The organism is Hymenobacter sediminicola, assembly GCF_014250515.1.
Taxonomy (GTDB): domain Bacteria; phylum Bacteroidota; class Bacteroidia; order Cytophagales; family Hymenobacteraceae; genus Hymenobacter; species Hymenobacter sediminicola.
In genome coordinates, this window is the sequence record NZ_CP060202.1 from 2601632 (window position 1) to 2716974 (window position 115343).

The window sequence follows — 115343 nt, forward strand, 5'->3', positions numbered from 1 at the left end:
TCACGGCCGAAGGCAACGACAAGATTATCCTCTCGCCGCTGTTCGTCAACTTCGTGATTCCGCCTTCTGAGGCGCAATTCCTGGAAGAGAACACCAACGGCAGCATCAACGGCAAAGGCTACCTGGCCGGCTACAACGCCGTCAAGCCGACCGGCGAGTTCGTCGGTCTGCCCGGCGACGTCAAAGCCCAGCTGGAGCTGATTGAGGAAGAGGCCCGCGCCGAACTCGGTGAAGACCCGATGGAGCAGTGGGGCATCACGGCCGATAACCGCATCATCTCGGTGGGCGCGGCCGGCATCCCCTTCTCCAACTTCTACATCGGCTCCGTTGGCTCGGAAGGCTTTCGCGCCCTGAACAAGAATGCCTTCGGATTCTCGCTCGATGGCAAGTGGGACAAAGGCCTGACGGTAACGCAGGCCGAGTTCGACCTGGTCAACCTCTACCCGGCTCCCTAATGGCCGGCCGCAGCACCTCAGAGCAGCCGGAAGTTATCCGGCTGCGCTCTGAGTCGCTGGGCGAGGAAAGAGATTTCTCGCCCAGCCACGCGGCCCGCCTGCAGGCACTCGAAGCCAGCCAGGGTAAGCCCGACTGGCTGCCCATAGAGCCGCCTGCAGCACCCGTAGCCGCCGAACCTTCCACTGATTCCACGCCGCCTCCGGCAGATGATCCTAGGCCCCGAAAACGTACAGCAGCTACTCGAAAACCCCGCTAACGGCGAGGCGATCAGCGCGTGTCTGCGTCACGAGCAGCGGCTGCAGCTACATGCCGTGCCCCACATCGATACTAGCCGCCGGCCCGCCGGCTGGCTGTATCTGCGGGAATGGGCACGCAGCATGATGCCGCTGGATGAGGCTATCCGCTGGGAACAGTGCGTGCCCGCGCCGCTGCCCACTACGGACGTAGTAGAGGACATCTTCACCGGCCTGCAGCGCGTGTTCGAGGCGCAGGACGGCCTGATTCAGTGCGAGCTGGCCACGGCTGAACTGGAAACCGACTTCGAGCAGTACCGCACCGCCCAGCGCGAGGCGGCCTTCTGGCAGGGTCCCGCGTTCCAGGCCGTGGGCCGCCGGCCGCACTCGCTGCTGGTTATCGACATGGCCAGCGAGCAGCGCACGCCGCGCCCCGAACCCTACTCCCTGTTGATTGAGCTGGAGCAGGTCTGGGACGTGGCCCTGCGCGAAGACGGCAGCTGCGAGTACGTGATGTTCTCGCTGCCCGATGGCCGCGAAGGCGACGTGCGCATCGAGCGGGTCGCGGTGTACGATGATGCCGCCTACATGATCTGGCGCCGGCCGGAAGGCACCCAGCAGTGGAGCGAGGAACTCAACAACCCGCACATTCTGGGCTACTGTCCTGCCCGGTTGCTGTGGAACCGCCCACTGGACAAGGCCACCGACCTGCCCCGCCTCGCGCCCCTGACCGGGGTGCTGGCCGGCCTGGACCGGTACGTGTTCTGGGATGCCGCTATCGAGTATGCCCGCCTGCACGGCACCTTCCCCATCACCTGGGGCTTCGAGGAACAGTGCACCTTTCAGGGCGCAGAAGGTGAGCAGTGCCAGAGCGGCATCATTACCTACATCAAAAGCTACGAGACGCTGAGCAGCGGCGAGCAGCGGCCCAACTACAGCGAGAAGCCCTGCCCGGCCTGTGCCAAGCGGCCCAAGATCGGCCCCGGTACCTACGTGACCGTGCCGGCCCCTTCCAAGGACATGCCCGACACGCGGGACCCGATTGGCCGGGTGAACCCGGAAGTGCCCGTGCTGGAGCACTTCCGCGAGATTCAGCAGCAGCGCCGGCAGGATCTGCTGCGTGCCGTGCTGGGTGGTGGTGGCGAGCCGGAAAACGAGCAGGCCAAGAACCAGAAGCAGGTACAGTCCGGCTTTGAAATCAAGCAGGATGTGCTGGTCGAGTTCAAAAAGCCGCTCGAAGAGGCCCGCGCCTGGGAGCTGACCACCAAAGGCCGCCTGCGCTACGGTAGTCTCTACCGGGGCACCTTCGTCAGCTACGGCGAGCGGTTTTACCTCAAAACGCCGGAGCAACTGGCCAAAGAGGAAGAGGAAGCCCGCAAAGCCGGCCGGCCCGTCTACGAGCTCAGCCAGGCCCGCGACTTCCGCTACCAGACTCAGCACCGCAACAACCCCGTGATGCTGGACCGGATGCGGATTCTTTCCGACCTGGAGCCTTATCCGGAATACTCGGTCGAGCAGATTCTGAATCTGTTGGCTTCGTTCGCGGGCGGGACTAGTACCGCACTCGAATTATTCGATAACAGCCTGTTGCGGCTTAAAGTCGATTTCGGCCGCTACCTCACCCGTTTCGAATCGGAGCAGCTGGATGTGGTCCGCTTCGCTTCGCTTCAGCCTTACCACATCAAGATTGCCCTCATTACTCAAATCCTTTTGTCTTATGTCCCAGACAGCCCCCAAAACGGCGACGGCCAAAACCGCCCCGCCCCAGAAGCTCGACCTGAAAACGCTCCAGTCCCAGCAGCTTAGCGGCGAGGACATTGCCCAGGCCACTGGCAACGTGAACAGCGACTACAGCTTCCCGGCCCACGAAGCCGCCTATGTGCATGTGCGCCTCACCAAGAAGGTCAACGACCCGATCCTGAAGCAATACACCGAGGAAACTACCGATAAGAAGTTCGCCCCGGTGCAGTTCACCCGCATGGATAAGAGCGGCTATTTCAATACCCAGAGCTACGATAAGGTAGAGCTGCTGCACGACCCGCGCCGCGCCGCTACCCAACCCGCTGTCACCGGCAACAAGCCCTGGGAGCCATCAGAAGGCCTGCCCACCCTGCAGGATGCCCAGCTGCGCTACCAGGAGTTGTACGGCCACAAAGCCCCGGCCGTGTCGTACGGGGCGCTGATTGAACTGATTCAGGCCAAGCTGGAAGAGTCAGAAGGTGATGAGGACGAGGAGGACGACAACTTCCCTGCCCGCAAGACGATCCGCAGCATGGTAGAAGCTAAGGCTCGCTATGAACAGGCGTTTATGGTAGATGCGCCGACCGATAAGAGCTTCGCTGAACTCAAAGCCTTGGTAGAAGCTGAGGAAGATCGTTTGGATAAGCTGGATTTATTGGGAATGGACGCTGAATAAGCATCCTGGGCCGGTTCCACGCGGGTGGGACCTTTCGGAGCCGGCCCTTCCTTCCCGCCCCGCCCGCACACTGCCATTTTTCACGCCATTACTCCCACTCGCATGGCTTATCCAGTAGAATTTCCCGAGCAAAACGCCGTCCTGCAAAAGCCGGCCAATATGACCGAAGAAGAGTGCCGGTCGTTGCCCATTCTTCGCAAGGACGGCCAGTGCATCAGTGTCTGGAAGCTGACGCCGGAAGAGATGGTCAGCGTCAATCTGACGCAGTCGGTGGTGGTAGGCGTGCTTTCGGGCCACACCCAGCCGCCGATCTGGATTGAGGCGGCCGCCCCGGCAGAAGCTGGTGAGCTACCGGAAGAAACGCAGCTCCAGATGAATCTGGTAGAGGAACTGGGCACGCTGGGCGTGCGCGTGTTCCTGTTCTCGGATCAGCTGGATGAGATTGAGAAGAAGCGCGGCGAGAAGCTGCTGGAATACCTGAAGGCTGCATTGCACACCTACAAGGAGGCAACACACAAGTAATCATTTCCCACCCATCACCACTTCTACGAGACTGAAGTATGGCCATCACCGACAACACCTTTACCCCCGAAGAGCTGACCGCCGCCGTTACCGCCAACCCCGCCCTGCGCGAGCATCTGGTAGGTGCGGTTAAATCGGCCAGCTATGTCGTGCGCACCGCCGACGAGGAAACCCAGTTTATCGGCACCAAAACCAAGGAAATCTACGACGGTCTGGACCGGGATATTTTCGACACCACCGGCATCCAGCGCAATCCGACGGAGAAGACCTACGAGTACAACAAACGGGTGCTCGGCAGTCTGAAAGAGGCGGCGACGCCATTGCAGCAGAAGATTGCCGACCTGGAACAAAAGATTGCCGACGGCACCGGCGACGCTACACTGAAGGCCCAGCTGGAGGTGCTGCAAGGCAAGGAAGCCAAGTACCAGGAGCAGCTTACTGAAAAGGACACCGCCCTGTTTCAGAAAGATGTGAAGCTCGACATCCGCGACGGCGTGCGCGGTATCAAGTTCGATCCGACGGTAAAAGAATCGGTGGTAAAGGTGCTGGTAGACAACGCCACTACGGCCATCATCAACATGGCCAAGCAGCAGCAGAACGCCGACGGCACTACCACGGTGGTGTACATCCGCGACGGGAAAACGGTGCTCAACGATAAGGACCAGCCCGCCGATGCCGCCTACATCCTGGCCGACATGCTGAAGGACGTGGTAGACACCGGCCACCAGGGCGCCGGCGGCGGGGCTAACCCTAACGGCAACCCCGGCCCCGCCCCCCGCCCCGGCACCATTCCTACGTCTATTCCGGGCACGGTCAAAACCCAGAGTCAGCTCATCGTTCATCTTAAGGAGCTGGGCCTGAAAGACGGCTCAAAAGAGTTTGATGATGCCTTCGACAAGTTCAGCACGGGTCTACCCCTGCGCTAATCCGCTTGCCCGGGGCCGGCCGATACGGGACGCCGGCCGGCCCCGATAGTGACGCTTACCGCTTACGCTTTCTGCTATCTGGTTACGGGACGACCTGGCAGGCCCTGTTTTCATTTTCACCTTATTTTCTGCCTTACGATGTCCATCGTTCAAACCCTCAAACAGGCCACCCGTACCCAGTACCGCCGTCAGCCCGGCGGTCTGGATTCGCTGGAACTGCGCGGCTCCAACTACGGCGCCCTGAACCTCTACAAGAAGCAGACCGCTTCGCCCACCGGCATTGTCGATAATGCGCTGAAAACCGCGCTGGAGCAAAGCTTCGGCAATACGGTGCAGGTGCCAGTCATCGACTGGATCAACCCCACCATCGGCAATGTGCGCACCTGCAACGTGCAGGTCGGCGGCCTGACCACGAAACTCGTGGAGTTCACGGCCGTCACGATGACCTTCGGTTTTCCGATGATCCGCTCGCAGTTCAAAAACAACAGCATCAGCGAAGCGGATTATTTCTTCCGCATGTTCGAAGCGCGTCGTCTGGCTGCGCTGGAACTGCTCGATACCTGGGCTGTTGACCACCTCGACGACAACAAGAACCAGTATTTCCCCACGGAGATTCTGCAGTATTACCCCGAGGCCAACGACGCGCTGCAGGTGCCCGGCGACAAGGAAGAGCGCATTGAGTTCTACAACCAGATCCGCTCCATCCTGAGCACGATGGACCTGACCGGCAACCCCGACGTGGTAACGAACCCGATGGCCATGGGCGACATCCGCACCGTGCTGGGTGCGGGCACTACTGACGCTGGCGACCTGTCCTACGTGCTGGCCAGCGTGGGCAGCTTCTTCGAGTCGAACCGGGTAGTAGCCGGCCCTGGCAACCGGGCCGCCATGTACCTGGTGGGCAACAACGCCGTGGGTATCGTAACCCGCATCGACCCTGACTGCGAAACGGGTGTGCAGCACGGCGGCAGCGAAAACCCCGTGCGCGAGTGGACTAAGCAGGACGTGCCCGGCATCGGCACCATGGGCCTGTACTACCGTGCGGATTGCTCGGATCAGTCGGCACTGCTGGCCGCCCAGAATCTGCAGGGCCTCACCCGCACGTCGGTAGAGTCTTTTGAGTGGAGCATTGACGTGTTCTTCATCAAAGCCTACAATTCTGACGTGGCCGGCCGCTTCTTTCCCATCATCAAGGTGGAACAGAAGACGGCTGCCTAGTCTGACTGATTTTTCAAGAAAACGCCCGTCCCGGTCGGGATGGGCGTTTTTTATTTCCCTCCCTCCCATGTTCAACACCCTCACCCTCGCCGCGCTGCTGGCCACTACCATCGGCTACCGCCCGGCCTATGCCGGTGCCCCCGATGAGCCGGCCAATCTGCCTGACGCGCTCAAAGCAGCAGAAGGCACCTTGGCTGTACAGGACGTGCACCCACTGCTGACACTGCGCAACATCCGCATGTCGGCCCCTCAAATGGCCGAAGCGGACTTCATCAAGTATCTGGCCACGGTGCGCATCACGGCCGCTACGAAGGTGCTGGAAGACTTCACCCAGCGCAAGCAACTGGCCGGCTCCGGCAAGCGCCTCCTGAAGTCGTTGCCGCTTACCCAGGCCAGTGGCGCCTATCGGGATAAGATTATCCGGCAGGGCCGCTTCGTCGGCTTAGCCTTGCGGCCCCGCGCCGATAAGCCCGACGTGGCCATTCGCATCACGGCCGTGGGCACGCAGTTCACCGAGCCCGAAGCGGGTTTCAAGCTCTACCTGTTCCATAGCTCCGATCTGAGTGAGCCTGTACAGGTGGTCGAGCTGCCCCGCCTCGACCGGGTGTATTTCGAATGGAGTGACCTGCTGTTGGACCTCTCCGGAAAGCCCGGCGGCACTTGGTATCTGGGCTATTATGAATCCGATATGAGTGGGCAGGCTATCCGGCTCGATCAGAACCTGCAGCAGCGTCCGGGCCAGTGCTGCGGCAACGCCTACGTGCAGTACGACCAGTGGAGCCCCTACGTGCAGGTGTTGCCGTTCGCCTACCTGGCTGCCCCCACCGACCCGCTTTACCCTACCCTGTTTTCCTACCAGTCCGATACCAACTGGGGCCTGAACCTGCGCCTGGAAACCTCCTGTGACCTGACTGGGCTGCTCAGTGCGCAGCTGCCCGCCTTCGGTGCCGCATTGCGGCTGCAGGTGGCCGTGGACCTGCTTACAATGATGGCCAACAGCACCCGCGACAACGGCATTGAGGCCAACGTGAAAGGTATGGCCCTGATGGAACTCAACAACCGCCAGGGCGGGCAGGCCGGCTTTCTGACGCAGCTCAGCCAGGCCCAGGCCGCGCTGGATGTAGACCTGACCGGGCTTTCTTCCAAGTGTCTGGGCTGCGCGCCGAAAGCCGGAGCAGTCAAATTCAGCGCACTTTAACGCGTATCCCGATGCAAATACATGCAGTAGAAGTGGAGGTTGATGGCGACAAGACGGTATCCCTTATCGCCTATGACGATCAACAGCTACAGATTGTAGCCATCTGTCGTGTTGACGCCGACGGCTATATCATGTCGCTATGGGTGCAGGAGAGCCATCGCAATCAGGGGCTCGGCAGTCAGTTAATAGAACGAGCCTGCGAGCTGCTTAAGGGCAAAGGCAAGCAGGTTGCCGGCCTTTCGGTGAACGACAAAAACGAAGGCGCCCAGCGGCTGTATAAGCGGTTAGGGTTTCTGCCTTATGTGCCCGGGCATGATGGGTACACACAATACATCAAGGTGCTGTAGCTATGGACCGGCTGGAAGAGTTGTCCCGCGGCTTCGCTCGCCTGCACCGCGTGCTAAAAGCGCAGGTAGAGGAAACGGTGCGCGAGAATACGGCGTTTCTCGAAGACGCCAACACCGAGCAGCTCAGCCAGGGCAAGGACAGCGCCGGGCAGGACATTACGCCTGAATATGCCGACCTCACCATTGCCCTCAAGCAGGTGAAAGGGCAACCTACGGACCGTGTTACCTTGCGCGACAGCGGCGACTTCTATACCTCCATCGTGACGAAGCTGGGCGGCAACCAATTCGAGCTTGTCGCCACCGACCCCAAAGCCCCGGAACTGCTGGAAAAGTACGGTGACGAGGTGCTGGGCCTGAGTGAGCAAGCCCTGGACGAGTTCCGGCAGGATTACGTGAAAGACGATTTACGGCAAGCCGCCCGCAAAACATTAGGACTATGACCGACAATCCTCCCGCCTTTGTGGAATTCAACAATGGTACCCTCTTCTCAGCGCAATCCGTCTGGCACGGTGTGGCAGATCAGATTGAGTCGTGTGCGGGCGTCTGGGAGTGGGAGCAGGTTTCTGGTGTCCTGACATCCGTAGAGCCCCCGCAATTTCCAGAGTGGGTATATCCGATGACCGTGGTGATGTGGGGCGGCGGTCAACTACATATCCGGGCCGAATACCGCACGGTTCTCAAAGCCTACCTGCGCTACAAGCAGCGTTATGGTGGGCAGTACATCCGCCTTTCATCGAACTAAGATGGTCTACTACCAAACCCCTACCGCGCCTACCCTGCCAAATCCGGTCGGGCTGGATAGCGAGATTCAGAAGCTCCAGCTACTGCTGGCAGAGCGGCTGGGCTGGCTACAGGTCAGCTATGGCAAAGCCTACCGGCACAGCGAGAAGCGCAATGGCAAGACGCTTACCCTGCCCAAAGTGTACGCCGGCGAGAGTGAGTACCGCGACGTGCTGCCCAACGATAACGTGGCCGCGCAGTCGTTCTTTCTGCCCCGCGACCCCGCCAGCGTGAGTGAAGCGCAGGAGCCGATGATGGGTACGCTGCCCCTGGTGCAAACCGTCGATTACATCGTGTGGGGCAACCTGACCCGAATTGATGAGACGAAGGCCTACCGCTTCGAAGCCGAACTGCAGCGCGACGTGCTGCGCGTGCTCAATGGTGCCGGGGTGTTGGTGCAGCGCGTATTCACGACGCCCGAAGAGGTGTTTCGCGGCTTCTCAGTAGAACTGATACCAGAGCATGTGCTGCGGCATCCTTACGCCGGTTTCCGGATTCAGCTGGAGCTCTCTACGGCCAACGTGCTATGCTGAGCGAACTGCTTGCCCTGACTGTGCTGGTAGCCCTGTCGGCGGCCACGTTGCTGCTCTGCTTTGAGAAGTGGGGCTGGCTGCGCGCCTGGGAGGTGCACCGGCCGCTGGGTATCAGACGCTGTGACTTCTGCGCGGGCTTCTGGGCCGGTGTGGGGCTGATTGTGGCTGCCGTGGTGCTGCTGGGACTGCCGTGGTGGTGGATGGTCGGCGCGTTTCCAGCAGCGGCGTTGTGCCGGGCCGTGGCAGGTGTTTTCTCGGAATAATGTTTGTATATTAAAAACATTATTACATTTGTGTAGGCGCACGGCGGGAAAACGAGGGTTGGGCTACGGCCTGTAATTCCAAGGATACCCTGCTAAGGCCCTGGTGGCGTCTCGCTTGACAGTCCGGAAAGACGGACAAACCTGCAAAGCACAGAGAAAATAACTGCTCGTTCGGCTGTTCTAGGCGGCATCTCGGTAGAAGTTGGCTCAATGACTCAGGAGTAATTACCCTGAGGGGAGGTTCGAACCCTTCGCTTTGCACGAGGATTCGGCAGACGGCCGTTTCGCCCGTTTCAAGACGGGCAAAAAAGCAGTTCGCAACCTAGTAAACGAGGTTCCAAAGAGTCCCCGCAAGGGTCGATACCGAAACGTTCGGGCTGCTTTTTTCTGGGCTGTTAGCTCCTAACTGGCTAGAGCGCCGCTTTTGCAAAGCGGAGGTTGCAGGTTCGAATCCTGCCCGGTCCACAACAACCCCCAGATAGGGGGCGCAACCAGTTCCAGTACTTGCCACGGCCCTTGTATGGCCGGCGGATGTTAGTGCTGGTAGCTGCCCACCACCCTGATCAGGTGGAAGCCCCCGCCGATAGTGCCAGCTTCGACTGGCTACAGTATCCTGCAACCGCTCGCGGTAGGAGTAAGACCTAACGTATCCACGGATACACTGGCATCACGAAACAGCGGGGAATGGATGGCGCCCGGCCGTAAAACGGACGAAGTCCCAGCACGCCCTGCGTTCCACGCGGGATGTGTTGGGACTTATAGTTGTTATCTCTACAAAATCATTTGTTAGCTAATGCGGAGGCAACAAATATTATTAATATAAATATTCCCACAAGCCACATCTAACAACCTTCAGCAACAGTTGATACAATAGTGCACATCATTACGCACTTATCTCGCATCATTGGTTATCCACAGCTTATTCAAGCTTAATTCTGCTTAAGTTTTGATGTTTACTAATAATGGGATTATTCAATACCTATTGATTTTTCGATTACGAATATTTGTTAATATTCCGCAACCTCGCCACATTTGTTCTAGTAAAACGCTACAAAAAAATAGCGGGAAGCATATGCTCCCCGCTATCCGCACTACGGCCAGTGTGAGATCAGGAGGTAAAGTCCCCCTGCCCCTCCCATGGCTTGCAACACCTTGATCACAAAGGTGCTGCTAACTCGGATGCTACACTTGACATGTAGATCATCCGTACTCGTACGACCCTTTTCCATTCGTCAGAAGTTTGGGTGTCACTCACCCACTTCTTGAAACCCTGGTTGCTCCAACAACCGGGGTTTCGCCGTTTATAGGCAACCGTGTTGGCGGGGTGTTTACCGTACGTTTATATCCAAAGATTAGCGTATCTGGGTTGTAGGACAAACCTTCTTTTCAGAAGTTTTCCACATACGCCTAAAGCAGGGTGTTTAGGGCACTTTTAGTTAAAAACTAATGCTCTTAGGAGGCTCTTGAGAATAGCGATTATAGGTTGGAGGGTCAGCAGATAAGTGTTTGGGGTTGAGTTATTCGCCTTAAATGATGCTTATGTCATATGCGCAAGTACCATATCTTGCCAGTATGAAATACTTATCCACACTTCTGTTCGCATTAGCAACTCTTGTTAGCTGTTCCAAGGATTCCAAGAAAGAAGACCCAGAACCCAAGTACCATATCACAGTGCACGTTACAGGCCAGAATCTGGCAGGCCTGAACACCTCAGCCCGCATTACCTCAACCTATGACTTTGCCGGTGTCAACAACCAGACCGGCCCGGGCCCTGGCTACACCGAAGCCTACTCGACGGCTACAGTGGACAAGACTTATGATCTGGGTGAGTTTGGAGCCTACGACCTGGTAGAAGTGCAGCTCACCTACCCTGCTACACGGCCAACTGGCACGGTGCTGAAGGCAGATATTCTGGTTGATGGAGTGGTAAAAAAGAGCTGCGGTACAGCCACCTCTAACAACTATGCGGCTATTGAAACTGACAACCTATAGCCGTTCTTATGTGACGGGCATGTAACTGGCTAACTAAAAATCCCTGTTTGCACAATGCAAACAGGGATTTTTTATGTGATGGTTATGTGATTTCAGCCCTACAGCGGAACGTATTTAGTGTCAACGGTCGTCGTTACATCATTTGCAGTGGAGGTCGTTACTATTTGAAGTACGGAAGCTGTCAACTGGAGAACCCGGTACCGCGTCAAGTTCGCCCCAAGGAGCAGTTCCGTTTCGTTTGCTGTGAACTGCCACGTGCTGGCGATGGTCTGGGGATACGTGGCTTGGCATTTGACAAGCCCATCATCGTATACCATCGTCTTATCTACCTTGAACTGGACAAAGTCGTCGTTGAAACACGCTCCTGGAAGGTTATCAAAGTTGCTAGTCCTAATAGTGGTCCGGCTGTCATCCTCTATCGTAGTAACCTCTATCGATTTGCGCCATCTTGGCGTAATGAGTAGCGTTTCCCGGGGCGTACTCAGCGTCAATAAAGGCAACGCTGGGTTGGTTACGCCTACGGCCATGGTTTTGGCAGAGGGAGTCTGGTAGCCTGTGGCGGCCACGTAAGCGAACGTATAGTTGCCTACTGGCAGGCTAGCAAACGTGTAAGTACCGGCCGTGTTGAAGGAGGCGGTGTACGCGGTGCCGCCACCAGCAGGGGTTGCCGTTACGCTAACCAATGCATTGGCCGGGCTGAAACTGCCGGTCACAGCTCCTGTCTGGGCTTGGGTTTGGGGAGTTGCATCATCGGATTTACCGCATCCAGACAACGATAAGGCACCTGCTGCGAGCAAGGCAAGAGAAAAGGAGCGTAGAGTAAGCAGCATGAAATTAGGCTGATTTTGAAAGTATTAAGCTGGCAAATGTACGCCTAAAGACGGTGAATCTGTCGCTATTGTGTCCCCTGCAAAATCTATCCATGCTATTTTCTTGTGCTCAACAATGTCTTTTGGTATTTAATATTCGTCCCGGATTTTAATGTTTGTATTTTGCGAACATTATGACCGGACCTATCTCCCATGATGACCTGTTTAACGAGCTTGGCCCCGGCGCCCGGGAGCTAGCCGAGTACGGCAAGTCGGTACAGTCGCTCAACCGCAACGTGCGGGCACTGGGCAAGAACCTGGATGCAGACGCGTCCCGCATTGCCGCCGGGCTGGCCGGCATCAGCGACGCTACCAAGGGTATTCGGGAGCAGGTAGCTGGCCTGAAAGGCATTACCGATCAGGAGCGCACCATGCTGGCGGGCCTCTCGTCGCAGGTAGCCAAGCTGGCGCAGGACCAGGACCGCTACAAAGCCGCGCTGGCTGGTCAAGCCACCGTGCGCAAACAGACGGAAGAGGCTACCAAAGGGCTGACGAAGGCGTTACGCGAGCAGCAGTCTGCCCTAAAGGCGGCATTTGCGGCCGGTAACATGGAAGCGGCTCAGAAAGCGGCCATCAATGTGCTGAACCTAAAGCGGCAGACCGACCAGCTCAACAAAGCGGTGCGTGGTGCCAACTCCGAACTGACGGCCGCCGCTGGCTCCTACAACCGCCTGAGCATCGAAACCCAGCAGCTGGGCGATAAGATCCGCGCCCTACCCGGTGGTTTCGAAGCCGCCGGCAAGGAGGCGAACGAACTGAAAAAGCAGTTTGCTGACAATACCCAGCGTCTGAAGGATTTCGACCGCGAGCTGAATCAGAACTTCCGCGAAGTCGGTTCCTACGCCAAAGGCATTCTCGAAGCCGTAGCGGCACTGGAAAAGCAGAAGGGCACGCTGGTAGCCAACATCGGCGCGATGCAGCAGCAGAGCCGCGCTACGGGCCTGAGCGCCGATCAGCAGGACCGCCTGCAGCAGGAAATCAAGCAGACCGAAGCGGAACTGGGCAAAGTCAATGGCCAGTTGAAAAACTACGGGGTAGGCACCAAGGAAAGCGGTGGGCTCACGGCGGGCCTGAGTGCCGGCGTGGGCGGGCTGGCTCAAAATTTAGCCGGCGCCTACTACGGGTTGCAGGGACTGTCAACGGGGCTGCAGAAGTTCTTTACGGATAACGTAGAGCTTTCTGTCGCCCTAAACGATGTGCGTAAAACCACGGGCCTGACCGCAGACGAAGCCGACCGGCTTACCGACTCGCTCAAAGCCATTCCCACTACCACCTCGCTGTCTGGGTTGCTTGACGAAGCGAAGGTGGGCGGGCAGCTGGGCAAGACGAAGGACGAGATTGAAGGCTTTGTGCGCTCCATTGATGTGGCGACGCAGGCGCTGTCGGATGATTTCCAGGGCGGGGCCGAAGAAATTGCCACCTCACTGGGCAAAATTGAGCTGGTATTTAAGAAGTCGCTGGGCCCGGATCAGGAAAAGAACCTGCTCAACATCGGCTCGGCCCTAAACGAGTTGGGGGCTGAAGGTGCGGCCACGGCCCCGTTCCTGGCAGACGTGGCGTTGCGCACTGGTGCTAGCGCGGCCACCTTTGGCTTGGCGCTGCCCACGGTGCTGGCCTATGCTGCCGCCTTGCAGGAAACCGGCTTTAGTGCCGAAGTATCCGGCACGGCCCTGAACCGGCTGTTTTCAACGCTCAGCACGCGCACCGATGAGAGCTTTGCTATTGCCAAGCTGGCCGACTCGAACCTGACGCTGAAAGAATTCAAGCGCCTGATCAATACCGATTTCGAGGCGGCTATCAATGTATTCCTGGCCGGCCTCAACAAGGGCGGCACTTCCACCACGCGCCTGAACGGGTTGCTCAAAACCCTCAAGCTGCAGAGCGGGGAAGCCAAGTCGGTTATCATCACACTGGCCAAAAACCAGGAACTGCTGGCCGAGCGGCAAAAAACGGCCAATGAGCAGTTGGCTGATGGCACCTCGTTGGCGGCCGAAGCCGCCGTCAAGCTGGAAGGCCTGGGCGGCAGCTGGAAGCTCCTCAAAAACGATGTCAGCAACTTCTTTACGTCTGGCGCTGCCAGCAAGTCGCTGCAGTACCTGGTAGACTTCGTGCGTTTCGATTTCAAGCTGGGCGCCGCCGGCCTGCGTGGCATCGGCGACGGCTTCAGCTACATCGGCAAGAAAGTAGGCGTCATTAAGCCGGCCCAGCAGGACGTGTTTTCGGCCACGGCCAAAACCACCAAGGGCCTATTGGAGCAGGCGGATACGGCCGATAAGTTGTTGACCCGCTACCAGGCGCTGGCCAGCCAGACCAGCCGCAATGCCGGTGAGCAGCGCGAAATGGCCGACATCACCAGCAAGCTCCAGCAGTCGCTGGGCCGGAACGTCGTGAATCTGGACAAGCAGACTGGTGCGGTGAAGCTCAATACGGGCGCCGTGGAGGATGCCGTGTTTGCGACCCGCCGACTGGCCATCGCTAACGAAAAGGACCTGGTCCGCTCGCTGACCAATGCGCAGGCTTCTGTTGCGGCTACCGAGCAGAGTCTGGCCAGCCTGACCGGCCTTGTGGGTGGGCAGAAGCTTAAGCTGGATGCTATCGTGCCCGATCCGGAGCGGGCCCAGGAACTGGCCAATGCCATGCGCGACGTGCGCGACGTGTTCGGCAGCACCCAGACGCTGGGGCCGTCGTCGGGGTTTACGCTGAAAGAAATTGCCGCGGCGGAAAAGTATATCGATGCGGAGGCGCGCCTGCTGCAAAAGCAGGACCTGCTTAAAAAACAGCAGCAGGACCTGAAAAACGCCCAGAACGCGCTCAACTCGGTGCGTAAAGCCGGCACGGCCGTCATTGTCGAAAACAAGGACGCAGGTGAGGAGGAAGGCGAGGAGTTGGATAAGAAAAAGAAGCAGATTGCCGATGTCGCCAAAGCCCAGTACGAGCTAAATAAGAGCCGGCTGGAAGCGCGGCTCGCCGATTTGTCGCGGCAGGCAGAGAATCCGGCCAACTCGGAAGCCATCCGTACCGACGCCATTCGCAAAGCCAGCGCCGTACGCGTAGACCTAGCCGAGCTGGAGCGGGACGAGCTGATCCGGGTAGCAGCCCAGACCTATAAAGACCAGGTGAACGGGGCCGCGGCGCTGAACCTGACCCGCCGCCGCCTGAGCGAAGAATTCCGGCAGAACACCGTCGATATCGAGCGGGAAGGCAACAAGCAGCTGCTGGCGCTGCGGCGCACCCTGCTGGATCAGTTGGCGGCTATTGATAAGCTGGCTCTCGAAGCCGAAGCCAACCAGCTGGACCTGATTGCCCAGGATGAGAGCCTGAGCTACACCGAGCGGCAGCAGGCCGCCCTGGATGCAGCGGCGCGGCGCATTGAAATTGCCGAACTCGAAGCCGAAGGCCAGCGCCGGGCCGCGGAAGGCAATGCCAAGGAACTGCTGCGTATCGAGCAGGAGCTGCAGAACAAGCGCGATGAGCAGCTACGCGCTACCCGTCCCTTCAATGCCGATCTGGCCAATGATGAGTTGGAGGGCAAGTACGCCCAACAGCAGCTCGCGCTGGAAAAGCGGCTTTCGGCGGGCCTGATTTCCGAGCGCACCTACAAAGCCGAGTTGCGCAAGCTCGAAGACGCTTACCTGGCAGTGAAGCTGGGCAACCTGCAGACCGATAAAACCAAGCGCAAGGAGGCCATTGCTGAAGAACTGGAACAGGAGCGGGCCAAGAATCAGCGCAAGCTGGAAGAGGAAAAACGCCTGCAGGAGTTGCGGGCCGAACTCATTCAGGAAGGGTTGCAGCAGATTCAGGGCTTTTCAGATGCGGCCTTCGACATCGGTAGCAACCGGCGCCAGCAGGAAGCGCAGGATCTGCAGCAGCAGAAAGACAACGAGTTGAAGGCGGCCGGCGAGAATGCCGAGCTCAAAGCGCAGATTGAGGAAAGCTACCGGCAGCGGGAACTGGCCATGCGCATCCGGCAGGCCAAAGCCGATAAGCAGCAGGCCCAGTTCAACAACGCCCTGAACACGGCTACGGCTGTCACCGCCGTGCTTAGCACCGGTGGCGGCACCAAGTACGCCGACTTCGGTATCAGCGCCGGGGTGCTGACCGCTCTGGTTATTGCGCAGGGCCTGGCCCAGGCGGCGGCCATTGCTTCGCGTCCCCTCCCCCAATACTTCCGTGGCCGTGAGAATGGTCCCGCTGAATTTGCCTTGGTGGGTGAACGAGGCGCGGAGCTGATTGAGGGTCGTAGCGGCGGCATGCGCCTGGCTTCGGGCCCGATGGTTACCTACCTGCAGGCAGGCGATAAAGTGCACACCGCCGACCGCACCCAGCAGTTGCTGCAGACCGACCCCACTTTGGCTGGTCTGCTGGCGCAGCGGGCCTATTCTACGCAACTGGAACGGCAGGCCGCCGGCGCAGCCCAGCCCGCTACAGCTTCGGCCAGCCGGGTTGCCTCGCAGATTGCCCTGTCCTTCGGCCGCGACGCCGACCGCATCGTGCGGGCCGTGGAAAACATCGAAACCACCGTCTTCACGGAAGAAGGCTTGCGCCGCTACCACCGCCGCGGGCAGCACGTCACCGAGTTCGTCAACAAACATTACCGGCGTCACGCCAAATAACTCCCCCACCCGATGCGCACCGTTCCCCTACCCAACGGCCACAGCTTTGCCCTCTACCAATCCGCGCTGGAGCTACCCGCCCGACGCCACCTGGAATACCAGTGCTACCTCGTGCAGGATGCTGGCATCGGCTCCGACATGGAAGCCGTGCACGCCCATTTCGGCAAGCTGGCGCGCCTGATGGCCGCTGGCAAGCAGGCGGAAGCGTCGGATGAGCTAGCGAACCTGCACTTCAATCTGAATTACCTGCTGGAGCGCTTCTCGCCCCGTCACCTGAGCTTTGCCTGTCTGGTGACGCAGATCGACGGGCAGCCGCTACCCTGGGACCCGACTGACGAAGGCCTGCAACAGGTAATTGCGCGCCTGAGCGAGTTGGGCCTTACGGAAGAGTTATTGCAAGCCGAATACGAGGCAGTAAAAAAAAACTCTCAGAAGAGCGGCAACACCTCTTCCCCACTGATGGCAACGGCGAGCAGCTCGCCTACACCCAGCAGCTGAAACGGCAGGCACTGGCCCTGTGCGACTACGTGCTGACCGGCGAGCCGCAGTACCTGAGCGTGCTGGAGCAGATTGAACTCTGGATGCTGGAGCTGATGCCGCCCGACATTTTCGACGACGGCCACGCCGACAACGTGCTGGTCCGCATGCGCAGCTCGTTTGCCAGTCTGTGCGCAGTGCTGGCCGAAAACGGGCACCATGGCGCGGCCGATATGACGCTGTACGACTTTCAGAGCCGCGTCGGCTGGCTTAAGCAGAAAGCGGCAAAAGCAGCCCGGTAGTGGCTGGATTGCCTGAATAATGTTGTTATTTTACAACCATTACTTTCCCTGACATGCTCGAACAGAACGCCCCCCGTTTCCGCTATACCTTCGACGGCGAGTTCGGTCGGCGTGTGCTGCGGGCTGATCCGAAAGGCTGGGAAGAGACGGGCGTGAACCTGCATCGGGACCCGAAATACCATGGCCAGACACTGGAATACATCACCCAGCTGGCCTTCGTGCAGGATGGGCGGGTGTATCTGAGCCAAGCCTATGCCCAGCGCGGCGTAGAAGCCGACGTGCGGCTGCTGATTGAGCAGTACGACCCGAATGCATTCGTCTGGAAATTCTACTCGGAAGGCCAGGTGCACATGCTTTCCCGGGTGGAAACCGCGACCGAGTTCCGCTGCAACATCGTGCAGAAAGACTTCACCCAGAAGTTTAACAACCGCACCGATACGGCAGTGGACGCGTTCGGCAACGACTCCATCGGTGGCGTGGCACTGCCGGCCAAGCAGCCGCTGGTGCTGGAGCTGCACAGTCAGGCCATTTTCAAGCGCTACCAGGCGGACTACGCGCCCGATCCGCCCATGATTGCCAGTGGCTTCGTGATGGATGACCCCAGCCGCGAGCAGCTGCTGTATTTCGGCTTTGGCCAGCCCCAGGTAGATGACTTCGAGGTGGAGGAAGTCTACGGCGGCCCGGTAGTGGGCGAGCGGCCCCAGGCCGTGCCGATTTACCGCACCAAGGAGGAAGGGGATTTTACCATTGATTTCGAGTTCTTCACCCAGCTCCGGGTCAAGCTCACGGCCAGCTCCGGTTCTGGCGACTTCGACACGGTGGAAGGTGAGTACTACTTCCGCATCAACGACGAGCCGGCCGTTCTGCTGGCCAGTTTTGGCGACACGAGCATTGCCGGCGACTTCTTTGCCACGGTCGATGTGCCGCGGCGCCGGATTACGCGGCGGTTGCGCGTGGGCGACCGGATCTACCTCTTCGGTCGCATCTACGTGCACGACATCAACCCCAATGCGTTGGGGCAGTACCGGTTCGAGATTCAGCTGCAGCACAACGGCGGGCACTTCCGCATGGAGGCGCTGACCCAGACCCCGGCCACTTCCTGCCAGGGCCTGCTGGCCTACGAAGCGATGGAGCGGGTCTGTCAGGCGGCCACCGATGAGCGGGTGGCGTTTCGCAGCGCGTATTTCGGCCGCACCGACACGCAGCCCGCCTACCCCGGCGACGGGGCCGGCTCGGGCCTGTTTATCAGTGGTGGCTTTCAGGTACGCGGCTTTCCGCTGTCGGAAAAGCCGATGACCCTGACCTGGGAGGGGCTGTTCGACTCGCTGGCCGCCACGCACTGGCTGGGCACGGGCGTCGAGCAGCGCCCGGAAGGCCCGGTGGTGGTGGTCGAGCCGGTGCCCTACTTCTACCCCGATACGCTGACGCTGGATTTGAGCAGCGCCCCGGTCGAGGTGACCAGCACGACTGAAGCCGACGAGTTCTACAACAAAGTGGAACTGGGCTACCGCAAGTGGGAAACGCAGCAAGTCAACGGCCTGCAGGAACCTAACAGCCGCCGGGAATGGGCGCTGCCGCTGACGGCCGCCAAGAACACTTACACCTTCCTGAGCCCCTACTCTGCCGCCGGCTTCTACCTGGAAGCCACGCGCCGGCAGCGCTACGATGCCACGGCTACGACGGACCAGGGCTCGGATGCCGACTCGTTCCTGATCTGCGTGCTTCGCTCGCCCAGCGGCTGGCAGACCGAGCGGGACCAGCGCTTTTCTCGCGTGGAAGGCGTGCTGTCCCCCGACACGCTTTACAACCTGCGCCTGACCCCGGCCCGGCTGCTGCGGCGCCACGGCCCGGCCCTGCGCGCTTGCCTGCTGCATCAGGACCGGGAGCGGATTCGCTTCAGCTTCGGCGAGGGCAACAACGAATTGCTGACGCAGCTCATGGGCGAAGCCGCCCCGGTAGCCGAGTCGGCTGATGTGGTAGTGGAATCCCTGCCCGCCCCGCTGTGGCGGCCGGAACAGGATGAGTTTACGGCCCCTGTCAGCCGTGAGCAGCTCGCCCAGCTGCTGGCGGCACCGCGCGGCCGCATCCGCTACCGGGACCAGACCGGCCTGATTAAGGAAGGCTGGATACTGGATTTCAAGCATACGGCCCGCGAAGGCGAGGGAACCTTCACCCTGCGCCCGGCCCTCACTCTCTTAGCTGTTTAGCGATGCCCGTTGGACTTACCGCCTCCGTTTCTACCTCCTGTCAGCCCAGCGGCACGCTACGCGTGCGGCTTACGTCCGTTGCCTCCAGCAGCGTGAACCCGGCCGCGCTCTACATCACCGTGACCGATACGGCGACTTCTGCCATAGTCGGGCAGGACAGCTACAACGGCTCCAGCCATACGTTCACCTTTACGCTCCCTGACGGCGAGTACCTGATTCAGGGCGTTGATCAGGATGAGAACCCGGTAAGCCGCACGGCAACCCTGGCCTGCGCCGGGGGCAGCCCTGGCACCGGCGGCTGCAACTTGGCTGTGTCGAACGTCGTGCCGGTCGCACCAACCACGGCAACCGGTACCGGCTCGGTTCGCCTCACTACGGCAACCGGAGCCAGCCTCGTGTTTATTTCCGTGCTGCTGGCCGGCACCAACCAGGTGCTGGGCAGTCTGAACGGGGCCCCTGGGGCGCACGAAATCTTTAGCCTCGCCCCCAACGACTACGAGCTGGTCGTAGTCGACAGCGCGGGCTGCGAGCAACGCAGCCTGTTTACGCTGCCTGCCTACCAGGCCCCGGCGGCGGTTTTCGGCTGCACCGACCGCAACGCCACGAACTTCAACGGCAATGCCACGGCCGACAACGGCACCTGCGTGTATACACCGGTTGAGCGTGTCCCGGTGTTCGGGGTGCCGCTGCTGCAAACGTTACGGTTTGTGGTCGAGCAAGCGGATAACGGCTGCGACACGTTTGAGCATGCCGACAACACGCTGTTCTGCCAGCAGCGCCGGCCCGGCCTGCAGATGCGGCCCCGCTACCGGCAGAAAGTGCAGCTCTGCGACGCGGTGCGGGTGCAGGTGCTTACCAATTACACGGCCGTGGAAGCAACGGTGCGCCGGCAAGCGGATGGCGTTACCCTGCGCACGATTGCCCTAAGCCGGGCGCTCCAACTCGAAGGCCAGGCCCCGCCCGTTGCCGTGGAGCTGTTTGACAACGGCGACGGCTACACCCGCCTGCAGGGCGCGGCCGGGCAGTTGCCCAGCGCGTTGCGCCAAGCCAGCCGGGTCGTACTGGAAACGGGCGTAGCAGCCGGCAGCTACCGCCGGCGCGACAGCGGTATCGATCCGGATACCGGCGATGCGTATTATGTGTGCACCCGCCCCTGGCCGGGTGGAGGGTCACAGGAAGGAACGGCCTCCTGGCAGCTGACCGGCCCGGGCTTCGATGTGTGGGAAGCAGATATTGATCTGACCGGGTTGCCGGAAGGCGACTACGAAGTGCGGCTGCGGGCAACCGATACCGACGCGTCCTTCCCGCCGGCCGTGGCCATCTCCGAGCCGCTGTGGCTGGCAGCCGAGCACCGCAACACGGTGGTGCTGGAATACGGCAACCGCGACAACGGCTACGGCATGGTCTTCACCACCGGCATGCAGCCACGGCTGCGGGTCGATGGTGTTTTCTTCCGGCGGGCGGCGCCGGGCGGCACGCTGCAGGTGCACCGCAACAGCGACGACTCGCCCGTGGTGCTGGCCTCCACCGCGCGGCGCCTGACGCTGCTGGAAACCTACCAGCTACCGGACTGGCTGCACGAGAAGCTGTTTCTGCTCTGCCGGCTGGATACGCTCTTCGTGAATGGCAAGCGCTACAGTGCCGGCGAGGCTGCTTACGAGGTCACGGCCAACGAGACGTATGCGCTCAGCAACGGCAAAGTGGCGCTGGAGCAGGTCGGCTGGCTGGGAGCGGGCAACGGGGCAGATGCCGGTGAGCTGGCCCAGGACGATAACCTGCTGGAGCTGCGCGGCGGCGGCTTCCTGCGCCTACGCGGCCGCTAAGCCCCACCCGTACTTCCGGGGGTAAAAATCCGGAATTAATGTTGTTATTTTACAAACATTAGCTTTCAACCTGCGTCCTACTCTTATGGCCAACCGTGATGTCCTGCGCTTTCCTTCCTGGCAGGGGCCGCTGCCTGCGGATGCCATTCTGTGGTTCACCGACGTGGCGTCGGATCAGGAGTACCGCATTACGCCGGAGCAGCTGGTAGGCGGGGCAACGGGCGCGGCCAATGCGTTGCGGGGCACGAATAAAATCGTTTCCTACCTGCAGCCCTTTGCCGGCATGCCAGCCGGTATGGCTACCCGGGAAAGCCTGTTGCCCGGCTCTCTGTGCCCGGAAGTGCGCTGCATCGTGCTCAACAGCGCCCTGCCAGCCGAAGCCGCCGCGGGCGTAACCGGGAAGCTGAAAGTATATGTGCTGGCGCTGGACCCGGAAGGGCCCCTCACGACGTTTGCCGATGCCGGCACCGGCACGGCTACGGTGCGGTGTGCCTGGGTAGAGGAAGGCACTATTGAAGCCGCGCTGGCCGGCACGCCCCGCTTTAACAACCTGCGCGAGCAGTATCCGCTGGGGTTTGAGGTGAAGGAAATCGTAGATGATGGGGCCCTGCTGCTGTTCCAGGCCGAGCAGGAAATGTTCCGCGAAACGTTCGACGATGACCGGATTCCGGCACCGACGCGGGGCGGCAACGCCTACTGGAAGGAAATCAGCCCCTCCCCCTACTCTCACCGGCAGAATACGGATGCGGGTACGCTGCTCGACCGCTTCATCATTCAGCTGGCCTCACAAAATCAGGAGCAGGGTCTGCAGCGCACGATGCTGGGCTTTGGCAAGGGCCAGGGCGGCCGGCCAACTATGTTGGCGCTACGGTGGCAGAATGAGGACAACTCGCCTGCGGCCGTGCTGGAGGTCTGCTATGATTTCAAGTCGGACACTAATTACGAAGCCGATCCTGACCTGGAGCAGAACCAGTGGGAGCCTCTGGGCGGCGGTCCCGGCGGCCTGCGCGTGTTCGATGGCAACCCGACGACGGCGCTGGCCGGCCAGCAGTGGCTGTTTCCCGACGACGGTATTTATGTAGCCTTATCCGATTTCGAGTTCGAGGAAAACCCGGATGCTTCCGGCGACTGGGAGCTACTGCTGAAGGCACCGCGGGAAGTGTTCTGGGCCTCGCTGCCGCTGGCCCCCGGCAACTACACGACCATTGCGCAGTACCTGACCAACGCACTCAATGCCGACCCGCGTCTACCGGTTACGCGCCCGAGCGGCCGTACGGTGTACGTGGAAGGCAGCGGGCAACTGCTGAGCGGGGAGCGGGGCAACCCGAGCCGGCCGTTCGTGCAGTTTTCAACCGGCATTTCCTCTGCCCAGCCCGGCGACACCGTCGAGGTGCGGGTGGGCGGCACCAATACGGTATCAGGTCGTGCGGCGTATTCCACCGGCGTCACAGTAGACCGGAATCTGGTGGTGCAGGGCATCGGCCGACCCCAGCTCTGGAACACCGACCTGGGTTTTGCCAGCAGTTCGCTGATGACGTCGATGCGACTGCTGGGCCTGGTATTTACCAAGCCCATGCAGGTAGTGCCCAACAGCACCGTGGCCCGCCGGATCGAGTTTGAGCATTGCGACTTCGGGCCGGAGTTCTACCTGCGCCTGGAGCGGGACCTGACCCCGACCGACCAGCTGCAGGTTATTCGCTTCACGCGCTGCACCTTCGACCACCAGCGCACCGATTTTGCCTTTATCGAGTTCAACAGCAGCACGGTGCACACGCAGCGCTACCTGGTGGAATTTCTGGACTGCACGATTCGCATTGCCAGCAAGCCGCTGGCCGGGGGCATCATGCGCAATGACATGCTGCCACAGCAGGTCAAGCTGCTCGGCACTACCACACTGGAGCTGGTCGCCGGGCAGGCGCTGGGCGCGGTGACCAATCCTACCAGCGTGGCCGTACCCGACACCTTCTGGTATGTGGATCAGCGCCTGACAGCTGGCCCGGGGCCGGGCACCGATGTTACGGAGCTGGTAGCACAGTTTGCCGGGGGCGCCGCTCAGGAAACCACGCTGCTGATCTATGCCGACGCCGCCGGCACGTTCCAGCTCTATTCCAGCACCGGCGTTTCGGCGGTGAGCTACAAGAAAAACGGCGCGGCCCAGGCCCTGCCAATTACCGTAGCGGCCGGCGACACGCTCTCGATTCTGGCTACCGGTACAGGCACCGTACGCCTGCGGAAAATATGATGCGGCGCATCTACTTCGCCGCGGCCGTGCTGGTGCCCACCGAGCCGGTCTATAACGATGCCGATGCGGCGGCCTTCCTGAGTGCGGCCGGCATCGGTAACGCCGCCCAGCAGCAGGCCGTGCACCGGCTGGCCGTGGAACTGAAGGAAGCCGGGCTGTGGGCCAAGCTGCACGCGGTGTATCCGTTTGTAGGCGGCACGGCGCAGGCGCACAAGCTGAACCTGAAAAACCCGGCCGATACCGATGCGGCCTTCCGCCTCACCTTCGTTGGCGCACCGGTGCACAGTGCCGGCGGCGTGCAGTGGGACGGGGCCACGCAGTACGCCGATACGCACTACGTGCCCAGTGTGCAGCTCAGCGGCAGCAGCGGGGCTGCGCTGGGCTACTACTCCACCACGAACAGCGTAGCGGGTGACGTGTACGAAATGGGGGCGTACGTCTCGGCTTCCAACGCCTTTTTCGTGTGCGTCAATAACGGCGCCTTCAGCCCGGCGCGGCCGTTCTACGCCGCGTTTGGCAACCAGCAGGGAGCCAATAGCAGCGACAGCCGGGGCAATTACGTGGTGCGGCGGGCGGCGGGCTCCCCGGCCGGGGCCCGGCTCTTCCGCAACGGAGGGGAGCAGAACCCTGCCGCTGCCACCCAGACCGACAGCACGGGGCCGCCGGCCTGCTCGGTGACGCTGGGCGTGCTGAACGTGAACGGCGGGCTGTATGGCTACAGCAACCGCGCCTGCGCCTTTGCCCACCTGGGGCCTGAGCTGAGTGATGCGGAAATAGCGGCGCTGCATGCCTGCACCCAGACCTTTCAGACCACCCTCAACCGCGCCGTGTGATGCCTTACTACTTCGTGATTTCCGACGCCCTGTTCGCCAAGCTCGACGGCCGCACCGGGCCTTTCAGCCAGTTCGCCTGCCGCCTGACCACCGATGGCCGCCGCGCGTGCGCAGTGGGCACCGTGAGCGAATACCCGGAAAGCTTCGCCGGCCACCGTCCGCTCGTGGTGGAGTTGGAGCCGGCCGACTTCGCCCCGCTGGCCGTGCCTGAGGGGCTGCCCGGCTATACCGCCTCCACTTAATCCCTTGCCCGTCCAAACCACTATCCACCGTGACCCGCTAATCCTGTGACTCCCGTGACCACTCGAACCCAAGATATCGCCGAGAAGGCTGCCGCACGTGAGGGGATGAATACCCGCCTCTGGGTGATGGGCGGTGTCGTGGCTGGCCTGCTGCTTTTTGTGCAGGCGCTCATGACGTTCGTCATGACCAATGCGGCCTCCAAAATGGATGCCTATTCCAAGTCCCTGAGCGAAGTGCTTACGGCCGTGCAGGTGATGAATGCCCGCAATGAAGCCCTGACGCAACGCGTGCTGGAGTTGGAAAAAGCGAAGGGGGATGCCGCCGCAACCCACAGCAACTTCGATGTGCGCCTGCGCAGCGTGGAGCAGCGGGCGGCTATTCACGATCAGTTCATGACCAGCACCAAATAAGCCCCATGAAAAACCTCCCCCTCATCCTCTGTGCCGCCGCCGTGCTGGCTGCCCTCGCCTTTGGCTTCTACTTCCACCGCAGCGCTACCCAAGCGCAGGCCCGCGAAGCCACCGCAGCTGCCAAGCAGGTAGCGGCGCAACGCCGGGCCGATAGCCTGGAAACCGAACTCGCCACTGCTGCCCAGTGGGCGGCGGCCGACATCCTCCACTCCGCCGGCATCGAAGCCGGCAAAAAAGCTGATGCTGATGAAGCCCGTATTCGTGCTACTCCTGCTGCTGGCTGGGCTGATGACAGCCTTGCCCGGTTCCTCGCAAACCCTTCCGGCCACCATCTGCACGCCCCGGGCGCAGGCCGCTAAGAATGCCGACAGCATCCGCGTGCTGCCTACAGTGCGGGAAAAGCTGGCCGGCGCCCGCCTCGAAGTGCAGGGCCTGGAGCAGAAGCTCAGCCTGAGCCAGGGCCAACTCTATGATGCACGTGCCGATATCCGGGGACTGAAAACCGATAATGCCGGGCTGAAAGAAATGGTGCTGGCCACGAAGGCGGAAGCCGATGGCTGGCACATCAAGGCCCGGCGCCGGGGCTGGGGGATTGGCATCGGCATTGGCCTGCCACTCACCTATGGCGGCTACAAACTCTTTCGCGCTTTACGCTAATGCTACAGACTCTACCCCTTTGGACCTGGTATGTGATGGGTGCCGTGCTGGCGCTGGTCGCACTGCTGCTGCTGGTACGAGCCAGCCAGGGCAAGTTCGGAGAGCTGCTGGTTCGCTCCCTGACCGAAGACAACCGCTTCTCGCCGCGCCTGCTCACCACGTTTGCCATCGTGGCCGTGACCGTCTACCTCGAATTGCGGGGCGCGCACATGCAGCCGGAAATCGTCGGCGGCGTGCTGCTCACGGGCTACCCGCCCGAATATGTGCTGCTGGCCAACATCGGCCTGATTGCCGCCCTGCTGGGCATCGGTACCTGGGGCAAGGTGCAGCTGGGCAAAACGGTGCCTGATACCGTGGTGCAGTCGGATGAGACAACCATCAAGACCGACAATGTGCAGGTGAACAAAACCACCCCTGCTACTCCAGCTACCACGCCACCCGCGCCCGAGGCCGATTTACCACCGCGCCCGGAATTCAACATGGATCTGCTCAACCAAGCCGCTCATGATTAACCGCGCTAATTTTTTCGCCGCCATCCGGGCCACCCTGTTTGGCGGCTCGCTCAGCAAGGAGGAAGTCGCCAACATGGAAGGCATCCTCGACTGCGCCCTGGAAGCCGCGCTGCCCGTGCAGCAGATTGCCTATGTGCTGGCCACCACCTTTCACGAAACCGCCGGCACCATGCGCCCGCTCAAAGAGTACGGGCTGGGCAAAGGCCACGACTACGGCAAGATGCTGGACATGGGCAAAGGCAAAGGCCAGCGCGTGCCCTACACCGAGCCGCCGCACCTGTTCTTCGGCCGCGGCTACGTGCAGCTCACCTGGCTCAGCAACTACCGGGGCGCGGGCAAGAAGCTGGGCATTGACCTGGTGAACCATCCTGACCTCGCGCTGAATCCAGCCACGGCCGCACAGATCCTGGTGCGCGGCATGAAGGAAGGCTGGTTCACGGGCAAGCGGCTCAGCGAGTATTTCACCACCCAGGGCGCCGATGTGCTCCGGGCCCGCCGCATCGTCAACGGCAACGACAAAGCCGAGCTGATTGCCGGCTATCACGCCAAGTTCCTCTTCGCGCTTACCTGCTAATTCATTTCACTTAATCCCTTACTGCCATGAAACTCCCCCTGCCCATCATTTCGCTGCCCACTATCGTGCTGTGGGTACTTGCCATCATCGTTGGCCTGACCAACTACCACCCGTCCTTCCTGAGCTATCGGGCCTTTACTGGTATCCTGTTTAGCCTGGCTGTACTGGCGACGGTGTACCTGATCTGGCGCGGCATCCGCAACGCAAACAAGCCGGTTCGCTAGATGGATACGGCCGTACTCCTGCCCATCAGCAATACGCCGGGCTACTACCTGTTCTACTGCCCTGGCTGCAAGGAAAGCCACCGCATCAACACGAACCCGGCCAACCCCGGCGCGTGCTGGACACTCACGGGCACACCCGAAAAGCCGACGATTCGCGCTAGTGTATTAGTGCGCAGCGGCCATCATGTGCCCGGTGGCACCGCGAAGGATGGCCGGTGCTGGTGTGACTACCACCGCGAAAACCCCGGTAGCGGCGCGCCGCACTGCTCAGTCTGCCACTCCTTTGTAACGGATGGCCAGATACAATTCCTCGCCGACTGCACGCACGAGCTGGCCGGCCAAACTGTAGCCCTCCAACCTGTATGAGCACGCACCTGATTAAAAAGGGCCACCACCAGGACAACCGCCCGTTCTCCTCATGGCCCCACATCGGCCGCAAGAGCATTGCGTTCTGGGTCACGTTTGGGCAGGATTGCGCCTACTCCCTACCTGATTACTACGCCGCCAACGTCAATAAGCTCTTTGGCCTGAGCTTCGGGTTCTTCGGCGTGCACCGCAACAGTGCCCGGTTCGGCTGGTACTGGGACCCCGAGCAGCAGTGCATGCGCCTAATTGCCTACTGCTACACGGATGGCGTGAAGGACTGGAATCTGCGCAAGGAGTTTCCGGTAGTAGGTCGGGCCCAGCTGGGCCAGCGCGTGCTGTGCCGACTCGTGGTAGAGGCGGACGCCTATCACTTCAGCGTATCGGATGCCAGCGGACAGCTGGTGAGTGAGCTGCGTCTGGCCCGGCCCAAGCACCTACCAGGTTTTGGCCTCACGCACTCGCTCTACTTCGGCGGTGAGTTGCCTGCGCCGCACGATATGCACATTGAGATGCAGAAGGCATGAGGCGGCATCATCGTTTCGGCTTCTGCTATTGGTGCCGGAAGTAGCGCGTATTACCTTCGTCGTGCCAATCAAACCCGTGCGGGGGCGAAGCGGCAGCCTATTGCAAAAGAAAAGCCCCGACCTGTAGAGGTTGGGGCTTTTCTTTTGCAATAGGCTGCTACACTATATCATATTTGGCTAACTCCGTTCTGATGATAGTTATCTTATTACTCTGAATCTGCAAATATTTGTTGGCTGTATCAATAATAACAGGTGTCTCTGTGTCTATTCTTTCCAATCTCAAGCTATTAATTTTATCCTCATCTTCTTTGGCAACAGCATATATTGAGGTGGTGTTCGCATTTATCAGCGCATACAATCTATCTTCTTCATCTTTTGTATCGAATCTTGCGAAATACGCGCCGAAATTGTAGTCATTCCTCATCTCTAATCGTCTATGTTCGTTGATAGCAAGCGCCCTTTTTGCTATACCGACAGCCAGTTGCTTATGATCCCTGTATTGCAGATAGAACACTCTTATTGGCTCTAATTCCGCCATATGCGCCTGCAGCACTTTAACTATCTCTTCCCCTGCATTTATTTTTTTATTAATATAAACAGCTCGCAAAGACATATTGTGTTCACTGTGTTTTTGTTTGGAATCAAGCAGTTTACTGTATGCATTAAAAGCGTTATTAAGAAAAGCTGTAGCAAAAGAGACTATGGCTGAGGCAGCAGCAATCCATAATGCAGTTTCCATAAGCGAGGAATTCAAGTATCAAATGTTGTTTTAAGAATAGCTTCAGTTAAAAAGCCAAAACTTGGCGAAGTTAGCAAAGCTCCTATCTTGGGCACATGCCTCTACCCTCGCTCTACGCCTTCAACCAGCTGCCGCTCAATGCCCAGATCGGGCTGGTCGTATTCGAGGGCACCTTCCTGACCAACCGCTTTGGGGAGCATGGCGACTACATTAACCTCTATCATATGGGCAGCTTCTTCGCTGAGCTCTATTATGATGCCGAGCTGAACTACATGCATGCCTGCCGCACTTTCGTCAGCAGCTCCCAGTTGGAAGCATACATGGATTTCATTGACCTACCAGCGCTTTCGTAGCCCGCAGGCGGTTATGCAGCGGATGTTCGACGAGCGTGTATAGAAGGATGGACAGGCCCACGTAGAACAGCAGGCACAGCAGGTTATTGTCTGTTACGTAGCGCCGGAATAGCGTGTCTACCGCGCCCAGGTGAATCAGGTACAGCACATAGGAGCTTTTGCCCAGCACGTCAAACGTGCGGCTTTCCAGCAAGGTGCGCAGCAGGGTCCGCTCGTACAGCAGCCCCCAATACAGTGCGCACACGGCTACTGGCAGCACCAGGTTGCCGGCCAGAATGGAGCCGTAGGACTGGTCGCGTGGGTCGATGGCCAGCCAACCGATGTGTTGGAGCAACGCATGGCCGGCCATAAACAACAGGATGCCAGCCGCGCCGGCCACCGTGTAGTAGCTGTTCGGGCGGGGGCTGCCGCCCTGCTTTCTTAGCCACAGGGCCAGCGCCATGCCGTAGATGAACTCGGCGCTGCGGCCAAAGAACGTGAAGCGGAGCATGAACTTGAGGCTGCCCATCAGCCCATAGATGTAGCGGTCCGTGAGCCAGTCTACTACGCCAACCAACAGGGCTCCGATAAGCACGAAGGCCACGGGGTAGAGCAGCAGCCGGCGCCAGGTGCGGCGCAGAGCCACTATCAGGAAAGGCGCCAGGATATAGAACGTCTCCTCCACCGTCAGCGACCAGGCCGTGGGCAGGCCTGTGTTGAGTAGGTACGAGAAGTAGCCCCGCAGCAGCGTCAGGTTGAGCAGCACGATGCGCACCTTGCCGGCCACGGTGTAGCCTTCCGGCCATTCGAAGCGCGTGTGCAGCGGGTGCCAGACCATCACGGCAAACGTGAAGCAGGTCAGCAGCAGGTAAACGGGGTAGATGCGGGCGAAGCGGTTCTGCAGATACGGCCGGAACCAGCGCCGCTCCAGCCTGACGCTCTCCACGTAGCGGGCCGTTATCAGAAAACCGCTCAACACAAAGAACAGTGAGACGCCGATGTGGCCCTGTTGCAGAAAAGTGGTAAACAGGGGCTGGCCGGCCACAGCGGCCGGACTCATATGAAACACTACGACCAGCAGCGCCGCCACGGCCCGGATACCAGTCAGCGCTGGATAGTATGCGGTTTTTTCGGCCATACTACAGCGAGGTTACTTCCGGGGAAATTTGAGGGATCATATCGTTCTGGCGGAAGCAGGTAGTGCCGAAGACCCTTCTGCCAGTCCCAGCCGCCGTCGAACCCATGGATGAAACTGTTTTTCCAGCGCATATCCCGCTGTCAACACCACCGCTACCAGCAGCGCAAAACGAACAAGGAACGTGAGAGGAGTGCCCGAAAACCACTCCACCCACTGAAACATATGCAGCACCGGCCCATGTATGATGTACACGCCATAGGAAATGCCACCCAGCCCCGCGAGTCGATGCAGCACGCGGGTACTAGCGGCATCGGCGAGTGTATTGCGGCCAAGCATGAGCCATAGCCCACTGAGATAGAAGCCGCCCGCTACCAGGTTAGGAGCCAGGTATACCTCCTCAATGTGAGTAGCCAGGTGCACGAACGTCAGGGCCGGAGCGAGCAGCAGAAACAGCAGGATGGGGCGGCGAAACCGGAAGTCAATGCCGGCGAAGCACAGCACGAAGCAGAGCGCGTAGGGCAGAAAGGCAAAGTCCATCGGCCGTATCTGCGTGGCGAACGGGTCCAGGGCACGGTCAAAGCGCCACCACTCGCCGCAGAAATCCAGCAGCACCTTACGCAGGCCCATGTCGAGCACATTGAAGTAATGCAGGCTCAGTAGAAACAGCAGGCCGCCGACGAGTTGTCGTGGGGCGAGAGACACTTTGGCGGCCGTGCGGCGATAGTCACTTAGCCACAGCCCGGCCAGCCAAAACACAAAGCCCAGAGCATAGGAGCTCGGCAGCGGAGTGGCGGGGTTGAGAGCCATGTTGCCTAGCCCTACGGCAAGGAAACCTGCCAACACAGGCACTACAGGCAGGCGGTAGTACGAGATGGGAATAAAGAGCAGGTAGTAAATCACTTCGTAGTGCAGCGACCAGGAAGCGCCGTTTTCACGGATGACATCCGTGAGCAATACCTGCGTCAGGCTCAGATTCCCCAGGATGGTGGTGAGCGGGTAAGGGCCCGCAATGACAATGGCCAGCACCATGGCCAGCAGGTAAATGGGGTAGATGCGAATGATCCGCTTTTTGAGATATTCCCTTATATCGGCCCGACCTGTGAGAGGCGGGGTAGAGCGTCCAATCACATAGCCACTGAGCACAAAGAACAGCAGCACGGCCAAATGAGAGGGCGGCAGGAAGGCCAGCACGCTTTGCGGAACATAGCCGGGGTCGAGCAGGTATCTGTTCTCAATACAGTGACACCACACGACAATAAAGGCAGCAACCCCGCGCAATGCATCCAAGGCGGTTCTTGAGTTGACAGACGACATTTCAGGTATTGCTATGGGCGCAAATATATGCTCGCCTCATCTTCTCAGTGTAAACATCCAAATCCGCATACTTCTAATATGGCCAGCCCCGATGCCCACCCGGCGGCTAGCTGTCCTACGGCAAAGACTGAGAGAGCACAAAAATCAGGTAGCATTTGTACCCCAGCGCGCACACTCACGCACACACCAAAGAAAAACCCCCGAAAAAACCGCGTTGACGCAGTGCTTTCGGGGGTTTTCCTAGTATAGTGCGGAGAGGGGGGGATTCGAACCCCCGGTAACCTTTAGAGCTACGGCAGTTTAGCAAACTACTGGTTTAAGCCACTCACCCACCTCTCCATTTGGTGGTCTCTTCCGGCTGAAGAGTGCGCAAATATACAAGGAGAACCGATAAACAACCCTTTTTCAAAAAAAATATCTTCACCTTGGCCCCTGTAAAGGCGACTAAAACGGGAAGCCGCCCCCCTATATTTGTCCGGAATCAGAGCGGGTTTGAAACCGCTTCTTGTATGACATTCATTCCGTTGCCTTTCATTTTGCTGTGCTGAACTGGGCGTACTCCATAACGTGGAAAGAGGGTCTGGCTGTCGGTATTTTTTTTGCGCTGTACCTCGGATTTATTCTGCGCACACGCCGACTGGCGGCCCCGCTGGGCCAGCAGGGCTGGCGCCTGAGCCTAAAACTGGTGCTGCGGATGCTCTATTTCGGGTTGCTGGGCATGGCACTGTTGGGGCCAGCCTATGGCCTTACCCGCCGCCCTGTGCGCACAACGGGCAAGGACGTGTGGCTGCTGGTTGACCTCTCGCGCTCCATGGATGCGCCGGATATTGCTCCTACCCGCCTGCAAAAGGCCAAGGCAGAACTGGCAACGCTGGTCAGCCGCTTTCAGGCCGACCGAATAGGCCTCATTGTATTCGCCGCTGAAGCCTACGTGCAGTGCCCCCTCACCTACGACCAGAGCGCCCTGCAACTATTCCTGAGCACGCTGCAAACAAACCTAGTTCCGGCGGGCACTACCGACCTGACACCACCGCTGGAACTGGTGATGAGCCGACTGGAAAAACTTCCCCCAACGGCTACGCCACGCGCCACTGCCTTGGTATTGGTGAGCGACGGCGAAGATTTTGGGGAGAACCTGGAGCCCACACTACGTGTACTGGCCCGTTCCGGCGTGCGGCTCTTTGCGCTCGGGGTTGGTACGCTGGATGGCGCGCGCCTGCCCCGTGCCAAGGGAGGCTATGTGCGCGATGCGCGTGGGCGTGATGCTGTGACCCGCCTGGCTCCTACCCCACTCCAACGCTTAGCAGAACAAACCGGCGGCCGCTATTTCGAGTTGTCAGACCGGCGAGATGAGTTTCCACTGCTGGTGAATGCTCTGAACCGGTTGGAAGGCCAAACGGAACAAGTCCGAACCGTATCGGTAGCCGACAACCGCTACCGATACCCACTGGCGCTGGCGCTACTTCTCATGGCGCTGGATATACTTCTGACCGTGCGTGTTATTAAACTATGAGGTTTCTGGCAATCTTACTAGTGGCGATTCTCAGCGGTTGGGGCAGCCTCACCCGCATCCATGACCGTAACCAAGCGGTACTAGAAGCAGAACGGGCCTATAAGAAACAGGATTTTGCAGCGGCAACTCGCCTCTATAAAGCAGCCGTACAACAATATGGTGTCCGGGATGAGGCAGTGTTACTTAACCTAGGACACGCCAGCATTCAGGCAAATATGCCCGCTGAAGCCCGAGCCGCTTACGGGCGCTTGCTCACTAGCCGTACGGCCGCTCTGCGCAGCGTAGCCCAGCAGCAGCTAGCCGTGCTGGCAACCCGCAAAGGTGATTATGCGCAGGCACTGAGCCTGCTGCGCCAAGCATTACAAGCCAATCCGGCTAATTCGGTTGCCCGCTACAACTACGAGGTTCTCAGTGACTATCTGAATCGTCGGCAGCAAAATCCCGATATACCGCCACCGGCCACCGATACATCTCCACCCAGCACGGACGGTCAGCCCGACAACGACCAAAGCCAGTCTCGCCAGCCCCAGCCCCGTGCCGGCCAGGAGCAGCAGGGCCAACTGAACGACCCCAGCCAGCGCCAAGACCCGCGCAATGCGCCGCAACCTCGCCCCGACCAACAGGGCCAACAAGACCCCAACCGCCCTTCTGATCAGGCTGGAAGCACCGCCAATGGCAATTTTCAGCCGGGACAAGGTGCCCAGCGAAATGTAGCCCAGGGCACAGAGCCCGGCACTACGCGCGGCCTGAGCAGCCAATCTAACGGCTCTGAAGCTGCCAACAGCGCCAGCCGGCAGGATGGCACGGAGGCCGCAGCACTCGACGATGCGCAACTACAGACGCAACGGGCCCGCCTGCAACAAATGAACCTAAGCAGCGGCCAGGCCCGGCAGGTGCTGGAAGCGCTGGGCGCAGCCGAGCAGCAGTACATTCAGCAGCTACCACGCTCCAGTTCCAGCAAACCTGATTCCGGCAAGCCAGCTTGGTAGACATTGTAGGCTAGCTATTCGCACTGCCTGAAACCCGAATGTTTCGAGCCAGCCTGCCTCATTCTCCATAGTTGCTACCTTTACGACACATTCCAACCAATTCCCCACCCCGCGTTTTATGCAAATCAAAGAAGTAGTAATTGTCGCTGCGGTACGCACGCCTATCGGTTCGTTTGGCGGTAGCTTAGCCTCTCTGTCGGCTGTCGAGTTGGGAGCCATTGCTCTGAAAGGTGCGCTGGAGAAAGCCGGCGTTGACGGCAAAGAGGTGCAGCAGGTGATTATGGGCAACGTTATTTCGGCCAATCTGGGCCAAGCCCCGGCCCGCCAAGCAGCTAAGAAAGCCGGCCTGCCCGATACTGTGGAGTGCACGACCGTTAATAAAGTATGCGCGTCGGGCTCCAAGGCCATCATGTTTGGTGCCCAGGCTATTATGCTGGGTCAGGCCGATGTGATTCTGGCCGGCGGCATGGAAAGCATGTCAAACGTGCCATATTACCTCGACAAAGCCCGTTTCGGCGCTAAATACGGCCACGGCCAGATGATTGACGGCCTGATGAAGGATGGCCTCTGGGACCCGTACCACGACTACGCTATGGGCAACGCCGCCGACGCCACGGCTGCTCATTACGGCATCACCCGCCAAGACCAAGACGCTTTTGCCCAGCAGAGCTACGAGCGGAGTGCCGCTGCTGCCAAAGCTGGCAAGAAGAAAGACGAAATCATCCCGGTTACTATCACCGTGCGCGGCAAAGAAACCGTTGTCAGCGACGACGAGGAGTACACCAAAGTCGACTTCAGCAAGTTTGCGGGACTGAAGCCGGCCTTCACCAAGGAAGGCTCCGTAACGGCCGCCAACGCCTCCACGCTGAACGATGGCGCGGCCGCCGTACTGCTGATGAGCCGCGAAAAAGCCGACGAGCTGGGCATTAAGCCGCTGGCCCGTATCCGTGGCTTCGCCGACGCTGAGCAGGCGCCCGAGTGGTTCACCACGACACCTTCGTTGGCTATTCCGAAGGCGTTGAAAAACGCTGGTGTAGAAGCCTCAGAGGTTGATTTCTACGAAATCAATGAGGCTTTCTCGGTGGTTTCGCTGGCTAACAACAAGCTGCTGAACCTAGAAGGAACGAAGGTGAACGTGTACGGCGGAGCTGTGAGCCTGGGCCACCCGCTGGGAGCCTCCGGCGCGCGCATCGTAACGACGCTGCTGAACGTGCTGGAAAATGAAGGCGGCAAAATCGGCGTAACCGGCATCTGCAACGGTGGCGGCGGAGCCAGCAGCATTGTGCTGGAAAAGCTCTAAGCTAGTGCCTCTAATGAAGTAGTGAAAGTCCTGCCGCAGTTTTTGCGGCAGGACTTTTGTCTTTCGCGCCGGGCTACTTCTGCAGGAGGCTCTAGGTAGTCGTCTGCTATGACCTTCGGCTCTGCGTGAAATTACTTTGGCATTTCCCTCGTTCTTGCGCCTATGAAACGAATTGCTTTTGCCCTGCTGCTTCTGACTGCCACCTCGGCTCAGGCCCAGAAACTGCGGCGCTTTACTACTTACTACGACTCTACCAACACTCGTAAGCGCGAAGTCTACTCAGCCGTAGTGGCCGGCGACACGGTGATGGAAGGTCCGTACAAACGGTTCTACCGCTCCGGCCGGCTGGAGGCCCAGACCCGTTTTGCGGGCGGCAAGCGCGACTCAGCGTACGTGGAGTTTCACCCGAACGGGCAGCGCCGGCTGGAAGTGACCTACCAGCAGGGTGTGCGCCAGGGCCCCTTCAAGACTTACTACGACTCCGGCAAGCTGGCCCAGGAAGGCAGCTACGAAAACGACCAGCCCAGCGGCTACCTGCGCTACTATCACCCCAACGGCGAGGTGAAGCTGGAAACCACCCTCGCGGCCGGTCAGCCGGCCGGCGCCGTGAAAGAGCTGTACCCGTCGGGTAAAACCAAAGTCGAAATCACCTATCAGAACGGGCAGGCCAATGGCCCGGTGAAAACCTACTACGAAAACGGCCAGCTCCAGAGCGAAGCCACTTACAGCCGTGGCTTGCTGGCCGGCCCCTACAAAACGTACTACGACAACGGCCAGGTAGAAACCGAAGTGCTGGCCGATAAGTCGGGCAAGGGCAGCTACCGCAGCTACTACCGCTCCGGCAAGCTCCAGACCGAAGGCAACTACGTGGCCTCCACCTTCACGGGGCGCGCCGTGAAAAACCCGCTCGGCGACGACCTCACCAAGCAGGCCCGCAGCATGGCCGGCGGCACCTCCAACCTAGAAGGCCCTGCCAAATCGTACTACGAAAGTGGTGCGCTCAAAAGCAAGATGACCTACCGCCAAGGCGTGCTCACGGGCACGCAGGAGGATTTTTACGAATCGGGGAAGCCGCAGCAGAAAACCGAGTACGCCAACCAGGCCCGTGACCGAAAAACAACTTCGTACTTCGAAGATGGCACGGTGCGCGAAGAACAGCAGTTCAAGAACGGCCAGCCAACGGGTGTGTGGCGCACGTTTCATGCGGGTGGCAAGCAGGTAGCCAGCCAGAAAACCTACCTGAATGGTCGTCAGACCGGCGAAATGCTCACCTACTCCCCCACCGGCACTGTGCTCAGCAAAGTGCTCTATGAGAACGGCAAGCCCACCGGCCTGGGGCAGGAGTTTTTCCCTTCGGGCAAGCTGAAAGCGGAAACCACCTATGTGAAGGGCCTCAAAACCGGCAACTACCGTCTGCTCCGCGAAGACGGCACCCCGGAAGTCACCGGTTTCTACCGCAACGGCAAGGAGTCGGGGGTATGGAACTACTTCGGGCCCGACGGCAAAACGGTGCAGGACAAAAAGACTTTCCGCAACGGCCAAGTAGTACCGGAAGGCGCCGCTGCTCCCGCTAGCAAACCAGCGCCAGCCCGCAAGCCACCAGTGAAGAAGTAGACTATTTCATCAATCAGCCGCGCCCTTCATTTCTGTCATCCTGAGCAAAGCGAAGGACCTTATCACGCCTGATGTTCTTGCGTGATAAGGTCCTTCGCTTTGCTCAGGATGACAGATTGCTTTCGGGATATGAGTACACACAAAATAACTACGACTAAAACCAGATGCTAAACGCGGTACGGCCGTTTTCCTGGGTTTCGAGGCTGAAGCGCAGGTTGTGTTGCAGCAGAATGTCGCGGATGAGGGTAAGGCCAATGCCCTGACCGTCGCGCTTGGTGCTGAAGAAGGGCGTGAACAAGCGGCGCTGCACCTCGGGTAGGATGCCGGGGCCGTCGTTTTCGATGTGCAGCGCGGGCGGGCTGAGCGTGGTGCGAATGGTGAGGTTGCCATTTTCGCCGATGGCCTCCAGCGCATTTTTCACGATGTTGAGCAGAGCCTGCTCCAGCTGCTGCCGGTCTAGGTCGGCGCGGAGGGGCGTGGGCGCCAGCTGCCAGTGCCAGCGCACGTGGCGGCGCTCGACCTGCACCTGCATCAGGCGCTGCATGCCATGCAGCAGCTCATGCACATCAGTAGGCTGGCGGTTGGGTGGCGGCAGGCGCACCAGATTGGCGAAATTGGCAATGAAGTTGGCCAGGTGCGTGTTGCGGGCAATAGATACGTCCAGCGCCTCCTGAAAATCGGGTTGGTCGGTGGGGGCTAGTTGAGGCGTGTAGTGCCCGAATGACTGCAGAATAGAATTGATGGCGCCGATGGAGTTGTTGATTTCGTGCGACATCATCCGGATTAGCTTCTCGTAAGCCTGCTTTTCCTGCCGGATCAGGTCCTGCGTCAGTTCTTCCAGCAATATGAAGTTGCGCGTAAAACCCCGGTCCACGAAGTGCGAGCAGTGCGCCCGGTAGGTCTGAATGCCGGAAAGCTGTACTACCTGTGGCTGTCCCTCGCGCAAGGTACCCAGCGCCGCGCCCCACTCACCGGGCAGATCGGCAGGCCGCTGGCCCAGCAGCGTTCCGGCCGGTTGGCCCAGGAACCGCTCAGCGGCGGGGTTTACGGCCTCCATCTGGCCCTCGAAGTTGAGCAGCAGAATGCCCGCCGGCGAGGCCTGGATGAGACGTTCCAGCAAATAGCTTTTCTCGTGTTGCGTCACGCGTTCCTGCCGCAGCTCATCAATCATCTGGTTATAGACACCGATCAGCTGGTCCATTTCACGCTGGCCTACGGGCACGAACTTCATGGAGAAGTCCTTGCTGCAAATGGCCTCCGTGCCGGCCGCAATCAGCTGAAACGGGCGCACAAAGCCGCGGTATAGCTGCACCGTGAGAACAATGCTAATAAGCAGCAGCACCTCCAGCCCCACAAACAGCGCCGCATTCGTCCGCATTACCTGCGCCGCCAGTACAATAAGCACGGCATGAATCAGGACAACGAACAGCAAAAACTTGGTACGCAGGGACATGTAGAGGATGAGACTGTTGCGGAAAGTAAAAACGTCATTCCGAGCGAAGCCGAGGAATCTCGCTAGTGTAGTAGAATTGCCATTACAATCTCAGCACGCGAGATTCCTCGGCTTCGCTCGGAATGACGTGCTGGAAAGCCCTTTCTCCTATTCCGCGTCAAATGGAATAGCGTATTTCTCCAGCCTACGGTACAGCGCCCCCCGGCTCAGACCCAACGCTTTGGCTACACGGCTCACGTTGCCGGAAAAGTGCTCCATTGAGCGGCGAATCATCTGGGCTTCCAGCTCATCCAGGGTGATAGTACCGGGCTCAGGGAGTTGGCCGGGTTCGGGGGTGCGAGTAGCGGGCTGGAACTGCGCCTGGAAATCTTCAGGGCCCAGCTCATCCTTGCCCGAGACTAGCACGGCGCGCTCCACCAGATTTTTCAGCTCCCGGATGTTGCCGGGCAGTGGTAGTTCGCGCAGCCAATGCAGGGCGCGGGTGCCTACCTTCAGGGCGGGGCGGTTGTAAGTGGCGCGCAGTCCATCCACGAAATGCTGCACCAGCAGCGGGATGTCCTGGGGCCGCTCGCGCAGGGCGGGCAGGCGCACCGTAATCAGGTTGATGCGGTAAAACAGGTCTTCGCGGAAGCGCCCTTGCTGCACCAACTCAGTGAGGTTGCGGTTAGTAGCGCAAATCACCCGGATATCGAGGCGGCGGGGGCGGCTGTCGCCGAGCACCTCGTAGGTGCGGTCCTGCAGCACACGCAGCAGCTTCACTTGCGAGGACAGGTCCAGCTCCCCTATTTCATCCAAGAAGATAGTGCCGCCGTTGGCCAGCTCAAAGCGTCCCACCCGGTCAGTTTTAGCGTCGGTAAAAGCGCCGCGGCGGTGCCCGAACATCTCACTCTCAAACAGCGAGGCGGCAATACCACCCAGATTTACTTTCACGAACGGCTGGCGGCGGCGGTTGCTGTTCTGGTGCACAGCCTCCGCAATCAGCTCCTTGCCGGTGCCACTTTCGCCCTCAATCAGCACCGAGGCATCAGTAGCGGCAACCTGGCCCACATTGCGCAGTAGTTGGAGCAGGCGCGCGTCCTGGCCTACAATGTTGCTGAAATTGAACTGTTTGTCGAGCTGGCGGCGACTGAGCTGCGTTTCTTCGGCCGGAGCCGCAGTGGCCTGCTGCTCGCTCAGGCTCAGGATGGTACGGATGGTCTGTAGCAGGGCCTCGTTGTTCCAGGGCTTGGTCACGAATTCGGCTGCCCCGGCCTTGATGCCTTCCACTGCCAGCGTGATGGAACCCCAACCCGTAATCAGAATAACGGGTAGCTGCGGAGCTACCTGCTTCACCTGGGCCAGCAGTTGCAGGCCATCCTGGCCACTGGTTTCCAGCGAGTAGTTCATATCCATTAGCACCAGGGCTGGTGGCGCGGTGCGCACTATATCCAGCGCCTCCTCAGGTGTAGCCACGGCTTTCGCAACGTAACCGGCCTGTTTCAGCAACAGTCCCAGCGAGGTCCGGACGGCCAGGTCGTCGTCAACTAGTAGTATCATAGCTCAGTGCACGAAGGACGGAAATGCGGGGAAATAAAGCGAGAGACAGTTTTCGGTAGTTGCAGGCCTGTGCCTAATGGTAGCGGAAACTACTCTTCGCGCAGGGCCACGGCCGGATGAATGCCAGCGGCTTGCCGGCTGGGATAAAACGCGCATAGTGCCGTGATGCAGTACACTGCCACTGCTGCCACTCCAATGCCCGCCAGATAGAACTTCGGAGCCAGCTCAAAGGCATTTAGTAGCGGAAACTGCACGGCCAGCAGCCCGCCCAACAGTACACCGAAGGTCGTTACGACCAGCATTTCGCCCAGAAACTGCCTGCTAATGTCCGGGCCGGTGGCACCCATAGCCCGGCGCAAGCCAATTTCGGCCCGGCGCTGGCTGATATTGTACCACAGTACGCCAAAGAGACCCAGCGCTACGTTCACAATCAGAAATACGCTGACCAGGGCTAGTCCCGCCACCGGGACGATGGTGTAGCGGCGCTTGTGCAGGCGGTCCTCGTCCATCACGCGCACCATAGTAGTCCATTGGCGTGTGACGCCGGCCACCGTACGGGCTATTTTCTCCTGTAGTTCGCCTCCCTCGCCGGGTGCTACGCGCACCACCACATTGGCCGTTTCCCAGCGTGTAGTGTCGAAGGGAATGAGGCGCTTCCAGAGAGAAGGCACCGCCGGTCCGAAGTCATTTTCCATGCGCACATCGTCTACCACACCTGTCACCTGGAATTCATCTTCGGGGTTAGGGTTGGGGCCAGGCTCTATCCAAGTGAAAATTTTGCCCAGCGCCGGCCCGTTGCCAAACAACTCTTCCCGCAGATTCTGGCTGATGACGACCGGACGGTGGTGGCTGCCGTCGTCGGTTTTGGCAAACCAGCGGCCCTCCCGCAGGTGCAGCTTCATCACCTGGGCGTAGTGGTCGTCGGCATCGTAGATATTGGACTGCCCTGACTTGCGGCCGTGGTAGCTGAAGGCAGACGTATTGGTATTAAAGATGAACGGCACGTTGCCGCTGGTAAGAGCCACCTGCTGGATACCCGGCAGAGCCTTCACCTGGCGCAACACGTCGTCGAGCTGGGCGCGGGGCATGGTTTCGTTCTGCCCCGCCCTGATTTCGAGGCGCCACACCTGCTCGTAGTCGAAGCCATGCGGCTCGAGGTAGTACTTGGCAAACGTGAGAAGCAGGGTACCGACGCCAAACAGCACCACGAAGGAGAAAAAGATTTCCGACACCAGCAGCAGATTGTTGCGCTTGCGGTTCCAGATTAGTTTGAACAGATGGCGAAGCATTTTCGGGAAGAATGAGGTGATGGGTGTGCTGTTGGGAGCAAGCCAAAGCATCGAGTCGGAGGCAGCCGCTCCTTGCTACTTCTGCTCTCCGCTGCCGCGCAGGGCCACTACCGGGTTGAGGCGCGACATTTTCCAGGCCGGGTACACACCGCTCATTAGCCCGAAGACCAGTGTGAGCAGCAGCCCCCAGGCAAACACGCGCCAGCTCAGGCTAAACTGCGCGTAGGCCACCACGTGTACATCATTGAGCAGCGCCAGAGCCCCGGCCGCGAGGGCCAGTCCGAGCAGCCCGCCCACCACGGCCAGCACCACGTTTTCCACCAGAAACTGCCCCACTAGGTTGCGGCCCGTAGCCCCAAAGGCCTTGCGCACCCCAATCTCGCTGGAGCGCTCCAGAATGCGTGTCACGTTCAGATTCACCAGATTCAGAGCAGGCAGCAGCATAAATAGCAAGCCCAGCACGGTACAGATCAGGTAGAAGGCGCCAACATTATCATCGTCCAGCGTTTGAGAGTCGCTGCCACTTACTGCCCGTGTAATATGCAGCGCCCGGGTGAAGGTGGCCAGCATGGGGTCAGCGTAGGAGAAAAGAGCCTGTACTTCCTTGGGGTTAGGAATTTCCACGCGCCGCATCATTTGGCGGTATTCCTCGCGCATAGCCGGCGTTTCAGCCGCGGATGGAGCCAACAGCACGACCATAAATTCCCCACTTATGCGGTTGTCGCGCGTCAGTGAAGGGCTCAGCGTATAGGGTACCCACACATCGGAATACGAAGCAATATGCACGGCCGACACATTGCGTACTACCCCGGCAATATGGTAGCGCTTCAGATCAATTTCGATGGTGCGGCCCACCACCTGTGTAGTGCCAAAGTAACTACGGGCAGTAGCCTCGTTGACGATGCACACATGCTGAGCCTGGGCCACCTCGGCACCTGTAAAGGCCCTTCCTCCCAAAAACTCGAAGTCCATAATCTGCCAGAAGTCGCCATCGGTGTAGCGAATATCCAGCGGCAACAGGCCGCCTTTGGTAAAAGCTGTGGCGTTGTAGATATTCGACATGATGCCCACCTTTTCGGGCGTCTTCATCTTGCGCACGTACCTGTCCACGAATTGTATGCTGGCGGGCATGTTCATCCAGCCGTGGTCGTCCACCATCTGCTGCCGGATGGTATTCACGAACAGCATCCGATTGAGGCGCTTTTCCGGCATGTTGGGACCTACTACATGATCTACCAGCGCCATTACCACCAGCAGAATCATCAGGGTGAAGCTGATGCCGAACAGGCTGATGAAAGTAAAAAACTTGCGGCGCAGCAGCACCTTCCAGGCTATTTTAAGGTAGCTGAGAAGCATGGTTTTTCAAGTAAGATTTGAGAAGGAAAGAGGAGGAACCGAGGACCAGAAACTGCTCAGGGACATGTCCGTCAGCGGGGAGTTTCTACTTCTTGCCTGACTTAGCTGACTTGGCTGCCGTCGAAGAAGCGAATGAGACGCTCGGTGCGACGGGCCATGTACTCATCGTGGGTTACCATCACAATGGTGGTGCCTTCCTCCCGGTTGAGAGTTAGCAGCAGTTCCATAATTTCCTCGCCCATCACCGAGTCGAGGTTGCCGGTGGGCTCGTCGGCCAGAATCAGTTCCGGACGCCCGGCCAGAGCCCGCGCTATAGCTACCCGCTGCCGCTGCCCGCCGGAAAGCTGGCTGGGGAAGTGAGTAGTGCGGGAGCTCAGGCCTACTTTGTCGAGGGCGGCATGGGCCAGCTCGCGCCGCCGCCGGCCACTCACACCAGGCCGGTACAGGAGCGGCAGTTCCACATTATCGAGCACCGAAAGGTCGTTGATGAGGTGGTAGCTCTGGAATACAAACCCAATTTTGTGGTTGCGCAGCGCCGCCAGTTCCCGGTCGGAATACGACTGCACGGCCCGGCCTTCAATCTCCACGACCCCAGCCGTCGGCTCGTCCAGCAGCCCCATAATGCTGAGCAGCGTAGACTTACCACAGCCGCTAGGCCCCATTACCGACACGAACTCCCCTTTATGGATGATGAGGTTGACGTGGTTCAGAGCTACTGTTTCGATGGTTTTGGTCTGATATACTTTCTCGATACCGCGCAGCTCAATAACCGGCTGCCAAGTGGCTGGGCGGGCAAGAGGCGCGGCAGTCGAAGTAGCGGAAGCAGTACTGGAGTTCATAGGGCAGTGGTTGAATGGGAAAGGCAAAGGAAAGGCAATTGTCCGTTTTCGGCCAGCTGGCACGAGTACTATGCTGTACCTAGCCAAGCCTCATGCCAATTACATAAATTGTTTATTATGAGTATTTTACAATATATAATACAACTTATAGCTTTATCAAAAGATGTCCGTAAACGGACAGTGTGTTCGGTCTTGCAGGCTATCCAGACACAGGCACCAACATTATTCAGCGGCTAGCGGCAGTTGATGCTCAAAATCGTAGAGTGTGAGGGCGCGCAGGCGGTAGTGGGCCACCCAGCAGGCGCGCAGCGCGGCAATGTAGGCGCGGCGGGCCTGGTCTTTCTCGGCCAGGGCAATATTGAGGTCGGTGAGGCTGATGCGACCAACTTTGTATGTGGCCTGGGCAATACCATACCGGCGCTGGGCCAGCGTATCGGCTTGGGCCGTGAGAGCCAGCTGCTCAGTAAGGGTGCTGAGCTGGCTGGCCTGCACCAAGACACTTTGCTCGAACACGCGCTGCTCCTGCGCTACATTCTGCTCGGTCTGTCGGCGCGTCACCTCGGCCGTTTTTACCACCGATTTTTGCCGACCCCAATCCACAAGCGGCAACGAAAACACCAAGCTCACCTGCTGCTGGTTTTGCGGACTATAATACGTGTCCCAGAAGCTGCGGGAGCTGTTCACATAGCCTAGGTTGGCGACCAGCGTAGCCTGAAAGCCAGTAGTGCCTTTAGCTAGTGCCACGTCGCTTTCAGCCTGCAGCAGGCGGCGGCGGAAGGCCAGCGTTTCGGGGCGGTTCCGCTGGGCCTGGGCCAGCGCCTCATCGGCGGGTGCCCTAAGGTATGGCACGGCATCGGGCACCCGCAGGCGTAGCGTTTCGGCGTTCTGGCCGGTGTAGATCTGCAGACGTAAGGCCGCATCCTGAGCATCGAGCCGGGCTTGGCCGAGGGCTTTGCGGGCGCTAAGCACGTTGAGTTCCAAGAGCAGCAGGTCGCTCTGCGAAAGGCGGCCTAGTTGGTACCGCTCTTTGCCAAGACGCAGCATTTCCTCGTTGGCCTGCACGTTCTGGGTAGCTACCTCGGCATTCACCTGCTGCAGCAGCACATCAAAATACAGCTCTGTGATGCGCTGGGCAATGGTTTCACGCTCCAGCACAAACTGGCGCCGGCTTTCTTGGTAGCGCAACGGCTCGATGCGCCGGTCCCAGCGCAGGCGGTTGTAGCGGCCCAGCGGCTGCGTGAGGCCAATGTTCACGGGCTGGTTGTTGTAGAGCCGGGCGTTGCGGTTGAAATCATCGAAGCGCTGCATTTCTGAGCTGACCACCAGCAGCGCCCCCGTGGGGCCAATGTTCTGGCTAAGTGAAATACCCAGGATAGAGTTGTTCTGGCGCACGGCCTGAAACTGCAAGGTGCCATCCGGCTGCACCACGGGCGTAATCACGCGGCTGTAGTTGGGTAGCTGCCCCTGCAATGCGAGCTGCGGCCGGTAGTTTGCCTGGTGCGTGCGGTACTGCCAGTAGCTGGTTTCGCGGGAGGTGCGGGCCTGCCCTGCCACCGCCGACTGCTCCAGCGCCAGCTCAATCACCTGCTCCAGGCTCAGGACCTCTTGTTGAGCGGCGGCCGAAAACCCAGCCGCAACTAGTGCCAAGGTGCTCCAAAAACGCTTCATAGTAGGCTATTCTTTAATGATGAGGCTGGGCGTGCCCAGATAGTCCTTCATGTCGCTCACCACTATTTCGTCGCCAAGACGCAGGCCGCTCAGCACCTGCACGTAGTCGAGGTTGCTTTCCCCAAAACGTACCGTCCGGCGCTCCGCCTTGCCATCGTGCAGCACAAATACCTGCTGTTCCTTGCCTCCCTGGTAGAAGGCGCCGTTCTTCACACGCAGCACCTGGCGCTGGCTACTGGTCACCACAAACACATCGACGCGCAGGTTGGAGCGCAGGGCCGGGTGGTGGTCTTCGATGAGCCGAGCGTAGAACGTAACCGTGCCCTTGTCCACGGCCGGGCTTACGGTGCTGATGGTGCCGCGCAGGTCGGTGTCGTTGAGGCGCACTACTACGGCCGCGCCTGGGTGCAGGGCATCGGCATACGCGTCAGAAATAGTAGCCCGCACCCGAAAGCTGCTAAGGTCGGCTACGCGGGCTAGCGGGTCGCCCTGCTGCACAGTGGCTCCTATATCCTCGTTCACCCACGTCAGCACGCCGGGCTGCTGGCTGCTGATGTCGGCCTGAGCTAGCTGGCTGGCTAGCTCCGCAATGCTACGGTCCTGAATCTGCATCGTGAAGCCCAATTCGCGCACATCGGCAGCGTTGGCCGCCTGCTGGTTGCGGATCTGCTCGTGCAGGCGCTGCAACTCCAATTGGGCCACTTTCAGGTTTAGCTCAGCCTGGCGCACACTTTCGGCGGTGCCACCACCTATTTTCAGCAAATATTGCTCGTCGCGCAGCGCTGACTGCAGGCTACGCACTTTCACCTGCTGCACCAGTTGCTGGGAACGGAGGTCGTTGAGGGCTTTTTCGAGACTGAGCTGAAGCTGGCTGTTCTTGTTGCGGTTTTGCTGCTGGCCGTCCTGCAGCTTTGCTAGCGCAGTAGTGGTAAGGTCTTTATCCAGCTCCAGAATGGTCTGGCCGGGTTGCACCTTCTCGCCCACTTGCAAGGCCACTCGCCGAATACTACTTTGGATAGGGCTCGTAATGACTGCCTCGTGCCCCGGAATGATAAGGCCGGCGGCCGTGAGCGAGGCTTCAATGTCACCGATTTCGGCCGTTGCAGTCAGAAATTGGGCCCGGCGTATGCTAGGTCGCAGCACCGAGCGGAACGCCAGCAACGCAACGGCCGCAACTACCAGCCCCGCCAACAGCAGCAACCAACGGCGCAACTTGCGGCGGTTTTGGGTGGCCGAAGAAATAGCTCTGTCCATTTTCGTACAGGAATGAGGAAGATTCCCATACAGTCTGCCAACGTTTATGCCAATAGATCATACTATTGATATACAGCATTTTATACAGCAAATCAGTACACATACACATCCAGATACTGTCCGGATGCGGACACTGTGTTCGGAAATACTCAGCAGTTGGCAGTAGCTGCGTTCTAGGAGGCAATGCAGCTCTGATAGCGTGTTCTGAAATGAGCCTCTGGTTCATTACTCCTCTGGTCGACAGACTTATAGTTGAGCTAGGAGTATAGTGCCAGGAAAATATTCGAATAAAATTTTGGGGCCAGACTACCCTTTCGCCTTTTGCTGCATCTGACAGTCTGAAGCCTTAGGAAAGGCCTTCGCAGCCTGTAGGAGCCTTTTTCCGGCTGGCAGTACCAGCAAGTGTCTCCTTCTCCAACTCCCTTAACTCCAATGAAAAAACCGGGTAACACAAAAATAATTCACCCAGTACCTTGCGTTGCATAGTACCTTCTGTTACCTTTGGGTCATTGATTAGATAAGTACTTCGACGCAGGCCCTGCTTCTCACCGAAGCGCCGCCCACGCCGAAAGCCGGACACCACCGCGCCAACCGGGCCGGGAGCCGGCAGCCCGACGGAAACAGCCGTTTCTCTCCGCTGCCACTTGTGTTTTGGCCGTTTGGTGCCCCAAAATTCGTTTGGGCTGCACCCCTACTTTTCGCGCCTTTGTTACTGGCAAACAGCCTCCCAGCGGAACCGCGGCCGCCTGGAACGGCACCTCTTTGCCTGGTTTGTACTCCAACTCACCACTTCCAATGACTTCCTTTCCGACTTTCAGCCGGGCCATTCAGGGCCTGGGGTTCCTCGCTATGCTCTCTCCTTTGGCTGCCGCGGCCCAGCAGCCCACCGGTTCAGTCTCAGGTACGCTGCTCGACCAGACCAACGGCCAGCCTCTGCCCTTTGCCAACGTAATTGTGCTCCGCGCTCAGGATTCTACGTTTGTGAGTGGGGCTCAAACCGGCGAAAATGGCACGTTTGAGCTAGCCTCGCTTGGACTGGGCAACTACTTGCTAAAGGCTTCGGCTATTGGCTACCAGGGGTTTCGCCGCCCCATTACTCTCACCAGTGCTAATCCCACCTTGCGCTTGGGCACCCTGAAAGTGGCCCCAACGGCTACCCAACTCAAAGGTGTAACGGTCACCGGCGAGCGGGCTGCCGTAGAAGAAAGCTTGGACAAGAAAGTCATCAACGTGGAAAAGGACCTGAGCAGCGTGGGTGGCACGGCCGTGAACGTGCTGCAAAACGTGCCCAGTGTGGCCGTAGCGCCTGATGGCACGGTGAGCATGCGCGGTAGCTCCAACATCACCATCCTGATTGATGGGAAGCCCAGCCAATCGGCTAATAGCGGGGCGGGCGGCAACCGGCTAGAACAGATTCCGGCCAGCTCTATTGAGAAAGTGGAAGTCGTGACTAATCCTTCGGCTCGCTACGATGCGGCCGGCAGTGGCGGCGTCATCAACATTATCCTGAAAAAGCAAAAGAAAGATGGCTGGAACGGGCAGGCCTCGGCTACGCTGGGCACCCGCGACAAATACAACGGCAGCCTGAGCCTGAACCGCCGGGCCGGCAAAATGAACTGGTTTGGCTCGTATAACCTACAGGACAACCGCTACCGCAGCACTTCCCGCACCGACCAGACCAGCACTGTGGAAGGTACTACGCTGCTCATCAACCAGGATGGCCTGAACCAGCGCCACAACGTGAACCATTCTGGCCGCTTGGGCTTCGACTACACTATTTCGCCGGAGCAGACCATTACGCTGACTGTGGAGCCTAACCTGAACCGCGGCCTCAATACCGGCACGCAGCTCGCCGACATCCGCAGCGCGCAGGGCTCCGACCGGATTGGCAGTGCTTTCAAAGTCACGGAAGACGTGAGCAACACGGACGCTTCGCTGGACTACCGCCGCACCTGGGAAGCCCATAAAGGCCGCGAGTTGACGGCCAACATTGCCTACACCAACCTCGACGCCGATGTGGTAGTGGGCCAGCGCAATACGTTTGGCTCAGAAGATTTGCGCGAGTGGAAGCAGGACCTGCATGTAGATCTGAACGCCGCGGCTTACCAGGCCGACTATGTGCATCCGATTGGCGAAAAGGCCCGTTTTGAGGCCGGTGTGAAGGGCCAGGTAATGCTCAACGACGGTACCGACGACTTCCTGCGCCAGTATTCCGATACGCCCGGCTTCGAACGTCTCGCCGACCGGTCTTTTGCCTACTCATTCAAAGAGTATCAGCAGGCTGGCTATGCCACCTACCAGCAGACAATGGGCAAATGGAGTGCCCAGGGCGGCCTGCGGGCTGAATACACCAATACCAGCGGCGAAGTAGAGGGCGGCAAGGGTCCGTTCCGGCTGAGCTACCTCAACCTGTTCCCTTCGGCCACTGTGGCCCGCACACTTTCTACCGCCGACCAGCGCGTGCAGCTGAGCTACTCGCGCCGCCTCAACCGCCCCGGTTTCATGCAGCTGCTGGCTTTCCCGCTCTACCAAGACCAGCGCAGCTACCGCATTGGCGACCCGACACTCCGCCCCGAATACATCAACGCATTTGAACTGGGGCACCAAATGACAATGGGCCAGACTTCGCTGAATACCACGCTATTTTACCGCCAGACCAACAATGCCATTCAGCGCCTGACGCGGGTGGATGAGGAGGCCACGCGCCTCTACGGCAACGGCGCCGTTATTACGGGCAGCTACTCCGACAACTTTGGGCAGGCTACCAGCATGGGCGCAGAACTCTCGCTGAACCACCCGCTGGCTAAGTGGTGGCGCCTGACGGCCAGCGGCTCGCTGTTCCAGACCAACGTCACGGCTGCTACCGGCAACGAAACCAGCCGCCGCACCCTATCGGGCACGGGCCGCTTGATGAACACCTTTAATCCTACGCCCAAACTGGATGTGCAACTGACCGGCAACTACCGCGCGGCCGCCATTACGTCGCAGGGCCGGATTGCGCCGGTCGGCTCGGTGGAAGTGGCATTGCGCCAGCGCCTATTCGGCGACCGGGCGGCCCTCACGTTGCGGGTGAGCGACATTTTTAACACGCAGCGTAACCTCACGGAAGTATATGCAGCCGAAAACAACTTCCAGGCAACGTACTACAACAAGTGGGAAACGCGGGTAGGCTACCTAGGCTTCTCCTGGTACCTGGGCTCCACCAAGCCCCCGAAAAAGATTGAAAGCCAGCCTCAGGGTGGTGGTGGCGGCTTCGGAGGCTAAGCCCCGCAGATTTAGGGCATAACCATTCCAACGGCTGTCTTAGCCAAAGCCTAAAAATTCTTTTTATCCTGCAGGCATCCCTTAGGCAACTACCCGCATCTTTCGAGCAGTTGCAGCATATCACAGCAGACAGCTAGCTACTTCTGCTTCTCCCCGACCCCGCGCTGATGGGCGGCCGCTTCCCTGACCGGCAAGCATGGCCAACCGCCCAACAACGCCTCCCTGCTCCCGTGTAGCGGGGCATCGTCCCTGCCCGCTGGCCTAGCTGCCGGCCGGGCTCCGGGCCTGCCAACTCCCTTTTTTCCATTGCTCCCGCCAGATGAGCCGCTCCATGCCGAGCAGCCGACGGGCAGCGCCTTGTCTTCTTTTTCCTTTCCAAAGCCATGAAAAATTCCGTGCTGAACCGCTCCCTTCTGGGTATCATTGCTTCGCTGGCTGTGCTGCAACTCTCGGCCCACACCTTGGGCCACGGCACCGTAACAGGCAGCCTGCGCGACGGCGACACCAAAGAGCCGATTCCCTTCACCAGCATTGTAGTGCTGCGCGCCGCCGACCATCGGCTGGCAGCCGTAGGCACGACTGATGCCGAGGGCAATTTCAAGCTCAAATTTCTTCCCCTCGGCGACTACGTAATCCAATCGACGGCGCTTGGCTATCAACTGCAGCAGCCTGCCGTAACGTTTCGGCCTCTGAGCAACCGCCAGAAATTGGGTACGCTCACGCTGCAGTCGTTGTCGAGCCAGCCCCGGGTGCAGGCCCCGCGCCAGACAGTAGCCCAGCGCACCAGCTGCCCACCTGCTCCTAAGCTGGCAGTCCGGTCATAGACAAAATAACGAAGTAGTTGATGGTCCTACGGCACCCTTTGGGCAGCTTGTAGGGCCATTACCTGTGAGAAGAAGCGTAGGCCAACGGGCCGGAACGCGGCGTGAGAGAGGCAGCCGGCCGCCGAGACTACAAAGTATCTGGCTGTGCCTGATCTTGCAGGTGCTATGTCTGCTGCTTTCACTGCCCTGATTCTCTTTTTGTGCACTGGCGCGCTGGTCCCCGTAAACCGCCAGTTCCGCCAAACACCGGACGGTATCTTGGTATTCGTGGCTTCAAACGGCACGCATACCGACGTGGTAGTGCCGCTGCAGGTGCCGCACACACAGGGGGCTAGTTGGTTCCGGCATTTGCCCGATTCCAGCTTCCACTCGCGTTTTGATGCCTACGAGTATGCCGCCTTTGGCTGGGGCAGCGAGAAGTTTTACCTGGCCTCCTACAACCAACAGGTGCCTGGCCCAGCCACTGTGCTGCGCGCCTTGGTGCCGGGGCCTACGCTCATGCACGTGCGCTTTCTGCGTCACGCGCCACCAGCCGGCACTCATGTGGTAGCGGTGCACATCTCCCCTGCGCAATACCAGTTGCTTACCGCCCAGATTGAGGCGGCTTTTCAGTCAGACAGCCTGAACCGCTACACCCTGCGTACTGCGGCCGGCTACACCGCCAACGACTTTTTCTTCCGGGCTACCGGCCGCTACCACGCGCTGCGCACCTGCAACGACTGGACCGTGCGCACTTTGCGCCGCGCCGGACTGCGGGTGCCGCTGAAGTCGCCGCTGGCGGCTCCGGTGCTGCATCAGGTGCGGCAGGCGAAGTAAGCTGCTGGTTGTACCTTCGCGCCATCATTCCGCATTGTTTCTGATGAGCGTTCAAAAACCCAGCATTCCGCAAGGCACCCGCGACTTTGGCCCGGCCGTAGTGGCCCGCCGCAACTATATTTTCGGCATTATCCGTCGCGTGTTCGAGAAGTTCGGCTACGCTCCGCTTGAAACGCCTACGCTCGAAAACCTGTCGGTGCTGACCGGCAAGTACGGCGAAGAAGGCGACCAGCTGCTGTTCAAGGTGTTGAACTCGGGCAACTTTTTGAAAAAGCAGAAGGGTGACGTTATCAAGGAGGAAGTGACGCCTGACGACCTGCTGGCCGGCCCCAAAAAGGTGTTGCCCAAAATTGCCGAAAAAGGCCTGCGCTACGACCTCACAGTGCCTTTCGCGCGCTACGTGGTGATGAACCGCGGCACACTCACGTTCCCCTTCAAACGCTACCAGATACAGCCGGTATGGCGCGCCGACCGGCCCCAGCGCGGCCGCTACCGCGAGTTCTACCAGTGCGACGCTGACGTGGTAGGCACCGACTCGCTGCTCTGCGAGGCGGAAATTGTGCTGATGATGAGCGAGGTGCTAAATGCGCTGGGCCTCACGGAGCACACCATCAAAATTAACCACCGCCGCGTGCTGGGCGCTATTTATCAGGCGCTGGGCGGCGAAGGCACCGAAACAGACCTGTTCACGGCCATCGACAAGCTCGACAAGATTGGGCGCGATGGAGTGGAAAAAGAGCTGGCGGGCCGTGGCTTTTCGGAAGAGGCTACCGTGCGCCTGTTCGATTTGCTGGGCGTAGAGGGTAGCTTCGAGGAGAAGCTGGAGCGCCTGCTAGCCGGTTTCGTGACGGCCGGCGTAGATGCCGACAATGCCACCGCCGACGGCTACAAAGGCCTGCAGGACCTGAAACGCGTGCTGGACTACCTGCGCGACTTCGGCTTCGATAAGTTCGAAAACCTAGATTTTGATGTGACGCTGGCCCGCGGCCTGAGCTACTACACCGGCTGCATCTTCGAAATCAAGATCAACAACGTGAACATGAGCAGCGTGAGCGGCGGCGGCCGCTACGATAACCTCACGGGCGCATTCGGGCTACCGGGCGTGTCAGGCGTAGGCTTCTCGTTCGGTGTAGACCGGCTCTACGACTGCCTGGAGGAGTTGAACCTGTTCCCGCCCAATGCCGCTACTACCACGCGCTGCCTCGTGGCCAACTTTGACGAGGAAGGCGAACGGACTATGCTTTCCGTGCTGCGCCAACTGCGCGAAACTGGCATTTCCAGCGAGCTGTATCCGGAAACAGGCAAGCTGGGCCGGCAGTTTAAGTACGCCGATGCCAAAGGCATTCCGTTTGTGCTATTGCAGGGCTCCGAAGAGCGTGCCGTCGGCCAATTCAAGCTCAAAACCATGAGCACCGGCCACGAGCAGACGCTCACCCTGGCCGAGGTGCTGGCCGAATTGACGAAGTAAAAGGCTTCTACAGATGAAGGTCCGGCTTTGCTTTGGCAAAGCCGGACCTTCTATTTTTTGTTCGGCAGGAAAAAACGGACTTTTGGGATTACACCCCGGCACCACCCGCCGCCCATCCTGTATTCCACCCCATGTCCCACGAGTACGCCCTCACGCCTTCCTCCCACCTGAGCCTTGACACCTTGGCCCAGCTGCTGGGGCAGGAAACCCGCCTCACCCTTTCCGCCGAAGCCCGCCAGCGCATCGAGCACTGCCACTCCTACCTGCACAACCGGCTAGAGCACTCCGATGCGCCAGTGTATGGCATCAATACCGGGTTTGGCTCGCTCTGCGACAAAAGCATTTCGCCCGAAGACCGGGGCCAGCTCCAGACCAACCTGATGATGTCGCACGCTTGCGGCACAGGCGAGGAAGTGCCCTCCGACATCGTGAAAACCATGTTGCTGCTGAAGGCTCAGAGTCTGAGCTACGGCCACAGCGGTGTGCAACTGGCTACCGTGCAGCGCCTGCTGGACATGTACAACCGCGACATGCTGCCGGTGGTGTACCAGCAAGGCTCGTTGGGGGCCAGCGGCGACCTGGCTCCGCTGGCGCATCTGTGCTTACCGCTGCTGGGCTTGGGCGAGGTAAACTACCAGGGCTACCGCCTGGCCGCTGCCGACGCACTTAGCCTGTTCAGCTGGGAGCCACTCACGCTGGAGGCTAAGGAAGGATTGGCGCTGCTGAACGGCACGCAGTTTATGCTGGCTTATGCCGTGCACGAGCTGCTACGCACGCGCCGCCTGTTGAATGCCGCCGACGTTATCGGGGCCCTGTCATTGGAGGCGTTTGATGGCCGTGCCGAACCGTTTGATGAGCGCCTGCACCGCATCCGGCCCCATGCCGGCCAACTGACGGTAGCACGCCGTATTCGGGAGCAACTTGTTGGTTCAGAACTGCAGCAGCAGCCCAAAACCGCCGTGCAGGACCCTTACTCTTTCCGGTGCATGCCGCAGGTGCACGGCGCCTCCCGCGACGCCTTGGCTTATGTGGAGCAGGTGATAGAAACCGAGTGCAATGCCGTCACCGACAACCCCAACCTTTTCCCCGACGACGACCTGATCCTGAGCGGCGGCAACTTTCACGGGCAGCCGCTGGCCCTAGCCCTGGACATGCTGGCCATTGCCACAGCCGAAATCGGGAGTATTTCGGAGCGGCGGGTGTACCAGCTCATCAGCGGGCAGCGCGGGTTGCCACCTTTCCTGGTAGCCGAGCCCGGCCTCAATTCCGGATTCATGATTCCGCAATACACCGCCGCTGGTATTGTGAGCCAAAACAAACAGCTCTGCACCCCGGCATCAGTAGACAGCATTGTGAGCAGCAACGGCCAGGAAGACCACGTGAGCATGGGCTCCAACGCGGCTACTAAGGCTCTCCGCGTGGTCCAGAACGTAGAGCAGGTGCTGGGTATCGAGTTGCTGAACGCAGCCCAGGCGCTGGCCTTCCGCCGCCCCGCCCGCAGCTCCGAGGCGCTGGAACAGGTAGTGGCAGCTTTCCGAGAGCAGGTCAATTTCGTGAGCCGGGACCGGGTGCTCTACCCTGATCTGCACGCCGCCGCCGCCTTCGTGCGCAGCTACCAGTGGTCCTGATGCAGTAGTTGTTGCTCCGAGTATGCGGAACAAAGCGGTTAACACGTTATCCGTTTGCATCTTGCCTGCCGCTACCCAATTTTATCCGCCAGCCTATGCGTTCTGCTAACTACTTCTACCTGCTGCTACTGTTCGTCGGAATAGTGTTGGCTGCCAATTCGCCCACTCTGGCGCAACCTTGTGCGGCCACTCCCGGTCAGCCGGCCTGCACCTTTGTGGCCGTAGATGTGCAGACCAACCAGATTGTGGAGAAGCTGTGCGTAGGCCGCACCGTGCGTTTTGATTTGTGCTCTGGCCGGCAGCCACTGGTATACACTTACCAAATACTGCCGGGCTCCGCAGCGTACCCGAACCCCTGCGGCGGCCCTGGCTTTCTGCAGTCGCCCGTCACGTATACGCCCACCACCATTGGTCCCATCACGGTTACCGAAAATGGGCAGCCTTGTACAGGCTGCGGTGCCGGCACCATTTATTTCCGGGAGTTTGAAGTTTTCGACAACCCGGCTCCCGCCTTTACTACTACGGCCTGCTCCCCCGGCTTTGTGCAGGTAACACTGCCGGGTGCACCCTACGACAGCTATACCGTCCAGATTGGCAGCAGCGTACTACCGGCGCCCCGCGGCCAAACCATCACCTACCCAGTGCCGGCTGGCGCCACCAGCATCACGGTAGCAGGTGTATACAGCGACAATGCCTTGTGCACGCGCTCTGCTACCCAAACTCTGCCGCAGCTGGCCACACCGGGTCCGTTGGCTATTCAGAATATCACGCTGCAAGGCACTACTGCCCAGCTTACCGTGGCGCCCCTTACAGCCGGCTACCGCTACACGGTGGAGCGGGCCGACTTTGCTTCTCCCACCGCCTTTCAGACGGTGACGGCCGCAACGCCTACCGGGCTTACGGGCTTCACGATACCTGGCGCCACGGCTGGCTTCTACCGTATCCGCCGCGCCGACGACTGCCAACAGGCCTTGGCTGTATCTGACCCCATCAGCACGCTTACGCTCACTGTGCAGGCTGCTGAACGCCGCAATGAGCTGGCCTGGCAACTAGGCACTAACCCCGGCAGCTATGAACTGACGCGCACTCCCGCCCTCCCGCCGGGTATCGTATTGTCGCCGGCGGCGCGCACCTACACCGATACGGCCGTGGCCTGCGGTATCACCTACACGTACCGTCTCACGGCCCGCTACCCAGGCAGCGTGTCATCGGTTTCCAATGAAGTAGCAGTGCGGGCTACGGCCACGCAGGCGCCCCCTGTTCCACGGCTGCTGGCCACATTTGATGAGCGCAACCGGGTGATGCTAACCGCATCCGTAGCCCGCTTTCCAACTACCGGTCAGCTCACCTATCTGCGCGACGGAACTTCAATAGGCTCCACTCCCGCCCGCACCCGCCTCGATTCGCTGCAGACCTATTCGCCTGCGGCGGCTCCCTGCTACCAGGTGCGGTTTGAGGACGACTGCAACAACCGCTCCTCCGACAGTGCGCCCTTTTGCCCAGCGGTACTGGCCGCCGAACTGGCCGACCCGCGTGGTTCCTCAGTGCGCCTGCTATGGTCGAAGCTGCGGGGGGCACCCGCTACCACAGCGCAGGACACGCTGCGCTACCGCCTATTGGTTCTGAACCCCGATAATACAGTACGCAATGCAGTAGCTGTAAGCTCACGGGGCACTTACCTCGACCTGCTGCCACCCACTGACCTGCAGGCCGTGCGCTACCGGCTGGAAGTAACGGGCGGCGGGCTTCCGGCTCCCAGCTATTCCAATATTGCCAGTGTGGTCCGCCGCCTGGAGGCCTACGTTCCTACTGCTTTCACGCCCAACGGCGACGGCCTGAACGACGTGCTGGAGGTGAAGGGCCGCTTTCTGAAAACCTACACCTTCACCGTGGTTGACCGCAACGGGCAGGAAGTATTCCGGGGCACCGACCGAACTCAGGCCTGGGATGGGCGCATCCGCAACGAGAAGCCCGTGCAGGGTGCTTACGTCTGGCGGTTTGAAGCCCGCGACGCAGCCGGTCAAACGGTTGTGCAACACGGCACCGTCACGATTCTGCAGTAAGTGGGAGTGCTGCGCCGGCTGGCATGGCCCGTCCGCTGTTTGGAGGCCGCACCAGCATAGTGGGCAAATTTGGGGCGAAGCGGTAAATTTGCTTTTCTTCCGGCTCCGCAAACCCTACTCCGGGCCTTATCATCCTGCATGACGAATCCTCCTGCTTCAACCGGCATTTTGCACCGGCTACGAACTGAAACCCGCCCTTACCACGATGCGCTGGAGCAAAACCGTTTCAACCGAGAACTGACGGCTGGCACCCTGACGCCGGAAGCTACTGAGCATTTTCTGGCAAAGATGTACGGGTTTCTGAAGCCCTACGAAGACCAGCTTCGGCAGCACCACTTTGCACCGGAATGGGCCATAGAGCAGCGTTACCGCGCCCACCTCATTCTGCAGGACCTACCCGCCAATGCGGCTGCGCTTCCCCTTTGCCCAGCTTTGCCGCCGCTGCACACTTGGCCGCAGCTGCTGGGTGCCATGTACGTGCTGGAAGGATCTACTCTGGGCGGACAGGTAATTGCGAAGCAACTCGCTAAGGCGGCTATTCCAGCCCGCACTTACTTTAGTGGCTACGCCGAACGGACTGGTCCGATGTGGAAGTCGTTCTGCCAGCTGCTGAGTCAGGCCGTCACTCCCGAAAATGAAGATGAAGTGGTGGCGTCAGCGGGCCACACCTTTCAACACCTTGACGCCTGGATTACTACTTGATGAGCTATACTGACGAAAGCCTGCTGACCGCAGATATTGACCTCACCAACTGCGACCGGGAGCCCATTCATATTCCAGGCTCCGTGCAGCCCTATGGCTTTTTGCTGTGCCTGAACGAGGAAACCATGCGCATTGTGCAGGCCAGCGAAAATACCCTGGCCCTGCTCAGCATCCCGGCCGAAGAGCTGCTTGGCTCCCGGCTAGACCGCCTGCTGGCACCAGACTGCCTGGCCGAAATTGAACGGCTGCGTAGCACACTCACTACCACTACCCGGCTGCTGGGTGCCCAGCTGGCAAACGTACCCGGCCAGCCCTACTACAAAATCATTCTGCACCGCCACGACCAACTGCTGTGGCTGGAGTTTGAGCCGGTGGAAGAAAAGCTGGCTCTCCCGCCCGACCTGCCGTTTCTGAACGATGCACTGGGCCAGATGCTAGCCGCTACGCGGGTCCTGGACTTCTGCCAGCATGCCGTGGAGCAGGTTCGCGCCATTACCGGCTTCGACCGGGTTGCCATCTACCGCTTCGCGGCCGATGAAAGCGGCGAAGTCATTGCGGAAGCTAAGCACGAGGACCTCGAGCCCTGGCTGGGCCTGCATTACCCCGCCACCGACATTCCGAAGCAGGCGCGGGCCATGTACCTCAAAAACTGGCTGCGCTTTATTCCGGATGCCAGCTACACCCCGGCGCGGCTGGTCCCGGTGAATACGCCCGGCACCAATCGCCCACCCGATATGACCTACTCCGTGCTGCGGAGCGTGTCGCCGATCCATATCGAGTATCTGCACAATATGGGTTCGGCAGCCACCATGACCATTTCGCTCATTCAGGAAGGGAAACTATGGGGCATGATTACGTGCCACCACCGTACGCCCCGCCTGGTCAGCTTCGAGCTACGGGACCTGTGCCAGTTTATCGGCAAGACGTTTTCGGCCCTTATCAGCGCTAAAGAACAGTACGACGAGCAGGAGTACCAGCTCCGAATCCGCGAAAACCAGGTAAGGCTGCTGGAGCACGTGTCCAGCAACGAAAATTTCGTGCAGGCCCTCTACAGCCGCCAGCCTACGGTAATGGATGTGTTCGACTGCAACGGTGCGGCTATCTGCTTCGATGGCAGCATCATGCGCATGGGCACTACTCCTTCCGAAGACCAGATCAGGGAGGTACTGGCTTGGCTGCAGCAGCAGGTAAAAACGGAGGTATTCTACACTGACTCCTATGCTAGCCTGAATCCGGATGGCTTCCACATTCGGGCAACGGCCAGTGGTATTCTGGCCGTTTCGCTGGCCGAAGCATCCGGCAACTATATTCTCTGGTTCCGGCCCGAAATGGTACAGACCGTGACCTGGGCCGGCCAGCATCAGAAAAACCAAGTGCTGGCCGATGGCCAGATTTTCCTCTCTCCGAGGCAGTCGTTTGAGGCGTGGAAGCAAACCGTAGAAAATACGGCTGCTCCCTGGAAGCCGCTCGAAATTGAAGCCGCGCGCGAAATTCGGCTGCACATCTCCGACCTGCGGCTGCGGGTCTTCAACGAGTTGCAGCAGCGGGCCACTATGCTCAGCCGGCTCAATGCTGAGTTGGAGCGCAGCAACGACGAGCTGGATTCCTTCGCCTATGTGGCTTCCCACGACCTGAAAGAGCCGTTGCGTGGTATCCATAACTACTCCCTTTTTCTGCTGGAAGACTACGCCGACCAGCTGGATGCGGATGGAGTGTATAAGCTGCAGACCCTGGTTCGGCTCAGCCAGCGCATGGAAGGCCTGATTGAGTCGCTGCTGAAACTCTCCCGCGTAGGCCGCACCGAGCTAGAGGTAGTGCCAACCAATCTGAACGACTTATTAGCCGAGGTAATGGATCTGCTTTCGCCCCGCCTGGAGCAGACGGGCACTAGTGTGACCATCACCGGCCCGCTACCCGTCATCAACTGCGACCCGGTACGGGTAGGTGAAATATTCAATAATCTGCTCACCAATGCCATGCGCTATAACGACAAGCCCACGAAGCTGGTGGAGATTGGCGAGGCACCTGCGACGGTAGCTCAACAAAAAGGCATTGCGAACCGAGACGATTTTCACGTGTTTTACGTACGTGACAACGGCATCGGTATCGACCCTAAACACCATGAGAATATCTTCAAGATATTCAAGCGGTTACACTCGCAGGAGAAGTATGGGGGCGGTACAGGTGCCGGACTGGCCATCGTCAAGAAAATGGTAGAGAAGCATGGGGGCGCTCTGTGGGTAGACTCGCAGCCAGGAGAAGGCGCTACCTTCTATTTTTCGCTTTTAAAGCACTTGTAAAGTGGCAACCTTACCTCTTAAACCCATCCTCGTAGTAGAGGACAGCGCCGAGGATTTCACGGCTCTTGGCCGGGCTTTCCGCAAACACGCGCTGCGCAACCCTGTGCTGCGCTGCGAAGACGGCGACCAAGCATTGGAATATCTGCAGGGCTGCGGCAAGGCCACCGGCTGGCCCCAAACTCTGCCAGCACTGGTGCTGCTGGACCTGAACCTACCCGGCACCGATGGGCGCACGGTACTGAGCAAGCTCAAGCAAGACACCCGTCTGCATTCCATTCCCGTCATCATTTTCAGCACGTCCAGCAACGCCCGCGACATTGAGGACTGCTACAAGCTGGGTGCCAATAGCTACCTGACAAAGCCTATAGAGTATGCCGTGCTGGAAGAAAAAATCCGGCTGGCCATGCACTACTGGCTCGATGCCTCGGAGTTACCATTCGCGAATTAGCCTGCCTAGTGAAAAAGATATTACTCGTTGATGACAACGAGCAGGACCGGATGCTGTACAAGCGGTTTCTGGGAAAACAGGGGTCGTATGAGCGGCTGGAAACATTCGAGGCTACTTCTGGTGCCGAGGCCCTGGCGCAATACGCTATCCTGCGCCCCGATTGTATCTTACTGGATTACAATCTACTGGACACCGATGGCCTGACACTTCTGTCAGAATTGAAGGCCATGGCTTCGGCAGATAGCCTGTGTGTAGTCATGATTACGGGGGGCGGCAGCGAACAGCTGGCCGTGCGGGCTCTCAACAGCGGGGCCATGGACTATCTGGTGAAGCAGCAGTTTGACCAGGAGTTGCTCTATAAGACCGTCGTGCACGCCATTGAGAAGAACGAGTGGCGCCAGTATATGGCGCGCTACCACCAGGAGTTGCAGGGCGTGAATCAGCAATTGCGCGAATCGGTGGAGGAGCTAACCGATGCTCGCCAGCAGATTCATTTGCAGAACACCTTGCTGACCAAGGCCAATACCGAGCTGGCCACTAGTAACCAGCAGTTGGCCCGCACCAACGCCGACCTCGACAACTTTGTATATGCTGCCTCCCACGACCTGCGCCAGCCGGTGCACAACCTGCGCGGACTGTTTGAGGAACTGCAGCGCTCAGCCACAGTAGAAGACCCCGAAGCCGACCAACTCTGGCGCCTGCTCGACAATTCCCTGCAAGCACTCAGCACGACAATCACTGATTTGGCGGCTGTGGTGCAGGTGGCCCGGCAGCCCGGTGAGCTGACGGCCGAGCCAGTTGCCGTTGAGGAGCTGACGGCGGATGTCCTTCAGAGCCTGCAGCCGCAACTGCTGGCAGCACAGGCGCACGTCGCCACCGATTTTTCGCGTTTGCCGGAAGTGACCTACGTGCGCAGCAGCTTGCGCACCGTGCTGGTCAACCTGCTCAGCAACGCCATCAAATACCGCCACCCCGACCGGCCGGCCCGTATACGGGTTAGCACGTACCGGGCAGGCGGGCAGCCGGTACTGGAAGTGTCAGACAACGGCCTGGGCATGGATCTGCAGCTCCACGGTCCGGAGCTTTTTCATTTGTTCCGGCGCTTCCATCCGCATGCCGGCGAGGGTACCGGCGTGGGGCTTTTCCTCATTAATCGGCTTGTCAGAGCCCAGGACGGGCACATTGAAGTGGAAAGTCAGGAAAACGTGGGCACCACTTTCCGGCTGTTTCTGGAAGGTGCGAAATAGCCGTTGCCACCAGAGCTTTCGGCTACTTCTGTTCCATTTCCGCTGCTCTCGGCCCACTGCCGCCTAGTATTTCACGCGGGTTAAGGAACAGCTCGTATCAGGTCCGGATGGATGTGCTTGCTGGTTGGTTTCTCCAGCCAACGCGCTGCTATTAGCCGCCATTATTCCCCAGTAATTATTCCGTTCTTCGTTCACTCGACGACAATACGCTCAGCAGTATTGGGTAGCGGCTACAACTATGCTGGACAATCCTGCCCTACTGATTCTGGGGTCGACACCGGCCCTGTCTGTGTACTATGATGCGGAGAACCAGTGGCTCTATGCTGACTGGCAAGGAGCGTATAAAGCCGGCACCGCTCACCGAAGCGCCCAGCTACTGGTACAATGTCTGCAGTCGTATCCGTGCCAGAAGCTGCTGAACAGCACGCTACAGGTCACCAGCAGCTGGAACGGTAAGGAAAAGTGGGCGGGAGAAACACTTTTTCCGCTGCTGGCCAGTTTTGGCATTCGCTACATTGCCTGCGTCTACTCCAAGCAGTGGCCGGCGCGCCATTCTCTGGATGTGGCCATGGAATACACTACCCAGCCTTTCATCGTGTCCTTCGACGACCTGGCTACGGCCTATAGCTGGCTGCAACAAACCGGTTAGAGGCCGCTATATCCGAGCTGGCTACACGGATACTCCACTGGATGCTGGCAGAGCAGAATACAGGGTTTCAACTCAGGAACAGCGCACGGTTTTGCGGGTTTCCTCGCGCTGTCTCGAACAGGCTGACGGTACTGTAACGCCCCCCGTCTGCAGGAGAGCTGCTCTGGCGCCGGGCGAAACCGGACCAGCGGACCAAGTCTGATGTAACTGATAGTAAGGACAATGCCAGGTGCGCCGCCTGCTGCTTTCTGTTTGAATTGTATCAGAAGCTGTTTGATTCCTGTTTTTCGCCTCGTAGCGAATCCAGGACCTTTGCTGGGCGTAGTTGATAGTGAGTCAACTCAATATCCTAGTACAACTGTCTGATGGAAAACCACATCAACGCCCCTTCCGGCACCCAGCAAGGAGCAGCTGAAAACTTCAACGGCGTTGCGTGGGTGACGCTGCTCACCCAACCCGGCAACCCGACCGACTGCGTAGTCGGCGACGTGACCTTTGAGCCCGGTGCCCGCAACAATTGGCACTCGCACCCAGCCGGCCAGATTCTGGTTGTGACGGCTGGCATGGGCTACTACCAAGAACAGGGCAAGCCAGCCCAACTGTTGCGGCCGGGCGACGCCGTAAGCATAGCACCTGGTGTAGTACACTGGCACGGGGCTACGACTACCAGTCTGTTTACCCACCTGGCCATCGGCCCAAATTCCAGTCAAGGCATGGCAGACTGGGGCGCCCCCGTCACGGACGAAGAATACCAAGCAGCCCACCGCCCCTAGCCAGCATTTCGGCGCTGGTGAGCATGGGCGGGATTGAGCCGCTGCTGCAGGCACACGTCGGAACGGGCCTGCAGCAACGGGGTGACACAGGCCCATGTGCAACAGCCAATTGTGCTGGACGAAGCGTTACACCATCACTCTCCCCTCTTTTTAAGGCAGTGCGGCTTGCTAGTGTGGCAATAGTTGCAGTGGCCGGTTAAAAAACCAAGTATCCGGCTGGCGCGCTTTTGCAGCCTGTTTCACCATCTCACGATTTCCCTATGACCAGCCTTCGAACCGCTCAGATTTTTCTCGTCCTGAGTACCGTGCTTCTGTTGACTAGCTTCGGGACTAAGCTTCCTCAGCAGACGCAGCCGCCGACGCGTAAAACCACGCAAAACCTCATCTTCCCGAAAGGCCAGCGGGCCCCAGCTGCCAATTTCACGGGCACCGTTTACCTCTTTCCGTTGGTGCAAGATGATACTACGTTCCATTGTGTGAGCGGCAGCGTCACATTTGAGCCAGGAGCCCGCTCAAACTGGCACACGCATGCTGCCGGCCAGATTCTGCTGGTGACTAATGGCGTGGGCTACTATCAGGAAGCGGGCCAGCCCATACGTCTGCTGCGCCAAGGGGATGTCATCAAGGCCCAGCCGGGCGTGAAGCACTGGCACGGGGCCTCGCCACGGCAGGCCATGACGCACATTGCGCTCAACGTCAATACCGAGAAGGGCATTGTGACTTGGCTGCAGCCCGTGACAGAACAGGAATACACCAGCTACCGGTAGCCCGCCTGTGCCAATGCCCTCCGCGAAATCCCAACCACTTTCACCGATTCGGAGTTTATACCGACAGCGCCGCCTGATGCTGGCGCTGTCGAATCCAATGCCGCAGCCTCACCTTCTTGCCCAGTCTTCTGCCCATCCTCTTATCAGTGGCGAAATTTGTGTGGCGACAATGGAGGATGTCCGCCGGGTAATGGGCGCCTTCAGCCGGCGCGACCATTTTAAGGTGGTGCTGGTGCTGGAAGGAGCAAACGAGCTGCATTACGCTACCCGCAGCTACGCCGTAGACAAGCCAGCCTTGGTGTTTACCAATCGGCTGGTGCCCTACTCCTGGGAGTTAGTCGAAGGTGGCGGCGACCAGCAGGGCTATGTCTGCGGCTTCACCGAAAGCTTTCTGCATTCGGCTATGCGCGGCGTCAGTCTCAAGGAATCGGTACTCTATAAGGTAGATGGCAACCCGGTGTACTTTCTCATCGCCGAGCAGCAGCGCTACCTCGCGCAGATATTTGAGCGGATGCTCCAGGACCAGGCAACTGATTATCCCCATAAGCACGACCTGCTGCGTAGCCAGCTTTCCCTCATTATTCATGAAGCGGCACAGATGCAGCCGGCCAGTGCGTACCCCCAGCCCTCAACCAACGCAGCGGAGCGCATCACAGCCCTGTTTTTAACCTTGCTGGACGCGCAGTTTCCGGTGACAACGCCTGCTGACGAGCCCATCCTGAAAAATGCCCAGGACTACGCCGACCGCCTGGCCGTGCACGTCAATAGCCTGAACCGGGCGGTGAAGGAAGTCACGGGAAAGTCTACTACCACCCACTTGGCCGAACGGCTCGTGCACGAAGCTAAGACGCTGTTGCAGCACACCGACTGGCCCGTGGCCGACATTGCAGACCGCCTCGGCTTCGAGTATGCGACTTACTTCACTCGCTTCTTCAAGCAGCATACCGGCAGCACGCCGTTGGCCTTCCGCCATCCTGCTTGATTTGTATAAAAAGCTGTTCGACAGCTATTCGCCAACGACCTCAACTGACGGGCACTTTTACCACTTCACTCATTTAGCCAGCCTACCATGATACCAGCCAAAGGTTACGCAGCACAAAGCCCGACCACAGACCCCGCCCCTTGGAACTTCGAGCGCCGTGACGTCGGGCCGCACGATGTGCAGATTGAAATCTTGTTCTGCGGCGTCTGCCACTCCGACCTGCACCAAATCCGCAATGAGTGGTTTCCGGGCATCTTCCCGATGGTGCCGGGTCACGAAATCGTGGGCCGCATTACCAAAGTGGGCGAACATGTGAAGAAATTCAAAGTAGCTGAGTTGGCCGGCGTAGGCTGTATGGTAGATTCCTGCCAGGTCTGCGTAAACTGTAAGGACGGGCTGGAGCAATACTGTCTGGAAGGCAATACCCAGACTTACAACAACCTCGGCCGCGACGGAGCACCCACCTACGGCGGCTACTCCAACACCATTGTGGTGCGTGAGGAATTTGTGGTGCACGTATCGGAGAAGCTGGATCTGGCCGCGGTGGCCCCGCTGCTTTGTGCCGGCATCACCACATACTCGCCGCTACGCTACTGGAAAGTGGGTGCCGGCCATAAGCTGGCCGTGGTTGGGCTGGGCGGCCTGGGCCACATGGGTGTGAAGTTTGGTGTGGCCTTCGGCGCGGACGTGACCGTGCTGAGCACCTCCCCTTCTAAGGAAGCCGACGCTAAGGCCCTCGGTGCTCATCATTTCGTGGTGACCAAGGACGAAGCCCAGTTGGAAGCCGTAAAAGGCTCCTTTGACTTCATTCTCGACACCGTAGCAGCCGACCACGACATTCCGCTGTACCTGTCGCTGCTCAAAACCAGCGGCACCCACATCTTGGTTGGAGCTCCGCCTAAACCCATGGAAATTCCTGCCTTTGCACTTATTCCGGGCCGTAAAAGCGTGTCTGGCTCTACCATCGGCGGCATTGCCGAAACTCAGGAAATGTTGGATTTCTGCGCCGAGCACAACATCGTTTCCGATATCGAGCTGATTGACATCAAGGACATTGCCGCTGCTTATGAGCGGATGGTAAAAGGGGATGTGCGCTACCGCTTCGTCATCGACTTGGCTACGCTGTAACCACTACTAAACAGGCATGAAACGACCGTCGTTGCCACTACTGCTCCTATTGCTGCTGTTGAGTGGCACCGGGGCGTGTGAAAACGATTCCTCTGAGCCCGCCAATTTGCCTACGATGAGCACCCGACTTCGCATTCGGATTGGTTCCGACACCTTCACCGCTACCCTGTTCGACAATCCTTCTTCCGCGGCCTTCGTAGCCCGGCTGCCTCTCACCGTTGCAATGAGTGAGCTAAACAGCAACGAGAAGTATTACGACTTCGCGACTGGCCTGCCAACCAATGCCACCAATCCTGGCACCATTCAGGCAGGCGATTTGATGCTGTATGGTAGTGAAACACTGGTTCTGTTTTACAAAAGCGTTGCCACCTCCTACCGCTACACACGGCTAGGGCGCATTGATAACCCCGCGAGACTAGCGGCGGCTCTGGGGGCTGGCAGCGTCACCGTAACATTCGAACTATAAGTGCGGCAACCCGCGCACTTGCTCACGTGCAGCAGACGCAGGACACGGGCATTTTGCTCTTCACTAATAGCCTAGCAAGGACAGCAACGACCATTTACCGACTATCGACCGGGTCTTTCAAAGCCATGAAGAATCTACCAAAAACAATTTTTGAGCGGGATTTGGCTGGTGAAATCATCCGGCTCGACGACCCAGAATACCCGCAGATTTACGCCGTCATTCGCAAAGCCATCCATATTACCTCTCAACTCAATTCTATGATGGTGGATGATGAGGACGAGGTTCGGCGCGTTTTCAGCGAGCTGATCAACCAAGAGGTAGACAAAACCTTTTTCCTGATTCCGCCTTTCTACACGGACTTCGGCCACAACATCCGGATTGGCAAAAACGTGTTCGTGAATTTCGACTGCGTGTTCATGGACCGTGGCGGAATTACATTGGAAGACAACGTCTTGGTGGGTCCGAAAGTGAGTCTGATTACTACCAACCACCCACTGGAGCCCGCGCAACGTAAAAGCACCTATTCCAAGCCTATTCTTATACAGAAGAATGCCTGGATTGGGGCTAATGCCACGGTCATGCCCGGCATTACCATCGGAGAAAATGCGGTAGTAGCGGCTGGTGCAGTTGTCACGAAGGATGTGGCGGCCAACACTATTGTAGCGGGCGTACCGGCCCGTGTGGTAAAGAAAATCTAACGTATACTCATGCTTGGCGGGCCAAACCGGCGCTTTCTACCTGCCTTTATTTCCTTTTCGTCATGAATACTGAACCCGAAAACGCAAGTCCTCACGATGACTCGCGACGCACGTTTCTTAAACAGTCGACGCTGCTGACTGCCATGGCTCTGGTGCCGGGCCCGGTAGTATCGGCTGCCGAGGCCAAGTTGGACGAGCGGGTGGCTGAGGCCATTGAGCAAGTACCGCTGAGCCTGAAAGTGAATGGCAAAAAGCTGAAGCTTTCGGTAGAACCCCGCACGACGCTACTCGACCTGTTGCGTGAGCAACTGCACCTGAACGGCACTAAAAAAGGCTGCGACTATGGCCAGTGTGGGGCCTGCACTGTGCACGTGGATGGCCAGCGGGTAAACAGCTGTCTGAGCTTCGCGGTGATGCACGACGGCAAGGAAATCACCACCATTGAGGGCCTAGCCGACGGCGACAAGCTGCACCCCATGCAGGAGGCGTTTGTGAAGCACGACGGCTTTCAGTGTGGCTACTGCACGCCCGGCCAGATTATGAGTGCCGTGGCCTGTGTGCGTGAAGGCCACGCCGGCTCTGAAGGTGAAATACGGGAGTATATGAGTGGCAACATCTGCCGCTGCGGAGCTTACTCAAACATCGTGGCGGCCATCCAGGACGTGAAGAAGGGAGGACAAAAGGTATGAACCAGTTCCAGTACAGCCGCCCTACCAAGCAGCAGGCCGCCATCGACGCAGTTGCCAAGGACCCCAATGCCGCCTTTATTGCGGGTGGCACCAACCTCGTGGATTTGATGAAACGCGGGGTAACAAGCCCGCAGAAGCTGGTTGACATCAACCGCCTGCCATTAGGCAAGATTGAGTCCCAGAACAACGGATTGCGTATTGGCGCTCTGGCCCTGAACTCGGCCGTAGCTGAGGACCGGCAGGTGCGTGAGAAGCAGCCGCTCCTAGCCTTAGCCCTGAATGCCGGAGCCTCGCCGCAGCTGCGCAATATGGCTACCGTAGGTGGAAACATGCTGCAGCGCACCCGTTGCGCTTACTTCTACGATACTACCATGCCGTGCAACAAGCGCCAACCCGGTACCGGCTGCGGCGCGCTGGAAGGCGTTAACCGGATGCACGCCATCTTCGGCTTTTCAGATAAGTGTATTGCCGTGCACCCCTCCGATATGAGCGTGGCGCTGGTAGCCCTAGATGCAGTGGTGCAGGTAAGTGGCCCTAAAGGCAACCGCAGCATTCCCTTCGCCGACTTCCACCGCCTGCCCGGCGACACGCCCGAAAAGGACACTAATCTTGCGCCTGGGGAGCTGATAACAGCCGTGGACGTGCCGGATGGTCCTTTCACCAAGCATGTGCACTACCAAAAGGTGCGCGAGCGGGCCAGCTACGCTTTTGCGTTGCTTTCCGTAGCAGCAGCGCTGGACATCGACGGCAGCAATATTATTAAAGCGGCGCGGCTGGCCATGGGCGGCGTGGCCCATAAGCCCTGGCGTCTCACAACTGCTGAGCAGATGTTAGTTGGCAAGCCGGCTACCGAAGAAACATTCCGGCAGGCGGCCGATGTGGCTATGCAGGGCGCCAAGTCTTTCAAGCACAATGCCTATAAGCTCAAGCTTGGCCCTAATGCAATTGTCCAGGCGCTTAAAACCGCCGCAGCCGCTTAACCCCGATTTTGTTATGAAAACCCCAGAAAAGCAAATCGGAGCGCCGATGAACCGGGTAGATGGCCGCCTGAAAGTGACCGGTGCGGCCACCTATTCGGCTGAATACGAGCTGCCCGGCATCACCTATGCCGTGCTCGTGGGCAGCGCCATCACCAAAGGCCGCATTACGGGCATCGACAGCAAGGCCGCTGAGCGAGCCCCTGGCGTGCTGGCCGTCATCACCCACTTCAACTCGCCCAAAGTACCGGGCTTCGATACGGCAGGCAAGGACCCGTCTCAGCCGGCCACAGTTGGCGGGCCGATTAAGATATTTCACGACGATAAAATTCGCTTCAACGACCAGCCAATTGCCATTGTGGTGGCCGATACGCTGGAGCGGGCCCGCTTTGCTGCACGGCTGGTAAAAGGGCAGTACGCACCGGAAAAGCACCAGACCAACCTGGAGGCCAGCAAGCCCCAGGCTTTCCTCCCAACTTCGGCCAAGAAGAATCCGAAGAACCCCATGAACGACTACCAGCGGGGAAAGGCGGATGCGTATAAGGCTGGCGCTATCAAGCTGGAACAGGACTATGTGATTCCGACCGAGGTGCACCATCCGATGGAGCTCCAGGCCATTACGGCGCACTGGGAAGCGCCCGACCGCCTAACAATTTACGACAAGACGCAGGGCACCATGGCCACCCGGCGCGACTTTGCCAAAGAATGGGGCTTGCCCGAAGAAAACGTAAAGGTCATTGCCACATTCGTGGGCGGTGCTTTCGGCAACGCGCTGCACAGCTGGCCCCACGAGTCAGCTGCCATCATGGCGGCTAAAGTGGTGAATAGGCCGGTGAAGCTGATGCTGACCCGCGAGCAGATGTTCACGATGGTGGGCTACCGGCCCTACACTTGGCAGAAAATTGGGATGAGCGCCACGGCTGATGGCAAAATCACGGCTATTACGCACGAGAGCATCGGCCAGACGTCCAGCTACGAGGAGTTCACCGAATCGACGCTGGCCCAGACGCGCATGATGTATCAGTCGCCTAATCTGACCACGCGCTACCGTCTGGCCTCCCTTGATATCGGCTCGCCCATCTGGATGCGCGGCCCGGGCGAGGCGACCGGCGCGTTTGCGCTGGAGTCCGCTATGGATGAAATGGCGCACCAGTTGGGCATTGATCCGCTGGAATTCCGGCTGCGCAACTACACCGATACTGACCCCGAAAACGGCAAGCCGTGGAGCACTAAGTTTTTGAAGGAATGCTACCAACTGGGTGCTGACCGTATTGGTTGGAACAAGCGCCAGCTGAAGCCCGGCAGCGTACGAGACGGCGACTGGCAGGTGGGCTACGGCATGGGCGTGGGTACGTTCGGGGCGCACCGGGGCGCGGCTACTGTAGGCGCCCAGCTGTTGCCCAATGGCACGGTGCTGCTCCAGTGTGCCACCACCGACATTGGCCCGGGCACCGGCACCGTAATGACGCAAATTGCGGCCGACACGCTTGGTATGGACCCGCAGAAAATCCGGTTCGAGTTGGGCAACTCTTCTTTCCCGAAGGCGGGCACGCAAGGTGGCTCCTCCACTGTGAATAGCGTGGGTCCGGCCACGCAGCAGGCCTGCCTGGCCCTGAAGGACAAGCTGCGGCAGTTGGCGGCGGTAGGCAGCGCGGCTTTTGCCTCGGCTAAGAAAGAGGATATCATCCTGACAGATGGGTACCTCACGCTGGCCAGTAACTCCACTGCCCGCGTACCCTACGCCGAATTATTGAAGCAAGCCGGCGGCACAGCCGTAGCTGTGGAAGCCAAGCCCGATGGTGCCGGTCAGAAGTATTCCATGTACTCGTTTTCGGTACATTTTGCCGAGGTGCGGGTGCATGTGCTTACCGGCGAGGTGCGGGTGAGCAAACTGGTTTCCTGCGCCGATGCAGGCACCATCGTTAACGAGAAAACCGCCGCCAACCAGATGAAAGGCGGCGCGGTAGGCGGTATTGGCATGGCCCTGATGGAGCATGCCATCATCGACGACCGGTACGGCCGCTACATCACCAAAGACTTCGCCGATTATCACGTCCCGGTAAATGCCGACTCGCCCGACATTCAGGTGGCATTTGTGAACCAGCCTGACCCGCACGTCAACGCGTTGGGCACGAAGGGCATTGGGGAAATTGCCACTATTGGTGTGGCTCCTGCTATTGCCAATGCGGTGTTCAATGCCACCGGCAAGCGGGTGCGGGAGTTGCCCATCACCCCCGACAAGCTGGTGTAGATGGGTGAAGCTCTTGGCACTAGGTTCAAGTTTATCAGGTAGTTTGCCTGCTAAATAGTGCAGCAGCATGTACAGTTTTCCCGCTTACGCCTTCATATGGTTTTCTAGCATCAGTCGGGTATTCCGGTCACTTTCTGGTGCAGCGTTGAATCCCATCAGTTGAAGATCTTGCGAGGATTTTACCCGCTATTCGGCGAACAGCTACTAATGCAGTAGCGGAGCCCATTATGTTGGTATGGCTGTGACTTGCGTAAATTGCGCCGGTACCAGCAGATTCGCCGGTGAAATAAACATTCAGGTTCCAGAGTAGCCATTTGCGCAAAGCTGGTTTCGGAAACAAGTACGTGGTGTATGATGAGCAACACTTGCTCGGATTATATCAGAACCTGACTACACCTTACTCCCTTCCAGTTCGCTGGACTCAACGATAGAAGAGCATATGTTTGACATGATGGGCATGATGGGCAAAATGAAAGAGTTGCAGGAGAAAATGCAGCAGGCCCAGCAGGAAATGCAGTTTGTGACGGCCACCGGCGAAGCGGGTGGCGGCCTTGTGCGCGCCACCGCCAACGGTCAGCGCCGCGTGATTAAGCTTGAAATTGATGAAACCCTCCTCTCCGACCGGGAAATGCTGTCGGACCTAGTAGTGGCGGCCGTGAACAAGGCCCTGGATGAAGCCGGCGACAAAGCCAAGGAGGAGCTAAAGCGCAAGACCAGCGGCCTGATCCCGAATATTCCTGGCCTCGACCTCGGCGGTTTTGGCCTCTAGCAGCATTTCAACGCCAATTTCTGCTGTAACCGGTATTGCTGACGCCTGCGCCGATGTAGCCGTAGTAATACTGAACTGGAATGGTGCGGCCCTGCTGCGTCAGTTTTTGCCATCGGTGCTGGCCTACAGCAATGCGGCACAGATTATCGTCGTTGACAATGCCTCAACGGATGACTCCGTGGCCGTTCTGGCACAGGAGTTTCCGCAAGTGAAGCTACTTGCGCATGCCGCCAACTTAGGCTTTTGTGAGGGCTATAATCAGGCCCTTAGCCAACTGGCACCCGATATCCGGTATGCGGTGCTGCTCAACTCCGATGTGGCCGTGACGCCGGGCTGGTTGCAGCCCATACGTCAGCTCCTGGAAGCACGCCCTGCCGTAGCGGCCGTTCAGCCCAAAATACGGGCCCACGCGCAGCCGGAATTGTTCGAATACGCCGGAGCTGGTGGCGGCTACCTCGACCGGCTGGGCTACCCCTTTTGCCGTGGCCGCCTCTTCGACACCCTGGAACACGACCACGGCCAGTATGATGATGCACGACCGGTAGCCTGGGCTACTGGGGCTTGCATGGCGGTGCGCCTGAGCGCCTGGCGTGCGCTAGACGGGCTGGAACCGGAATTCTTCGCGCACATGGAGGAAATAGACCTATGTTGGCGCCTCTGGAATGCCGGCCATGAGGTGTGGTACCACGGTGGCAGCACGGTGTACCACGTTGGGGGCGGCACCCTGCACAAATCCAACCCACGCAAAACCTACCTCAACTTCCGCAACGGGCTGGCGCTAGTCTATAAAAACACGCATGCATCGGAGCTGGCCAGCACTTTGGCTACCCGTCTTGTGCTGGATTGGGTGGCGGCGCTGCGCCTGCTGCTGCAGGGCGAATCGGCGGATGCCCGCGCCATCCTGCGGGCTCACCGTGACTTCTACCGCCGCCTCCCCTATTGGAAGCAGAAGCGCCGCCAGTATCCGCCGCGCCTCACGCAGCAGCGGCCGGGCGTGTATCGGGGCAGTCTGGTGTGGGCATATTTCGGGCAGGGCAAACGGAAATTTTCGGAACTGGATACTCGCTTGCTTTCCTGATTTTGGCGGCAGATTCTGCTATTGCGAAGTAGCTAAAATGGGCTGTTCACAAAAAAGCCTGCCCTTTAATGAGAGCAGGCACCTAAAGAAGCCAACATGCACGTTATAAATCCCAGACCGTGCTGCGCTGCCGGCGCATGGCACGCCGCACGTTCATCCAGAAGGCAAGAGCGAAGTACAGCACAATGGGCGAGCCAAAGGTGAAGAACGAAGCGTATACGAAGGAAAGCCGGACACTGCTGGAAGAGAAGCCCAACCGGTTGCCCAAAGCATTGCATACCCCGAAGCTCTGCTTTTCGATGTAGTCGGTAAGACGTTTCATAGCATCCTGTTGTAAAGACTGAGTGTTGCTAACCTGGTACAAAATAACAAGATACGTGTGCCTGAGCAAGCTCAAGCGGTGCAAATTCCTTCCAAGATACGTCTCCCGTACGCGGTTTTCCGTTTGTTGTCTGAAATTCCGCCCCGATACTCTGCTTATGAGAAGCCTTTCGCACCTGATTTCGCCCACCTTGCTTCTGGTTGTAGCCGGTACGCTGCCCGGTTGTACGCTACCTAAGATGTTGAAGGTTGCGCAAAGCGGTCAGCAAGTGAGCGTGCAGCCTTCGGTGCTGGAAAGCAACGGCGAAAATGTGCTGTTTGAGGTAACGGCCCGCGTGCCGGCTAAGCACCTGAAAAAAGGCGCGGCCTACGGCCTCAATCTGCGCTACGTCTATGATAATGGCCTGCGCGAAGACACGCTGGGTCGCCTTTCCTTCGTATCAGGCGAGTATGTGTACGATGAGGAAAAAAAGGACCAGTTGGTCCTCAAAAAGCAGCTCTCTTTCCCCTACACTCCGGCCAAAAGCCCCGGCGAACTACTGGCCCTCCCCGAAGCCCGCGAGTTGAAGGCAAAAGGCAAGCGGGTGAAAGGCAAGGAGTTTCGGGTGGCGCGGGGCATCGTAAGCACGGGCCAGCTGGTAGTGCGTCAGGATACGGCCATTACGCTACTGGTTGATAACGTAGACAATAACATGAGCGGCACCCGCGTGCTGCCGTTTTTCTTCGATGCAGGCAAGGCCGAAATTCGTAATTACCTGGGCACCAATGTAGCAGCGCTAGAAGACTTCATTGAGGCCAACCAGCGCACCGAAAAGGTGATGATAGTGGCCGGGCACTCGCCCGACTCGCTGGATGCCCACGACCGGCGCCTGGCCGACAAGCGGGTGCTGGCGCTACAGAAGTATTATAAAAACCGCGTCGATACGGATTCCTACCTGAACCGGGTGCGCGACATCGACTTCGAAACAGAAGCTTATCACCGGCGCTGGGACCTGTTTCTCAACAAGGTGCAACAATCGGCGCTGAAGCCCGCGCAGGTCGATTCGGTGCTGCTGCTCATCAACGATACGCCCGGCACCTATGCTCAGAAGGAAAAGAGCCTGCACAAGCTCTCCTACTTCGACTATCTGGAGCAGTACATCTACCCGGTGATGCGCTTCGGAACGGTGGCCGTGCAGTATTCGGCGCCCAAGCGCTACGATTCGGAAATCTATCTGCTCTCGAAAAAGATAGTAGAGAAGCAGCTGGAGGCCGATGCCCTGACGCCGGAGGAGCTGCGCTACTCGGCCACGCTCACGCCGCTGCTGGCCGAAAAGCAACGCATCTACGAAACCTCGGCCGCTACCACCGGCCGCTGGGAAGCCTACCACAATTTGGCCGTAGTGCTGCTGCTGCGTTCCGAAAAAGAGGTGAGCGACAAAGTGCGCCGGGCCTATCTGCGCCGCTCGGCCGTGAATTTTACGCTAGCCGCGCACCGCAACCCCACGGCTAACATGTTCTACCGCGTAGCCACGGCCTACCACCGCGCCGGCGATAAGCTGGAAGCCCTGCAGAACTACGACTACGCCATCAAGCTGGGCGGCCCGCGGCCCGTATTGGACAAGGTATTTGCTGATAAGGCAGCGCTGGAAATCGAAGTCGGGCAGTTGGATGATGCGCTGGGTAGCCTCAGCTATAGCTCCAAAAGCTACCAGAACACCATGAACCGGGCGCTTATCTACCTGCTCAAAGGCAACTACGAAGGCGCCACCAGCATCTACCAGGAAGCCCTTATCCTGAAGCCCAACGACCCGCTGGCCTACTACTGCCTGGCCGTAGTGGCCGCACGCCAGCAGGACGAAACCCAAATGGGCCAAAACCTGCGCCGCGCCGTGCAGCTCGACCGGAAGTTCGCCAGCCGCGCCGTCGAGGACCTAGAGTTTGCCGAATACGCTAAAGGGAAGGTATTTCTGGAGGTGTTGCGGTAGACAGCTCTTACCGGTGCAAAAGAGCGTTACTTATTTGAAGTGCTATGAAAACAAGAGCCTATTCCCTTCTGGCATCGGCAGCACTGTTTACTGGTTGCCTTTCTACTAAAGTACCTCCTACCGAGCCCGACAGTGCGCTACTGCTGCAGTTGAATAATCGGCAGCTTACTGTGACTTCATTGAGTTCTGCTATCCAGACCAACATTACCCGACAGGAGCAAAAAGGCGATACGCTGGTCCTGACGTATACAAAAGGTGCTTTTCTTCGCAATCCTTCAAATACGGTTGCCGTGGCTGAAAACATCCGGTATGTCAGGTGCGCAAATCAGGTATATAGAGTAGTAGCGGCGGCTGACGGCTTGCGGCTTGAGCCGTTGTAACTTGCCTTTTCCATTGTGAAGCCGCCTTTATTTGCCCGTCCCGGCTAGCCGTTGTAGCTTTACGCGCCGGCTGGCCCGGCTTTTTCATTCTGACTTTCGAACTGCAACAGACTATGCGGACCATCCAATTCCGGGAAGCCCTGCGTGAAGCCCTGTCCGAAGAAATGCGCCGCGACCCGCGCGTGTTCCTGATGGGCGAAGAAGTAGCCGAGTACAACGGCGCCTACAAAGTAAGCCAGGGCATGCTGGACGAGTTTGGGCCGGAACGTGTAATTGACACGCCTATTGCTGAGCTGGGTTTTGCCGGTATCGGTGTGGGCGCGGCCATCAACGGCTTGATTCCGGTCATCGAGTTCATGACCTTCAACTTCTCGCTGGTTGCTATCGACCAAGTGATTAACTCAGCCGCCAAAATCTACTCGATGTCGGGTGGGCAGTACTCCTGCCCCATCGTGTTCCGTGGGCCTACCGGCAGCGCGGGCATGCTTTCGAGCCAGCACTCGCAGAACTTCGAGAACTGGTACGCTAACACGCCCGGCCTGAAAGTAGTGGTTCCATCGAACCCCTACGACGCCAAAGGCCTGTTGAAAGCCGCCATCCGCGACGCAGATCCGGTCATCTTCATGGAGTCGGAGCAGATGTACGGCGACAAAGGCGAGGTGCCTGAGGAAGAGTACGTGCTGGAAATCGGCAAAGCCAACATCGTGCGCGAAGGCAAATCAGTTACGCTGGTGAGTTTCGGCAAGATGATGAAAATTGCTATTGCCGCCGCCGACGAGCTGGCTAAGGAAGGCATCGAAGCCGAGGTTATCGACCTGCGCTCCGTGCGCCCGATTGACTACGATACGCTGGTGACTTCGGTGAAGAAAACCAACCGCATGGTGGTGGTGGAAGAAGCCTGGCCGCTGGCCAGCATCAGCTCTGAGCTGGCCTACACCGTGCAGCGCCGCGCCTTCGACTACCTCGATGCGCCCGTAGTACGCGTAACGTGCATGGACGTGCCGTTGCCCTACGCTCCTACCCTCATCGAAGCCTCGCTGCCAAACGTAGGTCGCACCGTGAATGCCGTGCGTGAGGTGATGTACGTGAAGAAATAAAGAAGCTCTGCTTTTCGCAAAAAGCCCCGCAGCCGTTCTGGTTGCGGGGCTTTTTTATTACGGAACGGGAAGCCAGTTCACTCATCTATATCCAAATTCAAGACTGGATTCCAAATGGTTCTGCTATTACCACAATATCCGTGGCCCCAACTCCAGCGTAGCCTGTGCCGTTGCCGATGCCCAGAAGCAGACCGCCACAAAACCGATGTACGCCACGCTCACAGCCGCTAGCTGCCAGCGCAGCAACTGGCCCGGGCGCCACGCCGTGGGCCAGCCGAAGCACAGCACCGCATAGAGGAGCAGATGCAGCGGGAGCAGGAAGCGGCATTCCATGCTCATGGGCAACATAGGCAGGCAGGGCACCAGCAACACCGCCAGCACCAGCCACTGGTGCCAGGGTAGCTTGCGGAAACGGGTACGCAGCAACACGAGCAGCGCCCCGAACCATACCGTATAGTTCAGCCACGCCAAACCCCAGGTAGGCACGTACACCCGCTTGATATACGGCGTCGGATATTGCACATCAAGTCCATTGAACAGCCGCCAGGCATACATTTTCGTGAATGTGAGCGGATGACGCAGCACCAGTTGCAGATAACTGCCGTATGAATCGAACCAGCCGATACGCTCGGCCTTCACCAGTTGCTCGCCGGCTACGTCCCGGAAAATCATAACGGGCTCGTAGTAGTCGGTTCGGATATTGGTTTCGTACTTCTGGTGCAACAGTCCCCACTTCAGCTTTTCGCGGTAGAGGTTGTTTGTTTCGAGGTTCTCGTGCTGGGCCAGTACCAACGGCGAGTTTTGCTGGAACTGGTAGTGGTTGATCAGCAGCTGCGGCAACCACACTAGCGCCAGGCCGGCCAGCAGCGCCAGCGTACGAGCCATCCGCCGACTACCATTGATGTGGGGCGGCAACACAGCCAGAAGCGCCATGAAAAAAGGAACAGAAATCAGATAGGTAGGGCGCATGTTGCAGGCCGCTGCCACACACATTCCGGCTCCCACTGCTCCCCACAGGCCGGTATTATACAGCAGCAATACACCTAGTCCCAGCGCCCACAGAGCCGGAAAATCGGTGAGTGTGAAGTTGAAATAGTCGCGCCACAGGGCAAAGCCCAGCGCCGCAAAGGCCAGCCGCCGCACCCAGGCCAGAGGCTCCTGCTGCCCCCTGACGGCCTGCCACAGCCGTGGCCCAATCAGCCCAAACCCTACGGCCGCCGATACCGCTCCGAACACCCGGGCAAAGAAAATGGGCGGCAGATTGGTGTAGAACTGCACGATTCGCAGCGGCAGCAGCAACAGCGGCAGCAGGTACCCACGGAAACTATCGTGAAAGTTGAGGAGCGAGAAGCTACCCTGCTTGTGGTAATAGATGGAAATGAACCAATAATTCAGCGAGTCATGGTATAAGCGTGTGTAGCCAGAGAAAGGCAGGTACAGCAAGTACGCCAGCAACAACAGCAGCGTCAGGCGCCAATACGGGAGCCGCGGACGGTCAGGCCAAGCCGATAGTATTCGTGTCAGCAAGAGAATTTGAGGTTTAGCGAAGCCCGTTTAGTCGTCCACCAAGGACTTGCCTTTGCCAGGGTCGGGCTGCAAGTTGCGGAAAGTGGCTGCGGAAAGCCAGAAGCAGCTGCCCAGCCACAGGCCGATTACCAGCAACCCCGCTACCAACCGTAGCGGCCGGCCCCGCCACCAGGCCTGATAGGGCCGAAGTGAAAACCGGAACGCGGCCACCGAAAGCAGCAGCAAATGCAGCGGCAGCACAAACCTCGACTCAATAGCAGTAGGCACGGCCACCGCGCAGGGCAGCAGCAGCGCCAGCAGCAGCAAGGCACGCGGCCAATTCAGCCAACGCACTGGCTTGGTCCCTACGACTACGCTCAGCGCCAGCCCCAGAACCGTGTAATTCAGCAGTTGCAGTAAGTGGCGTTCCGGGCCGTAGTCGTGCAGTAGGTACGGGGCCGGTTGCTGCACGTCAAGCCCGTTGAACAAGTGCCGCACGTAGCGCCAGCCGTAGTCGAGGGGGTTGCGTAGCGCAATGTCCAGAAACTGGCCGTACGACGAGTATTGGCTTATTCCGGCTTCTTGCAGCACCCGCAGCCCGGTCGGGTCCACGAAAAACAGGCGCTTGCTCAGGTCGGCATCGTAGCGGAGCAAACGGGTACCCCAGGTTAGCTGCTTAAGATATAGTGGCGCCTGCTCCGTATCAGAAACGCGGGCCAGCACCAAGGGCGTATTCTGCTGAAAATGGAGCCGGTTAATGGCCAGTTGCGGAGCCAGCGCCAGCGCCATGCCTAGTAGTAGCAACGCCCAACGGAATAACCTCTTAGCTAGGCTGTGCCGGTCGTGTTGCCAGTTCCACCAGGCTGCCAGGGCCAGCGCCGGAGGCACGGCGGCCAGATACATCGGGCGGCTGTTGAAAGCAGCGGCGAGGCTGAGTCCTGCTAGCAGCCACCAGCCCAGCCCCCGCCGACCACATGCCCATAAGGCCAGCAACAGCAGCGTCAGAGCCGGCATATCAATCATGGTGAAGCTGAAATGGTCGCGCCAGAACACAAAGGACAGCAGCACCAGCGCCAGCCAGCGTATTCCAGCCACGCGGCCGGGCACTAACTGCTGCCACATCGCCGGAATCAGCCAGGCGTAGAGCGCCGCAGCCCACACTACCCCCATAGCTTTGGCGGCCTGCGGCATGGTGCAGGAAGTAAAAAACCGGATGATAAGAGCCGGAAAGTGCAGCAGCGCCGCCAAGTAGCCGCGCGTGGGTGTATCGAAATACAGCAGTGAAAAGGCTTGGTGCTGCCGCTGAAAGGATACAGCCAGCTCCCAGTAGTGGCCGGCATCGTAGGGCATCCGCTCCCCCGTGAGCCCGCCGCCCAACAGGAAATAGGTGCCATAGAGTCCCACGACCACCAATACGCGCACCCAGAGCGGCCAGTCATGTCGCCAGAGGCTAGCTGCAGTATCTGCGGGCCTGCTCACGGCTGCGGAAATAGAGGGTAGCGGGTTCAACTCGGGCATTTAGCAGGCAGACTAGATAAGCAAATGGGCCGGCAGGAGGGATTTTACGTACCTTTTGCCTAAAGCTACGCCGCATTTCCCCTACCCTCGCCTTCCCACATGAATCACCGCCTGCATCTTCGATTCGAGCAGCTTGAACAAGCTACTGACCGCCTGCTGAAATCGGCCGAGGCGCTGGGCAGCAAGTCACACCAGTCACCGGGGCTAGGCCAATGGTCGGCGGCGCAGGTAGTGCAGCATCTGGTGGTTTCGGAAACCGGCATATCTCAGTATCTCGACAAGAAGCTGCAGCACTCTGAGGAATTGGAAAAGGCCGGGCTGGGTCACACACTCAAGTCGGTGCTGCTACGCGTGTTGCTGCGCCTGCCTTTCACCCGCTTCAAGGCGCCATCCCGGCTAGCCGAGCTGACGCCAGACCAGGTGGAATCGTTGCCGCAATTGCGCGAGGAATGGCAGTCGGTGCGCCGCCGTTTGGAGCAGACGCTAAACGAATATCCGGGCAAGCTCCTGGACCGGGCCATTTTCAAGCACCCACGTTCCGGCATGCTCACCATTTACCAAACCCTGGATTTCATGCTCGACCATGTGCTGCACCACCAGCGTCAGCTCGAACGGATTGGCAAAGCCCTCCAGTAGCTATTAGCCGGTCTACACTAGCATCAGTTACAGGTTGAGCAGGGCGGAAGTGAAGCCTACTTCTTCTCCCGAACGATATCAGCGTAGCTGGAATGCCGCGTCATTTCGGTGAAAGTGGCAGTCAGCTCTGGTGGTGGCACCGTGAGTTTGCGTAGCTTCAGATCCAGCCAAGCCCCATCAACGGCTACCACGGCAGCCTCGCGGCCATCGGCTTTGTAAAGAGTATGGACAATGCGCCAGCGGGAGCCATCGGCATTTAGCCCACCCAGCTCTGCCGAGACGCGGATGATTTCGCTCAAGTGAATTTCCTTCAAAAAGCGGGTGTCTTCGCGGAACAGAATGGGGCCAATGCCTAACTCGGCAAACCGATGCATGGAGAAACCTTGGTCAGCCAGGAAGTCTAGCCGCACCTGAGCAGCATAGTCGGTGTAGGCAGAATGGCGCATGTGTACGTTCGGGTCCATGTCGGCCCAGCGCACCGTGAAACTCTTGATATAGGTCATGCTTGCGGAATAAATAAGGAAAAAGCCGGATATGAGCGAACCGCTTAGGCGTCGCGCTCCATGCGCATAGTGAGGCGCACCAGGTATTGCTGCTGCTCGTCTTCGCCCAGAAACTCTACTTCGTAGCCGGCATCCTCAGCGTAATCCTGCACGATGCTGGCATCAGCGAAAAGCCAGGGAAATTCGGCGCCTTGCTGTTCGCCGTACTGCATCACGTAGGTCACCTCGCCGTAGTAAGGCCCATTCAGGTCGAAGACCAAGGCACCCTCTTCGTCCTCGTAGAGGTAGCTGATATCGGAAGAGGTAGCCAGAATCTGGCCGCCGGGCGCCAGCATGGTACGGGCGTGGCGCAGGAACTTCTCCAGTCCCTCCAGGGTGCCCACCAGCCCCACACCATTCATCAGCATGAGCAGCGTATCGTATTTCTCATGTGCCAGTGGCGCGGCAAAAATGTCGTGGCAGGCTACTTCCCGTACCCCCCGCTCCTGCATCACCTGCACCGCTCCAGCCGAAATATCAACGGCTTTTACCTCAAAGTCGCGGCTCTGCAGTTCCAGCGCATGACAGCCGGCCCCAGCTCCTAAGTCCAGCACGCGGCCGCGGCACTCGTCCAACGCTTGCCGCTCCAGCTCAGGCATTTCCCATAAGCTGCGGAAAAAGTAGGCCGCTGGCAGGGGCTCTTCTTCGGCTACATTGCTATGTACTGTAAGGGAGGCGTCCAGTTGCCCCCGCTGATAATCGAGCAGGGCGTGGCCAAGTGGGTCTGCTGAAGAAAAATTGCTGGCTGGCATACGATAAAAATGCGGGTGAGCCAGCGGTACGCCGGCGCCGCAAGTTACGGCATTGCCGGTAGTCACTCGCCGCCTGCTACCCACCTGAACACGGACTGAGGCAGAACAGGGCCGGCGTATCCTTCTGGCACTGGGTTGCGTTTGGCTAGTATCCAAGCAGAACCTGACGCTACTCTCATGTCTACCAACCTCGACTACCTCAACCCGAACCTTCTACCACTCGAAGATAAAGTCAATGCCTATCTGGCAGCAGAAAAAGATCTGCAAAGAGCTCAGGTGGAAGCAGTAAACCTATCTTCTGAACAGATCCAGGAAGCGGCGGCCGCGCAGCAGTTCGAGCAGCGTTCCGCTACCGGCAGCTTCCCTCAGCACGCGGAGGAAGTGCAGCAAAAGCTTCAGAATCTGCACGAAGATATAACCCGGCTGCGTCAGGAAATCATTCAGCTGTTACCCGTGCGCGACGAATGGGTCAAAGTCAATCTGGGCTACGGCCCCAGCCGCGTCGGCGCGTTTCAGGTGGCCGGTTCTGCCGGAGACTATGAGTTGCGTGTGATTCAGTAAAGCCGACTTTCACGCAACATCAGCAAGTGGACTTCTCAGAGTGCACTTGCGCTGCTCTAGGCGCTTATGAGCCGGCAGCATCAATAAGTGAATACCCCTATCAGGCAACACAGGCCCGATTCGCCAGCTCATAATTGCTGGCGAATCGGGCCTTTTGACGTCCGGCCCCTGCATCCACAGCGCTGTGCCTCCTGTCGGAGCCGTTGCGCAGACCTTAATGACTACAAAAAAATTAAGGCGAACCAACGGCCCGCCTCAATTCCACAACCAAAACACCTAAAAAACTATTCTTTCTTCCACCTCTGTATCAACTATTGAGCCAAAGTACATTCTAGTTCAGCTTGCCACCTTCGTGGCCCGCTTACGCTTACTCAGTACGGTGTATATACATCTGATAAGTCCATAAAATAATAACACATCATTCGTGTACTTAATAATAATTATACGCTATAATTGCCCATATACTATACATAATATTGCACTTTATAAATAAATCCATATCACTCTGACATCTAACAAATAAGAATAACCATAAATCAACTTTTCAATTTCCATTTCTTCTGTATGAAAGCACTTTTTACCTTTTGGCAATCCGGGCATTTCCTGAAGTGGTATTTTCCCTTTGCTGTTCTATTAGGTGGCCTCTTAGGCATAAGTGGCCAAGCGCATGCCCAGTTTCCACGGCTCGAAACCTTCCGCAACTCCACAGCAACCGGCTGGACCATTGGTGGTAGCGCCTACCTCACTGACAACGGCAGTACCGGAGGCGACGCAGCTGGCGAAGGGTATCTACGTCTGACCCAGGCCACTACCTATCAGGCCGGCTATGCCATCGACAACAGCTCCTTTCCGGCGACGCAGGGCTTCAGTATTTCCTTCGAATACTTCGCCTACGGTGGTACCACGCCCGGCGCAGACGGTTTCAGCGTGTTCCTGATTGATGGCAGCACGCAGAACTTTACCATTGGAGCTTCCGGCGGCTCACTTGGCTACGCACAGAAAACAGACATTCCGGGTGTCAGCAACGGCTACATCGGCATCGGAATTGATGAGTGGGGCAACTACTCGAATCCGACGGAAGGCCGCAATGGCGGTATCAACTCCGGTAGCTTGACGCCCGACGCAGTGGCTATCCGGGGTGCGGGCAACGGCGCGGGTACCGACCAGTACCCCTACCTAACCGGCACCCAGTCGTTGCCGTTCAGCCTCGACGTGGCAACACCCCGGGCGCAAAACGGCTCCTCCGACTACCGACGCGCCTTTATTGATGTCATTGCTTCCGGTGGTACCTACCGCATCACCATCCGGATTCAGCATGGCACCGACGTAACGACTACCATCAGCAACTACGTGGTATCGGCGCCGCCCAGCACGTTGCGCGTTGGCTTTAGCGGCGCTACCGGTGGCAGTACCAACATCCATGAAATCCGCAATCTGCAGATTGTGCTGCCACCCGTGGCCGCCAACGACCAAGCCGTTACGCTGCTTGATACCAACGTTTCGTTTGATGTAGTAGGCAACGACCAGGCACCAGGCAGCAGCATCGATGCCGCTTCCGTTGATCTGAACCCCAGTCAATCGGGCATTCAGAATACCTATACTGTGGCTGGAGAGGGCACCTTTAGTGTCAACGCGGTTGGTGTTGTCACCTTCGACCCAACCCCAACATTTGCTGGTGTTGTCCGGATTCCGTACCGCGTCAACTCCATTCTGAATTCGACCTCCAACCTAGCCAACCTCACTGTGCGGGTGGCTACTACCTGCGCCACGCCAGGCAAGGACGGCCCGGGCACGCTGACTGCCAGCTCGATTCTGAACACCTACTTTCCTGGCACGGCCAGCGTAGCTGCTGGTAGCAGCACTGTAACCGTAGGAACTGCTGCCGCCGGCACTACTCCCATTTCGGCGGGTGACCTGGTATTGCTGATGCAGATGCAGGGAGCCACTATCACGACGGCCAATGATGCCTCCTATGGAGCTAACAATGCGACTGGCACTGGTAACTCAACCACCGACTTCACGGCTGGACAATATGAGTATGGTATTGCCGCCGCCGACCTGCCCCTCGCCGGGGGCACACTCCAACTGGTCGGTGGCCTTACGCGCAGCTACCAAAACCTCGACTATGACGACGCAAGCAACCCTACCGGGCAGCGCCGCTTCCAGGTGATTCGGGTGCCGCAATTCTCTGACCTGGATGTAAGCGGCACTGCTTCGGGCACACCCGCTTGGAACGGCAGCACCGGCGGCGTACTGGCCCTGGACGTGGCGGGCCTTACTTCGTTTGCCAGCGGCTCAGTAGTTGACCTAACGGCCAAAGGATTCCGGGGCGGCGGCGGACGCGCCACTAATGGCAGCACTACTGCAATGGGCTCAGACTACCGGCGAGGCAACTCAGGGGCGCATGGTGCCAAAGGAGAAGGCACGGCCGGCACACCGCAGTTTGTATACAACGGCACAGGCATCGTGAATGGCGGCCTTGCGGGGTATCGAAATGGCTTTACGGGCCGGGGTGCGCCAGGCAATGCCGGTGGCGGTGCCGTGGATTTTACTCCTGCTTCTAACTCCGGCAATGCCGGTGGAGCCGGTGGCGGCAACGCCGGTACAGGCGGTTTGGGTGGCTACGGCTTTGGCTCGAGCAATACTGGTGCACAGGCACTGGGCGGTGCGGCAGTTGCGCTGGCCAGCACTACTCGCATTACAATGGGTGGTGGTGGTGGGGCCGGCTCGGCTAATGGCACTGGCTCCGGCAACAGCAACTTTACGGCAGCCAGCGGCGGCCTGGGCGGCGGTATTCTACTTCTCCGAACCGGCACAGTAAGCGGCACAGGCACTCTGCGCGCCAACGGCGGCAACGCACCCGGCACCGCAGCCGATGCAGAAGGGGCTGGGGGCGCTGGGGCGGGTGGTAGCATTGTGGTGCTGGCCAACCTGACTTCTGGCCTGAGCAACCTGACGCTGCAAGCCAACGGCGGAACTGGCGGCAGCGCCAACACGGCAGCGGCCGGCAACTACGGCCCAGGCGGCGGCGGCGGCGGCGGTTTTGTATATACGAATGGTGCTGCTACCACCTCGGTGGCAGGCGGAGCGGCCGGGCGTACTTCCAACGGCAATGTTGTTTTTGGGGCTACCAGTGGCAATGCCGGAACTTCATTTACCACCGCCGGGCGAGGCATACCTTATACCATTGCGGGTGCCGGCGGCTGTCTGCCTGAACTCAACACGACTCTGGCGACCAGCACTCCTACCCTGACTCGTAGCGGCGGCGCGGGCAGCAGTGTAGCTCCTGCCACCTACTCCCTGACTGTATCCAACACGGGGGGCGGCTCGGCTACGGGCGTGGCTGCACGCGTGACATTACCAGCCGGGCTGTTTGGCTACGATGCTTCCGGCCCCACGAGCGTGACCATTTGGCGGGCCGATGGCAGCACGTTCACGCCTACCGGCTACACCACACCGGCTGGCGGTACCAACACGCCCGCTTTCGGCAATATTTTCCTGCCCAGTGACGCTACCCTCCTGATTTCTTTCCGGGCCACGGTAGCGGCCAGTGCGTTGGATGAGGTATTTTACCAAGCCAGTGCCGCCGTCACCTACGCCGACCCTACCCGCGACCAAACGACTGACCTCGTGAGCCCCGGCGCAACCTACACGAGTGGCGGCCCGGTGGAAGGCTCCAACTACGCCAGCGCCAGCAATACCACCGAGGATGTGCGCATTGCCCGTCCGCTGCCTGTAGAGCTAGCCATTTTTGAAGCCAAAGCCTCCGGCACCGACGCCCTGCTAACCTGGGTAACAGCATCCGAAAAAAATAATGCCCGTTTCGAAGTGGAACGCTCCCTCAACGGCACGGCCTTCGAGCGAATTGGCAGTGTGCAGGGCCAGGGCACTACTTCTCGCCGCACTAGCTACCGCTACACCGATGGAGGTGTGGGCAAGCTCGGCTTGCAAGTAGTGTATTACCGCCTCCGGCAAGTAGACAACGACGAAGGTTCGTCGCTGAGCCCGGTGCGGGTGGCATCGTTCAAAGTTGGAAAAGGTGTCGTAAGCCTCTACCCTAACCCGGCTCCAGCTCAGGCAACCTTGGATCTGACTGGCTTACCAACTGGTGTTTATCAGGGTGAAATTCTGGACCTGACAGGCCGTAGCATACTTGCCATGCCTTTGCAGGGCGCTACCACTCAGCAGCTGCAGCTCACCAACCTGCCGGCCGGCACCTACCTGCTCAGCCTACGCGGCCAGGGCCAAAACCTGATGCTACCGCTGGTACACAAACAGTAATAGGGTCCCACGAAAATCAAAAAAGCCTGCCGGATGTTCCGGCAGGCTTTTTTGTTAGCTATTCCTCTACTGCTTCACAATTCTGCTCACCAGCTTGCTGCCGGCTACTTCTACTGTGAGCAAGTAGACTCCAGGCGCTACGCCCGGCAGGCTTATCGTCTGGCGGTTGGCGCCAGTGCGCACTGCCAGTGCCTGGGTAGCTACTGTGCGGCCAAGCAGGTCGGCTACTACCAGCGTGCCACTACCAGCACTACGGGCTTCAAATGTAATTGTGGCCGATTCCTGTACTGGGTTGGGGAATGTGGCGAAGCTTTCCGCTACCAGCGCCGCTGGCTGCGTCGAGAGTACCACACTCAGGTCCCGGGCCCCGCGGAACACCTGCCCCCGGATTTCACCACTCGGATTGGCCGCCGTGTGCAGGTTCACATACACACTGTCGCGGCGGAACTGTAGGGCCCGCCGGGCGGTAAAGGGCCGGGCGGCATTGGGGGCCGGATTGGTAGGTAGCCAGAAGCCTTCGGCGGCGCTGGGCAGCGTAGCCGAATCAAAGAACGGCATCAGGTCGAAGACTACCGGCCCGGCCTGCGTGCGCAACCCGGTATGGAAGTGCCCCATGGTAGCGGGGCCACTCAGGCCGCCCCAGGCCATGCTGAAGTGCACATTGCTCTGGTCCCGATCCATGCTCACGAAACCGGAGCCATAGCCAGGGCTGGTAACCGGCGTAGGCCGCTCCTGCGCACCATTGAGCGAAAACACGTAGCCTTCACGCGCCAGACGGTATACCTGCCCCCGGATTTCACCATTAGGGTTGGCCGCCGTATTGAACACCATATTCACTCCACCCTGCAAAAACAAGTTCACGGCGGCGGCATTGAGGCCCGTCAGGCTGACGGAAAAGGCGTTGGCCGTGCCGGCCGGAATGGTAACGTTAGTGAGTGGCGTAGCCGGATTTGCCTGCCCGGCATCGGCCTGGAACAGCGCCAAGCTCGTTGGGGCGCTGCTCAGGCCAGTATGCGCCACAAAAATCCGAAGTGTATCGAACGTAGAATTAAGCCGCAGGAAGGAAACTGCCTTGGCCGTTGATGTTACGGCCGGCACCATCTGGGCGCCATCGAAGCGGGCGTCGTGGCTCAGGTAACGGGCATCCCGAATCAATTGCCCCCGGATTTCGCCGCCAGGGTTGGCAGCGGTGTGCACATTAATGTAAATCTGACCAGCCAGCATTGCCGTTACAATAGCCGGCGTAGGCGTTACTTCGCCCTCAATCACATTGCCCGACACGAACGGCATCAGATCCAGTACCACCGGACCAGCCACGCCCGTAGCGCCCTGATGAAAATGCGCCATCGTAATTGGGCCGCTCAGCCCCGCTACCACCACCCGGAACTTCAACTTGTCCTGGTTCTGGGCGAGATTGAAGGTGCCGATGCCCACAGCTGTCGTCGTGACGGGTGGCACTTCCTGCGCCCCCGACAGCGACGCCACAAACTCCTCATCCTTCTCTATTTCGATCTGGCCCCGAATTTCGCCACCAGGATTGGCTGCCGTATGAATATTGATGTAGTAGCCGCCGCGCAGGTACCGGTCCAGCTTGGTGCGGTCAATATCTGCCCCGGTCAGGTAACCCTGAATCCGGTTGCCCCGGATAAAGCGAAACAGGTCCGTTACAACTGGCCCTGCCACGCCCCGAAAGCCAAGGTGCGTATGCGCCATCGTCACAGGTCCGCTTAGCCCACTGAAAGCCCCTGAAATAAACAATGTGTCGCGCGTATTATTCAGCGTGAAGCTGACGGCCCCGCGAGCTGCAGTGGCCACAGCCGGCACTTCCTGGCTCCCGCTCAGGGAGGCACCCAGCAGCAGGTGCGGGCGCTGATGGTCAGCGAAGACGGTGCTACTGCTTAGCGAAGTGCATAGCAGCAGCAAGCGAGTAAGAAGTTGTTTCATGGATGTAAGTGATAAATGATGGACAAAAGCCAACGGCTACATTGGCTACTCGTTGATAACTACCGATTCGCTGCTTTAGAGTTATGTATAAAATTGCGTCCTTCGCAGCCCATTTCGTTTTTAGCCCATCTATATGGGTGTTTCATTGCCTTTCTTCCCCCATTCCTATGGAAGCTCCCAACCCCGATTTCATGCGCGAAGCCATTCGCCTTTCCGTTGAAAAAATGCAGGCCGGCCATGGCGGTCCATTCGGTGCTGTCATCGTGCGCGACGGTAACATCATTGCTCGCGGCTTCAACCAGGTTACGAGCACCAACGACCCTACCTGCCACGCCGAGGTAGATGCCATCCGCAAGGCCTGCGCCGTGCTAGGCACCTTCCAGCTCGACGACTGCGACCTATACACGTCCTGCGAGCCATGTCCCATGTGCTTGGGCGCCATCTACTGGGCCCGCCCGCGCCGCGTATTCTACGGCAACACCAAAGCCGATGCCGCCGCCATTGGCTTCGACGACCAGTTCATCTACGACGAAATCGAGAAGCCTCTCGACCAGCGCCGCCTCTCCATGACCGAGCTGCTCCGTGACGAAGCCAGCGCCGGTTTCCGTGCCTGGGAGCAAAAAGAAGGCAAGACCGAGTACTAGTTTTGAGCCGATAAGCCAACTTAATTAAAAGAAAGAGCCCTGAACGATATCGTTCAGGGCTCTTTCTTTTAGCACTTGTCAGATTGATTTACCGCAGCGGACCTTTCATGCCCATCATGCGGGCCATTTGCTGCATACCGCCTTTGGTCTGGCTCATTTTGTTCATGGTGCGCATCATTTTGCGCATGTCCTCAAACTGCTTCATCAGGTTGTTTACCTGCTGAATGTCGGTGCCGGAACCTTTGGCAAGGCGGCGGCGGCGGCTACCGTTCAGCAGCTCCGGCTGGGCACGCTCAGCGGGCGTCATGCTCTGGATAATGGCTTCAATCGGCTTGAAGGCGTCATCGTCGATGTCTACGTCCTTGATGGCTTTGCTCATGCCCGGAATCATACCTACCAAGTCCTTCAGGTTGCCCATCTTCTTGATCTGCTCCAGCTGCGAGAGGAAGTCGTCGAAGTTGAACTGGTTTTTGCGGATCTTCTGGTTGATGCGCTTGGCCTCCTCCTCGTCGAACTGCTGCTGCGCGCGCTCTACCAGGCTGATAACGTCGCCCATACCCAGGATGCGCTGCGCCATCCGGTCGGGGTAGAACAGGTCGAGGGCCTCCATCTTCTCGCCCGTCGAGATGAACTTGATGGGCTTTTCTACCACCGCCCGAATCGAGAGGGCCGCACCACCGCGCGAGTCACCGTCGAGCTTGGTGAGCACCACGCCGTCGAAATTCAACCGGTCGTTGAAGGTTTTGGCGGTATTCACGGCGTCCTGGCCGGTCATAGAATCCACCACGAACAGCGTTTCGCTCGGGTTAATGGCCCGTTTCACCGCTTCAATTTCGTTCATCATCTGCTCGTCCACGGCCAGGCGGCCGGCGGTATCGATGATGACGACTTTCTTGTTGTTTTTGCGCGCAAACTCGATGGCGTTCTGCGAAATCAGCACCGGATTCTTGTTTTCCGGCTCCGAATACACCTCCACGCCAATCTGCTCGCCCAGCACTTTCAACTGGTCAATAGCGGCCGGACGGTACACGTCGCAGGCCACCAGCAGCACGTTGCGGCCCTGCTTTTTGATGTGGCTAGCCAGCTTGCCGGCAAACGTGGTTTTGCCCGAGCCCTGCAGGCCCGACAGCAGTACCACAGCCGGCTCGCCTTTAATGACAATGTCCTGCTTCTCGCCGCCCATGAGCTGGGTCAACTCGTCATACACAATTTTGGTCATCAGCTGGCCCGGCGACACGCTGATGAGCACGTCGCGGCCCATGGCCTCTTCCTTGATTTTGTCGGTGACTTCTTTGGCTACTTTGTAGTTTACGTCGGCATCGACAAGGGCGCGGCGGATTTCCTTTACGGTGGCCGCTACGTTGATTTCGGTGATGCTGCCCTGGCCTTTCAGGGTTTTGAAGGCGCGGTCGAGCTTGGTACTGAGGTTATCGAACATCTGGTGATGTGCTGAGTATTAACGGGCTACTATGCTGGCGCTTCCGGGTATCCGGAACGGAAATCTGGCGCAGCAAATGAATTGACTTTTAACGGAGGCCGCCACAAGAAGCAGATTCCACCGTTGATTGGCTTCCCAAAAGTAACCAGAAAACCCCGAAAGGCCGCACCTGTGTACCTTCGCGCTTCTGTCGCTATTCTGCCTGCCTGTGTCTGCTGCCCGTCCGCTTCGTTTGCTCGTCATCACCTACTACTGGCCGCCTTCGGGCGGGGCCGGCGTGCAGCGTAGCCTTAAGTTTGTGAAACACCTGCCGGCGCTGGGCGTCGAGCCCACGGTCATCACCGTCGACCCCGAAAAAGGCGCGTATCCGGTGCTGGACCACTCGCTCGCATCCGAGGTGCCGGCCGGCGTACGGGTTATCCGCACCGATACCTCGGAGCCGTTCGGCAGCTATAAGAAGCTCACGGGCCGCCAGCAGATTCCGTACGGCGGCTTTGTGGGGGAAAACAAAACCAGCCTCACACAGCGGTTTTTCAAGTTTGTGCGCGGCAACCTGTTTATCCCGGATGCCCGCCGCGGCTGGAACCGCCACGCGCTGCGGGCCGTGGCCGACCTGCTGGCGCAGGGCGAACAGTTTGATGCCGTACTCACCAGCTCACCTCCTCACTCTACCCAGCTCATCGGACTGGAGATGAAGCGCCGCTATGGGCTGCGCTGGCTCGCTGACCTGCGCGACCCTTGGACCGACATCTACTACCACCACGAGTTGAACCAGACCCCGCTGGCCCGCCGCCTCGATGCGCGCTACGAACGCCAAGTGCTGGAGCAGGCCGATATCGTCCTGACTACCAGCACCGATACGCGCCGCCTGTTTCTGGAAAAGTCAAAGGCGCTGCAGCCCGACAAATTCCATGTGCTGCCCAACGGCTACGACGAAGCAGACTTTCAGGCGCCTTCCGTGCCACCCACCGATGCACTACTCATCACGCACACCGGCACCATCTCCGAAACATATCATATTGAGCTGTGGCTGAGCGCGCTGGCTGAGTGTCGCCGCCGCCACCCCGCTGTGCCGCTACGGCTGCGTTTCGTGGGCAAGGTATCCGAGGAAGTGCGGCGGCAGGTGGAGGCGAATGGCCTGTTGGACTGCACCGAGTTGGTAGCTTTCGTGCCGCACGACGAATCGGTGGGCTATTTACGGCGGGCCACGGTGCTGCTGATGGCTATTCCGGATGTGCCGCACAACCTGGGCATCCTGCCAGGCAAGGTGTTTGAGTATCTGGCGGCCAACAAACCTGTTATCTGCATCGGCCCAGCCGGCTCCGATGCGGACGTATTGCTGCGCGAATGTGGCGCTGGACATGCCTTTTCTTACGGCGCATACGAGGCCATGCTCGAGCATCTGGAAGGCTTGGTGGCGCAGTGGCGCATCAATCCTAACCTCGATTTGCCCACGCTAGGCCACGCCCGCTACTCGCGCCGCGCCCTCACGGAGCAGCTGGTAGCGCTGGTGCGCGGGAGTAAGTAGCCAATTGGCCGTTCATAAATCAGGTTGTTGGGCGTTAGGAATATCGCCGGCCCTAACTGCGTAATCATTACTTTTGCCCTCCCAATTTGCCAGCCGGGCGTCAACGGCACTTCTCTTTTGGCTCTCGACCTCAATCACAAATCTATTCTGGTAACCGGCGGCACCGGTTCGTTCGGTAAGCAGTTCGTGCAGACCGTGTTCGAGAAATTTCCGCAGGTGAAGCGCTTGGTGGTGTACTCGCGCGACGAACTGAAGCAGTACGAAATGTCACAGACGTTTCCGCAGAGCCAGTACCCGGCCATCCGCTACTTCATCGGCGACGTGCGTGACGGCGAGCGGCTAAAGCGCGCCTGCGAAGGCATCGACATCATTGTGCATGCCGCCGCCCTTAAGCAGGTGCCCGCCGCCGAGTACAACCCGATGGAGTGCATCAAGACGAACATTTTCGGGGCCGAAAACGTGATAAATGCTGCCCTCGACTGCGGCGTGAAAGACGTGGTAGCCCTGAGCACGGATAAAGCGGCGGCGCCCATCAACCTCTACGGCGCTACCAAGCTCTGCTCCGACAAGCTGTTTGTGGCGGCCAACAACATGAAAGGTGCCCGCGACCTGCGTTTTTCGGTGGTGCGCTATGGCAACGTAATTGGCTCACGTGGCTCAGTAGTGCCATTTTTTCTGCAGCGCCGCGAAACCGGTGTGCTGCCCATCACGCACCCTGGCATGACACGCTTCCACATCTCCCTTGAACAGGGCGTAGACTTGGTACTGTATGCGCTAGAGCACAGCTGGGGTGGCGAAATCTTCGTGCCGAAAATTCCGAGCTACGTCATTACGGAGGTAGCCAAAGCCATTGGACCGGACTGCCGACAGGAAATCGTGGGTATCCGGCCCGGCGAGAAGCTGCACGAGGAAATGATAACCGAAACCGATGCGCTAAGCACAGTAGAGCTGGCTAAATATTACGTGATTCTGCCTTTCACACCGCAGTGGGACGTGGAGAAATTCATTGCCCACTTCAACGGCAAACGCGTACCTGAAGGCTTCCACTATGATTCGGCCAACAACGACGAGTGGCTTGATGCGGAGCAGATCCGGGAGGAAATCCGGCTGCACGTAGACGCCGAGTTTGCGGTGTAGCCCATCCGAATTTTCAAGAAAGAAGGCCGTTTCTCCGGAAGCGGCCTTCTTTTTTTGATGGTCTAGTTCTCCTACGTCTTGGTTTCACTTATGCTTTCTGTAGCGGCGGCAGGCAATGCCTCTGGTTATGTACTTTTGCGAACCTATGCACACCTTCCAGCCCTCCCGTCCCATTGCCTACGGCCGCCAGCACATCACCGATGAAGATGTGCAGGCTGTGGTGGAAACTCTGCACTCCGACTACCTCACGCAGGGCCCGAAGGTGGCTGAGTTTGAGGAGAAATTCGCGGAATACATTGGGGTAAAGTATGCGGTGGCTGTGAGCAACGGCACAGCAGCACTACACCTGTGTGCGCTGGCGCTGGGCGTACGGCCAGGCCAGCGCGTCATCACTACGTCCATCACCTTCGCAGCCTCTGCCAACTGCGTGCGCTACTGCGGCGGTGAAGTACATTTCGTGGACATTGACCCGGCTACGGCTCTTATTGACCTACAGGCGGTGCGCTGGCTGCTGGAAAGTCACCCGAAAGGCTACTTCCACGGCCTGATTCCGGTGGATTTTGCCGGCCTAGCCGTGAATCTGGAACAAGCCCGGCAGCTGGCCGATGAGTTTGGCCTCTGGATTATCGAAGATGCCTGCCACGCACCCGGCGGCTTTTTCACGGACTCGACCGGGCAGGAGCAGCGTTGCGGCAACGGGCAGTTTGCCGATCTAGCCATCTTCAGTTTCCACCCCGTCAAACATATTGCGACCGGTGAAGGAGGCATGATTACGACCAACCGCGCCGACCTGTACCAGGAGCTGCTGAAGCTGCGCACCCACGGCATCACGAAAGACCCAGGCCAGATGAGCCGCAACGACGGCGGCTGGTACATGGAAATGCAGGAGCTGGGCTACAATTACCGCATGCCCGACATGCTCTGCGCGCTGGGTATCAGCCAGCTTACCCGTGCCAACGCCGGCCTAGCCCGCCGACGTCAGCTAGCCGCTCGTTACGATGCCGCTTTTGCTGAACTGCCCGCCGTGCAGCCGCTGGCTAGTGCGCCGGGCCACGCTTATCATCTCTATGTGATTCAGGTGCCGGACCGCAAAGGCTTGTATGATTTCCTGCGTACCCGGCAGATTTTCGCGCAGGTGCACTACATTCCGGTACATACCATGCCTTACTACCAGGGTTTGGGCGGGCATGCCGGCGACTTCCCACTTGCGGAGCAGTACTACGCACATTGCTTAAGCATCCCGCTGTTCCCCAGTCTTTCGGATGAGGAGCAGCAGTATGTTATCGACTGCGTCCGGGAATTTGTAGGCTAATACCGGTCCGCTGCTGTCAGCATCACTTCCTTACTCCTCTCCTCTTGAAGAAAGTTGGCATCATTTCGCAGGCTCGCATGACTAGCACCCGGCTGCCGGGCAAAGTGCTGATGCCGGTGGCGGGCCAGCCTTTGCTGCACTACCACGTAGCGCGGCTGCAAGCCAGCGGCCTGCCCCTGTATATAGCTACCACGGCTAATGCTACCGATGATCCGCTGGCGGCTTTTGCCGAAACCTATGCCCTGCCCTGCACCCGTGGCGACGAGCACGACGTACTGAGCCGCTACCGGCAGTGTGCGGCTCAGCATGAGCTGGACGTAATTGTGCGGGTGACATCAGACTGCCCGCTGCTGGACGGTGAGGTGCTGTTCCAAGGCGTGCGCGACTATCTGCAAGCCAACGACTCTCGCCTGTATCTGTCCAATGTGCTGGACCGCACGTTTCCGCGCGGCTTTGATTTCGAGGTGTTTTCGCGGGAGCTGCTGGAGGAAGCTTTTACGCAGGCCACACTGCCCTCCGACCGGGAGCATGTCACGCCCTATATTCACCAGAACCGCTCCGGCCGCGTCCGGTTCCGGCATATCACGCGCCCCACCGACCGCAGCCACTACCGCCTCACCGTGGATACGGCCGAGGATTTCGAGTTGGTGCGGCAACTGATTGAAACGTATGGAGCCGCCACGCTTTCCGCCGAAGGCCTGATTGAGTTGCTGGATCAGCACCCCGAGCTGGCGGCGCTGAACGCTCACATCGAACAAAAGAAACTCTGATGCCACTCCCCCGCCTGCTCCTGCGCGCCGACGGCAACTCCCGCATTGGGCTGGGCCACGTGATGCGGCTGCTGGCGCTAACTGAAATTCTGCGCGAAGAAGCCGCCGAATGCATGTTTCTGGTGCGTGAGCCCAGCCCGGAGTTGCAAGCCCAACTCACGGAGGCGGGCTGCACGGTGCTGGAAGTGCCCGTACAGCCGCTGGCCGAAGAAGCCGCCTGGCTGGTACGCCACATCCTGCTCGCCACCGATATTCTGGTGCTCGATGGCTACTCTTTCACCTACGGCTACCAGCATACGGTGCGCGGCGCGGTGGCCCGCCTTGTGTATCTGGATGATCTGCACAGCTTTCCGCTAGTGGCAGATATGGTGCTGAATCCGGCCGGCGGCATTAGCCTCAGTCACTACGACATGCGCCAGCCGGGCGCACGCCTGCTGGCTGGCCCTGCGTACGCACCGCTCCGGGCGGCCTTCCGCCAGGCTTCTTCACTGCCCGCTTCTACCGCCGCTCCCGACACCGTATTGGTGTGCCTCGGCGGGGCCGACCCCACGCACCAGACGCAACACGTAGCCGCGGCGCTGCTGGCGCTGCCTACCGTAGTGCAGGTGCATGCCGTGCTGGGCAGCGCCTATTCCGGCTGGGACGACCTGCACGCCTGGGCCATGCAGCAGCCGCGCCTTACCCTGCACCGTAACCTGTCGACGGCGGAGCTGGTGGAGCTGATGCGCCGGTGTGGGGCGGCTGTGTGCTCGCCCAGCACCGTCAGCTACGAATATTGCGCGGCGGGTGGCGGCATCCTGCTACTGTTACCCGTGGCCGATAATCAGCACGATATCAATCAGTATCTGCGTGAAGCAGGCGTGGCGCTGCCGTACCCTAGTGCCCCGAACGTGCTTACTTCGGCGGAGGCGGGCAAGCTGGCCGAGCAATTGCGGCACCGGCAGCGGCAGGTATTTGATGGCCTCGCACCGGTACGGCTGCGTCAGGAGTTCCGGGCGCTGCAGCTCCCGGCTCCGCCGTTTCATCTGCGCCCGGCCCGCCCCACCGATTCGGCGCAGCTGCTGGCCTGGACCAACGACCCCACGGTCCGGCAGCACTCCTTCAACCCCAACCCGGTGCCGCAAACTGAGCACGAGCAGTGGTTTGCCGCCCGCCTCACCGACCCGAACAGCCTGCTCATGGTGGCTGAAGATGCCCCCACGGGCCGGCCGGTAGGCTTGATCCGCTTTCAGCTTGAAGACAACCAAGCCACGCTCAGCTACCTGCTTGATGCCGCATACCGAGGCCGGGGGTTGGCGCCGCTGCTGCTGCTGGCCGGCACGCGGCTGGCGCTGCAACGCTTTTCGGCGGTGCAGCAGGTGCTGGGGCTTGTGCAGCCTAATAATCTGGCCTCTGTAAAGGCATTCCAGCGCGCCGGGTTTCGCCAGCTAGCGCAACAATCTGATGCTACTCTGGATGCTCTTACGTTCGTTTGGGAAGCGGCCTGACGTAGTTGAGGCCGGCTTGTCTTCAGCGGTGGGCAGCAGTCACGTAGCAAGCCGGCACTAGAAGCCGTAGAATATCTGGCTGCCGATTTGGCCGGAGAGCCGTACTTTTAGGCCTCTTTTCGCGCTCCTTCGCTTTTGTTATGCAACTTGGCTCCCGCCTCATTGGCCCCGACCAGCCGCCGCTCATTATTGCTGAACTCAGCGGCAACCATAACCAGGACCTGAATCGGGGCCTCGCTATTGTGGATGCCATGGCCGCAGCCGGCGCCCACGCCATCAAGCTCCAGACCTACACCGCCGATACGATGACGCTGCCCGGCGCCTACCGCATCGACGACCCCAATTCGCTGTGGTTTGGGCGTGAGCTGCACGAGCTGTACCAGGAAGCTCATACGCCCTGGGAGTGGCACCAGCCGCTATTCGAGCGCGCCCGCCAGCACGGTATGCTGGCCTTCAGCTCGCCTTTCGATGAAACGGCCGTGGATTTTCTGGAAACCCTGGACGTGCCGGCCTACAAGATTGCCTCCTTCGAAAATACCGACTGGCCCCTGCTGCGGCGCGTGGCCGCGACCGGTAAGCCCGTTATTATGAGCACCGGCGCCAGCACGCTGGCCGAAGTAGCCGAGGCGGTGCAGGTGTTGCGCGAAGCCGGTTGCCAGGATCTGGTACTGCTGAAGTGCACCAGCACCTACCCCGCAACGCCCCAGAATACCAATCTGCGCACCATCCCGCATTTCCAGCAGCTCTTCCCCGACTCCCTGGTGGGCCTCTCCGACCATACGGCCGGCGTGGGTGCGGCCGTGGCGGCCGTGGCGCTGGGCGCCTGCGTCATAGAAAAGCATGTGACGCTGCGCCGCGCCGACGGCGGGGTGGATTCGGCGTTTTCGCTGGAGCCTGAGGAAGTGGCGCAGCTCGTGACCGAAACCGAGCGGGCGTGGCAGGCACTAGGGCAGGTGCAATACGGTGTGCAGCGCGCCGAGGAGAAAAGCCGCCTCTACAAACGCTCCTTGTATGTAGCGCAGGACATTCGGGCCGGTGAAGTTTTCACCAAAGAAAACCTGCGCGTGGTGCGCCCCGGCGACGGTCTGCCGCCCCGCTACTACGACCAGCTCCTCGGCAAGCCGGCGCGGCAGAACCTGGCGGCCGGCACGCCGCTTACCTGGGACGCGCTGTAGGCCCGCTTATGCCCGTTTCTCCCGTACCGCCCACCATCACGGCCCGCCTGCGCGACATGCTGCAGCTGCGTTTTACGCCGTTGTTTGCGGCATTGCCGGCCCGGATGCTGGACTCCATTTCGCCAACGAATCTGCTGAAGCGGGTGGCGAAAGTGCTGGGCTATGCGGGGCTGCGGCTGGTGGGCAATGTGTTTCAGCCTATTCGCAATCCGGAAAAGCTGCAGGGCGCAGTGTGGCTGTACGTGGTGAGCCAGAACAACTACGAGGCGCTGCAGTTTTTGCGGGAAACCCGGCCCGCCGCCGTGCTGGTGGCCGGGCAAAGCAAGCAGATCGGGCGCTACAACGCCGTGGTGAATCGGTTGTCGCTGCGGCGGAAGCTACTGTATTACTGGCAGTTTCCGCTGGTGCTGCTGGGCCTGTGGCGTACGGAGGGGCAACAAGCCTGGCGGTTTTTCGACCTTATTTTCAACGCCGTTGGCTACTACGAGGTGTATCGGCGGGCACTGCGGCACTATCGGCCCAAAGCAGTGATTTTTGCCAACGACCACAACGACGACGCCCGCGCGCTGCTGCTGGCCTGCCGCGCCGAGGGAGTGCCCACGGCCTACGTGCAGCACGCCAGCGTAAGCACCAACTTCCCGCCCCTGGGCTTCGACCTAAGTTTGCTGGAAGGCCAAGACGCGCTGGACAAATACCGGCAGTGCGGGCCGGTGCAGGGCCGGATAGAGCTGGTAGGCATGCCCAAAGCCGATGCCTTCCTGGCCCGAAAAAACCAGAATCCGCAGGTGCTGCGCGTAGGAATTGCGTGCAACACGCTGGATTCTACGGAGGCCATTTCGGCAACGGTAGCGTACCTGCTGCGCGAATTTCCCGGCCTCACCTTCACCTTCCGTCCCCACCCTGGCGACCCGCGCGACTTCCAATTTCTGGGCCAACAGCACCCGCAACTGCTTTCCTCGGATGCCCGCCAGCAAAACGTGTTTGAGTTTCTGCAGCAGCACGATGCCCTGATTGCCGCCGATACCAGCACGCACTTGGAAGCCACCCTGCTGAACGTAGCAAGCCTCTACTACCGCTTCGGGACGCACGCCGTGGCCGATGACTACTACGGCTACGTGGCCCGGGGGCTTGTAGAGCGGGCCCGCACCCTGCCGGAACTGGCAGCGCTGCTGCGCCGCTACCAGCAGCACAAACCCGCCGACCTGTACCAGCGGGCGGCCTATTACAATGCCACGCTGGGCACGCCCGATGAGGGCCACAGCCAGCAGCGGGCCGCCCGCCTGCTCGATGAGTGGCTGAAAACTGTGGTATAACCTGTAGCTTCGCCCGTTTCCGGCGGCATGTTTCGCCGGCTCATCGGTACAGGCTACTTTCCGTTTCGGCGTGATGCTCCCTCCTCTTCCTCCTGTGGCGCCCGTTTCGGCCGAAATCCGGCTGGCTTACGTGCTGCGCCACTTCTGGCAGGCATACGAGTCCGCACCGATTACTACGACCATAGGCCACGCAAGCCAACAGCCGCAGGTGGAAGCAGCGGATTGCGCCGGACACTTCTTTGCAGGCCGGGCGCCCTATCCGGCTGCTCCTTCCTGGCGCGAATGGCAGGGCCGGAAGCTACCGTTCTTTTTTGACCCGCACCCCAGCCGGCCGCTCCTGGAATTATTGCCGGATAAGCGGGCCCGCATCAACTTCGACCTGATTTCGGCGGCCTTCTATTTACTCAGCGGCTGGCAGGAGTTTTTCTCCGACGAGCGGGACCGGCACGACCGGTTTCCGTACGTGGCCAGCGTGCAGCACCGCTACGGCTTCGTGACCGTGCCGGTGGTCAACTACTACTTCGACATCCTGAAAACAGCCGTGGAACACGCCACGGGCCAGTCGCTGATGCCGCGCCGCTGGGCGGCTGGCGCACCGTTTGCCACCTTCGTTACGCACGATATAGACGAGTTGCGCAGCGCTTGGAAAGTTCCGGCCAAAGCGGCGCTGCAACGGCGAGACTGGCTGGGTTTCGGCCAGCAGATCTGGCGGCATTTGACGCAGCCGGATGCCTGGGACAACCTGGAGATAGTGCATAAAACAGTGACGGGATACGGCGCCAAAAGCACGTTTTTCATGCTGCCTGAGCATAAGAAAGCTTCAAATGGCACGCCGAATGCCGACTACGCAATGCCAATGGTGCGCAAACGTGTCACGGAATTAGCAAGGAATGGCTCCGAGCTGGCAGTGCATGGCAGTATTGGCACCGCAACCAACCCGCAACAGCTGCAGCAGCAACGGGCACAGCTGCCTGGAACAGTAGCGGGCGTCCGGTTTCACTACTTGGGCTGGGAGCCGCGTATCACCCCTACCATGCTTGATTCGCAGCTTTTCAAGTACGACACTACGCTGGGCTTCGCGGAACACTTTGGCTTCAGGAATTCTTACTGCCGGCCTTTTCATCCCTTTGATTTCACGCGGCGCCTGGCCTGCACCTTTCTGGAAATTCCGCTCAACGTCATGGATGCTACGCTGCACCACCCTAACTACCTGCAACTGGCGCCCGACGAAATTCTGCCGGCCCTTATGCCTATGTTCCAGGAAATCGAGCGGTTCGGGGGCGTCTGCACGCTGCTCTGGCACAACGACCATTTCGACCCGGCCAATGCCACCACCGGCCCACGCCAGTTCGCGGAGCTGATGCAGTACCTTCGCAGCCGCAACACGGCCTTCGTCAATGGCCAAGATGTGGTGGAGTGGTGGGTTTCTGGATGACAGTTTTCCCATAGAAACCCACCTCTATCCACCAACTCACCACTCCACTAAGCCACTATTTTGGGTATCGTTCGGCGGCAGGGCCTGCGCAACACGGTTATTTCTTACATGGGGCTGGCCCTGGGCTTCGTGAATACGGTGCTAGTGCTGCCCAAAGTGCTGGAGCCGCACCAGATTGGCCTGACCAGCGTGCTGGTGGCGCTGGCTACCATGTTTGCGCAGGTGTCGGCCTTCGGGTTCGGCAACATGGGCATTCGGTTTTTCCCATATTTCCGGCAGCGCGAAGCCGGCCACCACGGGTTTCTGCCGTTTCTATTGGGCGTGCCGCTGCTGGGTTTTTCGCTGGTAGCGGCGCTGTATCTGTTGGGCAAGCCGCTGGTGTTGAGCTGGTATACCGAGGATGCGGCGTTACTCAACCAATATTACGTGTGGGGATTGGTGCTGGCCCTATTCACGCTGCTGCTCAACCTGCAGGATGCCTACCTGAAAGCCCTCTACCACACCGCCTTCTCCTCTTTCTCACAGGAAATAGTTCTGCGCCTGCTCATTACGGCCGGCGCGCTGCTCTTCGGCAGCGGCTACCTCGACTTTCACGGCTACGTGCTCTGGTACATCGGCGTCAATAGCAGTATTGCGCTGCTGCTCACGGTGTACACGGCCTTCATTGGGGAGCTGCATCTGCGGCCTACACGGGCGGTGCTGGGGGTGCGGCCGCTACGCGAGATGCTCAGCTTCGGGGCCTTTGCGCTGCTCGGCAACGTGTCGGGCGTCATCATCACCACCATCGACTCGCTGATGGTGGGCTCGAAGGTAAACTTCGACGGGGCGGGCGTGTACAGCGTGGCGTTTTTCATCAGCACGGCGCTGGTGCTGCCGTTCCGGGCGCTGTATAAGATTGCCTTTCCGCTGCTGGCCGATTACTGGAAAGACCAGGATTTGCCACGCATGGCCGATTTCTATCAGCGCACCACTCGCCTCAACACGCTACTGGGCTGCTATCTGGCTTTGGGCATTGCGCTCAACCTCGACTTCATCTTTGCCCAGATGAAACCGGCCTACGCTGTCGGTGCCACGTCGGTGCTTATCCTGCTGGCCGGCCGCCTCTTCGACGGCATTACGGGCGTCAACGGGCTCATCGTCGTCACGTCGCCGCGCTACCGCTACGACTTGCTGTTCAATGCCTCGCTGGCCGCCGCTACCGTGCTTATGAACCTGCTGCTGATTCCGCGCATGGGCCTGACCGGCGCCGCCGTAGCCGCCGCCATTGCCTTGGTTTCCATCAATATAGCCCGCACTTGGTTTGTATGGTACAGCTTCGGCCTACAACCTTTCGACCGGCGTGTGCCGCTGATTCTGCTGCTGGCTGCCGCCGCTGGTCTGGCCGCGTGGCTGGTGCCGTTCGTGTACTCGCTATTCGTCACGATGCTGCTTCGCTCCACGGTGCTAACGGCGGTGTATGGAAGTCTGCTGCTGCTTACTAATGCCGAGCCACAAGTGCGGGAGGTATTGAGGAAGCTATTGAAGCGGGTATAGACTGCGGCTACACTTATTTCTCTGCTCTTATTTCTGCTTAAATCAGTCTGCTGTCAAAGCCTAATTTAAGCACATTAATAATCTTTTTATCAACGCATTACATATAAATATTTCTTTAAAATTAAGTCTAATTCGACCCACTTTCGGTATGGCTATCTGCATGTGTAGAGCGACATTCAGCAGAAACTAACAGCTTACTGGTATGAGCAAGACACACATTCTGATGTACCTGCTGTTGAGTTGGGCCACCGTGCTCAGCTCGTCTTGTAAAAAGGAGGAAACAGTGGATGGCCTGCGCATGATTGATGGCATACCTTATTACCACTTCACTGACAGCGACAAACCATGGCTATCCGCGCAGGAAGGCGAAGTCTGGAGATTTGAGAACCAGCAAGGCGTACAGCGAGGGTATCGAGTCAACAAAGTCTATCAACAAAATAAAGCTGATAAAAGAGAATACGGCCCTCCTGGAATACCTAGTGGTACACCTAAACTTTTGAGCTACCACGACCGAGTAACTGTTTGGTTGAGTGCCACTGATAGCATGCGCGGAACACAGGAAATACAATTTCATCGTGACGCTGCGATGCTTTCAAATTCGATATCCGGGGGATACGACAAGAATCGAAGCCAGTTTTACGTGGAAGGAATGTGGTACGGGTTTGTTGGCAATACGAATTTGAACAGCGACTATTTCAATTGTTGGGGTTTGAAGTTCCCACGCGGTGAGAACTTGAATGGTCCATTTATGCAGATCACAGTCCGGGGCCGGCAGTACAACGATGTCATTGCATTCATTGGCACAGATAGAGGACCCTCTTGCCCATCGGCACCTTCCTCTTTCATGCAGGAACTGTACTACGACCGCCGCGCGGGAATGGTGAAGATGGTCAGCAAAGCGGGCGAAGTGTGGGAAAGAGTGCCATAGCGGAACACTCTTTCCCGCTCTTCGCCTACCGGCTCGCGTCTTCGGCATTCCCCAGCTTGCTGTGCTTGCGGCCGTACCCGAAATAGATGCCTAGGCCGATAGCCAGCCACACGGCCAGCCGCAGCCACGTTTCCCACGGCAACGACACCATCATCAGCACGCAGGTCAGGATGCCGAGAATGGGCACCAGCGGCACGAACGGCGTGCGGAAGCCGCGCGGCGCGTTAGGCTCTTTCTTGCGCATAATCAGGATGCCCACGCACACCATTACAAAGGCCAGCAGCGTGCCGATGCTCGTCATCTCGCCCACTACCGAAATGGGCACGAAGCCGGCAAACAGCGCAATAAACAGCCCCAGCAAAAGATTCGACTGCAATGGCGTGCGGAACCGCTCGTGAATGCGGGCGAAAACCGGCGGCAGCAGGCCGTCCTTCGCCATGGAGAAAAATACGCGGCTCTGCCCCAGCAAATCCACCAGAATCACGGACGTGTAGCCGATGATAATGGCCAGAATCACGGCCGACGACAGCCAGGCATACGGCGTTTTTTCGATGGCAATGGCCACTGGCGCCGCACTGTCCTTGAACTCGGTGTAGTTAGCTAGGCCGGTCATCACGTGGCCGAAAAGCACAAACAGCACCGTACACACCAGCAGCGAGCCAATGATGCCGATGGGCATATTGCGCTGTGGATTCTTGGTCTCCTGCGCCATAGTAGCCACAATATCGAAGCCGATGAACACGAAGAATACTACGCCGGCCCCGCGCAGAATGCCGCTCCAGCCAAACTCGCCGAATACACCCGTATTCTGCGGAATGTATGGCTGGTAGTTAGCCGGATCAATGTATTGCCACCCCAGCCCGATAAACACCAGCACCACGGCCACTTTCAGCGTGACTACCAGCGCATTGAACCACGCTGAGCCTTGCGTGCCACGAATAATAATCATGGTAATGGCCAGCACAATGAGCATGGCCGGTACGTTCACAAAGCCGTGTACGATGCTTCCATCGGCGAGCTTGGCCGTTTCGAAAGGGGAAAGCACGAGCTGCGGTGGCAGGTTGATACCGTATTTGCTCAAGAATTTGAGCAGGTACTGCGACCAACTGATGGCTACCGTGGCAGCCCCCACCGAGTATTCCAGCACCAAGTCCCAACCGATAATCCAGGCAAACAGCTCACCCATAGTGGCGTAGGCGTAGGTGTAGGCTGAGCCGGACACAGGTACCATGGAGGCAAATTCGGCGTAGCACAGCGCTGAAAACGCACAACCCACCGCCGCCACAATGAAGGAAAGCGTAACGGCCGGCCCGGCATTGTTGGCGGCCGCAATACCGGTGAGGGAGAACAGGCCCGCCCCGATGATAACACCAATGCCGATGGTGATGAGATTGAAGCCGTTCAGGCTTCGTTTGAGAGTGTTAGCGCCCGTTTCAGCCGCTTCCTGCCGCAGCAGTTCCAATGATTTTTTAAGCATACAATAGGGCAGCACGAAGCGCAGCTTCGCGGATCAGTGAACAGGCCGGCGCCATCTGCCACGGGCAGAAGCGCAGAGCCGCATGCCAGCTAGGCAAGCGGGCCGGGCAGCCAGAAAATACAGGGGAAGAAAACGCAGGCAGGCATCAGCCTAGCCCATTACCAACCGACAAGGGATAGACCCGATCAGCAATTCCAGGTGCACTCAGCAGCAACAACAGCCTGTGCTACAACAGCCCCGGGCCTCCATAGGTAGGCGCCGGAAAGCAGCAGAAACAACGAAACGGGCAGTAAGGCGAGGCAGGAAATCCACGGCAACTTGTTTTTATATGGTCAGGAATTGGCACCGTTCCGGCAGTATCCGGGTGGTTGCCGACGCTTCATAGAGCCTGTCTCTCAGCGCCTCTGTATAAAAACAATCCTTTGTCGGTAAAGAATTGATGCGGCAAAGGTACGTTCGGCCGACGTGCATTTACAAACCGGCGTGTGGTACTTCCATAGCCACCTTGCGAAGAGCCGACCACACATTGCAGGTAAAGTTTAACCCCACTATTGACTTTTTTTTATTTCACCCGAACTATTCTATTTGAAAAAACTGGCATCTGAGTTGCGTATAGGCATTCCACAAGCACAAAAACTGCCCTCAAAGCGCAAGTGCCTCTTTTCTCAAATTCAACAATTCTAATACCTCTGTCATGAAAAATCCTCTCGTTCTGCTCGCTGTTTTTGCCTTTTCGGTTAGTGTAGCTTCAGCCCAGACAGCTACCACCAAACCCGACCGCAAGGCCAGAATGGAGCAGGCCGGCAAAACGCCAAAAACACCCGAACAGCGCGCCGACCACGCCGCGCAACGCCTCGCAAAGGAGTTGGGTTTATCCGCCGCTCAGACGGCACAAGTGCGTGAGCTGCACATTGTCCGGTACAAGGAAATGGAGGCCAAGCGCGCCCAGCTTGCCACCACCGACAAAACCCAGCGCCATCAGGCAATGAAGGCTGGCAAGGAGCGGTACGAAGCGCAGCTCAAACAAATCCTGAGTGCCGAGCAGTACACCAAATACGCCCAGCTGCGCGCTGAAAAAGCCGAAAAGCACAAAGGCCACCGCAAAGCCAAAGGTTAGTTTTCGCAGTGAATAAGCAAAGAGCCCCGCCAGCATTGGCGGGGCTCTTTTGTGCTTTGGTATTTTGAAAATACCGAGTCATCTTGAGCGGAGCGAAGGACCTTGTTATGCCCGACGCCGTTGATACTTGTGGGGGCGTGATAAGGTCCTTCGCTCCGCTCAGGATGACAACTCCTTTTTCGGTTCTTGGCCCTCAAACCAGCGCATGCGGTAGCAGTTGATAGCGGTTTCGCCAAGCTGCTCCAGAAGGCGGTAGTTAGCCACTGCTCCTACTGCCGCCCCAATAACGGGTACCAGCTGGGCCATTTTAGCGAGGTCGATGTAGTCGCGGTACTCCTGCTGGAAGGTGCGCCAATCGAAGTCGTGCACGTCGGGCGGAAGCGTGTGGCGGTAGGTTTCCCAGGTGGCAAGGCGCTGGTAGGTTTCATTGCGGGTGTGCTGGCTGCTGAAGGCCAGCTGGAAAATGTGCAACAGATAAACCCGCTCGGAATAGTCGCGCGCATCGTAGCCGTAGAGGGCGGCCACATCGAAAAGCAGCTTGAGCTTGATGCTGAGCAGCAGCGGAAAATCGGCGAGGCCGAGCAGGAAGCCACCGGCGCCCGTCACGGCTCCTTCGGCGGCGGCTGTATTGCGGTAGGCCCGGATGCGGCGTTGCACGGCCTCTTCGCGCTCCGCCAGCGTGCCCGTAAGAAGTGGCTTCTGCGTGACATACTCGGAGCCAAACAACACGCCGCGCACCATCTGCTTGATAGCCGAGGTAATAGCCGCGTGCACCTTTTCCGGTAGCAACGCATTCAACCGCGCCTGCACACGCCGCGCCACCCGGTTCAGCAGCGAAGGAGGCTGCTGCATCCGGCGCTGCCAAGCATACAGTTCGTCACGGGCAGGTTGGTCGGCGGGAGTCATATGAAATTGCTCGATGCTACAAGTCCTACGGTTTGCCTTTGATATAGAAAATGTCTCGTACCACAAAGGTGGTGTCTATACCAAGATTAGTTGTTTGAAAGTCAACCCTTGCAGCGTAAGTCCAGATATAGGGCCTGAGCTCTCCGTGTTTGATGGGTTCAATAACAGGAGTGAATTTTACAATTCCGGTGTCGCCTACCATTATAGCCGAATCACGCATAGTCATTTTGCCCTAGGAACTATAGAGCACTACAACGGGCCGCTGTATAGTATTTGATTTAGCCATATCAGAAAGTAATGGATGACTTAGATAGACTTTAACTGAAAAAAGGCTCTCCTACCTCAATTGCATCTCTACTTCCAGAGTTTAAGGCGTTTATTGATATCTGCTCTGAAACCGGTGCGACAGACACTGCCTGAGGACTGTCGGTATTACCTGAACAGCCGAATAGTATACAGCAGCCGAATAGGATTGCATACGCGTTTCTGAAATTGCTCATAACAAATATGAGAACTACTTGAGGTTGTATATCCGCTCGATAATCTCCACGACTTTCATTCCTTCCAGCGCATTGGTGGTGGCGAAACCGCGCTTCTGAATGGTGTCTACTACGTTTTCGATGACCTGGACGTGGTTGGCGGCGCTGCCCTGGTAAGGGCCGTAGTCGTTGGCGGGGTTGGTGGGCGGTAGTGTGGGCAGCTGGTATTCCTGGAGGTGGCAGTACTCTACTTTGTCCATGTACTGGCCGCCGAGGCGCAGGCTGCCGCGCTCGGCTACCACCGTGAGGGAGCTTTCGAGGTTTCGGTCCCAGACGGCGGTGCTGTATTGCAGGGTACCGCTGCCACCGCGCACCAAATCGAAAGTAACGAGGCCGGAATCTTCGAAGTCGGTGAGGGCGGCGTGGTTGAAGTCGCGGAAGCGGGCTTGGATGTTCTCGATGTCACCAAACACCCAGTAGAGCAGATCCACGAAGTGGCTGAACTGAGTGAAGAGCGTGCCGCCGTCCTGCTGCCGGGTACCTTTCCAGCCGCCGGCCTTGTAGTAGCGCGCGTCGCGGTTCCAGAAGCAGTTGATTTGTAGCAGGTAAATATCACCGAGGCGTCCTTCGTCGTAGACCTGCTTAAGCCAGGCGGCAGGCGGCGAGTAGCGGTTCTGCATCACCCCAAACACGAGACGACCGGTTTGCAGAGCCGTATGCACGAGGTCTTCGGCGTCGCGCTTGCGCAGCGCAATTGGCTTTTCGACCACTGCGTGCAGCCCGGCCCGAAGGCCCTGAATAGCCTGCGGCGCGTGCAGGTGGTTGGGCGTAGCCACGGTCAGAACGTCGGCAGCGGGGCCATGCTGTAGGTAGTCTTCTAAGGAAAGGAAGAACGGGACGCCGGGAAACTCGGCGGCCAATCCGGCCTGCAGCTCCGGCCGCACATCGATGAGGGCAGTGAGCATGGCGCCGGGGTGGCGCGAGACGAGGGCGGCGTGGCGGTGGCCGATGTGGCCCACACCGCAGATAACAAAACGAACGGCAGAAGCAGAATCAGCCAAAGGAGTGCGGGGTTCGGGGCAGGAGATGGTGCAGCAAGCTCCGAAAAAACGCGGGTTTCTCCGCCGAACGAATAGAAAGCTCAGAAAATGAACGGCGGTTGCTGCCTTTCCCGAAAGCTAATCGAAGAAAGGCAGCAACCGCCGAAACACGAATTATTAATATTATAGGCCCTACAGCAGGCGCTTCAGCTCCGTGAAATTGGTGTTGCTGACGGTGCGGCTGGCGCAGCCCAACGACTGGGCACTTTTCTGGATGTTGGTGATGCGCGAGCCCGGGTTGGGGTGCGTGCTCAAAAATTCGGGCGTGCCGCCTCCCCCCTGCTTTTCGGCCTTGATGAAGAAGCCAGCGGCCCCGTCGCAGTCGTAGTAGCGGGTGCCGTTGAGGTAGATGGTGGAGTATTTATCAGCGTCCAGCTCGTAGTCGCGGCTGAATTTGAGCTGACCAATGCCGGCAGCCAGCTGCACGAGTTGGCTGGAGGACCGGTTGCCGAGCACAATGCCCAGCAGCAGGCTAGTGCCGTATTGTTTCTGCAGAATCTGGGTACTGTGGCGACGGTCGGCGTGGGCAATTTCGTGGCCCAGGATGCCAGCTAACTCACTCTCGTTATCCAGAAACTTAATCAGGCCCGAAAACACGTAGATGTGGCCGCCAGGCGTAGCAAAGGCATTCTGTATCTGGTCGTCTTTGATGATCTGCACGTCCCAGGGGAACTGCGTGCGGTACTTCAGGTTGCCATTATCGAGCACGCGCTTCACCACGCCGTCGAGCAGTTGGTAGGCGCGGGCGTTTTTGGAGCGCTCCATCAACTGGCCTTTGGCGCGGTACGTGGAGTCGGTTTGGCGGGCCACCTGGGCGCCCAGCTCGATATCCTGCTGGATAGAGAACAGGCTGAACTGAGCTGGCTTGTTGATGGCGGCAGTGGTGAGAGCAGCTACCCCGGCCAGCGGCAGTAGCAGCGTCAGAAAGGAACGGCGCATAAGGAGAAAGTAGAGACGTTGAAAAGTGGTGTCTATACGGCGGAAAGAAAAAACAGTGCCAGCCCGCCACTACATCGAGCCAGCAGTCCGGAATCCGGCTACGCCCAGGCTCGTACTACATCTGCCACATACGCCAGCTGCTCCTGTACCAAAGTAGGGTGAATGGGCAACGACAGCACAGTGCGACACAGGCGCTCAGCTACCGGAAACTGCCCGGCGTGGTAGCCCAGATACTGGTAGGCCGGTTGCAGATGATTAGGCAGCGGATAGTATACTTGGCTCGGTACGCCGTGCGCCGCAAGGTGCTGCTGCAGCGCATTACGGCGGCCGGGCTCGTCGGCTACGGTGAGGGTGTATTGGTGAAATACGTGGGTGCTGCGCGGGTCGCGGGCCGGCACCGAAATAGTCTGCAAGTCGGCCAGCGCAGCATCATAGGATGCAGCTACGTGCTGGCGAGCGGCAGTCCATTGGCTAAGGTAGCGCAGCTTTACGCGTAGCAGAGCGGCCTGCACAGTATCGAGGCGGGAGTTGAGGCCGATGTACTCGTGGTGGTATTTGCGGGTCTGGCCGTGGTTGGCCAACTGGCGCAGGTAGGCAGCACGGGCCTCGTCGCGCGTAAACAGGGCCCCGCCGTCGCCGAAGCCGCCCAGGTTTTTGCTAGGGAAGAACGATGTGGTGCCCACCTCTCCTACTGTACCCGCCACCCAAAATTCGCCGCGGCTAGTTCTAAACGTGGCTCCAATGGCCTGCGCATTGTCCTCAATCAGGGCCACACCGTGCTGGTCCGCAACGGCCCGCAGCGCTTCCAGATCGGCGCACTGCCCGAACAGATGCACGGCCACAATAGCACCGGTACGGCTCGTAATGGCCGCTTCTACCGCCTGCGGATCGAGGTTAAAGGTATCCGGAAGTACATCGACAGGCACCGGAACCAACCCCAGCACGGCGGCAGCTTCCAGCGTGGCCACATAGGTAAAAGCAGGAACAATAACTTCGGCCCCGCGCGGCAGGCGCAGCGCCATCAAGGCAAGTTGCAAGGCGTCGGTGCCATTCGCGCAGGGCACCACGTGCGGGCCGCCGAGGTACTCGCTCAGCTCCAGCGCAAACTGCTGCACAGCCGGCCCCTGAATGAAAGCAGCCTCATCAAGCGCCTGGCGTAAGGCCTCGTCTAGCTCAGCCCGGATAGGCGCATGCTGGGCACGTAGGTCGAGAAGCTGAATGGGGGCAGACGGAGGCAGGGGAAACTGAGGCACAGGCAGACGCTAACTACTACTGCCCAAAGATAGACGCGTGCCGTCAGCAACCATACGGCCCATCTGCGCGCAACCTCCGGCGTTATGGTTGCGTTAAGCGAGCCAGAGCCAGCTACATCGTAGCTGCGCTATATGTCTCCCTTAATCTCTCCCTACCATGTTCAGGAAAAATCTCACTCTCCACGCTCTGTCGGCTATGTTGCTGATGGGGGGCGCTGCTTTCACCCAGACCAGCTGCACCGAAGGCCAGAAAAAAGAAGTGTCAGCGGAAAGCGACCAAGCGTATAATGACTTCTCCACTTTCGTATCGGATACCGAAGCCAAAGCCGATGCCGTAGCCAACGAAGCAGAAGCCGACTACGACCGGGAAACCGCCCAGCTGAAATCAGACTTCGACGCCAAAGTAGCGGCTGTAGATAAGTACGCCGACCAGTACGATGACGCCCGCCGCCAGGAGATTGAAGCATTGCGCACCCGCTATACCACTGCATATGACAAGCGCGAAATGTCTTGGAAAAACCGGGCTACTGCTGGTACCGCTAGCGCCAGCACTGGTGTTCTGAAAGTAGGTAAGTACTACAAGCCCATGAATCCGGCCGCTCAGGTTACGGCAGCTAATGCGCGTACTACTTACGAAAACTTCGTGAATAACATTAAGCAGAACGAAGACAAGTACGACATCGACGATTGGCGCTATATCAACTCCGAATGGCGCGCCCTCGATGAAGCCTATGACAAAGTGAAGGGCGACATCCCAGCAAAAGACCTAGCTGAAATTCAAAAAGAAAAGCTGAAGTACGCCGCCTTCAAATCGTTTGATAAAGCTGAAGCCCGCACTGCACAGGGCGCCGACGCCGTGAGCGGCGAGGCCAGTGAAGTGAAAGCCGAAACGGCCGATGAGCGCAGCAAAGTAGGCCAGGCTGCCAGCAACACCGCTTCCGACGTGAAGGAAGCAGGTAAAGATGTTGGCCAAGGTGCCGCCAATGTTGGCAAAAAAGTAGGCGGTGCCGTGAAAGGCGCTTATAAAGAAGTGAAGTCGGAAGTAAAAAACACCGACAACGACTAATTACCACAGCACCCACCCGGGTAAAAGAGCTGGTTTCCGAGAGGAGGCTGGCTCTTTTGTATTTCGGCTACTGCCTGCGTGAGCCGCTAAGCATCTACAGTGCCGTCTATTTTAGCTCTGTAAGCAGCCAGTAGAGCTTTAGAGCATCTAGTTGGCGCAGGCTGGGCTGCGCCGAAAGCAGATTACGGCGTACCTGCTGCTGCCGCAGTTGGAAAGCCCCGCGTACGGCTTCTCCCAGTCCCCAACGGTGCAATTGCAAAGCTGCTTTCAGGAGCTTGGTATCAGCGCCCAAGCCTTCTGCCAAGTACAAGCGGGCCAAGTTACGGACAGCATCATGCGTTTTCTGCAGGAACTGAGCCGCTGGTTCTAGGCCGTCGTGTAGCACCGGATTATCAAGATGCAGCACACTGATGCTGGCTTGGCGCAACAACCAGCCAAACTTGGTGTCCTCGTGTCCGTAGCGGGTCAGGCTCTCATCTAGGCCAAAGCGACGAAATACTTCCGTGCGCACCAGCATATTATTGAGTGTGAGTTGGCCATGTGGAGCGCGCTGGCGAAGCGCGGCGGGGCGGGCCTCACGGCGGCGGCCGTAGAGCCAGCGCAGATGCAACTCAGTAGCAGCCGGCGCGGCCAGCTCATACGTAGTACCTCCCACCAACACCGGCGCCAAGTGGCAGGCGGCAGCATAGCGGGCCAAAAACTGGTTGTCGGGCAACAGGCTGTCATTATCCAGCAGCAGCAGCCACTCGTGTTTCGCGGCGCTGGCCAACTGATTCCGGATAGCGGCGCGGCCTACATTGTGCGGTAGCTCTTGATAGCACACTCCGGGCAATGTGGTCAACTCGCGGTTGGGGTGCCGCATAGCTTCCCGGGAGCCATCATCTAGGCAGTGGATTTCCAATGGGCCCGGCCAGGCGGCGGCCTGCGCCAGCAGCGCATGCACCAGCGGCGTCACGTCGCGGTTGTACACCGGAATCAGTACCGAAAGACCAGGTGAGTTCAATTACAGCTTGCTATGTAAGGTTGACTCGGCGCTAACTCGCCTTTGCGCCTGCTCAAAAAGCTGATGAGCAAAAACCGTTCTAGTATCCTGATAGTAGTTGCGGGCACACTGGTTGCACGCCCGCACCTGCTGGGCTCAGGACATGGCCGTCATAGAAAACGGGGTGGTTTCAGAATCAATCAGCTGGCCCTGCTCGCACTTGAGCACCCGCTTAGGGTATTGCTGGATAATCTGGTAGTTGTGCGTAGCCATGAGCACGGCTGTACCGGAGTTGTTAATTTCCACAAACAGGCGCATAATGCTGTCCGCCACGTCCGGGTCGAGGTTGCCGGTGGGCTCATCAGCGAGTAGCAGTAGCGGCTCGTTGAGCAGGGCCCGCGCAATTACTACGCGCTGCTGTTCGCCACCGGAAAGCTGGTGCGGCATTTTGGCGGCCGAGTTGGCCAGTCCCACCCGCATCAGTACTTCTGAAATGCGCTGCTGCTTGCGTGCCTTGCCGCTCCAGCCCGTAGCATTCAGCACAAACAACAGGTTTTCAGCCACGGTACGGTCGAAAAGCAGCTGAAAATCCTGGAAGATGATGCCCAGCTTGCGGCGCATAAACGGCACTTTGCTGCTGCCCATTAGCTTGGGCAGCGGAAACCCAACCACAGTGCCCGTGCCGCCGCCCAGCGCCAAGTCGGCGTAGAGCGTTTTGAGCAGGGAGCTTTTGCCGGAGCCAGTGCGCCCCACCAAATAGGCGAATTCACCTTTGTCAAGCGAGAACGTGACCTTTTGCAGCACAGTATTCACGTCCTGCATAATGTAGGCGTCGTGCAGTTCGATAACCGGGTTGGAGGCAGTGGGCATAAGGGCGAAGATATAGGACCGGGGGTTTCCCGAAAAACAGGATTCCGGGCAACGCAAAACGGGCCAATCGGCTCTTTTGCGTTGCCCGGAATGCGTCAAAGGCTCTACCTCAAATTTCTAGCTTCTGCAGCTTTCCAAATTCCAACCCTTCAATGACAGCAGCCAGTGGTACTTCCTTGTTTTCAAGGCCGTAGCGGTGCAGGTCTTTCAGGGGCCGGTCGGCGCGGAAATACGCAATCAGCACGAAGTTTTCGTCGCGCAGCTGGATATAGTCCGGAATTTTGGCTTTGCCTTTTACTTTGATGATATACATGACGTGCTGCGTTGATTGATGCGTTGATTGTTGACAGTCTTGGCCCGTAGCTGAAACGAGATGGAACGAATCCATTCGGCAACCAGTCCTTCAACAATCAACGCATCAACAAGGCCTAAATCAGCTAGCCATTCACCTTGGCGTGGTCGGCCAGGAAGGTAGCCAGACCTTTATCGGTGAGTGGGTGGTTGAGCAGACCCGTAATAACATTCAGTGGGCAGGTTACCACATCAGCACCCAACTCAGCGCACTGGATGAGGTGCGGCACGTGGCGCACTGAGGCAGCCAGCACCTGCGTGGGGTAGCCATAGTTGGAGAAAATGTCTACAATCTGCTGAATCAGTTGCAGGCCATCAGCCCCAATATCATCCAGACGCCCTACAAACGGCGACACGTAAGTAGCACCGGCTTTGGCAGCCAGCAGGGCTTGCCCAGCCGTGAAAATCAGTGTGCAGTTAGTTTTGATGCCTTTCTCCGAGAAATACTTGATGGCTTTTACGCCTTCCCGGATCATGGGCACTTTCACCACAATGTTGGGGTGCAGCTCGGCCAGGGCCTCTCCTTCCCGGATAATGCCCTCGTAGTCGGTGGCAATTACCTCGGCCGATACGTCGCCATCCACGATTTCGCAGATTTTCTTGTAATGGCTCATTACGGCATCGGTGCCGCGGATGCCTTCTTTCGCCATCAGCGAAGGATTGGTGGTCACGCCGTCGAGCACGCCCAGCTCCACAGCTTCCTGAATGTCTTTCAGGTTGGCAGTATCAATGAAGAATTTCATGCGGGTAGGTTGGAAACAAAGATGCCCCAAAGCTAGCCATTCGCGGGCAAACTAGCCGCGCGGCTTTCTTCGGGGCACCTTCTTATAATTCGGGAGAAAAGGGCAAAAAAAAGCGAGCCAAAATCGCACCGCTCAACCGTCTACCCTTGCTACCTTCCGGTCCTGGGGGAGTTCAACAGGAGCTGGTCGTTCTGACTCGCCGTTGCAAAGGTACGCACAGATTTCACAGAATCGGCACGCAGGCCTCATCTTTTCAGGAAAAGCTGCTGTATTGTGAGGTTGCAGCGTGACTGTCAGCCACAAAATTTCCTGACCACCCTTTTGCTACTCCTTGCTGAAGCGCTGCACCGCTACTGCTTGCCCCTGCTCAATGCGCAATAGGTACTGGCCGGCCGCCAGTATTTCGATAGGCAACAGCACGGTCCCATCGGGCCGGGGCAGCAGCTGCGTAAGCGGCAGCACGCGCCGGCCCAGCAAGTCTGTAACCTGCACGGTCGCCGTGTGGCGGCCAGTCGGCAGCTTCAACGTAAGAATATTGCTGGCCGGATTAGGGAAAAGAGCCAGCGCCAGCGTATTGCGAGCTGCCTGCGTGGCCTGCGGCGTGCCGAATGTGAGGCGAATATTGGCCAAAATATTGGTGGCCGTCAGGGTGGTGGCACTCGTTACGGGCACGGTTCCGGTATAGCGCCGGCAGGCAATCCGGATTGGATTCATGGTGACACCGTACAGGTACCGGGCGCGTGGCCCAATGGTGGCCTGCACGTTGCCGCCGCGCCGGAGCACCAGCACCGCTAGATTCTGGCCGGCAGTATTGGCGTAGGCAAACGGACGCTGCAGCGTTACTTCCTGATAGCCAGCGGCGGTAGCATTCGTAAAGTTGCCCGCATACACCCGCTGGTAGCCCAGCGTATCGAGCGTCCCGTTCTGAAACTCGGTGGCAGTGGTTGTTTTGAGGTATATAATGACTCCTGTGAGCGGCTGCAGCTCCGTGCCATCCGATTTCTCAAAAGCCAGCCTTGTGATATTGCCAGCCTGCGCGATGCTCGGCTGCAGATAAATCGTTTCGTAGGCTCCCTCAGAGCTGGCATGGTTGATAGGCGACAACGCCGAAATCTGGGTGCCACCCGTGATGGTCACGACCTGCGCGGTGGCTGGGGTGAGCATAGCGCTGGCTGCAGTAGTGCAAATCAGAAAAGAGAGTAGATTTTTCAGCATGGTTCGTGAAAAAGGTGAAGTTCAAATAAGAGCAATTTTCGGTTACCAACCTTACGTACAAGGATTTACTATGGATACTTGAGTGCTGTTTGCAGGCCGAATAAATGCCAACAGGTCCGTACTGCTGGAGCACGGACCTGTTGGCATGAAAATCTATGGGCAGCGGCCATTAGGGCTTTTCCCAGGCTTTGCGCGCCGACTTCACCTGTTTCTTGAGCTGCTTGGAGTATTTGTCGATGGCCGCCATTTCTACTACCAGCGGGCCAGAAACCGGGGGCGTCACTTCCAACTCGGAGTAGCCGGCATAGCTTACATGCAGTACCGGCGCCTGATGGGTAGTTTTCAGAATGAACATGCCAGCGGAATTGGTGATGGACGACTGCCGCTCATCCTGCCGCAACGACACTGTGACACCGGCCAAGGGTTTGCCGCTTTGGTTCTGCACGTTCCCGGTAATTACGCGCACTACGGGCTCAGCAGGCAGCGTCTCCGCAAGTTGTGGCGGCGTGCTTTCCAGGGTTTCTGCGGCGGGCTGCGGCTCTGTTTTCTTGGCAGGTGC

105 protein-coding genes, 2 tRNA genes, 1 other RNA gene and 1 riboswitch (2 of these 109 running past the window's edge) are annotated in these 115343 nt (G+C 58.9%); of the genes, 77 read left to right on the top strand and 31 right to left on the bottom strand.

The features are described 5' to 3' along the window. The 15 genes from H4317_RS11095 to H4317_RS11165 form a co-directional block, all read left to right on the top strand. On the top strand, positions 1-455 hold the 3' portion of the coding sequence (locus H4317_RS11095; protein WP_185886668.1) for a hypothetical protein. Its footprint begins 172 nt before the window's first position; the window shows 455 of its 627 coding nt (coding positions 173-627); its start codon lies beyond the left edge, outside the window; it ends in the stop codon at positions 453-455. Further along, positions 455-712: a hypothetical protein gene (locus H4317_RS11100; RefSeq protein WP_185886669.1), complete on the top strand. Its 258-nt coding sequence runs from the start codon at positions 455-457 to the stop codon at positions 710-712. The genes H4317_RS11095 and H4317_RS11100 overlap by 1 nt, the downstream gene beginning before the upstream one ends. After that, the gene (locus H4317_RS11105) at positions 663-2495 is read left to right on the top strand and encodes a hypothetical protein (RefSeq protein ID WP_185886670.1); all 1833 of its coding nucleotides are present in this window, start codon (positions 663-665) and stop codon (positions 2493-2495) included. The genes H4317_RS11100 and H4317_RS11105 overlap by 50 nt, the downstream gene beginning before the upstream one ends. After that, the gene (locus tag H4317_RS11110; protein WP_185886671.1) at positions 2407-3105 is read left to right on the top strand and encodes a hypothetical protein; all 699 of its coding nucleotides are present in this window, start codon (positions 2407-2409) and stop codon (positions 3103-3105) included. The genes H4317_RS11105 and H4317_RS11110 overlap by 89 nt, the downstream gene beginning before the upstream one ends. Before the next feature lie 102 nt (positions 3106-3207). Beyond that, the gene (locus H4317_RS11115) at positions 3208-3627 is read left to right on the top strand and encodes a hypothetical protein (RefSeq protein WP_185886672.1); all 420 of its coding nucleotides are present in this window, start codon (positions 3208-3210) and stop codon (positions 3625-3627) included. A 38-nt stretch (positions 3628-3665) separates the two neighbouring features. Then, positions 3666-4553, top strand: a complete 888-nt coding sequence (locus H4317_RS11120) for a hypothetical protein (protein ID WP_185886673.1) — start codon at positions 3666-3668, stop codon at positions 4551-4553. A gap of 138 nt (positions 4554-4691) precedes the next feature. Beyond that, positions 4692-5771, top strand: coding sequence for a hypothetical protein (locus H4317_RS11125; protein ID WP_185886674.1), 1080 nt, complete (start codon positions 4692-4694; stop codon positions 5769-5771). A 67-nt stretch (positions 5772-5838) separates the two neighbouring features. Further along, the gene (locus H4317_RS11130) at positions 5839-6969 is read left to right on the top strand and encodes a hypothetical protein (RefSeq protein ID WP_185886675.1); all 1131 of its coding nucleotides are present in this window, start codon (positions 5839-5841) and stop codon (positions 6967-6969) included. An 11-nt stretch (positions 6970-6980) separates the two neighbouring features. Next, the gene (locus H4317_RS11135; protein ID WP_185886676.1) at positions 6981-7316 is read left to right on the top strand and encodes a GNAT family N-acetyltransferase; all 336 of its coding nucleotides are present in this window, start codon (positions 6981-6983) and stop codon (positions 7314-7316) included. 2 nt (positions 7317-7318) lie between these two features. Then, positions 7319-7756, top strand: coding sequence for a hypothetical protein (locus tag H4317_RS11140; protein ID WP_185886677.1), 438 nt, complete (start codon positions 7319-7321; stop codon positions 7754-7756). After that, entirely contained in the window at positions 7753-8058 is a 306-nt protein-coding gene (locus H4317_RS11145; protein WP_185886678.1) for a hypothetical protein, read from the top strand. The genes H4317_RS11140 and H4317_RS11145 overlap by 4 nt, the downstream gene beginning before the upstream one ends. Before the next feature lies 1 nt (position 8059). After that, on the top strand, positions 8060-8629 hold the full coding sequence (locus H4317_RS11150) for a hypothetical protein (RefSeq protein WP_185886679.1): 570 nt from the start codon (positions 8060-8062) through the stop codon (positions 8627-8629). Next, on the top strand, positions 8623-8892 hold the full coding sequence (locus H4317_RS11155; protein WP_185886680.1) for a hypothetical protein: 270 nt from the start codon (positions 8623-8625) through the stop codon (positions 8890-8892). The genes H4317_RS11150 and H4317_RS11155 overlap by 7 nt, the downstream gene beginning before the upstream one ends. 389 nt (positions 8893-9281) lie before the next feature. Further along, positions 9282-9357 (top strand) — tRNA-Ala (locus tag H4317_RS11160). Between the two features lie 1107 nt (positions 9358-10464). Beyond that, complete coding sequence (locus H4317_RS11165; protein ID WP_185886681.1) at positions 10465-10884, top strand: hypothetical protein; 420 nt, start codon at positions 10465-10467, stop codon at positions 10882-10884. A gap of 98 nt (positions 10885-10982) precedes the next feature. On the opposite strand, the gene H4317_RS11170 is transcribed toward H4317_RS11165, so the two are convergent. After that, the gene (locus H4317_RS11170; protein ID WP_185886682.1) at positions 10983-11714 is read right to left on the bottom strand and encodes a carboxypeptidase-like regulatory domain-containing protein; all 732 of its coding nucleotides are present in this window, start codon (positions 11712-11714) and stop codon (positions 10983-10985) included. A 173-nt stretch (positions 11715-11887) separates the two neighbouring features. On the opposite strand from H4317_RS11170, the gene H4317_RS11175 reads away from it, so the two are divergent. The 16 genes from H4317_RS11175 (at position 11888) to H4317_RS11250 (ending at position 27760) form a co-directional block, all read left to right on the top strand. Then, on the top strand, positions 11888-16366 hold the full coding sequence (locus tag H4317_RS11175; RefSeq protein ID WP_185886683.1) for a phage tail tape measure protein: 4479 nt from the start codon (positions 11888-11890) through the stop codon (positions 16364-16366). A gap of 12 nt (positions 16367-16378) precedes the next feature. Next, positions 16379-16864, top strand: coding sequence for a hypothetical protein (locus tag H4317_RS11180; RefSeq protein WP_185886684.1), 486 nt, complete (start codon positions 16379-16381; stop codon positions 16862-16864). A gap of 29 nt (positions 16865-16893) precedes the next feature. Next, the gene (locus H4317_RS11185) at positions 16894-17145 is read left to right on the top strand and encodes a hypothetical protein (protein ID WP_185886685.1); all 252 of its coding nucleotides are present in this window, start codon (positions 16894-16896) and stop codon (positions 17143-17145) included. Between the two features lie 53 nt (positions 17146-17198). Beyond that, positions 17199-19352, top strand: a complete 2154-nt coding sequence (locus tag H4317_RS11190) for a hypothetical protein (protein ID WP_185886686.1) — start codon at positions 17199-17201, stop codon at positions 19350-19352. 2 nt (positions 19353-19354) lie between these two features. Continuing rightward, positions 19355-21175 (top strand): hypothetical protein, encoded by a 1821-nt coding sequence (locus tag H4317_RS11195; protein ID WP_185886687.1) that lies wholly within the window; start codon positions 19355-19357, stop codon positions 21173-21175. Positions 21176-21260: 85 nt separating this feature from the next. Beyond that, positions 21261-23417 (top strand): hypothetical protein, encoded by a 2157-nt coding sequence (locus tag H4317_RS11200; protein ID WP_185886688.1) that lies wholly within the window; start codon positions 21261-21263, stop codon positions 23415-23417. Further along, complete coding sequence (locus tag H4317_RS11205) at positions 23414-24250, top strand: hypothetical protein (RefSeq protein WP_185886689.1); 837 nt, start codon at positions 23414-23416, stop codon at positions 24248-24250. Before H4317_RS11200 ends, H4317_RS11205 begins: the two co-directional genes overlap by 4 nt. Continuing rightward, positions 24250-24492 carry a hypothetical protein gene (locus H4317_RS11210; protein ID WP_185886690.1) on the top strand — a complete coding sequence of 81 codons (243 nt, stop codon included), beginning with the start codon at positions 24250-24252 and terminating at the stop codon, positions 24490-24492. Before H4317_RS11205 ends, H4317_RS11210 begins: the two co-directional genes overlap by 1 nt. A gap of 105 nt (positions 24493-24597) precedes the next feature. Then, positions 24598-24903 carry a hypothetical protein gene (locus H4317_RS11215; RefSeq protein ID WP_185886691.1) on the top strand — a complete coding sequence of 102 codons (306 nt, stop codon included), beginning with the start codon at positions 24598-24600 and terminating at the stop codon, positions 24901-24903. Positions 24904-24908: 5 nt separating this feature from the next. Further along, positions 24909-25262, top strand: a complete 354-nt coding sequence (locus H4317_RS11220; protein ID WP_185886692.1) for a hypothetical protein — start codon at positions 24909-24911, stop codon at positions 25260-25262. Beyond that, a complete protein-coding gene (locus H4317_RS11225; RefSeq protein WP_185886693.1) occupies positions 25192-25560 on the top strand; it encodes a hypothetical protein in 369 nt (122 codons plus the stop codon). Before H4317_RS11220 ends, H4317_RS11225 begins: the two co-directional genes overlap by 71 nt. Continuing rightward, on the top strand, positions 25560-26072 hold the full coding sequence (locus H4317_RS11230; protein WP_185886694.1) for a hypothetical protein: 513 nt from the start codon (positions 25560-25562) through the stop codon (positions 26070-26072). Before H4317_RS11225 ends, H4317_RS11230 begins: the two co-directional genes overlap by 1 nt. Beyond that, entirely contained in the window at positions 26065-26646 is a 582-nt protein-coding gene (locus H4317_RS11235; RefSeq protein ID WP_185886695.1) for a glycoside hydrolase family 19 protein, read from the top strand. Before H4317_RS11230 ends, H4317_RS11235 begins: the two co-directional genes overlap by 8 nt. Before the next feature lie 26 nt (positions 26647-26672). After that, on the top strand, positions 26673-26870 hold the full coding sequence (locus H4317_RS11240) for a hypothetical protein (protein ID WP_185886696.1): 198 nt from the start codon (positions 26673-26675) through the stop codon (positions 26868-26870). After that, positions 26871-27236, top strand: a complete 366-nt coding sequence (locus tag H4317_RS11245) for a ubiquitination-like system serine protease family protein (RefSeq protein WP_185886697.1) — start codon at positions 26871-26873, stop codon at positions 27234-27236. Then, a complete protein-coding gene (locus tag H4317_RS11250; protein WP_185886698.1) occupies positions 27233-27760 on the top strand; it encodes a hypothetical protein in 528 nt (175 codons plus the stop codon). Before H4317_RS11245 ends, H4317_RS11250 begins: the two co-directional genes overlap by 4 nt. Positions 27761-27917: 157 nt before the next feature. Here the strand turns inward: H4317_RS11250 and H4317_RS11255 are convergent, their stop codons facing one another. After that, positions 27918-28499: a hypothetical protein gene (locus H4317_RS11255; RefSeq protein ID WP_185886699.1), complete on the bottom strand. Its 582-nt coding sequence runs from the start codon at positions 28497-28499 to the stop codon at positions 27918-27920. 95 nt (positions 28500-28594) lie between these two features. On the opposite strand from H4317_RS11255, the gene H4317_RS11260 reads away from it, so the two are divergent. Further along, positions 28595-28852 carry a hypothetical protein gene (locus H4317_RS11260; RefSeq protein ID WP_185886700.1) on the top strand — a complete coding sequence of 86 codons (258 nt, stop codon included), beginning with the start codon at positions 28595-28597 and terminating at the stop codon, positions 28850-28852. Here H4317_RS11260 and H4317_RS11265 read toward each other — a convergent pair. The 3 genes from H4317_RS11265 to H4317_RS11275 all read right to left on the bottom strand — a co-directional run bounded on the left by H4317_RS11265 (position 28827) and on the right by H4317_RS11275 (position 31622). Then, positions 28827-29969, bottom strand: a complete 1143-nt coding sequence (locus H4317_RS11265) for an acyltransferase family protein (protein WP_185886701.1) — start codon at positions 29967-29969, stop codon at positions 28827-28829. The genes H4317_RS11260 and H4317_RS11265 overlap by 26 nt on opposite strands. A 36-nt stretch (positions 29970-30005) precedes the next feature. Next, a complete protein-coding gene (locus H4317_RS11270; RefSeq protein ID WP_260625636.1) occupies positions 30006-31220 on the bottom strand; it encodes an acyltransferase family protein in 1215 nt (404 codons plus the stop codon). Between the two features lie 314 nt (positions 31221-31534). Next, a tRNA-Ser gene (locus H4317_RS11275) sits at positions 31535-31622 on the bottom strand. A gap of 202 nt (positions 31623-31824) precedes the next feature. On the opposite strand from H4317_RS11275, the gene H4317_RS11280 reads away from it, so the two are divergent. The 4 genes from H4317_RS11280 (at position 31825) to H4317_RS11295 (ending at position 36699) form a co-directional block, all read left to right on the top strand. Then, positions 31825-32796, top strand: coding sequence for a VWA domain-containing protein (locus H4317_RS11280; RefSeq protein WP_185886703.1), 972 nt, complete (start codon positions 31825-31827; stop codon positions 32794-32796). Between the two features lie 20 nt (positions 32797-32816). Continuing rightward, positions 32817-33785: a tetratricopeptide repeat protein gene (locus H4317_RS11285; protein ID WP_185886704.1), complete on the top strand. Its 969-nt coding sequence runs from the start codon at positions 32817-32819 to the stop codon at positions 33783-33785. A gap of 118 nt (positions 33786-33903) precedes the next feature. Then, entirely contained in the window at positions 33904-35085 is a 1182-nt protein-coding gene (locus H4317_RS11290) for an acetyl-CoA C-acyltransferase (protein ID WP_185886705.1), read from the top strand. Positions 35086-35247: 162 nt separating this feature from the next. Beyond that, positions 35248-36699 (top strand): toxin-antitoxin system YwqK family antitoxin, encoded by a 1452-nt coding sequence (locus tag H4317_RS11295; protein WP_185886706.1) that lies wholly within the window; start codon positions 35248-35250, stop codon positions 36697-36699. A 154-nt stretch (positions 36700-36853) separates the two neighbouring features. Here H4317_RS11295 and H4317_RS11300 read toward each other — a convergent pair whose 3' ends face one another. From H4317_RS11300 to H4317_RS11330, 7 genes are all read right to left on the bottom strand, one after another. Then, complete coding sequence (locus H4317_RS11300; RefSeq protein ID WP_185886707.1) at positions 36854-38152, bottom strand: sensor histidine kinase; 1299 nt, start codon at positions 38150-38152, stop codon at positions 36854-36856. 147 nt (positions 38153-38299) lie between these two features. Next, positions 38300-39688: a sigma-54-dependent transcriptional regulator gene (locus H4317_RS11305; RefSeq protein ID WP_185886708.1), complete on the bottom strand. Its 1389-nt coding sequence runs from the start codon at positions 39686-39688 to the stop codon at positions 38300-38302. Positions 39689-39777: 89 nt separating this feature from the next. Continuing rightward, the gene (locus H4317_RS11310; protein ID WP_185886709.1) at positions 39778-41028 is read right to left on the bottom strand and encodes an ABC transporter permease; all 1251 of its coding nucleotides are present in this window, start codon (positions 41026-41028) and stop codon (positions 39778-39780) included. Between the two features lie 24 nt (positions 41029-41052). Further along, positions 41053-42333, bottom strand: a complete 1281-nt coding sequence (locus tag H4317_RS11315) for an ABC transporter permease (RefSeq protein ID WP_185886710.1) — start codon at positions 42331-42333, stop codon at positions 41053-41055. Positions 42334-42434: 101 nt separating this feature from the next. Continuing rightward, on the bottom strand, positions 42435-43172 hold the full coding sequence (locus tag H4317_RS11320) for an ABC transporter ATP-binding protein (protein ID WP_185886711.1): 738 nt from the start codon (positions 43170-43172) through the stop codon (positions 42435-42437). A 222-nt stretch (positions 43173-43394) separates the two neighbouring features. Then, entirely contained in the window at positions 43395-44840 is a 1446-nt protein-coding gene (locus H4317_RS11325; protein ID WP_185886712.1) for a TolC family protein, read from the bottom strand. A 6-nt stretch (positions 44841-44846) separates the two neighbouring features. Then, positions 44847-46094 (bottom strand): efflux RND transporter periplasmic adaptor subunit, encoded by a 1248-nt coding sequence (locus H4317_RS11330; RefSeq protein ID WP_185886713.1) that lies wholly within the window; start codon positions 46092-46094, stop codon positions 44847-44849. Positions 46095-46889: 795 nt separating this feature from the next. On the opposite strand from H4317_RS11330, the gene H4317_RS11335 reads away from it, so the two are divergent. The 22 genes from H4317_RS11335 to H4317_RS11440 all read left to right on the top strand — a co-directional run bounded on the left by H4317_RS11335 (position 46890) and on the right by H4317_RS11440 (position 72081). Further along, entirely contained in the window at positions 46890-49358 is a 2469-nt protein-coding gene (locus H4317_RS11335) for a TonB-dependent receptor (RefSeq protein WP_185886714.1), read from the top strand. A 383-nt stretch (positions 49359-49741) separates the two neighbouring features. Then, positions 49742-50182 carry a carboxypeptidase regulatory-like domain-containing protein gene (locus H4317_RS11340; protein WP_185886715.1) on the top strand — a complete coding sequence of 147 codons (441 nt, stop codon included), beginning with the start codon at positions 49742-49744 and terminating at the stop codon, positions 50180-50182. Positions 50183-50347: 165 nt separating this feature from the next. After that, positions 50348-50998, top strand: coding sequence for a DUF2459 domain-containing protein (locus H4317_RS11345; RefSeq protein WP_185886716.1), 651 nt, complete (start codon positions 50348-50350; stop codon positions 50996-50998). Positions 50999-51041: 43 nt separating this feature from the next. Further along, a complete protein-coding gene (gene hisS, locus H4317_RS11350; RefSeq protein ID WP_185886717.1) occupies positions 51042-52466 on the top strand; it encodes a histidine--tRNA ligase in 1425 nt (474 codons plus the stop codon). 131 nt (positions 52467-52597) lie between these two features. Next, entirely contained in the window at positions 52598-54094 is a 1497-nt protein-coding gene (gene hutH / locus H4317_RS11355) for a histidine ammonia-lyase (protein ID WP_185886718.1), read from the top strand. 95 nt (positions 54095-54189) lie between these two features. Continuing rightward, complete coding sequence (locus tag H4317_RS11360) at positions 54190-56157, top strand: T9SS type B sorting domain-containing protein (RefSeq protein WP_185886719.1); 1968 nt, start codon at positions 54190-54192, stop codon at positions 56155-56157. 138 nt (positions 56158-56295) lie between these two features. Next, positions 56296-56859: a biliverdin-producing heme oxygenase gene (locus H4317_RS11365; RefSeq protein WP_185886720.1), complete on the top strand. Its 564-nt coding sequence runs from the start codon at positions 56296-56298 to the stop codon at positions 56857-56859. Next, positions 56859-59159 (top strand): ATP-binding protein, encoded by a 2301-nt coding sequence (locus H4317_RS11370; RefSeq protein WP_185886721.1) that lies wholly within the window; start codon positions 56859-56861, stop codon positions 59157-59159. The genes H4317_RS11365 and H4317_RS11370 overlap by 1 nt, the downstream gene beginning before the upstream one ends. Before the next feature lies 1 nt (position 59160). Next, complete coding sequence (locus tag H4317_RS11375) at positions 59161-59607, top strand: response regulator (RefSeq protein ID WP_185886722.1); 447 nt, start codon at positions 59161-59163, stop codon at positions 59605-59607. An 8-nt stretch (positions 59608-59615) separates the two neighbouring features. Continuing rightward, entirely contained in the window at positions 59616-60854 is a 1239-nt protein-coding gene (locus H4317_RS11380) for a sensor histidine kinase (protein WP_185886723.1), read from the top strand. Positions 60855-61092: 238 nt separating this feature from the next. After that, entirely contained in the window at positions 61093-61503 is a 411-nt protein-coding gene (locus tag H4317_RS11385) for a hypothetical protein (RefSeq protein ID WP_185886724.1), read from the top strand. Between the two features lie 365 nt (positions 61504-61868). Then, complete coding sequence (locus H4317_RS11390) at positions 61869-62276, top strand: cupin domain-containing protein (protein WP_185886725.1); 408 nt, start codon at positions 61869-61871, stop codon at positions 62274-62276. A gap of 260 nt (positions 62277-62536) precedes the next feature. Continuing rightward, positions 62537-63043 carry a (R)-mandelonitrile lyase gene (locus H4317_RS11395; RefSeq protein ID WP_185886726.1) on the top strand — a complete coding sequence of 169 codons (507 nt, stop codon included), beginning with the start codon at positions 62537-62539 and terminating at the stop codon, positions 63041-63043. Positions 63044-63212: 169 nt separating this feature from the next. Beyond that, complete coding sequence (locus tag H4317_RS11400; RefSeq protein ID WP_185886727.1) at positions 63213-64025, top strand: helix-turn-helix domain-containing protein; 813 nt, start codon at positions 63213-63215, stop codon at positions 64023-64025. An 87-nt stretch (positions 64026-64112) separates the two neighbouring features. Then, complete coding sequence (locus H4317_RS11405) at positions 64113-65153, top strand: NAD(P)-dependent alcohol dehydrogenase (RefSeq protein ID WP_185886728.1); 1041 nt, start codon at positions 64113-64115, stop codon at positions 65151-65153. 16 nt (positions 65154-65169) lie between these two features. After that, positions 65170-65619 (top strand): cyclophilin-like fold protein, encoded by a 450-nt coding sequence (locus H4317_RS11410; protein WP_185886729.1) that lies wholly within the window; start codon positions 65170-65172, stop codon positions 65617-65619. A gap of 125 nt (positions 65620-65744) precedes the next feature. Then, a complete protein-coding gene (locus tag H4317_RS11415; RefSeq protein WP_185886730.1) occupies positions 65745-66317 on the top strand; it encodes a DapH/DapD/GlmU-related protein in 573 nt (190 codons plus the stop codon). A 62-nt stretch (positions 66318-66379) separates the two neighbouring features. Continuing rightward, positions 66380-67006: a (2Fe-2S)-binding protein gene (locus tag H4317_RS11420; RefSeq protein ID WP_185886731.1), complete on the top strand. Its 627-nt coding sequence runs from the start codon at positions 66380-66382 to the stop codon at positions 67004-67006. After that, complete coding sequence (locus H4317_RS11425; protein ID WP_185886732.1) at positions 67003-67986, top strand: FAD binding domain-containing protein; 984 nt, start codon at positions 67003-67005, stop codon at positions 67984-67986. Before H4317_RS11420 ends, H4317_RS11425 begins: the two co-directional genes overlap by 4 nt. Before the next feature lie 13 nt (positions 67987-67999). Then, complete coding sequence (locus H4317_RS11430; RefSeq protein ID WP_185886733.1) at positions 68000-70234, top strand: xanthine dehydrogenase family protein molybdopterin-binding subunit; 2235 nt, start codon at positions 68000-68002, stop codon at positions 70232-70234. Positions 70235-70673: 439 nt separating this feature from the next. Beyond that, positions 70674-71003 (top strand): YbaB/EbfC family nucleoid-associated protein, encoded by a 330-nt coding sequence (locus H4317_RS11435; RefSeq protein ID WP_185886734.1) that lies wholly within the window; start codon positions 70674-70676, stop codon positions 71001-71003. After that, on the top strand, positions 70993-72081 hold the full coding sequence (locus H4317_RS11440) for a glycosyltransferase family 2 protein (RefSeq protein ID WP_349772175.1): 1089 nt from the start codon (positions 70993-70995) through the stop codon (positions 72079-72081). Before H4317_RS11435 ends, H4317_RS11440 begins: the two co-directional genes overlap by 11 nt. Positions 72082-72184: 103 nt before the next feature. On the opposite strand, the gene H4317_RS11445 is transcribed toward H4317_RS11440, so the two are convergent. Beyond that, on the bottom strand, positions 72185-72403 hold the full coding sequence (locus H4317_RS11445) for a PspC domain-containing protein (protein WP_185886735.1): 219 nt from the start codon (positions 72401-72403) through the stop codon (positions 72185-72187). Positions 72404-72560: 157 nt separating this feature from the next. On the opposite strand from H4317_RS11445, the gene H4317_RS11450 reads away from it, so the two are divergent. From H4317_RS11450 to H4317_RS11460, 3 genes are all read left to right on the top strand, one after another. Continuing rightward, positions 72561-74369, top strand: coding sequence for a tetratricopeptide repeat protein (locus H4317_RS11450; protein ID WP_185886736.1), 1809 nt, complete (start codon positions 72561-72563; stop codon positions 74367-74369). Between the two features lie 44 nt (positions 74370-74413). Continuing rightward, entirely contained in the window at positions 74414-74749 is a 336-nt protein-coding gene (locus H4317_RS11455; RefSeq protein WP_185886737.1) for a hypothetical protein, read from the top strand. A 113-nt stretch (positions 74750-74862) separates the two neighbouring features. After that, the gene (locus H4317_RS11460) at positions 74863-75846 is read left to right on the top strand and encodes a pyruvate dehydrogenase complex E1 component subunit beta (RefSeq protein WP_185886738.1); all 984 of its coding nucleotides are present in this window, start codon (positions 74863-74865) and stop codon (positions 75844-75846) included. 126 nt (positions 75847-75972) lie between these two features. Here H4317_RS11460 and H4317_RS11465 read toward each other — a convergent pair whose 3' ends face one another. Further along, a complete protein-coding gene (locus H4317_RS11465; protein WP_185886739.1) occupies positions 75973-77373 on the bottom strand; it encodes a hypothetical protein in 1401 nt (466 codons plus the stop codon). A 27-nt stretch (positions 77374-77400) separates the two neighbouring features. Next, the gene (locus H4317_RS11470; RefSeq protein ID WP_185886740.1) at positions 77401-78831 is read right to left on the bottom strand and encodes a hypothetical protein; all 1431 of its coding nucleotides are present in this window, start codon (positions 78829-78831) and stop codon (positions 77401-77403) included. A 138-nt stretch (positions 78832-78969) separates the two neighbouring features. Between H4317_RS11470 and H4317_RS11475 the strand changes: the two genes are divergently transcribed. Continuing rightward, positions 78970-79506: a DinB family protein gene (locus tag H4317_RS11475; RefSeq protein WP_185886741.1), complete on the top strand. Its 537-nt coding sequence runs from the start codon at positions 78970-78972 to the stop codon at positions 79504-79506. Between the two features lie 56 nt (positions 79507-79562). Here the strand turns inward: H4317_RS11475 and H4317_RS11480 are convergent, their stop codons facing one another. Next, on the bottom strand, positions 79563-80009 hold the full coding sequence (locus H4317_RS11480; RefSeq protein ID WP_185886742.1) for an acyl-CoA thioesterase: 447 nt from the start codon (positions 80007-80009) through the stop codon (positions 79563-79565). 44 nt (positions 80010-80053) lie between these two features. Then, complete coding sequence (locus H4317_RS11485; protein WP_185886743.1) at positions 80054-80800, bottom strand: class I SAM-dependent methyltransferase; 747 nt, start codon at positions 80798-80800, stop codon at positions 80054-80056. A gap of 177 nt (positions 80801-80977) precedes the next feature. Between H4317_RS11485 and H4317_RS11490 the strand changes: the two genes are divergently transcribed. Further along, on the top strand, positions 80978-81361 hold the full coding sequence (locus H4317_RS11490; RefSeq protein WP_185886744.1) for a hypothetical protein: 384 nt from the start codon (positions 80978-80980) through the stop codon (positions 81359-81361). Positions 81362-81925: 564 nt separating this feature from the next. Next, entirely contained in the window at positions 81926-85642 is a 3717-nt protein-coding gene (locus H4317_RS11495) for a T9SS type A sorting domain-containing protein (RefSeq protein ID WP_185886745.1), read from the top strand. 66 nt (positions 85643-85708) lie between these two features. Here the strand turns inward: H4317_RS11495 and H4317_RS11500 are convergent, their stop codons facing one another. Further along, positions 85709-87586 carry a CHRD domain-containing protein gene (locus H4317_RS11500; RefSeq protein WP_185886746.1) on the bottom strand — a complete coding sequence of 626 codons (1878 nt, stop codon included), beginning with the start codon at positions 87584-87586 and terminating at the stop codon, positions 85709-85711. A gap of 167 nt (positions 87587-87753) precedes the next feature. Between H4317_RS11500 and H4317_RS11505 the strand changes: the two genes are divergently transcribed. Continuing rightward, positions 87754-88230 (top strand): nucleoside deaminase, encoded by a 477-nt coding sequence (locus H4317_RS11505; protein WP_185886747.1) that lies wholly within the window; start codon positions 87754-87756, stop codon positions 88228-88230. Between the two features lie 88 nt (positions 88231-88318). On the opposite strand, the gene ffh is transcribed toward H4317_RS11505, so the two are convergent. Further along, a complete protein-coding gene (gene ffh, locus H4317_RS11510; RefSeq protein ID WP_185886748.1) occupies positions 88319-89668 on the bottom strand; it encodes a signal recognition particle protein in 1350 nt (449 codons plus the stop codon). Positions 89669-89876: 208 nt separating this feature from the next. Here ffh and H4317_RS11515 point away from each other — a divergent pair, with 208 nt between their 5' ends. The 10 genes from H4317_RS11515 to H4317_RS11560 all read left to right on the top strand — a co-directional run bounded on the left by H4317_RS11515 (position 89877) and on the right by H4317_RS11560 (position 102286). Then, positions 89877-91196 (top strand): glycosyltransferase family 4 protein, encoded by a 1320-nt coding sequence (locus H4317_RS11515; protein WP_260625638.1) that lies wholly within the window; start codon positions 89877-89879, stop codon positions 91194-91196. Between the two features lie 117 nt (positions 91197-91313). Further along, on the top strand, positions 91314-92333 hold the full coding sequence (pseB, locus tag H4317_RS11520) for a UDP-N-acetylglucosamine 4,6-dehydratase (inverting) (RefSeq protein WP_185886749.1): 1020 nt from the start codon (positions 91314-91316) through the stop codon (positions 92331-92333). A gap of 145 nt (positions 92334-92478) precedes the next feature. After that, positions 92479-93645: a UDP-4-amino-4,6-dideoxy-N-acetyl-beta-L-altrosamine transaminase gene (pseC, locus tag H4317_RS11525; protein ID WP_185886750.1), complete on the top strand. Its 1167-nt coding sequence runs from the start codon at positions 92479-92481 to the stop codon at positions 93643-93645. Between the two features lie 44 nt (positions 93646-93689). Beyond that, a complete protein-coding gene (locus H4317_RS11530) occupies positions 93690-94415 on the top strand; it encodes a cytidylyltransferase domain-containing protein (protein WP_221899154.1) in 726 nt (241 codons plus the stop codon). Then, positions 94415-95902 (top strand): UDP-2,4-diacetamido-2,4,6-trideoxy-beta-L-altropyranose hydrolase, encoded by a 1488-nt coding sequence (pseG, locus tag H4317_RS11535; RefSeq protein WP_185886751.1) that lies wholly within the window; start codon positions 94415-94417, stop codon positions 95900-95902. Before H4317_RS11530 ends, pseG begins: the two co-directional genes overlap by 1 nt. Before the next feature lie 140 nt (positions 95903-96042). Then, positions 96043-97077, top strand: coding sequence for a pseudaminic acid synthase (gene pseI / locus H4317_RS11540; protein WP_185886752.1), 1035 nt, complete (start codon positions 96043-96045; stop codon positions 97075-97077). Positions 97078-97085: 8 nt separating this feature from the next. Continuing rightward, positions 97086-98390 carry a glycosyltransferase family protein gene (locus tag H4317_RS11545; protein ID WP_260625639.1) on the top strand — a complete coding sequence of 435 codons (1305 nt, stop codon included), beginning with the start codon at positions 97086-97088 and terminating at the stop codon, positions 98388-98390. 73 nt (positions 98391-98463) lie between these two features. Continuing rightward, positions 98464-99825: a DUF7033 domain-containing protein gene (locus H4317_RS11550; RefSeq protein WP_185886753.1), complete on the top strand. Its 1362-nt coding sequence runs from the start codon at positions 98464-98466 to the stop codon at positions 99823-99825. A 60-nt stretch (positions 99826-99885) separates the two neighbouring features. Further along, a complete protein-coding gene (locus tag H4317_RS11555) occupies positions 99886-101358 on the top strand; it encodes a lipopolysaccharide biosynthesis protein (protein ID WP_185886754.1) in 1473 nt (490 codons plus the stop codon). A gap of 202 nt (positions 101359-101560) precedes the next feature. After that, complete coding sequence (locus H4317_RS11560) at positions 101561-102286, top strand: hypothetical protein (protein WP_185886755.1); 726 nt, start codon at positions 101561-101563, stop codon at positions 102284-102286. 25 nt (positions 102287-102311) lie between these two features. On the opposite strand, the gene H4317_RS11565 is transcribed toward H4317_RS11560, so the two are convergent. After that, the gene (locus tag H4317_RS11565; protein ID WP_185886756.1) at positions 102312-103763 is read right to left on the bottom strand and encodes an amino acid permease; all 1452 of its coding nucleotides are present in this window, start codon (positions 103761-103763) and stop codon (positions 102312-102314) included. Positions 103764-104084: 321 nt separating this feature from the next. Further along, positions 104085-104178, bottom strand: a riboswitch (SAM riboswitch). Between the two features lie 279 nt (positions 104179-104457). Here H4317_RS11565 and H4317_RS11570 point away from each other — a divergent pair. Next, positions 104458-104880 (top strand): DUF4890 domain-containing protein, encoded by a 423-nt coding sequence (locus H4317_RS11570; RefSeq protein WP_260625640.1) that lies wholly within the window; start codon positions 104458-104460, stop codon positions 104878-104880. Between the two features lie 159 nt (positions 104881-105039). On the opposite strand, the gene H4317_RS11575 is transcribed toward H4317_RS11570, so the two are convergent. From H4317_RS11575 to H4317_RS11590, 4 genes are all read right to left on the bottom strand, one after another. Further along, positions 105040-105786 carry an EcsC family protein gene (locus tag H4317_RS11575; protein WP_185886757.1) on the bottom strand — a complete coding sequence of 249 codons (747 nt, stop codon included), beginning with the start codon at positions 105784-105786 and terminating at the stop codon, positions 105040-105042. 514 nt (positions 105787-106300) lie between these two features. Further along, positions 106301-107326 (bottom strand): Gfo/Idh/MocA family protein, encoded by a 1026-nt coding sequence (locus tag H4317_RS11580; RefSeq protein WP_185886758.1) that lies wholly within the window; start codon positions 107324-107326, stop codon positions 106301-106303. A 171-nt stretch (positions 107327-107497) separates the two neighbouring features. Then, positions 107498-108304, bottom strand: a complete 807-nt coding sequence (locus tag H4317_RS11585) for a M48 family metalloprotease (RefSeq protein WP_185886759.1) — start codon at positions 108302-108304, stop codon at positions 107498-107500. A 98-nt stretch (positions 108305-108402) separates the two neighbouring features. After that, positions 108403-109557 carry a DegT/DnrJ/EryC1/StrS family aminotransferase gene (locus H4317_RS11590; protein ID WP_260625641.1) on the bottom strand — a complete coding sequence of 385 codons (1155 nt, stop codon included), beginning with the start codon at positions 109555-109557 and terminating at the stop codon, positions 108403-108405. Between the two features lie 157 nt (positions 109558-109714). Between H4317_RS11590 and H4317_RS11595 the strand changes: the two genes are divergently transcribed. Further along, a complete protein-coding gene (locus H4317_RS11595) occupies positions 109715-110623 on the top strand; it encodes a DUF6565 domain-containing protein (protein WP_185886760.1) in 909 nt (302 codons plus the stop codon). A gap of 106 nt (positions 110624-110729) precedes the next feature. Here the strand turns inward: H4317_RS11595 and H4317_RS11600 are convergent, their stop codons facing one another. From H4317_RS11600 to H4317_RS11630, 7 genes are all read right to left on the bottom strand, one after another. Next, on the bottom strand, positions 110730-111626 hold the full coding sequence (locus tag H4317_RS11600) for a glycosyltransferase family 2 protein (RefSeq protein ID WP_185886761.1): 897 nt from the start codon (positions 111624-111626) through the stop codon (positions 110730-110732). A 135-nt stretch (positions 111627-111761) separates the two neighbouring features. After that, the gene (locus H4317_RS11605) at positions 111762-112475 is read right to left on the bottom strand and encodes a cell division ATP-binding protein FtsE (RefSeq protein WP_185886762.1); all 714 of its coding nucleotides are present in this window, start codon (positions 112473-112475) and stop codon (positions 111762-111764) included. A 109-nt stretch (positions 112476-112584) separates the two neighbouring features. Continuing rightward, entirely contained in the window at positions 112585-112788 is a 204-nt protein-coding gene (locus H4317_RS11610) for a fructose-6-phosphate aldolase (RefSeq protein WP_185886763.1), read from the bottom strand. Between the two features lie 124 nt (positions 112789-112912). Further along, positions 112913-113569: a fructose-6-phosphate aldolase gene (gene fsa / locus H4317_RS11615; protein ID WP_185886764.1), complete on the bottom strand. Its 657-nt coding sequence runs from the start codon at positions 113567-113569 to the stop codon at positions 112913-112915. A gap of 106 nt (positions 113570-113675) precedes the next feature. Further along, positions 113676-113772: signal recognition particle sRNA small type (gene ffs / locus H4317_RS11620), an RNA gene on the bottom strand. A gap of 121 nt (positions 113773-113893) precedes the next feature. Further along, a complete protein-coding gene (locus H4317_RS11625) occupies positions 113894-114784 on the bottom strand; it encodes a T9SS type A sorting domain-containing protein (RefSeq protein WP_185886765.1) in 891 nt (296 codons plus the stop codon). A gap of 169 nt (positions 114785-114953) precedes the next feature. Next, a protein-coding gene (locus H4317_RS11630) for a carboxypeptidase-like regulatory domain-containing protein (RefSeq protein WP_185886766.1) crosses the window boundary here: on the bottom strand, positions 114954-115343 show its 3' portion. Its footprint extends 84 nt past the window's final position; the window shows 390 of its 474 coding nt (coding positions 85-474); its start codon lies off the right edge, out of view; its stop codon occupies positions 114954-114956.

Excerpts from the sequence above, each read along its gene's own strand:
- pseI (WP_185886752.1), top strand. The coding sequence starts at position 96,043 with ATGCAACTTGGCTCCCGCCTCATTGGCCCCGACCAGCCGCCGCTCATT.
- H4317_RS11320 (WP_185886711.1), bottom strand. The coding sequence starts at position 43,172 with ATGAACTCCAGTACTGCTTCCGCTACTTCGACTGCCGCGCCTCTTGCC.
- H4317_RS11415 (WP_185886730.1), top strand. The coding sequence starts at position 65,745 with ATGAAGAATCTACCAAAAACAATTTTTGAGCGGGATTTGGCTGGTGAA.
- H4317_RS11200 (WP_185886688.1), top strand. The coding sequence starts at position 21,261 with ATGGCCAACCGTGATGTCCTGCGCTTTCCTTCCTGGCAGGGGCCGCTG.
- H4317_RS11365 (WP_185886720.1), top strand. The coding sequence starts at position 56,296 with ATGACGAATCCTCCTGCTTCAACCGGCATTTTGCACCGGCTACGAACT.
- H4317_RS11255 (WP_185886699.1), bottom strand. The coding sequence starts at position 28,499 with ATGGAAACTGCATTATGGATTGCTGCTGCCTCAGCCATAGTCTCTTTT.
- H4317_RS11125 (WP_185886674.1), top strand. The coding sequence starts at position 4,692 with ATGTCCATCGTTCAAACCCTCAAACAGGCCACCCGTACCCAGTACCGC.
- H4317_RS11215 (WP_185886691.1), top strand. The coding sequence starts at position 24,598 with ATGAATACCCGCCTCTGGGTGATGGGCGGTGTCGTGGCTGGCCTGCTG.
- H4317_RS11565 (WP_185886756.1), bottom strand. The coding sequence starts at position 103,763 with ATGCTTAAAAAATCATTGGAACTGCTGCGGCAGGAAGCGGCTGAAACG.
- H4317_RS11545 (WP_260625639.1), top strand. The coding sequence starts at position 97,086 with ATGCCCGTTTCTCCCGTACCGCCCACCATCACGGCCCGCCTGCGCGAC.
- H4317_RS11245 (WP_185886697.1), top strand. The coding sequence starts at position 26,871 with ATGGATACGGCCGTACTCCTGCCCATCAGCAATACGCCGGGCTACTAC.
- H4317_RS11135 (WP_185886676.1), top strand. The coding sequence starts at position 6,981 with ATGCAAATACATGCAGTAGAAGTGGAGGTTGATGGCGACAAGACGGTA.
- H4317_RS11290 (WP_185886705.1), top strand. The coding sequence starts at position 33,904 with ATGCAAATCAAAGAAGTAGTAATTGTCGCTGCGGTACGCACGCCTATC.
- H4317_RS11505 (WP_185886747.1), top strand. The coding sequence starts at position 87,754 with ATGGAAGCTCCCAACCCCGATTTCATGCGCGAAGCCATTCGCCTTTCC.
- H4317_RS11300 (WP_185886707.1), bottom strand. The coding sequence starts at position 38,152 with ATGTCCCTGCGTACCAAGTTTTTGCTGTTCGTTGTCCTGATTCATGCC.
- H4317_RS11165 (WP_185886681.1), top strand. The coding sequence starts at position 10,465 with ATGAAATACTTATCCACACTTCTGTTCGCATTAGCAACTCTTGTTAGC.
- H4317_RS11425 (WP_185886732.1), top strand. The coding sequence starts at position 67,003 with ATGAACCAGTTCCAGTACAGCCGCCCTACCAAGCAGCAGGCCGCCATC.
- H4317_RS11480 (WP_185886742.1), bottom strand. The coding sequence starts at position 80,009 with ATGACCTATATCAAGAGTTTCACGGTGCGCTGGGCCGACATGGACCCG.
- H4317_RS11130 (WP_185886675.1), top strand. The coding sequence starts at position 5,839 with ATGTTCAACACCCTCACCCTCGCCGCGCTGCTGGCCACTACCATCGGC.
- H4317_RS11110 (WP_185886671.1), top strand. The coding sequence starts at position 2,407 with ATGTCCCAGACAGCCCCCAAAACGGCGACGGCCAAAACCGCCCCGCCC.
- H4317_RS11490 (WP_185886744.1), top strand. The coding sequence starts at position 80,978 with ATGTCTACCAACCTCGACTACCTCAACCCGAACCTTCTACCACTCGAA.
- H4317_RS11210 (WP_185886690.1), top strand. The coding sequence starts at position 24,250 with ATGCCTTACTACTTCGTGATTTCCGACGCCCTGTTCGCCAAGCTCGAC.
- H4317_RS11260 (WP_185886700.1), top strand. The coding sequence starts at position 28,595 with ATGCCTCTACCCTCGCTCTACGCCTTCAACCAGCTGCCGCTCAATGCC.
- H4317_RS11605 (WP_185886762.1), bottom strand. The coding sequence starts at position 112,475 with ATGCCCACTGCCTCCAACCCGGTTATCGAACTGCACGACGCCTACATT.
- H4317_RS11430 (WP_185886733.1), top strand. The coding sequence starts at position 68,000 with ATGAAAACCCCAGAAAAGCAAATCGGAGCGCCGATGAACCGGGTAGAT.
- H4317_RS11340 (WP_185886715.1), top strand. The coding sequence starts at position 49,742 with ATGAAAAATTCCGTGCTGAACCGCTCCCTTCTGGGTATCATTGCTTCG.
- H4317_RS11180 (WP_185886684.1), top strand. The coding sequence starts at position 16,379 with ATGCGCACCGTTCCCCTACCCAACGGCCACAGCTTTGCCCTCTACCAA.
- H4317_RS11610 (WP_185886763.1), bottom strand. The coding sequence starts at position 112,788 with ATGTATATCATCAAAGTAAAAGGCAAAGCCAAAATTCCGGACTATATC.
- H4317_RS11145 (WP_185886678.1), top strand. The coding sequence starts at position 7,753 with ATGACCGACAATCCTCCCGCCTTTGTGGAATTCAACAATGGTACCCTC.
- H4317_RS11395 (WP_185886726.1), top strand. The coding sequence starts at position 62,537 with ATGACCAGCCTTCGAACCGCTCAGATTTTTCTCGTCCTGAGTACCGTG.
- H4317_RS11360 (WP_185886719.1), top strand. The coding sequence starts at position 54,190 with ATGCGTTCTGCTAACTACTTCTACCTGCTGCTACTGTTCGTCGGAATA.
- H4317_RS11625 (WP_185886765.1), bottom strand. The coding sequence starts at position 114,784 with ATGCTGAAAAATCTACTCTCTTTTCTGATTTGCACTACTGCAGCCAGC.
- H4317_RS11390 (WP_185886725.1), top strand. The coding sequence starts at position 61,869 with ATGGAAAACCACATCAACGCCCCTTCCGGCACCCAGCAAGGAGCAGCT.
- H4317_RS11175 (WP_185886683.1), top strand. The coding sequence starts at position 11,888 with ATGACCGGACCTATCTCCCATGATGACCTGTTTAACGAGCTTGGCCCC.
- hutH (WP_185886718.1), top strand. The coding sequence starts at position 52,598 with ATGTCCCACGAGTACGCCCTCACGCCTTCCTCCCACCTGAGCCTTGAC.
- H4317_RS11150 (WP_185886679.1), top strand. The coding sequence starts at position 8,060 with ATGGTCTACTACCAAACCCCTACCGCGCCTACCCTGCCAAATCCGGTC.
- H4317_RS11155 (WP_185886680.1), top strand. The coding sequence starts at position 8,623 with ATGCTGAGCGAACTGCTTGCCCTGACTGTGCTGGTAGCCCTGTCGGCG.
- H4317_RS11140 (WP_185886677.1), top strand. The coding sequence starts at position 7,319 with ATGGACCGGCTGGAAGAGTTGTCCCGCGGCTTCGCTCGCCTGCACCGC.
- H4317_RS11105 (WP_185886670.1), top strand. The coding sequence starts at position 663 with ATGATCCTAGGCCCCGAAAACGTACAGCAGCTACTCGAAAACCCCGCT.
- H4317_RS11445 (WP_185886735.1), bottom strand. The coding sequence starts at position 72,403 with ATGAAACGTCTTACCGACTACATCGAAAAGCAGAGCTTCGGGGTATGC.
- H4317_RS11410 (WP_185886729.1), top strand. The coding sequence starts at position 65,170 with ATGAAACGACCGTCGTTGCCACTACTGCTCCTATTGCTGCTGTTGAGT.
- H4317_RS11310 (WP_185886709.1), bottom strand. The coding sequence starts at position 41,028 with ATGCTTTGGCTTGCTCCCAACAGCACACCCATCACCTCATTCTTCCCG.
- H4317_RS11120 (WP_185886673.1), top strand. The coding sequence starts at position 3,666 with ATGGCCATCACCGACAACACCTTTACCCCCGAAGAGCTGACCGCCGCC.
- fsa (WP_185886764.1), bottom strand. The coding sequence starts at position 113,569 with ATGAAATTCTTCATTGATACTGCCAACCTGAAAGACATTCAGGAAGCT.
- ffh (WP_185886748.1), bottom strand. The coding sequence starts at position 89,668 with ATGTTCGATAACCTCAGTACCAAGCTCGACCGCGCCTTCAAAACCCTG.
- H4317_RS11225 (WP_185886693.1), top strand. The coding sequence starts at position 25,192 with ATGACAGCCTTGCCCGGTTCCTCGCAAACCCTTCCGGCCACCATCTGC.
- H4317_RS11595 (WP_185886760.1), top strand. The coding sequence starts at position 109,715 with ATGTTCAGGAAAAATCTCACTCTCCACGCTCTGTCGGCTATGTTGCTG.
- H4317_RS11500 (WP_185886746.1), bottom strand. The coding sequence starts at position 87,586 with ATGAAACAACTTCTTACTCGCTTGCTGCTGCTATGCACTTCGCTAAGC.
- pseG (WP_185886751.1), top strand. The coding sequence starts at position 94,415 with ATGCCACTCCCCCGCCTGCTCCTGCGCGCCGACGGCAACTCCCGCATT.
- H4317_RS11345 (WP_185886716.1), top strand. The coding sequence starts at position 50,348 with ATGTCTGCTGCTTTCACTGCCCTGATTCTCTTTTTGTGCACTGGCGCG.
- H4317_RS11170 (WP_185886682.1), bottom strand. The coding sequence starts at position 11,714 with ATGCTGCTTACTCTACGCTCCTTTTCTCTTGCCTTGCTCGCAGCAGGT.
- H4317_RS11240 (WP_185886696.1), top strand. The coding sequence starts at position 26,673 with ATGAAACTCCCCCTGCCCATCATTTCGCTGCCCACTATCGTGCTGTGG.
- H4317_RS11435 (WP_185886734.1), top strand. The coding sequence starts at position 70,674 with ATGTTTGACATGATGGGCATGATGGGCAAAATGAAAGAGTTGCAGGAG.
- H4317_RS11315 (WP_185886710.1), bottom strand. The coding sequence starts at position 42,333 with ATGCTTCTCAGCTACCTTAAAATAGCCTGGAAGGTGCTGCTGCGCCGC.
- H4317_RS11330 (WP_185886713.1), bottom strand. The coding sequence starts at position 46,094 with ATGGACAGAGCTATTTCTTCGGCCACCCAAAACCGCCGCAAGTTGCGC.
- H4317_RS11420 (WP_185886731.1), top strand. The coding sequence starts at position 66,380 with ATGAATACTGAACCCGAAAACGCAAGTCCTCACGATGACTCGCGACGC.
- H4317_RS11325 (WP_185886712.1), bottom strand. The coding sequence starts at position 44,840 with ATGAAGCGTTTTTGGAGCACCTTGGCACTAGTTGCGGCTGGGTTTTCG.
- H4317_RS11385 (WP_185886724.1), top strand. The coding sequence starts at position 61,093 with ATGCTGGACAATCCTGCCCTACTGATTCTGGGGTCGACACCGGCCCTG.
- H4317_RS11585 (WP_185886759.1), bottom strand. The coding sequence starts at position 108,304 with ATGCGCCGTTCCTTTCTGACGCTGCTACTGCCGCTGGCCGGGGTAGCT.
- H4317_RS11305 (WP_185886708.1), bottom strand. The coding sequence starts at position 39,688 with ATGATACTACTAGTTGACGACGACCTGGCCGTCCGGACCTCGCTGGGA.
- H4317_RS11405 (WP_185886728.1), top strand. The coding sequence starts at position 64,113 with ATGATACCAGCCAAAGGTTACGCAGCACAAAGCCCGACCACAGACCCC.
- H4317_RS11250 (WP_185886698.1), top strand. The coding sequence starts at position 27,233 with ATGAGCACGCACCTGATTAAAAAGGGCCACCACCAGGACAACCGCCCG.
- H4317_RS11335 (WP_185886714.1), top strand. The coding sequence starts at position 46,890 with ATGACTTCCTTTCCGACTTTCAGCCGGGCCATTCAGGGCCTGGGGTTC.
- H4317_RS11455 (WP_185886737.1), top strand. The coding sequence starts at position 74,414 with ATGAAAACAAGAGCCTATTCCCTTCTGGCATCGGCAGCACTGTTTACT.
- H4317_RS11230 (WP_185886694.1), top strand. The coding sequence starts at position 25,560 with ATGCTACAGACTCTACCCCTTTGGACCTGGTATGTGATGGGTGCCGTG.
- H4317_RS11400 (WP_185886727.1), top strand. The coding sequence starts at position 63,213 with ATGGAGGATGTCCGCCGGGTAATGGGCGCCTTCAGCCGGCGCGACCAT.
- H4317_RS11220 (WP_185886692.1), top strand. The coding sequence starts at position 24,909 with ATGAAAAACCTCCCCCTCATCCTCTGTGCCGCCGCCGTGCTGGCTGCC.
- H4317_RS11370 (WP_185886721.1), top strand. The coding sequence starts at position 56,859 with ATGAGCTATACTGACGAAAGCCTGCTGACCGCAGATATTGACCTCACC.
- H4317_RS11460 (WP_185886738.1), top strand. The coding sequence starts at position 74,863 with ATGCGGACCATCCAATTCCGGGAAGCCCTGCGTGAAGCCCTGTCCGAA.
- H4317_RS11295 (WP_185886706.1), top strand. The coding sequence starts at position 35,248 with ATGAAACGAATTGCTTTTGCCCTGCTGCTTCTGACTGCCACCTCGGCT.
- H4317_RS11265 (WP_185886701.1), bottom strand. The coding sequence starts at position 29,969 with ATGGCCGAAAAAACCGCATACTATCCAGCGCTGACTGGTATCCGGGCC.
- H4317_RS11575 (WP_185886757.1), bottom strand. The coding sequence starts at position 105,786 with ATGACTCCCGCCGACCAACCTGCCCGTGACGAACTGTATGCTTGGCAG.
- pseC (WP_185886750.1), top strand. The coding sequence starts at position 92,479 with ATGCACACCTTCCAGCCCTCCCGTCCCATTGCCTACGGCCGCCAGCAC.
- H4317_RS11235 (WP_185886695.1), top strand. The coding sequence starts at position 26,065 with ATGATTAACCGCGCTAATTTTTTCGCCGCCATCCGGGCCACCCTGTTT.
- hisS (WP_185886717.1), top strand. The coding sequence starts at position 51,042 with ATGAGCGTTCAAAAACCCAGCATTCCGCAAGGCACCCGCGACTTTGGC.
- H4317_RS11450 (WP_185886736.1), top strand. The coding sequence starts at position 72,561 with ATGAGAAGCCTTTCGCACCTGATTTCGCCCACCTTGCTTCTGGTTGTA.
- H4317_RS11475 (WP_185886741.1), top strand. The coding sequence starts at position 78,970 with ATGAATCACCGCCTGCATCTTCGATTCGAGCAGCTTGAACAAGCTACT.
- H4317_RS11190 (WP_185886686.1), top strand. The coding sequence starts at position 17,199 with ATGCTCGAACAGAACGCCCCCCGTTTCCGCTATACCTTCGACGGCGAG.
- H4317_RS11550 (WP_185886753.1), top strand. The coding sequence starts at position 98,464 with ATGCTCCCTCCTCTTCCTCCTGTGGCGCCCGTTTCGGCCGAAATCCGG.
- H4317_RS11205 (WP_185886689.1), top strand. The coding sequence starts at position 23,414 with ATGATGCGGCGCATCTACTTCGCCGCGGCCGTGCTGGTGCCCACCGAG.
- H4317_RS11195 (WP_185886687.1), top strand. The coding sequence starts at position 19,355 with ATGCCCGTTGGACTTACCGCCTCCGTTTCTACCTCCTGTCAGCCCAGC.
- H4317_RS11485 (WP_185886743.1), bottom strand. The coding sequence starts at position 80,800 with ATGCCAGCCAGCAATTTTTCTTCAGCAGACCCACTTGGCCACGCCCTG.
- H4317_RS11560 (WP_185886755.1), top strand. The coding sequence starts at position 101,561 with ATGAGCAAGACACACATTCTGATGTACCTGCTGTTGAGTTGGGCCACC.
- H4317_RS11100 (WP_185886669.1), top strand. The coding sequence starts at position 455 with ATGGCCGGCCGCAGCACCTCAGAGCAGCCGGAAGTTATCCGGCTGCGC.
- H4317_RS11115 (WP_185886672.1), top strand. The coding sequence starts at position 3,208 with ATGGCTTATCCAGTAGAATTTCCCGAGCAAAACGCCGTCCTGCAAAAG.
- H4317_RS11570 (WP_260625640.1), top strand. The coding sequence starts at position 104,458 with ATGAAAAATCCTCTCGTTCTGCTCGCTGTTTTTGCCTTTTCGGTTAGT.
- H4317_RS11495 (WP_185886745.1), top strand. The coding sequence starts at position 81,926 with ATGAAAGCACTTTTTACCTTTTGGCAATCCGGGCATTTCCTGAAGTGG.